Genomic DNA, 115,343 nt, shown 5'->3' with positions numbered 1-115,343 from the left:
GAGGTCCTTCATGGACTTGGATGCAGTATTTACCAGGGGTATTATTATAGCAGGCCCCTGCCTCTTCCTGCGTTCATTGAATATGTGAAAATGCTGCCGGAACCGGACGGGATGTGAGGGAACGGATGCAGCCTCATATGGTGGAATGGATGTACCTTGGAGAAGGGCATCCATTTTTTTTGTGACGCAATATGTCCGGGAAAGAAGAGGTTAAGGAATGCCTGTCAGAAAGGAGATGGTGCCGTATGCCTGTCAGGAAGGGGATGGTGCCGTGTGCCTGTCAGGAAGGGGATGGTTCCGCATACTTATCAGAATGGGAAAAGGTTGACATGTGTCTACCTGCATGATAAACTGTAAGTAGACATATGTATACCAATGAAGCATCTTATTATGGAGATATAGCGTGCCTGAAGAGTGTCTTCCGTCAGTCGTGTGTCCCGCTTTCTGGGGAATCTGGCTCAAAGGAAGGGCGCATAGCGGCATATGTAACCTGAATCCGGACCCGATATGCTGCGAAGCAGGGGCGAAGATGGCGGGAATGAAGGTTCAGACAGGTTCTGGGATATGTCATGCAGAGGGATGTAGAGGGATGTAGAGGGATGTAGAGGGATGTAAAGGAATGTGGAGGGATGTAAAGGGATGCAGAGGGATGCAGAGGGATGTAAAAGGATGTAGAGGGATGTAAAGGAATGCAGAGGAATACAGCAGAGAGATGCAGGGGAATGCAGGGGAATGTAGAGGAATGCAGAGAGATACAGAGGAATACAGCAGAGAGATGCAGGGGAATGCAGGGGAATGCAGGGGAATGTAGAGGAATGCAGAGAGATGCAGAGAGATGCAGAGGAATACAGCAGAGAGATGCAGGGGAATGCAGAGAAATGCAAAGGGATATAAGGGAGGTGTGCATATGGAGGAAGACAGGAAGGTAAGTCTCTCAGACGGTGAATGGCGGATAATGAACCTGCTGTGGGAGAATCCGCCCCAGACCATCATGGAACTGACAAGGGCGCTGGAAAAGGATAAGGGCTGGAGTAAGAACACGGTCATTACCATGCTGAACCGGCTGGAGGCAAAGTCGGCCGTGTACCATGAGGAGGGACAGCGGGCCAAACGGTTTTATCCTTCCATTGAAAGGGCGGGCGCTGCCCTGCTGGAGACAAAAGGATTCCTGGAGCGGGTATATGAAGGAAGCGTCAGTCTGATGGTGGATGCCATGGCAAATTCAAAATCGCTTTCCAGGCATGAAATTGAAGAACTCTATGAAGTACTCAGGAAGGCAGAGGAGGACGGCTTATGATAGATACCATGATATCATCCTCCGCACTGATTTTGGCAATTGTGCTCCTGCGCCTGATACTGAAGGATAAAATCAGTCCCAATATACGGTACGGCTTGTGGGGACTGGTGGTCCTCCGCCTGGTCTGGCCGGTGTTTGGTACATATATCTATGTTCCCCTTAAGGGACTGGCAGACCCATTGCGGTCGCGGTTCAGCGTGATGAATGCAGCGGATGCGGTCCACCGGCAGGTGATTGCAGGAACCAGCCTGGAATATCTGACAGATAATGTGGCTACAGGCCACGTGTATCACTTCAACGACGCGGGACAGACCGTGACGCTGGCCCAAAGGGCTGCGGGGATTGACTGGCAGCTCTGGATCATGGTTGTCTGGGTGCTGGGAAGCATGCTTCTGGGATTATGGATGTTCATGGTCAACAGCCGCTTCCACAAGATGCTGATCAGCAGAAGAAAGCAATTTTACGGAACCATGCCGGTTTTTGTGACAGAACGGGTCTATGTGGTGGAAGGAATACAATCCCCCTGTTATTATGGGTGGGGAACGGATGAGGGAATCTATGTCCCGGATTCTGTTGTTAATGACTACCAGAAGCTGCGCCATATCCTTGCACACGAGATGAGCCATGTGTCCAATGGGGACCGTTACTGGGGAATCCTAAGGTGCGGGCTGCTGTGTCTTTACTGGGTAAATCCGCTGGTCTGGCTGGCAGCCGTGCTGTCCAGACAGGACTGTGAACTGGCATGTGACGAGGCAGCGGTTAAGCTTCTGGGAGAAAGGGAGCGGTTTGCCTACGGAAGGACCCTGGTGGGTATGATTGAGGCGCGGGGAAAAGGCAAAGGGATATTTTCCGCTGCCACCACGATGACAGCCGGGCCTCGGATCATCAGGGAACGTATCCGCATCCTTGCAGCACATCAAAAGACCACCAGGGCCATGATGGCGGCAGTGGCGGGGGCGGTCCTGCTGTTGGGGGCATGCACATTCACAGGCAGCGTGGAAACCGCGGGCAATGGGGATGTTCTGTCTGTGGCGGAAACGGTTATCCATGGAAATGATACACAGCCCCAGGTTCCACAGGAAGAGGGGGAAACAGAAGCAGTACCCATCGGGCAAGGAGATATGCTGGCCCTGGTGGGGGTGGAGCAGTGGGGGAATTTTTATGAACTTACCATGGAACGGCGGGAGGCCGGAAGCGGCAGGCCGCTGCCCGTGCCCCGTGATTATAGGGAAAACGTTAAGGTCACGTCATACACGGATGTGGACGGCACCATCCTGTCAGGGGACGGCAGGCCGGACCGCGGCTATGGTTATATGCAGACCGACCCGGAGGAATTTGTAATCAGCATATGGAATGCAGAACATGCAGGAGCCTTTAAGATATCCATTGCCCAGGATGGCAGGAGCGTGGAATATCTGTTTGCGGCAGATGACAGGGAAGTGCTGGACGCATACACCTGCCATCAGGTCATGGAAGGGCCAGACCAGACCAGGGCGGCCCTGGTGTCGGTGGAGGAGTACCCCAACGCATTCAGTATGCATTTCCAGGGAGCGGACGAGGAAGAGGCCGCTGGTTTTGCGGACAATCACCGGATTGGGATACAGCTGGAAGGATATGGGGATGAAGGACATTTGTATGAGCCTGTGATTCAGCAAAGGGATGGACGGGATATCTATGTGCTGTTTTGCTTTGATAAGGATGTATTTCCTGATGCAGGCGTCAGGAGTGTAGCAGTCCTGGAGGATGGGCTGCAGTCAGGTGTTTATTCTGCATTGGGCGTGGACATGATATCGTCTAAGGTTTATGACACCGCCCTGCGGTTCTGTCAGGCATATTTAAGCGGGGACGTTAAAACAGCGGGGGAATGCAGTGTATTTTCCAGGAAGGAGCTGGAGAATCCGGTGTCCATGGATGACTCGGAACCGCCTGAACTGAGGATACGGTATCAGCCGGATTTAAAGGAAGTGTATGCGGAAGCGGTATATCGGTTTAAGGAAGAAGGGGAGGACAGCTATACCTACCTGAACCTTGAACTGAAGTATGCGTATGGGGAGTGGAAAGTCACATGGAAGGGATTTGAGAAATAGAAAGGGAACCATATATAAGGAGTTATACATAAGGAACCATACAAAAGGTGACTCCTGTCAAGAACCGGGAACCTGCTGTTATTTTGACAGCAGGTTTTTTGGCCGGAAGAACTTGAAAATTAAAGATAATTTCATATTTGTATTTTGCAAACCATGGTAAAATATTGGTAATAAATTGAGGAGGCAAATGATGGGAAGAGATTCAAAGGAGAGGAAGGGATTAAGGAAGAGGCATGACTTAAGGGAGGAAATCCGCCTATCAAAGAGAAAAGGGCCATGGGCCATGATTCTTTTGTCGGCGGCGGTGCTTATGCTGGGGCTGTCGGCATGTAGTCCGGATGCCGGCAGGGCGGTTGGGACAGACGCAGAGGGAACAGACCGCCCGGGGCATGGTTCAGATGGGAATGGAAAGAAGGGGTTGGGCGGAAGCGATGAGGAAGGGATAGATGAAAAGGTGAAGGAAGTGTCAGGATCTTATAACACAGAATGGTCATATGACCTGTCAGGGGAATCTGCGGACCCGGGCGGGGAGGCGCCGCGCCAGCTGAAAGAAGAGGAACTGCGGTATTTTGAACAATATCTGAACCAGGCTGACAATTATGGCTTTCTCCTGTCTGAATACAAGACCCCGGAGTACCTGAATCTGAATGAGGTATTTTATTCAGGGGCCGGCCTGGAACAGTCTGCCATGACAGGGGAAGAAAGGGATGCATTTCTCAATGCAGTGGGCCAGACGGAGATCATGACAGATATGGTGCGCCTGGATAAGAAACAGATTGATGCGTTCCTGTTGGATAAAACAGGACTTACCCTTGACCAGATGAAGACAGGGCTTGGGTGGGTTTACCTGCCCCAGTATGACCGGTATTATACGCAGCACGGTGATACGAACATACGCAGCTTTTTCTGTCCCAAAGGCGAAGCGGATGGAAACCTGTACAGGATATGGTGCCTTTCCGACGGGTATACCCAGTTTAGCCAGGAGTGTATGGTGACCCTTAAAAAGGAATCATCCGGGTATCAGTTCCTGTCCAATGAAATCATATGGGATTATTATGGATACCATAAGGCAGATGCGTCCGCGCCAACAACAGAAGCGCTTCATTATAACGTATCGGCTTATAAAAGGCAGCTTAAGGAAGGCGGCGCAGGCGGATATCCTGCAGGGGGATATCCTGTGGATTACGGTTTGCCGGTCTTTGATTCAGACACCAGATATTACACAAGGGAGGAAATGCGGCAGATAAGCTGGACGCCGGAGCTGACAGCGGTTTTCCGCAATGAGATCTATGCCCGCCATGGATATATTTTCAAGAATGATATCTGGAATGATTTTTTCAGCACCTACATATGGTATTCCGGTATATATCCTGCAGATAAGTTTGATGCAGGCGTGTTTAATGAATATGAGAAGGAAAATCTGAAGCTGGCGGTGGAGATGGAACAATGATGGGGGAATCCTTGGCTGCCGGAAATGCCTTGGAGCTGTGTTTGGCTTGTAAAATCCAACCCGGTGCTATATAATTGATAGGAAATAAAGGCCCTGCAGCGGGGCCATGATTCCCTGCATAAAATATCGGAGGTAGATTGAGATGAAAATGGTTATAATTGAACCGCTTGGAGTGGATGAGGATAAGCTTTTATCCATGGCAAAGGAAGCTTTGGGCGACCGGGTGGAGATTGTATATCACGACACAAAGGTTACGGGCACACAGGAACTGATTGAGCGCGGAAAGGATGCGGAAATCATTGTGGTATCCAACCTGCCGTTAAATGAGGATGTAATAAACGGATGCAAGGAGCTGAAACTTCTGGCAGTGGCATTTACAGGCATCGACCACATTGCAATGGATGCCTGCCGGAAACATGGGGTTACGGTGTGCAACTGCGCGGGATACTCCACCAGTGCGGTGGCCGACCTGGTATTCGGCATGCTGATCAGCCTTTACAGGAACATAATCCCATGTGACCGGGTATGCCGTCAGGGGGGCACCAAGGACGGACTGGTGGGGGTTGAACTGGAAGGCAGGAAATTCGGCGTGGTTGGGACCGGGGCTATTGGCCTTCGGGTGGCACGGATTGCCCAGGCCTTTGGATGCGAGGTACTGGCATACAGCAGGACTGTCAAGGATGTGGAGGGAATCCGTTTTGTAGACCTTAAGACCCTGCTGTCCGAATGTGACATCGTGTCCCTGCACACGCCTCTCAATGATGGCACACGTGGCCTTATGAACCGTGAACGCATTGGATGGATGAAGAAAGATGCAGTCCTTATCAACACGGCCAGGGGCCCGGTAGTGGATTCAGAGGCCCTGGCAGAGGCACTGTCTGAAGGCAGGATCGGGGGGGCCTGCATTGATGTGTTTGAAAAGGAACCTCCGGTGGAAAAGAATCATCCGCTGTTTTCAGCGCCCAACATCATCGTAACCCCTCATGTGGCCTTTGCCACAAAGGAAGCGCTGGTGAAGCGGGCTGTGATTGTATTTGACAATGTGGCCGCATACCTGGACGGGACCCCGAAGAATGTAATGGAGTGATGGGGTTATGAAAATGGTCAGGAAACACATAATATTTTCAGGACGGGTACAGGGCGTGGGATTCCGGTATACGGCATGCTATCTGGCCAGGTCCCTGGGACTTACGGGATGGGTGAAGAATCTGTGGGACGGGGATGTGGAGATGGAGGTCCAGGGGGATGAAGCATCCATGGAGCGACTGGTGGAGCGGCTTCACCAGGGACGTTTCATACGCATAGAACGTATGGAAACAGAGATGATCCCAGTGATTAAAGAGAGCAGTTTCAGGGAAATATATTAAGTATCAGAGGAGTGTTTATGTTCGGTTTAATCGTGGCAGTGAAACAGGTATATGATAAATATGCAGAGGATGAGATGACTGTGTACGCGGCCCAGGTTTCTTTTTTCATTATCTTGTCCGTGGTGCCGTTTATCATGCTGCTGCTGACGGCCGTACAGATGATACCAAGCATCAGCAATGCGCAGTTCATGGAACTGATTGTAGGTCTGGTGCCTGTGGATTACAAATCCCTGGCCTTCAGGGTGGTGAATGACCTGTCTCTTAAATCGCCGGCCACCATGATAAGCGTTACGGCAATCACGGCCCTGTGGTCGGCGGGAAGGGGGATGTTCAGCGTGGCCAGGGGACTTAACCGGGTCCATGGGCATGGGGAGAAGCGCTGGTATGTGGTGGGCCGGCTCATCTGCTCGGGTTATACCATTGTATTCATACTGGTATGCATCCTTTCCCTTGGCCTTCTGGTCTTTGGGAACATGATTCAGGCATTTATGGTAAACCGTTTCCCTATTGTGGCAGATGTGGTCACCCATATCATCAATTTCAGGGCCCTTTGGGCGCTGATGATCCTGATCATGTTCTTCCTTGGAATCTATACCTTTGTGCCGGATAAGAAGCTAAAGCTGCGGGAGCAGATTCCGGGAGCCGTGTTCTCAACCGTGGGGTGGATGGCATTTTCCTTTGCATTTTCCCTGTATTTCAACCATATCGGGGGAAAGAATTATTCTTATATGTACGGCAGCCTTACAGCCATCGTGCTGTTGCTGCTGTGGCTCTATATGTGCATGTGCATCCTGTTTTTCGGGGCAGAGATTAATTATTACTGGAAGGAACTGTTCGGGCGGGAATGATGTCCCATCCCTCTTTAAAATAGCGGATGAAATCCTGTCCGATGGAGGACATGGCCGCATCCCGGCGCCGTATCAGCGTGATGCGTGAAGTGAAGCCCGGAGTGGTAATGGTCTTTACAAGCATTCCCGGATGCGCGCGCCGGGCAATGGAAGCAGGAGCAATGGCAACACCGATGCCCGTGCCGGCCCACGTAAGGCTGGTGCGGGCATCGTCATTGATGCACAGGTAATCCTGGCGTTCACGGGGGAGCAGGCGGTTAAGCTCCCCTTCCCAGCGCCGGTAGATAATCAGCGGGCAGGTGCAAAGCTGTTCCAGGCTGATGCTGTCCGCTGCCGCATCCGGGAAATGTCCCGGCATCCCCACGGCCATCATGGGTTCTTCCGCCAGATAGGAGCATTCATAGGAATCTTCGGGGAACGGGGTCCGTACAATGGCTGCCTCAATCAGCCCGGTGTTCAGCTTATCCATGAGCTGATACGTATTTCCCTCGTAGATACGGAAATATATCCCGGGATGCTGGCTGCGGAAATCCGCAATACGTCCAATGATGGAACTGGTTTCCGTGGATGAAACCATGCCCAGCCGTAAAAATCCATGCAGTCCGCGTCCCATCTGCTCCAGTTCCTGGCGTGCGGCCCCGGTCATGTCCAGTATGCCCTGGGCCCGGTCATAAAACACCTTGCCGGCATGGGTCAGGGCAATGGCGCGGGAGCCGCGCTCAAAAAGGGTGACGCCCAGTTCCTGCTCCAGGAGTTTCATCTGGGTACTTAGGGGCGGCTGGGATATGTGGAGTATTTTGGAGGCAGCGGAAATGCTTCCTTCATTGACAATTGTTATAAAATATTCCATCTGTTTCAGGTTCACGGCAAAATCCTCCTATACTAAAAACGTATATATGATATATTAAAACAATATTTTAAATATGGTTATTCCTATGATATAATACCAGACAGTGTGGGAAATGACAATATTTTAGGAATGGAGCATCGGTATGAAACGACTGTTAAGCTACATGAAGGACTACAGGAAGGAAAGCATCCTTGGCCCCCTGTTTAAAATGCTGGAGGCCAGCTTTGAACTGTTGGTGCCCCTTGTGGTTGCCAGCATGGTGGATGTGGGCATCAGGAACAGGGATGGGGGCTATATCATGAAAATGGGAGGCCTGCTTTTATTGCTGGCCCTTGTGGGCCTGGCCTGCTCACTGACCGCCCAGTATTTTGCGGCCAAGGCGGCCACCGGGGCGGGAACAGCCCTCAGGAATGACCTGTATAAGCACATCGGGACCCTGTCCTATGCAGAGATAGATTCCGTGGGCACGGCCACCTTAATCACGCGTATGACCAGTGATATCAATCAGGTGCAGAACGGTATAAACATGACGCTGCGCCTGCTGCTGCGCTCCCCATTCGTGGTGTTTGGCGCAATGATCATGGCATTTACAGTGGACCTGCGTTCGGCCATGGTATTTGTGGTGACCATCCCCGTGCTCTGTGTGGTGGTGTTCGGCATCATGCTGGTCAGCATGCCCCTTTACCGGTCGGTCCAGAGACAGCTGGATAAGGTGCTTCTGACCACCAGAGAGAACCTGATGGGGGTCAGGGTCATCCGGGCCTTTAACCGCCAGGAAAGCGAGGTTGGGAAGTTTGAGGGGGAAAATGACCGCCTGGTCCAGATGCAGGTCTTTGTGGGAAAGATATCCGCCCTCCTGAATCCAGTCACCTATGTAATCATCAATGTGGCCATCGTGGCTGTCATCTGGGTGGGAGGGGAACAGGTGGACAGCGGAACCATAACCCAGGGCAAGGTGATTGCCCTGGTAAACTACATGTCCCAGATACTGGTGGAATTAATCAAGATGGCGAACCTGATTATCCTCATATCCAAGGCAACCGCCTGTATGAACCGGGTGGACAGCATTTTCCAGGTGGAGACCAGCGTGAAGGAACGTGGAAGCCTCGGAGGGGGAACTCATGAAAACGGAAGCCTTGGAGGGGGAATCCAAGAAAACGTAAGCCATGGAAAGGGGATTCAAGAAAAAGTAAGCCATATAAAGGAAGATTCCTGTGAAAGCCTGCCGTCCACCGGCCCATCGGCCGGAGGCCCGGTGCCAAAGGTTGAGTTCAGGGACATGGATTTCGTATACAGCGGTGCCAAAGCGCCGGCCCTAAGCGGCATTTCCTTTAAGGCTATGCCTGGACAGACCATTGGCGTGATTGGCGGCACGGGTTCCGGCAAGACCACGCTGGTGAACCTGATCCCGCGTTTTTACGATGCAGACAAAGGACAGGTGCTGGTGGACGGCGTGGATGTAAGGAACCATACCCTGGACGGACTGCGCTCCAAAATCGGCGTGGTCCCCCAGCGCCCGGTCCTGTTTAAGGGAACCCTGCGGGACAACATGAAGTGGGGGAAGAAGGACGCGTCCGATGAGGAGATATACGATGCCCTTAACATGGCCCAGGCAAGGGAATTCGTGAATGATAAGGACCAGGGGCTTATGCTGCACATTGACCAGGGAGGCCGCAATCTGTCCGGGGGCCAGCGGCAGCGGCTTACCATTGCCAGGGCCCTGGTGCGCAGGCCGGAGATCCTTATCATGGACGACAGCGCTTCCGCCCTGGATTTTGCCACGGACGCCAGGCTGAGAAAGGCAATCCGCCAGGGTACAAAGGACATGACCGTGTTCATTGTGTCCCAGAGGGCAACCACCATTAAACAGGCGGATCTGATTCTTGTATTGGATGAGGGCGCCCTGGCAGGCATGGGAACACACAAGGAGCTGCTTAACTCATGTGAGGTGTACAGGGAAATCTGTCTGTCACAGCTTTCCAGGGAGGAGGTGGAGCGGGATGAGCAGTAAACATAAGGATTTAGATAAAAACAAGAGCATGGAGACCCTGAAACGTATCCTGGATTATATAGGACAGTACAGGTGGGGCGTCATCATGTCCCTTATCCTGGCGCTGATCACGGTGGCCCTTACACTTTACGTCCCCATACTTACAGGCCGGGCAGTGGACCGCATTGTGGGACAGGGAAATGTGGATTTCGCCGGTCTGACCAGGATACTGTGGAAAATCCTGGGCGCGGTGGGGCTGACGGCAGTTTCCCAGTGGCTGATGAACCACATCAACAATACCATAACCTACCGGGTGGTAAAGGATATCCGGACCAGGGCATTCAACCATCTGGAGACCCTGCCATTAAGCTATATTGACGCCCACCCGTCCGGTGACATCATCAGCCGGATCATTGCGGACATTGACCAGTTCTCAGAAGGGCTGCTCATGGGCTTTACCCAGCTGTTTACCGGTGTCCTGACCATTGGGGGAACCCTGCTTTTCATGCTGTCCATCCATCCGGCCATCACGCTTGTGGTGGTGGTGCTGACCCCTGTATCCCTTTTTGTTGCCAGTTTTATCGCCAAGAAGACATTCGTCATGTTCCGTCACCAGTCCGAGACAAGAGGGGAACTGACAGCGCTGACCGATGAGATGCTGGGCAATATGAAGGTGGTGCAGGCATTTGGATACCAGGAGGAAACCCAGAAACAGTTTGAGGAAATCAACAGCCGCCTGGCAGGTTACAGCCTGAGGGCCACGTTCTTCTCATCCATCACCAATCCAAGCACCAGGTTTGTCAACAGCATGGTGTACGCGGCAGTGGGCATTACCGGCGCATACGCTGTGATCCGCGGCTTCATGACCGTGGGACAGCTGACCAGTTTCCTGAGCTATGCCAACCAGTATACCAAACCGTTCAACGAAATCTCCGGCGTGGTGACAGAACTGCAGAACGCCCTGGCCTCCGCTGCCCGTGTGTTTGAACTGATTGATGAAAAGGCCATCCTGGATGATAAACCGGATGCCGCTGTCCTTACCCATGTGGAGGGTAAGGTAGAGCTTGTCAATGTGGATTTTTCTTACACACCGGACCGTAAGCTGATTGAAAACTTCGGCCTGAATGTAAATCCCGGCCAGAGGGTGGCAATCGTGGGACCCACCGGCTGCGGGAAAACCACCATCATCAACCTGCTCATGCGCTTCTACGATGTGGACAGCGGTTCCATCAAGGTAGAGGGAACGGACATACGCAACATAACCAGAAAAAGCCTGAGGACCAACTATGGGATGGTCCTGCAGGAAACATGGCTCAAAACAGGGACCATCCGCGAGAACATTGCGTACGGCCGTCCGGATGCATCGGAAGAGGAAATCATCCGGGCAGCCAAAGAAGCCCATGCCCATGGTTTCATCATGCGGATGCCTGAAGGATATGACACGGTCATCAGCGAAGACGGAGGAAACCTGTCCCAGGGCCAGAAGCAGCTGCTGTGCATAGCCAGGGTCATGCTGTGCCTGCCGCCCATGCTAATACTGGACGAGGCCACCTCCTCCATTGATACAAGAACGGAAATCCGTGTCCAGAAAGCATTTGCAAGAATGATGGAAGGCCGAACCAGCTTTATCGTTGCCCACCGCCTGTCCACCATCCGGGAAGCCGATGTAATCCTGGTCATGCGGGACGGGCATATCGTGGAAAAGGGACGGCATGAGGAGCTTCTGGAGCGGGGGGGATTCTATGCGGAAATCTATAATAGTCAGTTTGCGCGGGGGTGATTTTTGGGATATTTGGGATGTTTGGTATGGGGTGGGGGTACGCCCCCAAAACGGGCCAGGGCCGGGCGGACGGGGCAGGCCTGGAGGCTGAGTTCCGGAGGGGCAGCTTCTAAGGCCCTGTCAGATTAAAAGACGGGGGATCGGTGCTCTGAACGTAGAAATCCTGAAGGACTTTCTACGTTCAGAGCACCTTGGATTCTGGCTTTGATGCCAGAATCCACCCCCGTCTTTTAATCTGCCAGGACCTAAGAAGCTGCGGCCTCCTCCACTACGCCCCCAGACCTGCCCCGTCCGCCCGGCCCTGGCCCGTCTTGCGGGCTGGGGATTCCGGCCATTACATACGCAAAATGGGGGAAGGATATGTAGTTGGGATAGGGTATGTTCAGGATATTAGATTAAGATATATTTAGGATAATATGTATTTTTGGATAAGCGATATGAATGGGGGAGAGGGAGGGCTTAGGCTTAGGGACCTATCATACTATCCGGATTCATGAGGAAGGGCAATTGAGGATACGTAGTGGGTGAGTGGAATGGGGATGGGAGGGATGGATGCATCTACAGGGGCGTGCAGGTCTTAGTCTTCGGGAATCGGTGCTAAGAGGCAGGCGCCCTTTGTCTGAGCCCGATACCAAGATTAACGGTAAAAGCTAAGCGCGAGTTTGGGCAGCCGGCCTCTTGTCCAGCGCCGAATCCCGAAGACTTAGAGCTGCTAGCCCCGCAGCCAGCGTCCATCCCTCCCATCCCCATTCCGCTCACGGACGGAATACCCCCCCCCTCGCCCATCCCCATAAATCCACCCCATCTTAATACAATCTTTAGCTGACAATTCCCCATTTTTTATGTATAATACCCATTAGAACCAATCAAACTAACAAAAAACGGAGGAACAAAACATTATGGAATCTGACCCGGAAGCGGCCAATATTATATTCCAAATCACAATCTTAATTATCTTAACACTTATCAATGCATTCTTTGCAGGCTCAGAGATGGCAGTTGTGTCTGTCAACAAGAACAAAATCCGCCGTCTTGCAGAGCAGGGCAACAAAAACGCGGCGCTTATAGAGCGGCTTATGGAGGATTCAACTATCTTTCTGTCCACCATCCAGGTAGCCATTACATTGGCGGGATTTTTCTCCAGTGCATCTGCTGCAACCGGTATCGCACAGGTATTGGCGGTGAAGATGGCGGAGTGGGAGATGCCTTACAGCCAGACACTGGCAGGCGTGGTGGTCACGCTTATACTGGCATATTTTAACCTGGTGTTCGGTGAACTGGTGCCAAAGCGTATTGCCCTTCAGAAGGCGCAGGGATTCAGCCTTTTCTGTGTACGTCCCATATATTATATTTCCCGCATCATGAACCCTTTCATAAAACTGTTATCACTGTCCACCAGTGGTTTCTTAAAGCTGATTGGCATGCACAATGAGAACCTTGAGACAGATGTGTCGGAGGAGGAAATCAAATCCATGCTGGAAACCGGCAGTGAGACCGGTGTATTTAATGATATTGAGAAGGAGATGATCACATCCATATTCTCCTTTGATGATAAGCGGGCAAAGGAAGTCATGGTTCCAAGGCAGGATATGGTGGCCATTGACATTAATGAGCCGCTGGAGGATTATATTGATGGGATCCTTCAGTCCATGCATTCAAAAATCCCTGTGTATGAAGGGGACATTGATAATATCATAGGCGTGCTGTCCATTAAGGCCCTGACCATAGAAGCAAGGAAAAAGTCCTTTGAAGGCCTGGATATCCATTCCCTTCTCATGGCTCCTTACTTTGTGCCGGAAAACAGAAGGACGGACGCCCTGTTTAAGGAAATGCAGAAGAATAAAACAAAGCTTGCCATCCTGATTGATGAATACGGCGGAGTGGCCGGCATGGTGACCCTGGAGGACCTGATTGAGGAAATCGTGGGTGATATCCATGAGGAATATGAGGAGGTGGAGCCTGAAATCCTTGAACTGGAACCACACCGGGTTTACCGGGTATCCGGCAGCATATCCCTCTTTGACTTAAAGGAGGAGATGCACCTTCACATAGACAGTTCCTGCGATACCTTATCCGGTTATCTCATGGAACAGCTGGGCTACATACCCGGCCAGACCGGACTTCCCATTACGGTTGTGACAGCGGAGGCGGACTTTGAAGTGGAGGGCATGGATGAAAGGGTCATCAGTTATGTGAAAATGACCTTAAAGGAGACAAAGAAAGAGGAGGCAGCTGAGGAAGTATAGCTGTATACGGCAAGGAGGAAATGATTATGGGCTTTTTGTTGGACGGGATCATGGCAGTTACATGGCAGAAGATGATTATGTATGCCATAGGGATCGGCCTTATCTGGCTGGCGGTAAAAAAGGAGTATGAGCCGTCCCTGCTGCTTCCGTTGGGATTTGGCGCGATTCTTGTGAATCTGCCTTATTCCGGTGTGATTGACCAGATGGTGCAGGGAAAGGTGCCTGCGGCCGGTATCATTGAGTGGCTGTTTAAGACCGGGATTGAGGCGTCCGAGGCAATGCCGATCCTTCTGTTTATCGGAATCGGGGCCATGATTGATTTTGGGCCGCTTTTAAGCCAGCCGGTGCTGTTCCTGTTTGGGGCGGCTGCCCAGCTTGGCATATTCGTGACCATTATCGTGGCCTGCATGCTGGGATTTGACCTGAAGGACGCGGCATCCATAGGAATCATCGGGGCGGCAGACGGACCTACCTCCATCCTGGTGTCCCAGGTGCTTAAATCCAATTACATGGGACCCATTGCAGTGGCGGCGTATTCCTATATGGCGCTGGTCCCCATCATCCAGCCATTTGCCATCCGCCTTGTCACCACCCATAAGGAACGTTGCATCCATATGGATTATAATCCAAAGAGTGTGAACAGGGCCCTGCGTATTTCATTTCCCATTGCAGTGACCATGATTGTGGGAATGATTTCCCCCCAGTCCGTGGCGCTGGTGGGCTTCCTCATGTTCGGCAACCTGCTGCGGGAATGCTGTGTGTTAAATACCTTGAGCCAGTCCGCGCAGAATGAACTGGCGAACCTGATTACCCTGCTTTTAGGAATCACCATTTCCTTCAGCATGAGGGCGGAGCAGTTTGTTAATCCGGCAACCCTTATGATCATGGCTTTGGGCCTGGTGGCATTTGTGTTTGATACCATTGGCGGCGTGCTTTTTGCAAAACTTGTAAATGTTTTCCTGAAATTGGCAGGGAAAAAGCCGGTCAATCCTATGATTGGAGGCTGCGGCATTTCCGCATTCCCCATGTCCTCCAGGGTCGTACAGAAGATGGCTGCCAAGGAGGAACCGGGCAACATTATCCTGATGCAGGCAGCTGGGACCAATGTTTCGGGCCAGGTGGCATCGGTTATCGCAGGCGGACTGGTCATCAGCATTGTGACCCAGTATCTGTAACATCATAGAAGAAGCAGACGTTCTGTAAGGAGGATGTGTAGAATGAATATGGCGAATGTGGAAATCGCCCTGGAAATCATGGGAAAAGGAATGGGCGGCATATTTGTGGCGATTGTGGTTATCATGGCGGCAGTCATGGTGCTTGGGAAGATTACCGGGAATAGGAAGGATAAGGAAGAGGAATAGCCGGCAGGTGCTGCCGGGCGGCATTTGCCGCTGCCCATATCCGGTTTCCGGCTGGCTGAATTAGTGGAATGAGGCATTGGATTACCTTGAAGGTATCCGGTGCCTTATTTTTATGGAGGTATTTGGGTGGGAATCATGGGAGGGGGTTGATGCGGCTGGCAATATTGGGTACAATAGGGAGGAAGCTGACTTTATGTAAGATATGGGAAAAGGTATTTATGTGATGGGATGTAAAATGGGAAAGGAAGGGGATAGACAAAACAAAAAGTCTTGTAACGACCTAAATACGGGACAAAAAATGTTAAATATGCATAAAATATAATAGCGTAAATGGTATAAAAGATACAAAAACACAATAATCTTACAAAAAGTCTTTACGGCAGACAAAAAGTGTGCTATCATACAATCAGAAAAGGAAATAAGGATATGAAAACTTTAAACGATGAAAAAGAGTTTATGACACAGTTAATGGACATGCTGGAGCAGCAGCTTGGTTCACACACAGAGGTGGTCCTTCATGATTTAAAAAAGGATTATGCCAATACGATTGTGGATATCCGCAATGGCCACATAACAGGACGTGAAGTGGGAGGCACCGGAAGCAACCTGGGACTTGAGGTCCTGCAGGGAACGGTAAAGGACGGCAACCGTTTTAACTACATCACCCAGCTGAGGGATAACCGGATATTAAGGTCCTCGTCCCTGTACATTAAGGATGATGAAGGCAGTCTCATCGGCTGTCTCTGTGTCAATACAGATATTACGGAAAGCGTTAAGCTGGAAAGCTATCTGAAGGAAATGAACCACTATGATATCAACGCAGCAGACAAACAGGAAGTTTTTGTAACAGAAGTGAATCAGTTATTGGAATATCTTCTTCAGGAAGGCCAGAAGCTGGTGGGCAAGCCTGCAGGCGTCATGAATAAGGAAGAGAAGCTCCAGTTCCTGAAATATCTCAATGATAAGGGAGCATTTCTCATAACCAAATCAGGAGAGCGCATACAGTCATTTCTGGGAATATCCAAATATACCATGTATACATATCTGGATATGATAAAAAAGGAAGAAGCAGGAACAAAAACTGAATAGGCGGGCAGCTTGTTAACCAGTGCCACCCAGTGTGAATGCTCAGGCATACAGTGCCTGCCATTTACACAGGGCGACACAAGCAGCACAATAAAATACACCGGAACCGGATTCTTTTTCAGGGAATTGAAGAAGGTGTATTTTTTGTACCCAAAATTCCTTGGGGGTTTTGGAATAAAAACATATGAGGAGGATATACGATGGAGAAGGTTGTAATCAAAACCGACAAAGCGGCAAAACCAGGGGGATGGTATTCACAGGCCTATAAGGTGGGTGACTTAATATATACAGCAGGTATTACCGCCAATGACCCGGTCACCCAGGAAATGATTGCGCCAGGAGACATTGCGGGGCAGACGGAACAAATTATTAAAAATATGAAGATAATTTTGGAAGAAGCAGGATCGGATTTGGAGCATGTAGTAAAGACCCTTGTTTTTGTTAAGGATATTGATGAGTTTGCAAAATTTAATGAGGTGTACAAACAGTATTTTCCTAATGATCCGCCGGCAAGGAGTACAATGCAGGTTGGGAAATTCAATGGGGATATGGTCATCGAGATAGAAGCGGTTGCTGTTTGCCGATAATGAGGAAGGGGTGGGAAAATGGATGCAAAGGAACGGGTGAAAGCCCTTGTAAAGGATGAAGAAGCAATTGAGCTGGTAAGAAAAATTGTGCAGATTCCAAGTCATTGGGCACAGGAAAAGAGGGAGAAGCCAATATCTGATTATCTATTGGACTATTTTATGAAAGCGGGGATTGATGCGTATCAGCAGGAAGTCTATCCCGGGCGCCCTAATGTGGTGGCAGTATTGCATGGGACAGGAGAAGGGAAAAGCCTGATGTTTAATGGCCATATTGATACTGTGCCGCCTTTTGGGATGGAGGATCCGTTTGGCGCTGTAATTAAGGATGGAAAAATGTATGGGCGCGGTACTGCTGATATGAAGAGCGGCGTGGCCACAATGGCATACGCCATGAAGCTTCTTAAAGACGCAGATGTGAAGCTGAAGGGGAATCTGGTGTATGCTGGGGTGATTGATGAAGATGCGGCCGGAAGTGAAGGGACACGCTATATCGTAAGAAACGGACCTTTAACAGACCTGGCTATTGTAGGTGAACCCACATCCCTGCAGCCGGTTGTGGCCCATAAGGGATGTGATTATTTTACGGTTACTTTTTATGGACGATCCGTTCATTCCAGTGTGCCATGGAACGGAGCCAATGCCAACTATGCAGCAGCAGAATTCATACGCAGGGTGGAAAATGAAATGATTCCGGAATGGTCTTCCAAAAAGCATGCTTTCTGCAGCCCGCCCACAATTAATGTGGGATTAGTCCAGGGAGCGGCAAAAGCCAATATGCCATACCTTTTAGGTGAAAGCCCTACATTTGCAGGCATTATACCAGATTTGTGCAAGGTACATATTGATGTCAGATGGATTCCCACTCAGACAATCAAAGGGATTGAGGAGGAATTCAGGAAATTAGCAGAGGAAGTTGCCTCAGGGCGGGAGGGTATCCATGCAACTGTTGAATTTATTGACATGTACAGACCTGCAATGGAGATATCACCGGATAATATACTGGTCAGGTCCATTCAAAGCAACAGTAAGGCGGTACTTAAAAAGGAATATCCTATAAAGGGGGAAACATATTGGGGGGATTCCGGATTGCTCTGCACATTGGCTGGCATACCATCCATTATGTATGGACCAGGGGACATCGGTTGTGCACATTCGGACGTAGAGTGGGTAGAAACCAGTGAGCTGGCTAAGGCAGCTCTGATTTATGCGCTGACAGCAATTGATGTATGTGGTGTGTCAGAGTAGGAGGTAGAAACATGGGGTTATGTTATGATTTGCTGTTGGCTGATGGAGATGTTGTTTTTGAAAATGGGGTCAGGAAAGCTAATATAGCTGTTAAAGATGGGAAGATTGCGGCGATTTTGGCGCCTGGGTTTGTAGTTGAGGCAAAAGAGGTAAGGGTAATAGAGGGTCTTACGGTATTTCCAGGTCTGATTGATACCCATGCCCATTATTGGGAACCAGGCCCGCAGAATTACAGGGAGGATTTCCATCACGCTACAAGATGCTGTGCAAGGGGAGGCGTGACAACCACCCTGGAAATGCCTCTTAGCATTCCGCCGGTGGTGGACAAGCCATCGTTTGAACTGAAATATAATGTTGCAAAAGAAAACTCTGTCATTGACTTTGGATTATGGGGAGGCTGCATACCTGCCTCCATAGACCGTCTGGAGGAGATGAATGAGCTGGGCTGCTGTGCATTCAAGGTATTTATCTCCTATGCAAATCCGGATTATCCACATTTGCCGGACCACGAATTATGCCGTGCAATGGAAAAGGTTTCAAAATTTGGAGGTATGATTGCCGTACATGCTGAGAATGCAGATATTGTAAGCAATTTCTGTCAATGGAAAAAGGAAGAAGGCATCCGGCAGCCATCCAGGTATCATGAAGGCCGTCCGGCTTTTTCAGAGGTGGAAGCCATTCAAAGAGCTGTCCTGTTTTCTAAGGTATATGGTACAGATTTGCTGATATGCCATATGAGCGCTGCAGAGGGAGTGGATGCAACCCTGGAGGCCAGAAGACAGGGACATCATGTATATACAGAAACATGCCCACATTATCTTGCATATGATAATACCCGCATGGATGAGTGCGGCGCATTTGCAAAATGCAATCCGCCAATCAGGCCAAGGGATAACCTGGAACGGTTATGGGACCATGTGCTGAACGGTAATATTGATGTAATCGGAACAGATCATGGTCCATATTCTGAGCAGGAAAAGCTGGAGGCGGATAATATCTGGGATGCATTACCGGGATTTGGGGGTGTTGAACTTATGCTCACCATCATGATTACAGAAGGATATGTCAAACGTGGCCTGCCGCTGCACCAGATTGCCAGGATGACATCCATTAATGCGGCCAGGATTTTTGGCCTGCAGCAAAAAGGGGCAATAGAAGTGGGAAAGGATGCAGATTTTGCTATTGTGGACTTAAACAGGAAATGGGTTTATGAAGGAATGAAATCATTTTCCAAAACATTACTGGATTGCGGGATATTCGAGGGATATCAATCTGAAGCAGCTGTCCGCGAGACTATTGTACGAGGTACTACTGTTTATAAGGATGACACCATTACTATGGATTCAGGCTATGGTATGTTCATACCACGCCAAATTTAATATATTCCAAGGAGGAAAAAGAATATGAAGAAAACCAAGAAGTGGCTCACGTTAGTTATGTGTATGACAATGCTGGCAGCATCCATGGGAGGATGCAAAGGAGCAGGCACAGCGGCTACCCAGGCACCGGCATCAGCTGCGGGTACAGAGGAAACAAAACCAGACAACCAGGAAAAAGCAACTGAGAAGAAAACCGAGGAAAAAGCAGGTATGAAAGCAGCTTTGGTAACCGCCCAGAAATTGGGGGACCAGGGGGTGACGGACCTTTGCCACAGCGGATTCATGAAGGCTGCAGATGAATATGGTATGGAAACCCAGATTGTGGAGGTTCAGAAGGGCGAATATGAGGAAAGCATAAGGGCTCTTTGTGAAGATGGCTATGATATTGTTGTTGCGCTGAATGTGGAACTGGTAGATGCAACTTCCAAGGTGGCGCCGGATTATCCGGATGTGGATTTTGTACTGACCTTAGGCGAGGTAGAACTGGATAATATGAAGTGTCTGTTAGGACAGGAACATGAAGGTTCTTATCTGGCCGGAGTGGAAGCTGGCATGATTACCAAAACAAACCATATCGGCTTTATAGGCGGACAGGATAATGCTGAGATTAACCGCTTCCTGGCAGGTTATGAACAGGGGGCCAAATCCGTGAATCCTGATATCGTTGTGGATCCTGTGTATGTAGGTTCCTTTGAAGACCCTACAAAGGGAAAGGATTTGGCGCTGATGTTGTATAATCAGGGCTGCGATATTGTATATGCAGCCGCAGCTAAATCAGGTCTTGGGATGTTTGACGCTGCAAAGGAAACCGGAGGACTGTGTATCGGTGTTGATGTCAACCAGAATGGTGTGCTTCCCGGCCAGGTCATCGGTTCAATGGCAATCGCATATGACCAATGGATATACAATGCCATGAAGGAAATTGCAGAAGACAGATTTGAAGTTGGCGTGTTTTGGTATGGATTGGAAAATGACAATGTGTATTTGGCGCTTCCCACCAAAGAACAATATGATTTGCCGGAAGATGTCCTGAAAGCAGTCGAAGATGCAAAGGAAAAGGTAGTTTCCGGAGAAATCACAGTAAATCCAGTTGCTGAAAAAGATAAATAGAACCTGGATGATGTTTTGCGGCAATGATAAAAGCATTGCCGCAAAAATGACACTATGGTGAAAGGGGAGCAAAAAAGTGGCATTAGCAGTTGAAATGCAGGAAATTACCAAAAAATTTGGTAATTTCACAGCCAATGATAAAGTGAACCTCCAGTTGAAATGGGCTGAAATCCATGGCATCTGTGGTGAGAACGGAGCAGGAAAGACCACGCTTATGAATACGCTTTACGGTCTGCATCAGCCTACTGCGGGGGAGATATATATTGATGGGAAACGTGTAGTTATCCACAGTCCCAAGGATTCGATTGCCCTGGGGATTGGAATGGTTCAGCAGCACTTTAGCCTTGTCCCGTCAATGACAGTGGCAGAAAATATAGTAATGGGAAAACCTCCTCACGCAAAAAATGGTTTGATAGATAAAAGGAAAAGCATTGAAATCGTGGAAGAAATCAGCAGGAAGTACAATCTGACAGTAAATCCGTCTGCTTTAGTAAAAGAATTACCGGTTGGTCTGCAGCAGCGGGTAGAGATTTTAAAAGCATTATATCTGGGTGCAAATATATTGATTATGGACGAACCCACGGCAGTATTAACGCCGCAGGAAATCAATCAGCTGTTTATTACCCTGGATGAATTAAGAAATCAGGGAAAATCCATTATTTTAATAACACATAAGCTTTCGGAAGTCACGGCTATTACAGACAGGATAACTGTTATGCGGCTGGGCAAAACCGTGGGGACCATAGATACAAAGGAAACCACGGAACATGAAATCGCCCGGATGATGGTGGGGCGTGAAGTGTTGATGAGCGTTGAAAAAGACATATCTGAGCCAAAGGAAATCGTATTAGATGTGAATCATATATCCTGTAGTAATGACCAGGGAATTCCGGCTGTGAATGATGTTTCCTTTTGTGTACGGCAGGGGGAGATAGTCGGTATAGCCGGGGTCCAGGGGAACGGCCAGACCGAACTGATAGAAGCAATCACAGGGCTGCGGAAAATACGCAGTGGCAAAATCAGCATAGGCGGCAATATCCTGGGGGGAAATAACACATCCAGACAGTGCAGGGACCTTCATGTGGGACATATTCCAGAGGACAGACAGGAGGTGGGGGCTGCCAGATATGCAAGCATCAGGGATAACTATCTTTTGTATCTGCACACACTGAGGCGGTTCCATAAAGGAATATTCCTAAACTATAAGGAATTTGATAAGGCGTGTATCGAGGGATTGGCTGAGTATGATGTGAGATACAATAAGATTCAGGATAATGCCAGCTCACTGTCAGGAGGAAATCTCCAGAAACTGATTATTGCAAGGGAAATGTATACCAAGCCCCATTTACTGGTGGCAGCACAGCCCACAAGGGGAGTTGACATAGGGGCCACTGAATTCATCCATAAACAGATTGTGGCGCAGAGGGATTTGGGAAGCGGGGTTTTGCTGTTTTCCAATGAATTATCAGAGATAATCAGCCTTAGTGACCGGATTCTTGTTATGTACAGAGGACAGATCATAGGTGAGGTGGACCAGGTCCATGCAACAGAAGAAAAACTGGGTCTGTGGATGGCTGGTATAAAAGACGAAAGATGATAGGAGGATAATGATTTGAGCTTGGAGTTTAAATTAAGGCCGGTTAATATAAAGACAATCATATCAGCCATCATAATCTCTTTTTTGGTAGGCGGTTTGATTGTACTGGGAAGTGGCTATAATCCTACGGAGGTATACTATAAATTATTTAAGGGAGCCTTGGGGAGTAAATTTGCCATTGCATCCACTTTAAGATGGATTACGCCTCTATTGTTTACTTCTGTTGCATCCGCCATTGCGTTTAGAGGCGGTATGTTTAACATGGGAGTTGAGGGACAGCTGTATATAGGAGCCCTGGCCGGAACCATTGTGGGGGTTTCCTGTAAGGGCCTTCCCCATTTGGCACATGTTGCCCTTTGCTTTTTGGCTGCCATGGCGGCTGGTATGTTTTATGCCATGATTCCTGCATTGATGAGGGTTTATCTGAATGCCAGTGAGGTAGTTACGACTTTAATGTTAAATTATATGATAATAAATTTAAACAATTTTATCATTCAAGAGTATTTTCTTGCAACAGACAGTATGGTTTCCACCATTGCCACCAATGAGATTGAGGCAAGTGCAAAGCTGACATCTATTATGCCGCCTTACTCAGTCAATACCGGACTTATCATTGGAGCGTTCATGATTGTCCTGTTTTACATACTGTTCAATAAGAGTAAACTGGGATATGAGTTCCATATATCTGGTGTAAATCCGCAATTTGCAAGATATGGGGGAATTCAGGTAGACAGGGTAAGGATAGGTGTCATGCTGATTAGCGGATGCATTGCCGGGTTAGGCGGAGCTGTTGAAATCATGGGGGTTCAGGAACGTCTGATGGCAAGTTTTTCTCCGAATTTCGGTTTTGACGGAATGCTGGCCGCCTTGCTTGGTAATAGCACTCCTCTTGGGGTAACATTATCTTCCGTATTCTTCGGGACCCTGAAAGCAGGGGCATTATCCATTGAGAGAACTACAGATGTATCCAGGGCTTTGGCTGATGTGATTAAAGGTATTATCATCTGTTTTGTTTCTGTCAGGACGCTGGGGTTACTGGACAGGATTTCGTTTAAATGGCCGGGGAACCCCATGTTGCGGAACAAGGGAAAAGGAACAGAGGAGGTAAAAAATGTTTATTAATGCCACACTTTTAGCAGTAGTTGCGCGAGTTACAACCCCTATTGTTCTTTGTGCTTCCGGCGGATTGTATTGCCAGCTGGCAGGGACTCCGAATATAACACTGGAAGGGGCCATGCTGATGGCTGCATTTGCTGGGGTGGCAGGCAGCTATTATACGGGCAGTGCCCTGGTGGGGCTGTTATGTGCCATATTAGGTTCGCTTTTAATCAATATTTTATTTGGTTTCCTGCATCTTAGGCTGGGCGGGGAAGGGACCATTACAGGTTTTGCCATTAATTCCCTGAGCCTTGGCCTTACAACATTCCTTTTGCGGTCCATGTTTAATGTTACAGGCACACTGGTGGATGACCGCATCGTGGGATTACCAAAATACAGTATCCCGATCCTGAAGGATATCCCCCTCCTACAGCAGCTGTTCACCAACCATACCCTGTGTACGTATTTCTCCTGGATATTTATTATATTGACGTATATCATTTTTTACAGGACGAAATATGGGATGAATATCAGGGCCTGCGGTGAAAATCCCACAGCAGCTTCTTCTGTTGGTGTTTCTGTTACAACTGTCAGGTGGAGTACGATTATGATTTCAGGCTTAATGAGCGGACTTGCAGGCGCACAGATATCCCTGGGGTATTTAAGTATGTTTTCCGAGAATATGACATCAGGCAGAGGATTCATTGCTTTGGCCGCCATCATGTTATCTGGCGGAAGGCCCATTGCAATGTTTGTGGCTGCGTTGCTGTTTGGTGTGGCAGAAGGCTTATCGAACCAGGCACAGCTGACAGCCATATCATCGCATCTGATCCTGACACTGCCATATCTCATGGTAATCGTTGTGCTGTTGCTGCAGCCGGAACAGATGAAGGCTTTGAAAATGCGAATCAGACAGATGAAAGGATAGGGGGAAGGATATGCGTTTGGATGGAAAATGTATCGTTATAACAGGAGCAACAGGAGGAATTGGCAAAGCTGCGGCAGGACTGTTCCATAAAGAGGGGGCAACGCTGGTTTTGTCAGATTTAGATGTGGAGAAAGGGGAAGAATTGGCATCACGATTACCTGGAACCCATTTTATTCCTGCCGATATCTGTGATTCAAATCAGGTTAATCAATTATTTGAGGCAGCGTTGGGCTTTATGGGGAAGATAGATGGTCTGTTCCATGCTGCCGGTATTGTTTCTTCATCTGACCTCCTTTCCTGTACAGAGCAGCATTTTGATAAAATCATGAACGTTCATCTTAAGGGGACGTTTCTTTGTCTGCAACAAGCAGCACTGAATATGAGGGAGCGTGGCGGATCCATTGTGCTTACGGCATCGCAGCGCGGAATCCTAGGCGCTACAGGTTCCATTGCATATAATGCTGCCAAAGGCGGTATTGTAATTATGGGAAAGAGTGCGGCCATGGAACTGGGAAAATATAATATACGGGTAAATGTTCTTTGTCCGGGTGCAACAGAAACGCCGATGCTCAGGCAGGATATAGCAAACAGTCAGGATCCGGAGGGATTGGAGCGCCGCATGCTCAGTGAATATCCTTTAGGACGGTTTGGGACATCAGAGGAATCAGCGTATGGCGCCCTTTACTTACTTAGTGATGAGGCGGCATTTACAACCGGTACCACATTAGTGGTTGACGGAGGCAATACGGCAGGATGATTGGGAGGTTGTGATTATGAGGATTTTATTGGTAGGGGGAAGCGGGTTGGTTGGCACCAGGCTTGCATCATATCTGGCAGAGCAGGGGAATGATGTGGTGTGTTTTAACCGCACCATTCCCCGCGGTGCCTCCAGACAGTGTATTTATGAGACCGGTGATTTGGGGGAATACGGTCTTTTGTATCAAATCATGAAAAAATACAGGGTGGAACAGGTTATACATAATGCGGCCATTTCCCATCCCATGCTGTACAGGGACAATCCTTATAAGGTTTACCGCGTAAATGTGACAGGAACCTTGAATGTGTTGGAAGCTGCAAAGCTTTTTGAGGTCAGCCGTTTTATCTACATCAGTTCCGGCGCTGTATATGGGAACACGGATAGTCCTGTCGTATATGAAGAACAGAAGCTTCATGGTGAAAGCCCCTATGGCGCTTCTAAAGTGGCGTGTGAGGAAATTGTGAGAAACTATGGCCTGCAGACCGCTTCTCTTAGGGTGGCTTTTGTATACGGCCCGGGCAGGAGTATGTCATGCCCGGTTGAACAAGCTTTACGTCATGCGGTAAAGGGGGAGGAAATGCTGTTAGACAAAGGGGCTGACCAGAAGATGGATTATATTTATATTGATGACTGCGTGGAAGCAATCGGACGGATTGTGAATAACCGTACACTACGCTATGATGCATATAATATCGGGGGAGGGCAGCTGGTGCCTTATAGCCGGGTGATTGATAAAGTAAAGGCACTGTATCCCAAGTCCCGGATTGCAGTGGGAGCTGGTGGTCTTGGTTATGATGATTTGGGGGCAATGTCAATTCAGCGCATAGAAGAGGATACGGGGTGGAAACCTGGCATATCAATTGAGGAAGGGATAGAAAGATATGCCTTATGGATGGAAAAGAATATTTAGAATAACGCTTTACAAGGATATGGTATGAGGGTACAAAAAGAAAGGGTTGGATTCTGGCTGTGCAGCCGGGCATCCAACCTTTTTCTATTCTTATTTATCATCCACCAAAGGAATCGGCGTCTCATCCTTCTCATCCAGATGCGCCAGATAATACTTGGTATCCTTTACAATCACGCCGGACAGCAGCAGTACGGCTATCAGGTTTGGAATGGCCATCAGTGCATTGAGCGTATCTGCGATACTCCATACAAGTTCCAGCTGGATGACAGGGGCAGCCACCAGCACCAAAGCCCAGGCCAGGCGGTAAGGAACCAGCCCTTTCTTGCCCATCAGGTATTCCAGGCACCGTTCTCCGTAATAGGACCAGCCCAGGATGGTGGAGTATGCAAATGTGATGATGCCCACTATGAGGATCGGCTGCCCGATGTAAGGAATCAGGGAAAAGGCAGCATTGGTCAGTTCTCCGCCGGACAGGTTGGTAACGCTGATGGAATCATGGCCAATGATGCTGCTGACAAGGACAAGGCCGGTCATGAGGCAGACCACCACGGTATCCCAGAAGGTTCCGGTTGCAGATACAAGGGCCTGGCGCACCGGATTGCGGGTCTGGGCGGCAGCGGCCACGATTGGGGCGGAACCCATGCCGGATTCATTGGAAAAAAGGCCGCGGGCAATTCCGTACCGGGCTGACATCATGATACCTGAGCCCACCAGTCCGCCTGCAATGGAGCGCATTTGCGTAAACGCGCTGCGGAATATGACGGACAATGTTTCGCCCAGGAATGCACGGTTAAGGAAGAGGATGAAAATACATCCCACAACATAGAAAAATGCCATGAAAGGCACCAGCTTTTCGCACACCCTTGCAATGGATTTCACCCCTCCGAAGATAACCAGGCAGGTAACCCCGCTTGTGATAAGGCCCACTAAAAGGCTGATGATCCATGGATATGTATCAAGCAGATCCTTAAGGCTGCCGGACGTAATAAGCGGCTTCACATTGCTGTTCACAATACTGGAGATGGCGTTGACCTGGACGCCGCATCCAATCCCAAAGGAGGTAAGGGTGCCCAGCACTGCAAAGACGATGCCCAGCCACTTCATGTTCAGTCCGCGTTCCAGGGCATACATGGCGCCTCCCAGCATGGTGCCGTCCTTGGTGCGCACACGGTACTTGACCGCGATAAGGGATTCGCCATACTTGGTGGCAATTCCGAACACGCCGGTGAGCCAGCACCACAGAACGGCGCCCGGGCCGCCAAGGGCAATGGCTGTTCCCACGCCAATGATATTGCCGGTTCCTATGGTGGAGGCAAGGGCGGTGGTAAGGGCTGCAAACTGGCTGATATCGCCGCTTGAGTCGGGATCTTTTGTGACAGAGAGCCGGATGCCGGTCCATGTTTTCCTCTGGATGAATCCCGTGCGGATTGTAAGAAAAAGATGTGTCCCAAAGAGAAGTGCAATCATGGGAATCCCCCAAAGATAGTTATTGATGGTTTCCACAATGGTGCTTAACAGTTCCATATCAAATCCCCCGTTTTCTGAGTCAATAATATAAATAATTTAGCACAGTAAAATGGAAAAAGCAAGAAAATATGTTTTTGGACCAAAATAGAGGGGTAAAACAGAAAATATTTTGAAAATATATAAGGATGACAGAAAAAGTTTCTGGTAAATACGAAAACTCGGAAACTTGGGTAAATTACAGGGAAACGGAAAACCACTGAAAAGGGTGGATGGAAAAGCGAAAGTCGGTCCCCTGAAGGATATCCGTCCAGGGCATTGTACATACATGCCCTGACGGTTACCCGCTTTCAGGGGACCGGCTTATGATATTGGTTTCATACATTGAAACGGAACAGGACCACATCCCCGTCCCTCATCACATATTCCTTTCCTTCTGAGCGGACCAGGCCTTTTTCCTTGGCAGCCCCCATGCTGCCGCAGTTCATCAGGTCGTCGTAGTTCACTACCTCGGCGCGGATGAAGCCGCGCTCAAAGTCGCTGTGGATCTTGCCTGCTGCCTGCGGCGCCTTGGTGCCGACCTTAATGGTCCATGCGCGGCTTTCCTGAGGACCTGCGGTCAGGTAGCTCATAAGGCCCAGGATGCGGTAGCTGGCGGCAATCAGCTTCTCCAACCCGGATTCGGTAAGGCCAAGATCGTCCAGGAACATTTTCTTCTCATCCTCATCCAGCTCTGCGATTTCCTGCTCAATCTCAGCACAGATGACAAATACCTCACATCCGTTTTCAGCGGCAAAACCGCGGACGGACTGCACATATCCGTTGTCAGCGCCGTCATTTGCCAGGTCGCCTTCCGCAACATTGGCAGCGAATATGACAGGCTTCCATGTGAGCAGGTTCAGGGTGTTGATGAACTCACGCTCATCCTCGTCCTCTGTCTCATAGCTGCGGGCCAGCCTTCCCTCTTCAAGGTGGGCCTTCATGGCCTTTAACAGCTCCACTTCCTTGGCTAGTTCCTTATTGTTAAAGGCGCCCTTGGACTGTTTTGCAATGCGGCGTTCCAGAATCTCGATATCAGAGAAGATGAGCTCCAGGTTAATGGTTTCAATATCCCTTAAGGGGTCGATGCAGCCATCCACATGGATGACATTGGGGTCGTCAAAACAGCGGACCACGTGGACAATGGCGTCCACTTCACGGATGTTGGACAGGAACTGGTTGCCCAGGCCCTCGCCTTTGGATGCGCCTTTTACAAGTCCTGCAATGTCCACGAACTCGATAACGGCAGGAGTGGTTTTTTCAGAGTTATACATTTCAGTGAGCTTGTCCAGACGCGCGTCCGGAACAGGCACTACGCCTACATTTGGGTCAATGGTACAGAACGGATAATTGGCTGACTCCGCGCCTGCCTTGGTCAAGGAATTAAAAAGAGTACTTTTTCCGACATTGGGAAGTCCTACGATACCTAATTTCATATGATTACCTTCCTATTATAATAAGTAATTACAGCCTTATTATCATATCATAAAACAGGGGGGAATGAAAGCAGAAAATGTTTAACCGCCAAATGTCAATAAAATCAGGCTTGGCGGGAAGAATATAAGCACAGGGATACCAATCAACCCAAAACAGTGAAGGAGATATGAAATGGGAGAGACAATCGTAGTAATCGGCGCAAACCACGCAGGTACGGCCGCCATCAATACAGTACTGGACCAGTTTCCGGGCAACCGGGTCATTGCATTTGACATGAACTCAAACATCAGTTTCCTGGGGTGCGGCATGGCCCTTTGGATAGGAAAACAGATATCAGGGCCGGAAGGGCTGTTCTATTCCAGCAAGGGGATATTTGAGGAAAAAGGGGCAGAAATCCACATGGAGACCAGGATTACCCGCATTGATTATGACCGTAAGATCGTATATGGGCGGGACAGGGACGGAAAGGACCTTGAACAGTCTTATGACAAGCTGATACTGGCCACGGGCTCCATTCCGGTCCGACCGGAGATAAAAGGCATGGACCTGGAAAATGTCCAGTTTGTTAAGCTGTTCCAGAATGCACAGGATGTGATTGAGAAGTTAAAGGATGCATCCATCCGTAAGATTGCGGTTGTGGGGGCAGGATACATCGGAGTGGAGCTGGCCGAGGCATTCCGGCGGAATGGGCGGGAGGTGGTGCTGATTGACTGTGCAGAAACCTGCCTGTCCGGATATTATGACCGGGAGTTTTCCGATATCATGACAAAGAACCTGATGGACCACGGCGTAAAGCTGGCATTTGGGGAAACCGTCACGGAACTGGAAGGTGACGGGAAGGTCCAGAAAATCATTACGGACAAAGGAAGCCATGAGGCTGACATGGTGGTTTTCGGCATTGGCTTTAAACCGAATACAATGCTGGGGCAGGGACAGATCAAGGTTTTTAAGAATCAGGCATTTTTAACAGACCGGAAACAGGAAACCAGCATTCCGGGGGTTTATGCCATCGGTGACTGCGCCACGGTCTATAATAATGCCATCCAGGCCACGGACTATATTGCGCTGGCAACCAACGCGGTCCGCTCCGGTATCATTGCGGCCCACAATGCCTGCGGCCGGCTCCTTGAATCCCCGGGGGTACAGGGCTCCAATGGCATCAGCATATGGGGGCTACACATGCTCAGCACGGGAATCAGCCTTGCCAGGGCAGAACGGCTGGGGTATAAGGCCGGTGTGACGGATTATGAGGACTGGCAGAAGGCGGAGTTCATGGAGAATGGGAACAACCGGGTGAAGATACGGATTGTGTATGACATGGATACAAGGATTATACTGGGGGCGCAGATGTGTTCGGACTATGATATTTCCATGGGCATCCATCTGTTTTCCATGGCCATAGAAGAGCAGGTTGACATTGATAAGCTGAAGCTGTTTGACCTGTTTTTCCTGCCGCATTTTAATAAGCCCTACAATTATATCACCATGGCGGCCCTGGCGGCCAGGTAAGGGGCTGTTGGGCATGGGATGCAGGGCTGTCAAATCCCTTCTTGCATTTTACATTACTTCGGGGTAAAATGGGAAAGTATAACACCTGGTGCTGCGCAAAGGCGCGCGGTTCTGCCAGGGGTTAAAAGGACAGGCACAAGGTGCCGGATGCAGGAAGGAGATTTTCAATGGAAGCAGTAACAGGAGCAGATTTAAGCTTTGTGAATCTGGGCATTACCATACAGCACCTGCCGAACAGCATTACCGTGTTTGGCTTCAGGATTGCATTTTACGGGATCATCATCGGCCTGGGGATGCTGGCCGGGATGGCCATTGCATTTTCAGATGCAAGGCGCAGGGGACAGGATCCGGATGTGTATCTGGATTTTGCACTGTACGGCATTATATTTTCCATCATTGGCGCCAGGGCGTATTATGTGATTTTTGACTGGGATACCTATAAGGACAACCTGCTGCAGATATTTAACACGCGTGGGGGCGGCCTGGCAATCTACGGAGGCGTCATCGGTGCGGTCATTACCCTTATCGTGTTTACCAGGGTCAGGAAGATGTCCTTTTTTTCCATGGCAGACAGCGGTGTGCTGGGCCTGATTACAGGCCAGATCATCGGCCGGTGGGGGAATTTCTTTAACTGCGAGGCATTTGGCGGATATACCAACAACCTTTTTGCCATGCGCATTAAGAAGAGCCTGGTGAACCCGTCCATGATATCCCGGCAGCTGATTGACCATGAGATTGTGGAGAATGGGATTGCCTATATCCAGGTCCATCCCACCTTCCTTTATGAGTCGGTATGGAACCTGTGCGTCCTTGGATTCATGCTGTGGTACAGGAAACATAAGAAGTTTGAAGGGGAAATGATGTGGATTTATTTCCTGGGCTACGGCCTTGGGCGTGTATGGATTGAGGGCCTGCGCACGGACCAGCTTCTGATTCCCGGGACCGGATTCGCAGTGTCCCAGCTGCTCTCGGCCGTGCTGGTGCTGATATCGGCAGGCGTTATCATTTTTAAACACCAAAACCTGAAAAAGGGGAGGAAAGTGGGGGATATTCCAGGGGGGATTTAGTAAAAAAATCAATATTTAGTGCTTATGGGTGGGTGTATCCCACATGTAGAGGCAGCTGCGAAAAACCACGCAGCTGCCTTGTTTTTTTGAAATTTTTTTATAAGAAATTCGTAAAAACTTCTTGCCATTTCCCAATTTCTGTACTATGATGGACATACAAGTGGTAGAAAGTGGTGCAAAGTGGTAGAGGATGGTTGTTATGTGGATGAAGTGGGGGCTTCGGATTCCCCCATGGGCATCCACGGGACATCACTGACGTACGGCAGGTGATAAGTTATGTTCATGGGTGAGTACAATCATACAGTAGACGCGAAGGGACGCCTGATCGTACCTTCCAAGTTCAGAGAGCAGTTAGGCGACGAATTCGTTGTTACGAAGGGCCTTGATAACTGCCTTTTTGTGTATGAGAATTCAGAATGGACCGCCCTTGAAGAAAAACTGCGCACACTGCCCCTTACCAATGCCGCCGGACGTAAGTTTTCACGTTTCCTCCTGGCAGGCGCTACCACCTGTGAAGTAGACAAGCAGGGAAGAATCCTTCTTCCGGCCATCCTCAGGGAGTTTGCCGGAATTGAGAAAGACGCAGTACTGGTAGGTGTGGGAAGCCGTATTGAAATCTGGAGCAAGGATAAGTGGATTGAGGCTAACACCTTTGATGATATGGAAGAGATTGCAGAACATATGGAAGGTTTGGGAATTTAATGGAGGAACAATCATTTGTACACAAGTCCGTACTTTTGTATGAAACAGTGGGCAGCCTGAATATAAAGCCCGGAGGAATCTATGTGGACGGCACGCTGGGCGGAGGCGGACATGCCTATGAGGTATGCAAGCGTCTGGGGAGCGGCCGGCTCATAGGGATTGACCAGGACGCGGATGCCATAGAGGCGGCCGGCAGGCGGCTGGAGCATTTTAAGGATAAGGTTACCATTGTAAGAAGCAATTATGAGGATATCAGGGCAGTGCTGAATGGACTGGGGCTTATGAAGGTGGATGGGATTTACCTGGATTTGGGGGTTTCCTCCTATCAGCTGGACACTGCATCCAGGGGATTCACCTACAGGGAGGACGCGCCCCTTGATATGAGGATGGACCAGAGGAATACTACCACGGCGGCAGACATTGTCAATACCTATACTGAGATGGAGCTGTACCGGATCATCCGGGATTATGGTGAGGACAATTTTGCCAAGAACATAGCAAAGCACATTGTAAGGGCAAGAGGGGAACATCCCATTGAGACAACAGGACAGCTGGCGGAGATTATCAAGGCCGCCATCCCGGCCAGGGTAAGGGCCACGGGCGGACATCCGGCCAAGCGCACCTTCCAGGCCATAAGGATTGAGTGCAACCATGAACTGGATGTGCTGGAACAGTCCATTGATACCATGATTGAACTTCTGAACCCAGGAGGCCGTCTCAGTATCATTACCTTCCATTCACTGGAAGACAGGATCGTGAAGAACCGGTTCAGGACCAATGAAAATCCCTGTATCTGTCCCCATGATTTTCCTGTCTGCATGTGCGGCAGGAAGAGCAGGGGCAAGGTTATCTCAAGAAAGCCCATATTGCCCTCCAAGGAGGAACTGGAGGAGAACAGCCGTTCAAAGAGCGCAAAGCTGCGCGTGTTTGAGCGGGGTGAGATGTAATGTAAATACCATGATTCTAAGCGTCTGAAATACAGACGCAGGATGTGGCTTCGACCATACTAAGCCCGAAGGGACCTCGCTAAGTATGGCGAAGCGCTTTCGCACTAAGCGTCTAAAATACAGATGCTAAGTGCTCAATGCGTACAAAGGATGACCAGATTATGACAGAAGGGAGGATATAAGGCCATGGCTGCAAGAAGACAGGCGTCAGCAGGACGCGCGCACACACAGACAAACCGCAGGCCGGCACAGAGACATGATTATGTGTATGGTTCGGCGGCACCACAGCTTAAACCACAGGAAGCCCCAAGACCACAGCGGCCGGTAAGAAAACCGGCAGGCAGCCAATCCGTCCGGCACAACCACCGGATACGCCGCAATCAGGAACGGGCATTGTATATGGACCTTCCATATGTCATCATGCTTACCATTGCGTCAGTGTTTACCTTATACCTCTGCATCAATTACCTCCATTTGCAGTCATCCATTACGGCAAGAATGCATCATATTGAGACCATGGAGGCACACCTGGAGAAGCTTAAGGCGGAGAATGATGCCCTGGAAACCAGTATTAATACCAGCATTGACCTGAATAAGATTTATGAGATTGCGACAAAGGAGCTGGGCATGGTATATGCCAAGAAGAACCAGGTGCTGCTGTATGATAAGACAGAAAGTGAGTATGTAAGACAGTATGAAGACATCCCGGAACACTAATGGAAACGGCCGTTCCCAAGGCAAGGGAAATGGAAACGGCCGTGATGGACATAACCAGAAAGGCAAATATTTTTATCCCAAGTACCTGCAGGAAAAGCTGGCAATCACCGTTTTGGTGATTACGCTGGCTTTATTTGCATTAATAATGGTGCTTTACAGGATCATCAGGGACAACAATGAGCAGTACAAAAAAATCGTGCTGACACAGAGGCAGCAGGAGTACGAAAGCCGTGTCATACCCTACAGGCGCGGGGATATCGTGGACAGGAACGGGACCTATCTGGCCACCAGCGAGAAGGTGTATAACCTGATTATTGACCCAAGGCAGATCATGTCTGCCCCGGAGCGTTATCTGGAACCGACCATTGAAACCCTGGTGGCCAGCTTTGGCTTTGACGCAGGGGAACTGCGCGCCATGATAGAGGAAAAAAAGGATTCTGCTTATCTCAGGTACAGCAAGGGACGGCAGCTCACCTATGACCAGAGGACTGCGTTTGAACAGCTGGCAAAGGAGAAGAACGATGCCTACATCAAAAACAAGGATGAGGTGGAAGGCAGGAAGCGGGTTAAGGGAGTCTGGTTTGAGGATGAATATAAGCGGATTTACCCTTATAACTCAATGGCCTGCAGCGTGATTGGATTTACCAGCAGTGACGGCAGCGTGGGAACCGGCGGGATTGAGCAGTACTATAACAGCAGCCTGATTGGAGTGAATGGGCGCGAGTACGGTTATCTGGATGAGAACTCCAATCTTGAGGGCGTGGTGAAGTCCGCCACCAACGGCAAGACCGTGGTAAGCACCATTGACGTGAACATCCAGAATATTGTCCAGAAATATATCAATGAGTGGCAGACAACCGTGGGCAGCAAGGTCACGGCCGCCATTGTCATGAATCCCAATAACGGCGAGATACTGGCCATGGGCACCAGCAGCGTGTTTGACCTTAATAATCCCAGGGATGTAAGCGGATACACCCAGGAGGACCTGATGGCTCTGGGCAAAAAGGAAGCAGCCCATGTATACAGAAGGGAAAATGACGGGGAGACCATCACCGAGGACCAGGTCCTTGACCATTACAGCCGTGAGGAGGTACTGTCTTATGGACAGCAGGTGGCATGGAACCAGATATGGAGGAATTTCTGTGTCAGCGATACCTATGAACCGGGATCCCCATCCAAGATATTTACTGTTGCAGCCGGTTTGGAGGAAGGGGTAATAAAGACCACCGACAGTTTTGAATGTACCGGTTACCTCCATGTGGGGGATTGGGATATTAAGTGTACGGCATACCGCAGGGGCGGACATGGGTGGCTGGACGTACAGGAATCATTGATGCAGTCCTGTAATGTGGCCATGATGCGTATGGGCGCCATGATTGGAAGGGAGCGTTTTACGAAATACCAGTCCATTTTCGGGTTTGGCGACAAGACCGGCATAGACCTGCCGGGCGAGGCAGATACCAGCGGGCTTGTGCATACGGCGGACGATATGGGACCTACGGATCTGGCCACCAATGCCTTTGGGCAGAACTATAACTGCACCATGGTGCAGATGGCGGCTGCATTCTGCTCCGTACTCAACGGGGGGTCCTATTATGAACCCCATGTGGTAAAACAGATACTGAATGAGCAGGGATCCGTGGTGGAGAAAAAGGAATCGGTCCTGGTGCGGGAAACCGTATCCAGGTCCACATCGGACTTCCTTAAGGAGGCCATGTTCCAGACCGTTGAGGTGGGTACCGGAAAGGCGGCCCAGGTGGCGGGATACGATGTGGGCGGTAAGACGGGAACAGCGGAAAAACAGCCGCGTTCTGCCAAGAATTACCTGGTATCCTTTGCAGGCTTTGCGCCCATTGAGGATCCGCAGGTATTTGTCTATGTGGTGATTGATACGCCCAACTATCCCCCGGGGGAAGAGCAGGCCCACAGTTCCTACGCCAGTACTGTATTTTCAAAGATCATGACAGAAACACTTCCTTATTTAAATATATTCCCAACCAATGACCTGGACGAGGACGGATCCATCCAGGAGAACCTGCCATCTTCCGAGGGCATCAATGAAGTAAGCACAGAGGAAAGCGGCGAAGGTCAGGGGGAATTAGTGGAGGAAACAGAAAAACAATATGAAACAGACGAGTACGTGCCGGATGACGGCGGGGCCGGAAGCGGCGTACCGGACGCGGTCCCGAAAGACCCGTCCGGCTCAGAAGAACCGCCCATGGATACCGGCCGGACCCAGCCGGTAAGGACGTCTGCCCCCAGCAGCCAAGGCCAGGATGATCAGGGCGGCCAGGATGCGGCCCGGGACAGTACGGCCGCGGGCACGGAAAAAACACAGTAAATGGTACAGACCATATAGAAAGATTCATAAAATAAGACCGGCCCCAATATATTATTAACAATGATGGACGCTGGAGACAATCATGAATCCAAACCTTACAAAGCACAGAAAGAATATAGCCGTCCTTGCACTGCTCATTGCCATTGTCATGGTGAGTCTCTCAGGGCGGCTTGCTTATCTTATGATATTCCGTTCCGGACATTACAGCGCAATGGCAGAGGACCTGCACCAGAGGGAGCGTACAATCAAGGCGGCCAGGGGCCGTATCATTGATGCAAATGGGGTGGTCATTGCCGATAACCGCACGGTGTGTACGATTTCCGTCATCTATAACCAGGTGACGGACCGGGAGCATGTGATACAGGTCCTTTGCAGTGAGCTGGGCCTGGATGAGGAGCTGGTGCGTAAGCGGGTGGAGAAACGCAGTTCCAGGGAAATCATAAAGACAAATGTGGATAAAGAACTGGGCGATAAAATCCGCGCCTACCGGCTGGACGGGGTAAAAGTGGACGAAGATTACAAGCGTTATTATCCCTATGACAGTCTGGCGTCCAAGGTACTGGGATTCACCGGAGGCGACAACCAGGGCATCATCGGTCTGGAGGTAAAGTACGAAAAGTACCTGAAGGGAATGAACGGCAAGATCCTCACCATGTCAGACGCAAAGGGAGTGGAGATTGAGAATGCTGCCGAGGACCGGATAGAGCCGATTGCGGGTAATGACCTGCACATAAGCCTGGATGTCAATATACAGAAATACGCGGAGCAGCTGGCTTACCAGGTTCTGGAGAAAAAAAATGCAAAAAAGGTGTCCATTATTGTCATGAATCCGCAGAACGGCGAACTGATGGCCATGGTAAACGTACCGGAGTTCAACCTCAACGACCCCTTTACCCTGAACCAGAACCTGCGCAGCCAGAGCCTCCAGGAGATGGCTGCCCAGACAGCTGACCTGCCTGCGTCCAAAAAGCAGGAGCAGCTGAACCAGATGTGGAGGAACACCTGCATCAATGACACCTATGAGCCTGGCTCCACCTTTAAGATCATCACGGCCGCGGCCGGGCTGGAATCCGGCGTGGTAAAGCTGACGGACCAGTTTTCCTGTCCTGGCTTCAGGGTTGTGGAAGACCGGAAGATACGGTGCCACAAGGTGGGGGGACATGGTTCGGAGACATTCCTCCAGGGAGCCATGAATTCCTGCAACCCTGTGTTCATTGACGTGGGCCAGAGGCTGGGAGTGGATGGATACTATAAATATTTCACCCAGTTCGGCCTTAAGGGAAAGACGGGCATCGACCTGCCGGGTGAGGCAGCCACCATCATGCACAAAAAGGAGAACATGGGCCTTGTGGAGCTGGCCACGGTATCCTTTGGCCAATCCTTCCAGATCACGCCGGTCCAGCTGATTACAACGGCGGCCTCCATTGTCAACGGAGGCAACCGCGTCACGCCCCATTTCGGCGTGGAGGCTGTAAGCGCGGACCAGTCCTCGGTCCATGGGTTTAAATACCCCAGCAAGGGGCGTATCCTTTCCGAGGAGACCAGCGCCACCATGCGGTATGTGCTGGAACAGGTGGTATCAGAAGGAAGCGGTAAAAAAGCAAAACTGGAAGGATATAAAATCGGGGGTAAGACAGCCACCTCGGAAAAGCTTCCAAGAAGCCTTAAAAAATATATTTCGTCTTTTATCGGCTTTGCCCCGGCGGACAATCCGCAGGTCATGGCCCTGATAACAATTGATGAACCGGAGGGGATTTATTACGGCGGTACCATCGCTGCACCGGTCATTGGAGATTTATTTAAGAATATACTTCCTTATCTGGGAATTCAGGCAACAGAGGAAGAAACTGCTGTGCACGTTTCTAATCCATAGTTGATTATTCCCGGAAAAAGACGTATACTAATTACCAAATAAGACATACATATGAGATTGAGGTGCCCTTATGATTCATGAAACCATACTAGCTATCATTATTGCATTTGCCATCAGCGCACTGCTTTGTCCCATCATCATCCCTTTTCTGCACAAGCTGAAATTCGGCCAGCAGGTAAGGGACGACGGACCGCAGACACATCTGAAAAAGCAGGGAACGCCTACCATGGGCGGGCTGATCATCCTGTGCAGCATCATCATTACATCTATCTTTTATATCCCCAGTTATCCCAAGATCATTCCGGTCCTGTTCGTGACCGTGGGATTCGGCATCATCGGGTTCCTGGATGACTATATCAAGATTGTGATGAAGCGCTCCGAAGGCCTGAAGCCGATGCAGAAGTTAGTTGGACAATTTGTTATTACAGGCATATTTGCCTGGTACCTGTTAAACAGCGGGGAGGTGGGGACGGATATGCTTATCCCCTTTACAGGCGGGTTTGACGGGGGTAAGTTCCTTTCACTGGGAATCCTTTTTATCCCTGCCCTGTTCTTTATTGTGCTGGGCACGGATAACGGGGTGAATTTTACAGACGGACTGGACGGACTTTGTACCAGCGTCACCATCCTGGTTGCCACCTTCCTTACCATTGTGGCAATTGGGGAGGATATGGGCATCAGTCCCATGACAGGCGCCGTGGTGGGAAGCCTTCTGGGATTCCTTTTGTTCAATGTGTATCCGGCCAAGGTATTTATGGGGGATACGGGGTCCCTGGCCCTGGGCGGTTTTGTGGCGGCTTCGGCTTATATGATGCGCATGCCCCTGTTCATCCCGATCATCGGCCTGATTTACCTTGTGGAGGTCCTGTCTGTAATCATACAGGTTACGTACTTTAAACGCACCGGAGGAAAGCGCATTTTTAAAATGGCGCCGATTCACCACCATTTTGAATTGTGCGGATGGTCGGAAACCAGGGTGGTGGCCGTATTTGCCATTGTGACTGCCATATTATGCATGGTCGCCTATCTGGGACTGTAGCCTGGGCATATTGACGCCAGAAGCCATTACCGGCCGGATGCGGACACATACCGTATTGGAGATGTAAGGAGGTTAATTGACAAATGAACCAAAGTCAGAAAGTATTAGTTGCAGGAACAGGCCTGAGCGGAACCGCGGCGGCCAGGCTCGTGCTTGACAGAGGCGGGGAGGTAGTGCTCTATGACGGCAATGCCTCATTAAAGGAAGAAGAGATTAAGGCGAAATTTGATAAAGAGGCAAAGGTCAGCGTGGTGCTTGGGGAGATAAAGCGCTCCGACCTTCTGGGGGTGGAGCTTTGCATCATCAGTCCCGGCATACCCCTTGACAGCCCCTTTGTGGCTGTTGTGGACGATGCCAAGATTCCAATCCTCGGGGAGATAGAGCTGGCGTACCAGTGTTCCCTTGGAAGGTTGGCAGCCATCACAGGCACCAACGGCAAGACAACAACAACGGCCCTGACAGGGGAAATCCTCAAAGCAAAATATGAGGAAACCTTTGTGGTGGGCAATATCGGCGACCCATACACCTCCAGGGTGCTGGAGATGACGGAGGATTCCGTTACCGTGGCAGAGGTATCCAGTTTCCAGCTGGAGACCATCATGGATTTCCGCCCAAATGTAAGCGCAATACTGAATATCACCCCGGACCATCTGAACCGCCACGGCACCATGGAGAACTATACACGCATTAAGGAATGTATCACCCTGAACCAGACAGAAGATGATTCGGTGGTGCTTAATTACGATGACCCGGTGTTAAGGGAATTTGGACAGGACCCGGACCTTAAACCAAAGGTCACCTGGTTTTCCAGCCGGGAAAAGCTGGCTGACGGTTTCTGCATGAGCGGGGATAACATCGTATACTGCCAGAAGGGGCGTGAGACCATCCTGGTGAACGTCCGCGACATGAAGCTCCTGGGCCGCCATAATTATGAAAATGTAATGGCCGCGGCTGCCATTGGCTTTTTAATGGGCGTTGCCCTGGCGGATATCGGCCGGGTGGCGGAAAACTTCAACCCGGTTGAGCACAGGATTGAATTCGTCCGCGAGAGGACAGGGGTCAGGTATTACAATGACTCCAAGGGAACCAACCCGGATGCGGCCATACAGGCGCTTCGGGCCATGCCGGGACCAACCCTGCTGATTGCAGGCGGTTACGACAAGAACAGCGAATACGATGACTGGGTGTCTGAGTTTGAAGGAAAGGTGCGTTATCTTGTCCTGATTGGACAGACCAGGGATAAGATTGCCGAGTGTGCCAAGAAGCACGGATTCACGGAAATCATGTATGCGGAGGATATGCAGGAGGCGGTGCAGGTGTGCGCGGTTTATGCGGATATCGGCGATTATGTACTGCTCAGCCCGGCCTGTGCAAGCTGGGGAATGTTTAAGGATTATGAAGAGCGCGGGCGCGTCTTTAAGGAGTGCGTCATGGCGTTGTAGGAGGTAATTGCGTATGGCGGGAAAGGTGCAGACGGCCGCCCGGCCGGAAAGACAGGCAGGGCGCCCGGCCGGAACACAGGACATAAGAGAACAGCAGATGCCAAAGAAGAAAAAGAAGGCCAGACATTTCTATGATTACAGCCTTTTATTCTGCATCATTTTCCTGACATCCTTTGGATTGGTAATGATTTACAGCGCCAGTTCCTATTCGGCCCAGCTGAATTATAAGGGGAACGGCGCATACTTCATGGAACGTCAGGCCATGATTGCGGCAGCCGGATTCGTGGGCATGCTTATCATTTCCAAGATAGACTACCATATATTTGCCAGGTTTTCCGTGGCAGCTTATCTGATGTCCTACATACTCATGATAGCGGTAAGCTTTGTGGGCAAGGAGGTAAACGGCAAGAAGCGCTGGCTTCCCCTGGGCCCCTTCAGTTTCCAGCCCACGGAGTTTGTCAAGATTGCCCTGATCGTGCTTCTGGCGGCCATGATTACCACCATGGGTATGAAAATCAATAAATGGAAGAATATGGGCTATATCGTGGCCCTGACGCTGCCCATTGCGGGTCTGGTTGCTATGAACAACCTGAGTTCAGGCATCATTGTCTGCGGTATTGCCTTTGTCATGCTTTTTGTGGCATGTAAGGTCAAATGGCCCTTTTTCACCCTTGGGGCCCTGGGTCTTGGGACCCTGGCCTTTGCAGGGCCCATCGGAAAGTTCCTGATGACCATCAAGCTCCTTCAGCCATACCAGTTCCGTCGGATCGAGGCGTGGCTGAACCCTGAGTCGGACCCCACGGACAAGGGCTTCCAGGTGCTTCAGGGACTGTATGCCATTGGATCGGGCGGCCTGGTGGGACAGGGGCTGGGGGAGAGCATCCAGAAGCTGGGCTTCCTTCCGGAGTCCCAGAACGATATGATTTTTGCCATCATATGTGAGGAACTGGGGCTGTTCGGGGCAGTATCCATCATCCTGATCTTCCTGTTCATGATATACAGGTTCATGCTCATTGCCAACAATGCCCCCGACCTGTTCGGAGCCCTTTTGGTGGTCGGTGTCATGGGACATATCGCCATCCAGGTCATACTGAACATTGCGGTTGTCACCAATACCATTCCCAATACAGGCATCACGCTGCCCTTTATCAGTTACGGGGGCACGTCGGTCCTGTTCCTGCTCATGGAGATGGGGATTGTCCTGAGCGTGTCCAATCAGATTAAATTGGAAAAGTGACGCACAAGGGGGCGCGTCCCGGCATATGCTTAAAGTAGATCGTGTTTTCTGCGGAAGGCATATATACCAGGAGGTGCCCCTATTGTCTGTTATTCAGGTTTTTGGTCTTACTCCCTTGGAAGGGGAGATATCCATACAAGGTTCTAAAAACGCAGTCCTGCCCATGGCGGCAGCCGCGCTGCTTCACAGAGGTATTACGGTCCTGACCAATGTACCGGTCATCCGGGACGTGGCCTGTATGGTGGACATACTGGAGTATCTGGGAGCCAGATGCTGCCACAAAGGCGACTGCCTTGTCATCGACGCCCGCCATATCACCGGGACCAGTATTCCGGAAACGTATGTAACGGCCATGCGTTCCTCCATTGTGGTGCTCAGCGCGCTGCTGGGCCGGATGGGCGAAGGAAGGAGCTGTTATCCGGGCGGATGTCTCATCGGCGCGCGCCCCATAGACCTTCATCTGATGGCCCTGCAGGCCCTGGGAGCCGAGATAAAAGAGCATGACGGGCTGATTGAAGCCAGGTGCAGGGATGCCCAGGGACTTAAGGGCACGGAAATCCATCTCCCCTATCCAAGTGTGGGCGCAACGGAGCAGGCTATCCTGGCCTCGGTGCTGGCAAAGGAGGTCACGGTGATTCATGGCGCTGCCAAGGAGCCGGAAATCAGCCAGCTGTGCCGCTTCCTCAATAACATGGGGGCGGTTATCTGCGGTATGGGCACGGACCATCTGATGATACAGGGCGTGGAGGAACTTCATGACAGCAGCTTCCGTGTGGAAGGGGACAGGATAGTGGCCGGAACCTACGCGGCGGCCGTCATGGCTGCAATGGGAAGCATTACCTTGAAAGAGGTGCGGGCGGCAGAGCTGGAACTTCCATTGGAGATGCTTAAACGTTCAGGCGCATCCATCCAAAAGGACAGCTGCTGCAGGCAGATCCGCATTGAGATGAAGAAACGCCCCCTGCCCCTGGACATAAAGACTGGTCCATATCCGGAATTCCCAACGGACCTTCAGTCCCCTTACATGGCGTTCCTGGCATCGGGACAGGGAACCAGCACCATTGTGGAGCAGGTGTTCGAGGGAAGGTTTGCCACGGCAAAAGCCCTGGTGCAGATGGGGGCCGCGGTGGAGACAGAGGGACAGCGGGCGGTGATTAAAGGCAGCTATCCTTTAAAAGGTGCAAGCGTATATGCCTCTGATTTAAGGGGCGGGGCAGCCCTGGCAGTGGCGGCCCTGGCAGCAGAGGGGGAAACCCTTATCAATGACTGCCAACATATTGAGCGGGGGTATGAGGATATATGCCGGGATATGGCGGCTCTTGGCGCTGATATCAGGTGGCTGGATAAATAAAATCATAACCAGGTGAGGTACTGCATGAGGAATTTTTTGAGAAAACATCACATGGGAGCGGGAATTGCCGTAACAATCATATTGCTTGCGGCAATCCTGCTTCTGTCTGTGCATATACAGAATATCACGGTCACGGGAAGCAAACGGTATAACGCTTCTCAGATGGAGGAATTCCTGTTTTCCGGCAGATGGGGAAAGAACTCGGCCTATGCGTATTTTACGGACAGGTTCCGCCCGCACCGCCAGATTCCCTTTGTGGAGGATTACAAGGTGGTGTTCCACGGACCCTTCAATGTGGAAATCATTATATATGAAAAGAGTATTGTGGGATATGTTTCCTACATGAGCAGCTACATGTATTTTGACAAGGACGGAATCGTGGTGGAGAGCTCCAGCAGCCAGCTGGACGGGGTTCCATGGGTTACAGGGCTGGATTTTGGACAGATTGTACTTCACAGGGCCCTTCCTGTGGATGATAAGGAGATCTTCGAGGAGATACTGAACCTGACCCAGCAGCTGTCCTCATATAAGATTGCAGTGGACAGGATACAGTATGATGCCCATGGACAGGCTACCCTGTTCATTGGCCAGATGGAGGTCACCCTGGGCAGCAATACGGATATTGACGGCAAGATTTCCACACTCAGCGACATCCTGGCAGCCCAGCCCCAGCTGACCCAGATAAGCGGGACCATGCGGCTGGAAAATTATTCGGAAGCAGACAGCAGGGCAGGGATTACTTTTAAAAGAAAATGAAAAAATGCCCATCTGCGGAAGAATCAGATGGGCATGATTGGAATATTATGAAGTTAATTCATCAATGATTGCTTGTATATTATCAAGACATCCGCCACATACGGTACCTGCTCCGGTGGCAGCCTGTACATCTTCTAAGGTTTTAGCACTGGAATCGACTGCATCCTTTATCATGCCGGCTGTTACGTCATTACAAAAACAGATAGTTTCGTTTAAATCCATGGTATACACCTCCTAATGATGCTAGTATACGTATTTCCTTATTATTTATACGAGGTAAGGTGTTGGATTCAAAAGGTAATGGGGAAGATATTATCCAAACTGCTCCCCCGGCTGTCTGTCTATGGAGAGCAGTCAAATAAAAGATATGAGTTTGTGGATGTTGTATTACTGAAAATATTGAAATCAGACCATCTCACATAACATTTAGTCCGGTAGCGAAACAGAACAATCTGAAAGATAAACATCGTGTCAGGGTATTGGTAATACAATACTTTTTGATAATGATCAGGTGGTACCTCCGACAACTTTAACTTGAAACTGTACACTGGCTGTCCCAAGTGATGCAATGTTGGGGATGGTGTAGGTCAGGGTATTATTCGTAACTGTGGGCGTGGCAGCAGTACCATTAACCGTAAAGGATCCGGTTACAAATGTGGCGCCGGTTGGAATGGTATCTGTAAATGGTAAATTCGTTAAAGCATTTAAGCTGACATTGGTCACTGTAATGGTATAGGTTAAAGTATCGCCGATACTGGCGGTCAGTTTATCAACCGTCTTAAGCAATGTGGGCTGGAGGAGCAGGACAGTCGAGACAGAGTTGCTGTTGATTGGATTCCCGCCATATGTGACGCTGGCAGTATTGTCAAGTTTATTTATAATAGCCAATTTATTCACCTCGCTTATTTGAAAGTTAATATAATATATGCGGACAAGGACAGAGTGTTACGATATGGTTTGGGCCTTAAAAAGGAGATTCATATTTTATGAAAAATGGAAGTGGCCCAGGGTGTGTTTGAACATTCATTCCCATCCTCTGATTTAAAGGGGAGATGAAAGCTGAAACAAATGTTGTCATCCCTTCTTGAATCTGGTACAATGTCCATGAGTGATGCGGATTCTGTCCTCTATGAGGAAGAGGCGCAGAAATATATGGATGTTGTTGAAATCCCTAAGATTGGATATAGTATTCATAGACAGGTACATCATATAACTGTACCGAGAAGATTCAGCAGAACCGGCGGTCGGCATCCTGTATATGGGAAAATGTAAGAGGAGGCAGGTGGGAGATATATTCAGGCGGTTCCGCTATACGGAAACCTTGGTTTGGATAAAAATGATAATGAAGACATAGTATTGGCTTTATCTGAAATGGTTGGTTTTTTCCCTAAAAAACAGAAGCAGATTGTTTATTACAGCGGACTGGAAAAAATCAGTTCCTTCATAATATAATGTATGTAAGCCGCCAAAATATAGACATGCCCCATATAATGGGTATTGCATGCTCTGGGCATAGGGTTGCAGAGGCCATGGACCTGAAAGAGACGGATATTCATTGGGAACATGGAGATATTAATATTAAATGTTACTCATGCCATGATGCAGTGGGAGATTAAGACAATCATAAGCGCGGTGGTTTAAGAGCGGGTAACCAGAAACCATTGGAAATACGGAACATATGTTCGGGAGCTGTGAAGGCTGCATGAAAGCGCCTGCAAATTTACAGGCCATGCCGTAAAAGCAAGAAGTAGAAGGAATTAGCTGAAATATAATTTTTATTAAAAAAGCTATTGATATTTTTTGTAAAATCAAATATAGTATTAGTTAGACCAGAAATCAAAGAGAAATTGATATGATAATAGAAGTACAGGCTTGGCTTAAAATGGCAGTATGGGAATAAAAGGAGGATATGAATCTTGTTAGAGATTAAGATAAATGAGTCGGACAACGCCGCCAGGATTATAGTAGTGGGAGTGGGCGGTGCAGGCAACAACGCAGTGAACCGTATGATTGATGAGAACATTGCGGGGGTGGAGTTTATTGGTGTTAATACCGATAAGCAGGCCCTTCAGTTTTGTAAGGCACCTACTGCCATGCAGATTGGCGAGAAGCTGACCAAGGGTTTAGGCGCAGGCGCCAGACCTGACATTGGTGAGAAGGCAGCTGAGGAAAGTTCAGAAGAGATTTCACAGGCCCTTAAGGGAGCGGACATGGTGTTCGTAACCTGCGGCATGGGAGGCGGTACCGGTACGGGCGCTGCTCCGGTGGTTGCCAAGATTGCAAAGGATATGGGTATCCTTACGGTTGGCGTTGTTACCAAACCGTTCCGTTTTGAAGCTAAGACGCGTATGAGCAATGCTCTTGAAGGTATCGAGAATCTGAAGAACAGTGTCGATACCTTAATTGTGATTCCCAATGACAGGCTCCTTGAGATTGTGGACAGGCGTACCACCATGCCGGATGCGCTTAAGAAGGCAGATGAGGTGCTTCAGCAGGCAGTACAGGGAATTACAGACCTGATTAATGTTCCCGGCTTAATCAACCTGGATTTTGCTGATGTACAGACCGTCATGATTGACAAGGGAATCGCCCACATCGGTATCGGTAAGGCCAAGGGAGACGACAAGGCCATCGAGGCTGTTAAGCAGGCAGTGTCCAGTCCTCTGTTAGAAACCACCATTGAAGGCGCAAGCCATGTCATCATCAATATATCCGGCGATATCAGCCTGATTGAAGCCAATGAGGCTGCAAGCTATGTTCAGGAGCTGTCAGGGGATGAGGCCAATATCATATTTGGCGCCATGTATGATGAGAATGCCCAGGATGAGGCCACCATTACCGTGATTGCAACCGGTTTGGACGAGCACGGCGCCAATGCGTCCGTATCCACTGCCATGAAGGGCTTTACCAGCTTCAAGGGCAAGACAAGCCCTGCGGCTTCTGCGGCAGCAGTACCTCATGCGGCAGCGCCTGAGGCAGCGGCAACTGCTTCCACGCCATACAGCAGGCCTATCCAGGGATATACCCCGAGCTATAATCCGGCTGGTTCCGGAAGCCAGGGTGGATACACTGCGCCGAAATTTAATCCGAACCAGGGATATTCTGCAGGTAATACGCAGAATCAGAACCCAAATCCGAATCCGGCCCCAACACATTCCTTTAGGCCGGCGGCTAATAAGGAGATGCAGATTAATATACCGGATTTCCTGAAGAATAGGAGATAAAAGAACTTGATTGTATGCAGGGGCATGTAGGGATACATGCCCTTTTTTCAGTTGTCATAAAAACCGGATAAACGAAAGGATCCGTGCAAGGTTCCGTTACAGGGAGCAGGCTGTCATTTCACTGGCAGACTGCTCCCTGCCGATTTTTGTCGATAAATTTTCCCCTCTTCCTCTGTTCTTTCGACACCATTCGTACTTCAGAATAGCTATAATGGCTTTCAGAAAGTTTTTCAGGGAGGTGAGGCCGGGCTGAGTGGTTTATACAGTATACATAGACGTGGTATTTGCGGTCAATACCATCATGGACATGGTGGTGCTGGCCATATTGAACAGGGTGTTATCATACAGGACGACCAAGAGCAGGCTGTTTGCAGGGGCTGTGATTGGCGGGATATGGTCCTGTCTGGTGAGTGTGGTTCCCGGTCTTCCTCCTGTTGTGGAGATACTGGGAACCTACGTGGCAGTGAGCAGTCTTATGGCGGTGGCTGCCTATCATCTCAAAAGCTTTAGGGAAGTTGTAAAATCCGTGGCAGGTATTTATCTTGTATCCGTGGTGCTTGGAGGTGTGATGCTTGTGCTGTATGAGCATACGCGGGCCGGATATTATGCCTGGAGGATCATGAAGGCCGGAAGGGATACAGGAATCCCGGTCATGGCCTGGCTTTTGATGATGATAGGGGCCGCACTGGCCTGCTATGGCTTTTCAGGAGGTATAAAGGGGCTTATCTGTTCCATGGCACGGAGAAAAGACCTTTGCAGGGTCATATTAAAATACGGGGAACGAGAAGAAACAGTTACTGGATTAATTGACACAGGCAACCGCCTGAGGGAACCTGTCAGCGGACAGCCGGTACACGTTGCCACAGCAGGGCTCATGACCCGGCTGTGTCCGGCGGTAAAGGGTGTGGTATATGTGCCTTACCAGTCCGTAGGGACCAGCCATGGAGTGCTTCCGGCTGTGTTCATTGACCGGATCAGGGTGGAACAGGAGGGCCGGGTTTATTGCCTGGAAAAACCTCTGATAGCCATCACAAAGCAGGGTTTGTCTCCCTCAGGAGAGTATCAGATATTGATACAGAAAACCGATGAAGGAACCTAAATAACACGCAGCTTACAACGTACAGGAGGACATTTCCATGATTATAAAAGTATCCATACCAAACCGCTTTCAGTTAAAGACCGTACCAAGTTTCAGGACCGTGCTCATGCCAAAGCAGGGCGAAGTCCATTATATCGGGGGCGCTGACATACTCCCTCCGCCTCTTGAATCAGAGGAAGAGAGCAGGATGATAGGGCTTTTAGGAGGGGAAGACGACAAAGGCGCCAGGTCAACCCTGATTGAGCACAACCTGAGACTGGTGGTTTACATAGCAAAGAAATTTGATAATACCAGCGTAGGCGTGGAGGATCTGATATCCATTGGAACCATCGGCCTTATCAAGGCAATCAACACCTTTAAGCCGGATAAGAACATCAAGCTGGCAACCTACGCGTCCAGGTGTATTGAGAATGAGATACTCATGTATCTGAGAAGGAATAACAAGACACGGCTGGAGGTATCAATCGATGAACCGTTGAATGTGGATTGGGATGGAAATGAACTTCTGCTTTCGGATATTCTTGGGACGGATGAGGACGTGATATACCATGATATTGAGGATGAGATAGAGAAGAGCCTGCTGAACAATGCAATCAGCCGGCTGAACCCAAGAGAGCGCAAAATCGTGGAACTCAGGTATGGTCTTACAAATGAGGACGGGGAGGAGATGACGCAGAAGGAGGTGGCTGATTTACTGGGCATTTCCCAATCTTATATTTCCAGACTGGAAAAGAAAATCATGAAACGCCTCAAAAAAGAAATTGTAAGATTTGAATAGGATGGAAAAGTCAGCCGTGTTGCTGGCTTTTTCTTTTTTCTGATTTTACAGCCCGGTACTTGTCATGGAGAGGAAAATGGGCTAAATTATAGGTATGGATATCTGACGATGTATGGCAGCGCGCCTTCAGGGGAGGCCGGGGCGTCCAGCCGGGGGGAACCGGGGTACGTCATGCAGACATCAGCAGGGGGGAAGGTAAATGTCAGGAGATATGGAACAGACAGGGGAGGCCCAGGTGTCCTACCGTCTGGATGATAAGGAGCAGGAAGAATTCATCCAATGGTTTGGCAGGTCATTCCTCAGACGGAAAAGGGACGCACAGCTGGCGGGAATGAATTTTCAGACATATCCCAGGCCGGATGTTTCGAACCTGAAAGAGGATACAAAAATCCGGATGGAATCCAGGAGTATTCATATATGGTCAGGCCAGAAGGAATTGAACCTTCTGTATTCCACTTTGACAGACCTGGAAGAAACCGGGACATTAATCCTGTTTTTTGCACAGAAGGAATTCTGGGCAGTGCCAAAACGTGCACTTGGTGGTGAAGATGGGGCCGGGAAATGGCTTGGGCAGCTAAAGGCCTTCTGCAGCAGGGGTATCTGTGAACGGACGGATTTTGAGGCGGTAAGGGAACGGTGCCGCAGGAATGGGAGCCGCTGCTTTTATTTTACCAGGACAGTGGACCAGGTTATGGAAGCATACATGGGTCTTGGCAGGAAAGAAAAGGAACTGCAGAACCTGAGGAACCTGGCGGTATTTCCCTACCGCTATGCAGGCGTCCAGGCGCTTACGCTGGAGCCGGACGGAATCTATGAATATGGGGAGCGCTCCATGGCACGGCATCTGTATGGGGATTTAAAATCCGCGGTTCATACCCGGGACTGCCTGTATTTGATAAAAGGGGATGGGGAAGAAATCATGCTGCCCGTGGATTGTTTGGACGGTATGGGGGAACCGGGGCAGGAGCGGTTGGAAAACCAGGGAGAACCAGAGCCGGAGCCGCCTTTGTGTATAAGCCGGTTCCTGGCGGTGTGTAATGGCCGGAGGCCGCCGGGGCTTCCCGGACTGAATCCTGTTAAGCTTGACACCCCAAAGACGCAGGAACGGTCTAAGCGGCGTGTATGGATACGGTCCCGGCTGGATCCGGACAGACTGACTGTGATGAACCCATACAGAAAGCATGGGAAATCCGGCGCGGGCTGGTTCTCAGAATATAGAAAAAGGAAAGAGGAACTATCCGGCCGGCGTTGGTGGAAGTGCCAGAAAAAGCGGAATAAACAGAAGGGTTCAGGAGGCATGGGCCATCCGGTCAGCGGATACATGCTGATTGGGATGACAGCCCTCATTACAGTGGCCATTGCCATCTGGGGACGAAGCCTGGGCAAAAGTCTCAGGACCGGCGGCCATCTGGATTATTTCTATCATCCCGGAGTATTTTTAAGCGGCGCCGGATATTTCCATATGATAGACGACATGTCTGCGGAGGCAGCGCGTGTAAGGGCTGAATTATTACAGGTGGATGAGGAAGAACAGGACAGGGGTGGGGCGGATGATGCCTGGAAGGCGCAGTATATGGTAACCGTGCCGGATGACACGGTATTTGACCAGGTGGGAAAGGATGGGACCTATGTGTCATCCAAACAATATTTTACCATCCAGCTTCCGCCGGGAGAGTGGGAAGACCTCAGCCTGTCAAGGGACGATGACCATCTGGCCTCATCCTGGGCACATGTCGTGGTCCGAGGCTATCGCACCGAGGGAAGACCGCGCCCGATGACGGGTACAGGCATCCCAAAGACAAAGGACGAATACATGAAGCAGATGAAAGCCAATATGGCGGAAAATGAAAAACTGCTTAAGCGTCAGGTCCCCATTCCCCAGGTGGCAGGGTATACGTACCAGGAAAAGGATGGCTGTATTCTTATTAGGAAGGAAATCCGCAGTACGGAGGGGGATGGGAAATATAGCCTGGATTTAAGCCTGATGGCTCCGGAGTATACCTACACGGTATCTATCTGGCTGGAGGAGGAGACACCGGAGAATATCGGGAAGGCCAGGGCAGTCCTTGATTCCTTCCGTCTATTGGACATTTCCACAGGAATCTGCAGGCAGATGGAGGACGCGGTGTTCCGCGGCTATTATGGAAGGAATATAGTGATGACCAGCTGTCTGGTACTTTTGGAAGAGGAGATGGGGGATGAGGATATCAGGGAATGCCTGGACAAGGTGAAAAAGATAGATAAGGGATTTATTGGTTCAAGGCAGGGACAGGCACTGGCTGTCCGGAGCAAGGACAGCCGCTGGCTGGGAATAGACAGCCCAAGCCTGCAGCAGAACTGTTATGAGCCGAACGCCAGGAAGGTATCGGAAATCTTCCAGGCAGATGTGATCCTGTATGATGAATTTGACGGGGACCTGCTGATGGTGGCATATTGCAGCAAGGACCAGAAGCATTCCTGCCAAAGGGCCACGTCCTTTCATAAAGACATACTGGAGCAGGAGTTCCAGTGTTATGGCGCGGAGCAGAAGTTTCCGGAGGAGCTGCTGCAGTATATGGACCTGTCAATGGAGGAGGCATCGGCTATCTGGGAGGATATGGATGTGGTATTCCAGATAGAGAAGTGGGAAGCGCTGGCCAGCCATATGACCAGGATGCCGGTGCCCCGGGAGTTCATCGGCATGTGGGATATTGCTGCGTTTGGGGACGGCTTTGAGGTGATACGGGAATAGGCGGCTGACAGCGCCCGCAGGCCAGGGAACCGGGTTGGATTTCCTGCCTGCGGGCGCTTTTGTCTTATCTCATCTGTATCATATTATCCTTAATCTTGAATGTCCCAAAGCTGCGGATAAAGCTGGAAATACGGCTGAACCCATATTGCTTCACATCAAAGGAGGGGAATGCCTTTTTCAGCTCTTCATGGACAATGCTCAGGTTGTCCACATGTCCTTTATTCTCCCGTATCATACGGATGATTTCCTTTTCAATCTCAGCCTTGGAAATGCTGGCGCTTTTCTCCTGTACAAAGTAACCGCCATGCAGCTTCACCACCTGGAAATCATTGTTGTCCATGCTTTCAAGGAAGGTGGAGAGTTTGGAATAACCGTAGTTCCTCACATCAAAATCCGAGAAACGTTTGGTCAGGAAATTGCCCACGCGGGCCAGGATGATGGGCTGGTTCTGGCTGTTGTTCTCAATCAGCAGCTTGGCAATGGCCTTCTGGATCTCATCAATGCTTGTGATGGTCTTCTGGTTCTCAATCACAGTGGCTTCAGGCGCGTCATCGGAAGAAATGATCTCCAGCAGCTTGAAGGTATCACAGGCAGCCCTGAATGGCTTGGGGGTTTTCTGCTCGCCGATTCCCATTACAAACATCCCGGCCTCCCTGAGGCGCTGGGCAAGCTTGGTAAAGTCAGAATCACTGGATACCAGGCAGAAACCGTCCACATTGCCGGAATAGAGGATGTCCATGGCATCGATGATCATGGCGGAATCCGTGGCATTCTTTCCGGTGGTGTAGCTGTACTGCTGGATGGGGTTCACGGACCAGTCCAGTAATACGTTCTTCCAGCTGCGTTTCTCATTGTCCGTCCAGTCCCCGTATATCCGCTTATAGGTGGCGATTCCCTGGTCTGAGACCTCGTCCAGGATATACTTGATATACTTAGGTGATACGTTGTCCGCATCAATTAATACTGCAAATCTTCTTTCACATTGTTCCATAGATATGTTCACTTTCTTATTTTATTTCTTACTATATCCAGTGTAACATATCACAGGAGGGGCTTCAAGAAAAAGTGAGCGACAAACATGCACAATCGTATAATTTTCTGCACGTATGTCAGCTTAAATAGGTCTTCATGCTCTTTAAAGCATTTTTTTCCAGACGGCTGACCTGTGCCTGGCTGATGTGGATTTCCTCGGCCACCTCGGTCTGGGTCTTTCCTTCAAAGAACCGCATATCGATAATATGGCGTTCCCGCTCCGGCAGACGTTTCATGGCTTCCACCAGTGACAGGTCCTCCACCCAGTTTTCCTCCAGGTTTTTCTTGTCGCTGATCTGGTCCATTACATAAAGCGGGTCGCCGCCGTCCGTGTACACGGGCTCGTAAAGACTGACGGGTGTCTGTATGGCATCCAGTGCATAAGTGATATCTTCTTTGGACACACCGATTTCCTGGGCTATTTCCATGAGGGTGGGTTCTTTGGAATTGACCCTTGTCAGCTGTTCCCTTGCATAGAGGGCTTTATAGGCCGTATCCCTGAGGGAACGGCTTACGCGTATGGAATTGTTGTCGCGCAGGTATCTGCGGACCTCGCCCAGTATCATGGGAACCGCATAGGTAGAGAATTTAACATTCTGGGTGATGTCAAAATTATCAATGGCTTTAATCAGGCCGATGCAGCCAATCTGAAACAGGTCATCTATGTTCTCCTGGCTGTTTGAAAACCGCTGTATTACGCTTAGTACCAGGCGCAGGTTCCCTTTAATGTACTGCTCCCTGGCGTTTTTATCTCCGTTCAGTATCCTCTTGAATAGTTCCTCTTTTTCTTCATTACTCAGTAAAGGCAGCTTGGCGGTATTGACTCCGCAAATCTCAACTTTGTAGCCCGACATAATCCTTACCTCCGTTATATTGCCATACATCCTGACATAAAAAAATGGCAGGACTGCACTGGATGAATCTGCTATAACGAAATGATGTACGGATTCGGATGGTTTTATACGATTTGGGGGTAGAAAAAGATTTCCATTTTTTGTATTTCGAAGATGTAAAGGGAGAGGACGGCGGCGGTGCTGATTCATTTATCAGCGCCGCCGCCGTCCTTTGAAGGATTTTGGACGTAATAATGAAGGGCCGCCAATCATATATATGTAAAAAACATATATGAGGTATCCATGCAGACCATAACACAGTACACGTTGACGGACCAGATGGAGTACCAGGGAATGCCGGTCCTGAACTGCCAGATCCGATATCCCCAGTTTTCCAGTACCTGCGGTCAGGACAGCTCATGGCAGGTCAATGAGTTCTACCGTTCCATGGCAGAGGAAAAGGGGGCATACTGCCGCAGCAGCCTGTATCCGGAGGCGGTCAGCGCATTTGAATACAGCCGTACCGGCAATTTCCCCTTTTTCCCCTATGAATTTGATATAGGTTATACGGTGACATATAATGATGGTTGTTTTGTCAGCCTGTATTTTGACCAGTATGAATTTACGGGAGGCGCCCACGGCTCGACCAGACGCACGTCCCAGACCTGGGATTTTGAAACCGGACGCCAGCTTGGGTTAGGCAGTTTTTATCCGGATTATCCAGACTATATCAAGGATATCCAAAGCTGGATTGAGTACGAGATTGCCGGAAGGCTTAAATCAGAACCTTCCACGTATTTTGAGGATTATCCTGAATTGCTGCGAAGCACATTCCAGGCCGGGAATTTCTACCTTACGCCTCAGGGCATTGTGGTGTATTACCAGCAGTATGACATTGCACCTTATTCCACCGGAATAACGGAATTCCTCCTGCCTTTTTCAGGGACAGACTCGTGACACGGAGGATGGTCCATGCACACGGACCCTCACACGGCAAACAAAGAAACAGCGCCGGGATTTGAACCCCTGGGCGCTGTTTTTTGTGATGTCTTACTGGGTATTCTTCCGGTACAGGATTAATAATCCTTTTAACAGAAGCGCGTCATCCACTATGATATTGTGGCGGCACAGCGGCGCGATGAACCTGGACAGGCCGCCTGTGGCGATAATCGTTGGGACCTCGCCCAGCTCCAGCGCCATGCGGTCCAGGATGCCGTCTATCATATCCACATTGCCGTAGATGATGCCGGACCTCATGCAGTCAATGGTATTCTTGCCGATGACATGGCTTGGGACCTCCAGGCTGATGTAGGGAAGCTGGGCTGTCTTGCTGCTCAGGGAATTGAGGGAAACCTTGAGTCCGGGCAGGATGACGCCCCCGATATAATTCCCCTTCTTGTCCACCGTGCAAAGGGTTGTGGCAGTGCCCATGTCAATGACAACAAGGGGCAGGGGATGCTCATGGCTGGCAGCCACCGCGTCCACGATCTGGTCGCTTCCAACGGTCTTGGGGTTGTCCATGATGATGTTCATGCCGGTCTTCATGCCGGAACCCACCAGCAGGGGGGATATGCCGGTGACCTTTTTAACGGCGCTCATGATGGTGGAGTTAAGGGGAGGGACCACGGAAGACAGGATGGCGCCTTCAATGGAGGAAACATCAATCTGGTTCATCTCCAGGATGTTCTTAAAACTCACCGCGTATTCCGTGTCCGTGCGGCCCTGGTCCGTGGTGACCCGCTCTATAAAATAGGTTCTTTCTTCATCAATACCTCCGATTACCGTGTTGGTATTGCCCATGTCAATCGCTAAAATCATGCAGGGGAACTCCTTTCCATTGGAAAAAATATATGATATACTTTATCATGGATTGTACCATAGAAAGACTTGAAAAACAACAGTCACAATCCCAAGGGAGGAAGCTATGCTAAAAGGAAAGACCGTACTTCTGGGAGTAACAGGCAGTATTGCCGCATATAAGATTGCCATTCTTGCCAGCATGCTGGTCAAGCAGGGGGTAAAAGTGCATGTGCTGATGACAAGGAATGCAGCCAACTTCATCAACCCCATAACATTTGAAAGCCTGACCGGCAATAAGTGTCTGGTGGATACATTTGACAGGAACTTTGAGTTCAGCGTGGAGCATGTGGCCCTTGCAAAGCAGGCGGATGTTGTGATGGTGGCCCCTGCCTCGGCCAATGTGATCGGCAAGATTGCCCATGGCATTGCGGACGACATGCTGACCACCACCATCATGGCGTGCAGGTGCAGGAAAATCATTGCCCCGGCCATGAACACCAATATGTATGAGAACCCAATCCTTCAGGATAATCTGGAGATCTGCCGCCGGTACGGCATGGAGGTCATTGCGCCGGCTTGCGGTTATCTGGCCTGCGGGGATACGGGGGCCGGCAAGATGCCGGAGCCCGAAGTGCTGTACCGGTATATACTGAGGGAGGCCGGATATCCCAAGGACCTGGCAGGAAAGAAGATCCTTGTAACCGCAGGGCCTACCAGGGAAGCCATTGATCCGGTACGTTTCATTACCAACCATTCCACCGGAAAGATGGGGTATGCCATTGCCAGGATAGCAGCATACCGCGGCGCGGATGTCACGCTGGTCAGCGGACCCGTGGATCTTGAACCGCCCCTGTTTGTGGATGTGGTTCCGGTGGAGAGCGCCAGACAGATGTATGAGGCTGTAACAGGGCGCAGCCATGGGCAGGACGTGATTATAAAGGCTGCGGCTGTGGCTGATTACCGCCCGGCTTTTGTTGGTGCTGAGAAGATTAAAAAGTCTGACAGTGACCTTTCCATTGCCTTGGAACGTACGGATGATATCCTTGGCTGGCTGGGCAGTCATCGGGAGGCCGGACAGTTCCTGTGCGGTTTTTCCATGGAGACCCAGAACATGCTGGAGAATTCCAGGGCAAAGCTTGAGCGGAAGAACATTGACATGATTGTGGCCAACAACCTGAAGGTGGAGGGCGCCGGTTTCGGAACGGACACCAACGTGGTGACCATCATTACCAGGCACGGGGAGAAGGAACTTCCCATGATGGGCAAGGAAGAGGTGGCGTACGCACTGCTGACCGAAATCATGGCCTGCCAAACACGCCTTGGGGAATAAGGGACGCTGAGTGACAAAAGTACAGGAGTAGTGCCCATGAAAGGTAAATTGCGCTTGCTGGACCATTTCAACAATATGAAGATAGGCAGGAAGATCATGTCCGCGTTTGTCATGGCGTCCATCGTGCCTATTTTAACCATTCAGTTCATTGGCTACAACATGAATTCCAATTCCCTGAAACGCAAGATTGACACGCTGATGGTAGACAACCTGACCCAGCTGTCGGAGCGCGTGGACCTGACCATGGATATATACTCAAACCTGGTTTATCAGATATATGTGGATGATAAAATCATTGAAAATGTCAACACCCTGCTCAACGGGAATGGGGAGGGCAGGGAGGTGGCCTTCCATGCCATTTACAACCGGCTGCAGCAGGCGGAGAAATCCGTCAGGGGCATCCGGAGCATCAGTGTGATCTGTGCCAATGGTCAGTCTGTTACCTATGATGCGGGCACGGGTTCCTCCATCGAGAATCTTTGGGATGACTATGGGGATTTGCGGGAAATCGCGCCTTACCGTGACGTACAGGGAATGCCGGGCATGCTGGTGACTCCCACCACCAGGCACAAGGGATATGATGGGGATGCGTTTTATTTCCATATTTCCAAATGCATGTATGACTATAACAACCTGGACAGGGGAACCATTGCCACCATTGTCATGAGCGTGGATGAGAGTGTGCTGCGGGACATATGCGCGGTAGCCATTGCAGAGGATGAGGCTGAGTATAACATTAATTTCATTACGGATACCAATGGATTCGTCATATCCTATCCCAATTCCTTCTATACGGGAATCAGCATGAACCCCAAGCTGACCGTGCAGGAATTTGTCCAGGTGACAGGGCTGCTTAAGGGGCAGAACACGGCTGTTAACAAGTATGTCAACGGGCACAGGGGATGGGTCTATTATAATGTCTATAACAAGGATTACATGATGAGGGATATCAGGAATAACCAGATCATGTTCATCCTTATCAGCCTGGCGGCCATCCTGTTTTCCAGCGTCCTCATCAGCTACATCGTGCGCAGGATCGGCAGTTCGGTTGCCCTGATTATAGACGGTATCGACCAGGTGAAGGAGGGGAACCTGAACGTATCCGTGGCACTGGACAGCAAGGACGAACTGGGACAGATTGCCAGCAATTTCAACGATATGACAGGCAAGGTCAGGAACCTGATTGCCGAGGTCTCAGAGGCAAAGGATAAGCAGAAGGATGCGGAAATCCGTGCCCTGGAAGCCCAGATCAACCCGCATTTCCTTTATAATACCCTGGACTCCATCAACTGGATGGCCATTGAAAAGGAAGAGTACGGGATCAGCCGCATGCTGCGCAATCTAGGGGTCATCCTGCGCTACAGCGTGAACAGGAGCAACCAGATGGTCAGCGTGACAGAGGTGGCTGACTGGCTGGAGAAATACATAAGCCTTCAGCAGATGCGGTTCAACCAGTCCTTCCGGTTTGAACTTAATGTAGCTGAGGCAGCAGGGAGCGTAAGGATATACAAGCTGCTTCTGCAGCCCTTTGTGGAAAATGCAGTCATCCATGGATTTAAGGGCATGGAGAAGGGAGGCGTGCTGCGGGTGGACATATTCCTGTCCGACACCGGGGAGCGGCTCAATATCATCATTGAGGACAATGGAAAAGGGATGCCCCGGGAGATGGCGGAGTCCTTTAATGTGCGCGAACAGGCTGTAAGGGACGAGGGCGGAAGCATCGGCCTGCACAATGCGTTTGCGAGGATGGACATGTATTACGGCAGGGAGGCTGTGTGGAATGTCAACAGCATCGAGGGCATGGGGACGGTCATCACACTGACGCTGCCCGTGGGAACCGCTGGCGGGAATTCCTGTCCGGACACGCCTTAGAACGGCCCAAATGGCGGGAGTCTCTGCCCGGACACGATTTAGAGCGGCCCAAATGGCGGGAATCCATGTCCGGACACGCCGAAAATGCAGGAGGATGTTATGAGGATACTGATTGTGGAAGATGAAGTGATGATAAGGGAAGGGCTGGCAAAGCTTATCAAATCCCATACAGGACATACAGTAGCCGGCGAGGCCTCCAATGGGCAGGAAGGACTGAACCTGGCGCTGCGGTTAAGGCCTGAACTGGTTATCACGGACATCCGCATGCCGGTAATGGACGGGCTGCAGATGATAGAAAAACTCCATGATATGAACCTGAACACCAGGGCCGTGATACTCAGCGGCTATTCAGAATTTGAGTATGCCAAGAAGGCCATCTATTACGGGGTGGAGGACTATCTTCTAAAGCCCCTGGCGGCAGAGGATATCGTGGACGTGCTGGAACGCATTGAGAAGAAGATGGAGGAAGAGGAGCAGAAAAACGCAGGCACGCCCGGGCAGTGCATCAAGGAACTGGTATACGGCGGCCTGCTGTCAGAGGAGGAAGCCGGACGCATCAGGGCTATCTGCGGTTTTGAACCTGACAGCCATTATAAACTGTATCTTGGATATACTGGAGAGGCCCCCATTGGTTATGAGGAAGAGATATATGCCAAATGGGAGCAGATAAGCAGACAGCTGCCGGCCATTACCCTGCATATGGCGTCTGATAAGATGCGCCGCAGGTTCATATGCCTGGCCGCCCTGCCGGATACCGGGGATGCCCCATACCTTCTTGGACAGGCAGTGGAGCGCAGGATTGTGCGGCCTTACAGGCAGCGGAGTGAGCGGGCCGTGTGGGCAGAAGTGCCTGCTGACTGCCTGGAGGACATCCAAAAGGCGGCCAGGGACGCGGAATCCCTCTTAAAGGAGGCCATGCCTGTAACGGATGGCGGACTGCTTACAAGGGAGCGCATGGACCGGATTGGATGGAAGGAATTCCATTTTCCGGCGGACATCGGCATGGAAATAAAAAACGCCCTGTGCCGCGGCCTGTGGGATGCTGCCCGGGAATCCGGGGAAATGTTCATACGTTATATGGAAGACGGGCCTTACAAAGAGCAGGAAATCCGCCAGGCATATCTGAAAGCGGTTTACCTGCTGTTAGACACGGTCCGGGAAATTGACGGGGACGCGTATTCACAGCTTCAGAATGCGGACCTTTTATCAAAATGCACGGAGGCGGTCACGCTCCGGGAAATGGAACAGAACTACCGGGACGGCATGGCCCTTGTGTGCAGTCCGCGGCGCATGAAAGAGGATATCAGCAACTACACCATCAAGCGGGCCATCAACTACATAAGGGAGCATTACAAGGAGGGGATATCCCTGGAGGATGTGGCCGGCAGGCTGGGAATCACCCCGGAATACCTGAGCACCCTTTTTAACAGGGAAATGGGGGAGAATTTCTCCACGTTCCTGAGAAAATTCCGTATCAGCCATGCCAAACGGCTTTTAAAGGGCACGGACATGAAGGTATATGAGATTGCGGAGGCAGTAGGGTATACGGATCCCAAGTATTTTGCAAGGGTGTTTAAGGATGAGCTGGGCGTGTCGCCTGGGGATTACAGGCAGCAGTAACAGGCCGGAAGGAATCGGAAGGCTGATAGGAGGGATGACATGGGAAAATGGAAGACAGCGTGTATGGCTGCGCCGTCTGTTTTATCTTCGGCTGTGCGGAGGCTGGGCAGTCTGGCCTTGGCTGAACGGAGGCTGGGCAGTCTGGCCTTGGCAGAGCGGAGGCTGGGCGGTCTGGCCCTGGCTGAGCGGAGGCTGTTTAGTCTGGTCCTGGCTGTCCTGCTTCTGGCTGTCCCGGTCCTGCTTGGCGGATGCGGGGGCCAGCGGGGGGCTGGAGGGGACGGAAACGGAAAACAGGCTGCCGGAGGATCAGGACCCGGGACAGCAGACGCAACTTCAGGGCTTTCCATGGACCGGCAGGACGGCGCCCTTATGGATGAGGGGCCCCGGGAGGTGGTCATCTGGTCTTACTATGAGACAATGAAGCAGAAGGAAGGTCTGGACCGGCTGGTGGAAGGCTTTAATAACCGGCAGAAGGATTATGTGGCAAGATGGGAATACCAGGGGCCGTCTTCTGAATTTAAAAAGCTTCTCTCCATCGGAGTGGCGGAAGGGAACCTGCCGGATGTGGTCATCATCGACAATCCTGATATGAGGAAATATGTGGAGCTGGGGATTTTCGAGGATATAACAGAGACGGTTAAGGCAGATTATGACCTGGCGGAATTCTATCCCGAGGTCATATCCTCGGTACAGTATGACGGCAGGTATTACGGGGTGCCGTTCTGCTGCAATAATGTGGGCCTTGTGTATAACCGGGACATGTTCCGGGAGGCGGGCATCCAGCCGCCGCAGGACTGGGAACAATTCATCCAGGCGGCAGAGACAATGACTACACAGGACAGGTATGGCTTTACCATGTCGGCCATACTGGAAGAGCAGTCTTCCTTCCAGCTGGTGCCCTGGCTTCTGTCCACGGGTGAGGATATGGAAAGCCTGGGCGGGGAAGGAACCGTAAAAGCCCTTTCCATGCTTGCGCATATGGTGGAGAAGGGATATATGCCCAGGGACTGCATCAACTGGTCCCAGGTGGATGTGGCCAGACAGTTCGCCGCAGGAAAATGCGCCATGATGGAAAACGGTCCCTGGGCCCTCCCTTTGGCAGAGGAGGCGGGCATTGATTACGGGGTGGTCAAGCTGCCCGTGGATGAGCGCAGCATAGTGGTGACCGGCGGAGAGAACTTCGGGGTCATCAAGGGAAAGAATGTGGACGGCGCCCTGGCGCTGCTGGCCTATTATTATGAGGACGATGTCATGCTGCGGCTCAATGAACAGATGTACGCCCTGCCTCCTGTCAGGCGGCTGGCCGCAAAGCTTCAGGAGTCCAATCCGGCCTATCAGGTGTTTGCCCAGCAGATGGAACATTGTATTACACGCAGCGCCTATCCGTATTGGCCAAGGATAACCGGGGTATTGTCGGAAAGCCTTTATGGGGTGATGACAGGCGGGCTGTCGCCCCAGGAGGCCGCGGACGCCATAGGGAGTAAAGTCAGGCTGTGCATAGGGAAGAATGATTCTGGGTAGAGAAATTTAATGAGGGTGGATAATTTTAAACCGATTTCCTGTCGGATTTAAAATATATCCACCCTCTTTAATATTTTCCCCTAACAAACCAGACTTCCCTCTCTTATAATGAAACCACCAACAGCAAAACATGATTGAGAGGGAGGTTTTTAAGAATGAAGAAACGATTCATCAGTACAGTATTATGTGCAGCAATGGCTGCTTCCCTGGTTACAGGATGCGGCTCCGGTTCGGGGAACGCGTCCGGCGGCAGCACACAGGCCGCAGCGGACACGGGCAGCAAAAAGGAAGTGGTTATCTGGGATTATTTTGAGACAGATGCACAGAAGGCCATGATGACCACCCTTCTGGATGGGTTCAACGCATCCCAGGATGAATACGTGGCAAGCCACGTGTACGTGCCTTTCTCTGATTATGAGAAACAGCTGACCCTGGGCATTGCATCCGGAGAACTTCCCGACCTGGTCATCCTGGATGGCTGCTCCATGGCATCCTTTATATCATTGGGATTGTTCGGGGATATTTCGGATGCTGATATTAAATGGGATGAATACATAGCCGGACCAATGGAATCTACCATGGCGGACGGCAGGCATTACGGCATTCCCTTTGCAACCAACTGTACGGCCCTGTTCTACAACAAGGATATGTTTGATGCGGCAGGAATTGCATATCCGGATGAGAACACCACATGGGATGACTTCCATGAAATGGCCAAGACGCTTACAAAGGACGGCGTGACCGGCTTTGGCAATGCTGCCACTAATACGGATGAAGGTACATTCCAATGCCTCCAGTGGCTCTATACGGCAGGCGGAAGCTACACCGACATCAAGGGCGGCACCGAGGCATATGAGCTGATGCAGGAAATGATTTCAGACGGCTCCTGGAGCAAAGAGGTTGTCAACTGGACACAGTCAGATGTAAACAACAACTTCATAGCAGGCAACCTGGCCATGCAGCAGAACGGACCATGGCAGATTCCCGGCATTACAAAGGACGCGCCGGACCTGAAGTACGGCGTGACCGTGCTTCCGAAAAAGGATGCCGCTGGCGGCCAGGCCACATCCATCCTTGGCGGCGAGAACATGGGCGTGGTTGCAAAGGATGACACCGCGGGCGCGGTTGCCTTCCTCAAATATTATGACCAGACCGACGTGATGGTGGAGGCCATGAAGCAGTACGGCTCCTTCCCTCCAAAGACAGAGGCGGCCAAGGACCCATACTGGACCGAGGACCCGATCCAGGCGGAATTCATTACCCAGCTGGAGACCTCCATTCCAAGAGGACCGTCCGCATCCTGGCCATCCTATTCCTCCGCGATCCAGAAGGGCTTCCAGGAAGCGCTTACCATGGCAAAGACGCCTGAACAGGTGGCAGAGGACACACAGGCCGCGGTGGACGCCGTAAAGTAGCAATCTTAAAACAAGATACACAGGCTGCCCCGCAGTGACACGGTTGATGCGATACCGGCACGGTTTACGGGCCGCAGCCTGTTTTATGTCCGCCCGATGCCGGTTCGGCTTCTGGCCGGATGGAGCACTGGTGCCGCCCGGCGTAAATAACAGGTGCTATAGATTGGCGTATCTATGCCGGGAAGTGCCAGATGGAGGAGGGAGAATCCGGATGAAGGGAAATAAAAGAATGGACACGGCTGCCAAAATGGGCTTTCTGTTTGCTGCCCCGGCAGTGCTGTACATGCTTGTGTTCATCGGCTATCCGATGATACAGAATATAATACTGAGTTTTAAGAATGTGGATGTATATACATTTTCAGATGCCGCAAAACAGGAATTCGTGGGTTTGCGTAATTATGCGGAGCTGTTTACAGGAAAAAATTCCATTCTTTCCAAGGCAATCATGAATACCTTGATCTTTACGGTGGGTTCCATATTTTTCCAGTTCATCATTGGTTTTGGGCTGGCGCTGCTGTTCAATAAGAAGTTTCCCGGCTGTTCCTTTTTCCGGGGCGTGACCATGATATCCTGGCTCCTGCCCGTGACAGTGGCCGGACTCCTGTTCAAATTCATGTTTGCCAGCAGCGGCGGTATCATTAACCAGTTCCTTATGGGCCTTGGGCTTGTGAAGGAGCCCCTGGACTGGCTGCTAAAGCCCGGCCTTGCAATGGCAGCGGCAGTGGCGGCCAATATATGGATCGGCATACCTTTTAACATGATGCTCCTTATCACGGGGCTGACCACCATTCCAGGCGATATCTACGAGAGCGCCAGCCTGGATGGGGCAGGCAGGCTTCAGACCCTGTTCCTGATTACCATTCCCATGATTAAACCGGCCATCATGTCGGTCCTGACCCTTGGTTTTGTCTATACCTTTAAGGTGTTTGACCTTGTATGGGTCATGACAAAAGGCGGACCCGTGAATTCCACGGAGCTGGTTTCAACCTATGCGTACCGGCTGTCCTTTGAGGAATTCCAGTTCAGCCAGGGCGCCGCCGCGGCCAATGTGCTGTTTTTAATCCTGTTGGCGGTGGGCTGCTTCTATATCAAGACAATCAGTGATGACGAGGTGATGTGATATGAAGAAAGAGAGTAGGAGTAAACTGGTTTCATTCCTGGTGGGCGGTCTTGTGTTCCTGGTTTTCATCTTCCCGCTGTACTGGATGGTTGTCACTGCCCTTAAGACACAGGTAGAGATATTTTCCATCCCCACCCCGCTGTGGCCAGAGAACCTGACCTTTGATGCATTTGCCAAGCAGCTTTCCAGTTCAGGGGATACCTTAAGGGGATTTAAGAACAGCCTGATCATATCCTGCGGCGCAACCGTCATCGCAACCGTGCTTGCAATCCCGGCTGCCTATGGTCTTGCCAGGTTCCGGTTCGGGGCCAGGAGGGGACTGGTGCTGTTCTTCCTCATTACACAGATGCTTCCATCCACCCTGGTGCTGACCTCCCTTTACATCATGTTCTCTAAAATGCACCTGCTGAACACGTACTGGGCTCCCATCCTGGCGGATGCCACGCTGGGCATACCTTTCAGCATCATCATCCTGCGCACGTATTTTGTATCCATTCCAAAGGAACTGGATGAGGCTGCCAAGATTGACGGATGCGGCCATGTGTCGGCGTTCACAAAGATCATGCTGCCCATTGCCAAGCCCGGGATTGTGGTGGCTGCCGTGTTCTCCTTTGTATATGCCTGGGGCGATCTGATTTACGGGATTACCTTTATCACAAACCCCAACATGAGGCCGATTACATCCAGTATCTACAATTATGTGCAGCAGTACCAGACACTGTGGAATTCCACCATGGCATTCGGAATCATTGCCATTACCCCGGTGGTGCTGATATTCATTTTCATGCAGAAATATATTGTAAGCGGACTTACCAACGGCGCGGTGAAGGCGTGACGGAGGGGCAGGGACTAAAAAAGGAAAAGGAGTGGGACAATGAAGCTGCATCCGGTAGATTTAAAGAAAATACATATCAATGACGCGTTCTGGTCAAAACATGTCGCCCTTGTCAAGGAGGCGGTCATCCCTTATCAGTGGGATGCCATTAATGACAGGATAGAGGACGCCGAGCCAAGCCACAGCCTGATGAATTTCAAGATAGCGGCCGGCCTGTGTGAAGGGGATTTTTACGGGGCCGTGTTCCAGGACACGGATGTGGCCAAGTGGCTGGAGGCAGTGGGGTTTGTCCTTGCGGCAGGACCGGATGAGGAACTGGAGCGCACCGCGGACCAGGTCATTGACATCATCGCAAAGGCCCAGTGCCCGGACGGTTACCTGAATACCTATTTTACCATCAGGGAGCCGGAAAAGCGCTGGAGCGATTTGTGCGAGGGACATGAGCTTTATACGGCGGGCCATATGATGGAAGCGGCCGTGGCATATTATATGGGAACGGGCAAAAGGAAGTTCCTGGATGTGATGCTGCGGTTTGCGGACTTGATTTGTGATACCTTTGGGGCTGAAGACGGGAAAATCCATGGATATCCCGGCCACCAGGAGGTGGAAATCGGCCTGATTAAACTGTATCAGGTAACCGGGGAACAGAAGTACCTGGAGCAGGCAAAATATTTTATAGACGCCAGGGGCGTGGGGGAGAACTATTTCCTAAAGGAAATGGGCCGCCCGGGATTCCGGTACATTTTCCCGGAGTTCAAGGATTATGAGCCTTTGTATTCCCAGTCCCATCTGCCGGTCCGTGAACAGAAGACAGCAGAGGGCCACGCGGTGCGGGCCATGTACATGTACAGCGCCATGGCTGACCTGGCGGAGGCCTGCGGGGATGACTCCCTGATGGAGGCCTGCCGCACCTTATGGGACAATGTGACTGGGAAGCGCATGTATATCACGGGCAGCATCGGCTCATCCGGTATCCTGGAACGGTTCACAGCGGATTATGACCTGCCCAATGACTGCAATTATTCTGAATCCTGCGCCTCCATCGGCCTGGCCATGTTCGGCAGCCGCATGGGAAGCATCACCCGGGAGGCGAAATACTATGATGTGGTGGAGCGGGCCCTGTATAACACGGTGCTGGCAGGTATTGCCCTGGATGGAAAAAGCTTTTTCTATGTAAACCCCCTGGAGGTATGGCCGGATAACTGTCTGCCCCGCACATCAAAGGAGCATGTGAAACCAGTGCGGCAGAAATGGTTTGGCGTGGCCTGCTGTCCGCCAAATATTGCGCGGACCCTGGCCTCCATGGGGCAGTATATCTATGGCGTGGATGAGGAAAGCATTTATGTGAACCTGTTCATTGCCAATGAAACCACGGTGGAACTGGGCGGCAGGGAAGTGTCTGTTTCCGTGGAAACCAGGTTCCCGTGGAAGATGGGGGCTGATATCACCCTAAGGGGAGTGCCTGAAACAGGCATGAAGCTGGCCGTGAGGATGCCGGATTATGCCAGGGGTTTCGCGGTGAAATGCGGGAGGGAAACAGATGCGGCCGGGACAGACGGTCCGGCCGCGGAACGCGGTAAGGATATTTCCTTTGACCGGGAAAAGGGATATGCCCTTATCCGCCTGACAGGAGATACCTGTCTGCATGTGACCTGGGAGGCGCCGGCTGAATTCGTGCACAGCAATCCACTGGTCCGGGCCGACAGCGGCAAAGTGGCCCTTGTCCGCGGTCCTGTTGTATACTGTCTGGAGGAGGCTGACAACGGCTCCAACCTGGCAGCGGTCTATGTGGATTCCGGTGCCCTGGTTGAGGAGGAAGGGCAGGACCTGTTTGGAGGCATCATCGGGCTGTCCTTTGCCGGAAAGAGGATATCGGGCCGCGGATGGGGGGAGGATGAGCTCTACGGCCTGCACCCGGTCACATGGGAGGACGTGAAGCTGAAGGCGGTTCCCTATGCATTCTGGAACAACCGGGGAGCGGGGGAGATGGTTGTATGGATGAAGGAACTATATAAAATGTGAACGCAGCCGTTCAGGCGGCAGGAGGATGAGCCGTCTGAACGGCTGCGTATTGTATTTTTTAGCAGGACAAACACCTTGACTTCTGTTTCCAACCATAATAAAATAAAGAATGGATGATTTTGGGCGTACTTCCAAGGTACGTCCTATTTTACACAATGGAAAACGGAGGACGGACATTTGTCAAAGATAGATAGCCAGCTGGCAGAAGAGATAAAAAAGCGGAGGACATTTGCAATCATATCCCACCCCGACGCAGGTAAGACCACACTGACTGAGAAGTTCCTGCTGTACGGAGGTGCCATCAACCTGGCCGGTACGGTGAAGGGGCGCAAGGCGGCCAAGCACGCGGTATCGGACTGGATGGAGATAGAGAAGGAAAGGGGTATTTCCGTTACCTCTTCCGCCATGCAGTTTAATTATGAGGGATTCTGCATCAACATCCTGGACACGCCGGGGCATCAGGATTTCTCAGAGGACACATACCGTACCCTGATGGCAGCCGACTCAGCCGTCATGGTCATTGACGGTTCCAAGGGTGTGGAGGCCCAGACCATTAAGCTCTTTAAGGTCTGTGTCATGCGCCATATCCCCATCTTTACATTCATCAACAAATTTGACCGTGAGGCAAGGGACCCGTATGAACTGATGGATGAGATTGAGAATGTCCTGGGAATCCGCACCTGTCCGGTCAACTGGCCCATTGGATGCGGCAAGAACTTTAAGGGCGTATATGACCGTTTCAGCAGGAAGATAACCACCTTTACGGCTGCCATGGGCGGCGCCAAGGAGGTTGCAAGCCAGGAATACGGGCTGGATGATGGGAACCTGGAGGATATCATCGGTTTTTCCTACCACCAGCAGCTGATGGATGATATTGAATTGCTGGACGGCGCCAGCGACGAGATGGATATGGACCGGGTACAGCGGGGTGACCTTTCTCCTGTATTCTTTGGCTCTGCTTTGACAAACTTCGGCGTGGAGACATTCCTGGAGCATTTCCTTAAGATGACCACCCCGCCTCTGTCCAGAAGGACGTTAGATGGGGAAATCGACCCATTCCGCCCGGATTTCTCTGCATTTGTGTTTAAAATCCAGGCCAATATGAACAAGGCCCACAGGGACAGGATTGCGTTCATGCGTATCTGCTCCGGCAGGTTTGAGGCAGGAATGGAGGTCAACCATGTCCAGGGCGGCAAGAAAATCCGCCTGACCCAGCCCCAGCAGCTGATGGCCCAGGACCGCAAAATCGTGGAGGAGGCCTATGCAGGGGATATCATCGGTGTGTTTGACCCGGGCATCTTTTCCATCGGCGACACGCTGTGCAGTTCCAGTGAGAAGTTTGAGTTTGAGGGTATACCCACGTTTGCGCCGGAGCATTTTGCAAGGGTGCGCCAGGTAGATACCATGAAGCGCAAGCAGTTCATCAAGGGCGTGAACCAGATTGCCCAGGAGGGCGCCATCCAGATATTCCAGGAATTCAATTCCGGTATGGAGGAAATCATTGTGGGCGTGGTGGGCGTGCTGCAGTTTGAGGTGCTGACCTACCGCCTCCAGAATGAGTATAATGTGGAGGTCATACTGGAGAAGCTTCCATTTGAGCATATCCGATGGGTAGAGAACCCGGGCGAGGTGGATGTGGCAAGAATCCAGGGAACCTCTGACATGAAGCGCATCAAGGATTTAAAGGACAACCCGCTGCTGCTGTTCATCAACAGCTGGAGCGTGGGCATGGTGCTGGACCGCAACCCGGGTCTAAAGCTCAGCGAATTTGGCAAAGCGTAATACATGCGCGTTTCATCATCAGCATGTGATTGATCATGAAGAATCCCGGTTTGTCATGCCGGGGAAAGCAGGAGGTATCTGACATGAGTAAGATTGATGTTGTAAGGGCCGCCATGGTAGAAGCCATGAAGGCCAAGGATAAGGCAAGGAAGGATTCCCTTTCCATGCTGCTGTCAGCACTGAAGAATGCCGAGATAGATAAAAGGGAGCCCCTCACAGAGGCAGAAGAAAATTCAATCGTGAAAAAGGAAATCAAACAGACCCAGGAAACCTACGACCTGGCTCCGGCTGACCGTGAGGATATCCGGGGAGAGGCGGCCGCCCGCCTGGCTGTGTACAGGGAATTTGCACCGGCTGACATGAGCGTGGAGCAGATTACGGAGATAATCCGGTCCGTGCTGGATGAGCTGGGCCTGGCCCAACCCACGGCCAAGGATAAGGGCGCCATCATGAAGGTGCTGATGCCTAAGGTAAAGGGAAAGGCCGACGGCAAGGTGGTCAATGAGACGCTGGCCTCCATGCTTAAGTAGGGATATTAAGGAGCAGCAGCCAGTCCATGATTTGTAAAATATAATAGCGCGGGGACGCCTTCGCGGATGGAGGAGATTTGATATGGAATACAGAAAAGAAATTGAAGGATTCATAGATGCCCACAAGGATGAAATGATTGAGGACATCTGTACCCTCTGCAGGATTAACAGCGAGAAGAAGCCTTATGTGGAGGGAAAGCCTTATGGGGAGGGCGCCTTTGAGGCCCTTCAGGCAGCGCTTGCCATGGCCGAGGGATATGGATTTACCATCAACAATTATGACAATTATGTGGGAACCGCTGACCTGAATGACAAGGAAAGGCATCTGGACATCCTGGCACATCTGGATGTGGTGCCTGCCGGGGAAGGCTGGGTGGAAACAGCTCCCTTTGAACCGGTGGTAAAGGACGGCATGCTTTATGGACGCGGCACCGCGGATGACAAGGGACCGGCTGTTGCGGCGCTCTACGCAATGAGGGCTGTTAAGGAGCTGGGAATCCCGCTGTCAAAGAACGTGCGCCTGATTCTTGGTACGGACGAGGAGTGCGGAAGTTCTGATATTGAGTATTATTACGGCAGGGAGAAGGAAGCGCCCATGACATTTTCACCGGACGCGGAGTTCCCTGTGATTAACATTGAGAAAGGCCGTCTGGAGGGACATTTTAACGCATCCTTCAAGGCGTCTGAGGCAGTGCCCAGGCTTGTGAAGGTGGAAGCGGGAATCAAGGCCAACGTGGTTCCGGGCAAAGCAAAGGCAGTGGTAGAGGGTGTGGACCTTGGGACACTGGAAGGGACTGCCAGGGAAGTGGAGGCAGAGACCGGCGTTTCCTTTGGCTTTGAGGGCAATTTCCCTGTAATCCAGATTACGGCCCAGGGCGGCGGCGCCCATGCATCCACACCTCAGGAGGGCAGGAATGCCCTGACCGCACTGCTGTCATACCTGACCCGCCTGCCGCTGGCCAAGTGCCCGCAGATGGACGCCGTGGGTGCGCTTGTGGAACTGTTCCCTCACGGAGATACCTGCGGAAAGGCTGCCGGCATTGCCATGGAGGATGAACTGTCCGGAGCCCTGACCCTGGCGTTCAGCATGCTGACCGTTTCCTCAGACAGCCTGGAGGGCGTGTTTGACAGCCGCTGCCCCATCTGTTCCAATGAGGACAATGTACTGAAGGAAGTCAAGAAGAACATGGCTGCCAAAGGCCTGACCCTGGAAAATGAAACCATGGTCCCGCCCCACCATGTGGACGGGGATTCCCATTTTGTGAAGACACTTCTGGAGGTGTATGAAGCGTATACCGGTCTTAAGGGCAGCTGTGAATCCACCGGAGGCGGCACATATGTACATCACCTTAAGAACGGCGTGGCATTTGGCGCAGCCCTTCCTGGAACCGATAACCATATGCATGGCGCAGATGAGTTCGCGGTGGTGGATGAGCTGCTGGTAAGCGCCAAGATATTTGCCCAGGCCATTGTGGAGCTGTGCAGCTAGACCTGCTGTATTGCAGGAATCAGAAATACGGAAATATATGCATGATCAACACACCCCTGCTGACTGGAGCCAATGACCGGAATGATATGGAAATGCGGTAAAGATGGAAAGGAGAAATCAGTATGGGCGGTTTGACCGGATTACAGGGACAGCCCGTAAAAGGTATGGACAGCAGCCTTTCACGGCTGTCCCATTTATATGGTGTACAGGAAAAAGATATACAGGAAGCAGAGATACACAGGCAGGATGCCCATGGTACGGATGCCTGCGCCCCGGCCGCAAGGACATACAGCCCGGATGCCTGCGTCCCGGCTGCAAGGACGTGCAGCCCGGATGCCTGCGCCCCGGACACACAGACGGAACTGCCGGAAAACAGCAATCATGTCCGTCTTGACCGGGTCCAGTGGTCCGGCAGTGCAGGACAGCCGGACCTTAAAGCCCATGCCCTGCGGCTGATTGAAGAATTAAAGCAGCGTTACCCCGGAATCACCATCTGGGCGGCGGAAGAAGAAGGGGACCGGGCCAATCTGGCAGCCGGTCTTGGGGAAGGGCTGCATCTGGTCATCAGCCGGGAATTCCTTGACCGGATGCAGGGCAGCCGGGACGGGTTTGACACATGTTCCAGGGTGCTGGCGCAGAAAGTCTCGGAACTGGCTGCAAAAGCAGGGAATGAAGCGTCCTGGGGAGCTGCCGGCCATGGGGCGGCCATGGGCGTGTTCCTGGGAAAGGATTACAGCTGGTCATGGGCGGCCGCGGCCAGGGAACATGACCAGTCTGCTGATAAGAGGCCCCTTGAGGATATGCTGGCAGCGGACCAGGCAAAGGTCGTGGGGGATATGATGGGAGGTTCCTCTGGCAATACCGGCGCTGTCCGGGTAATCTGCCGCAAATCATACAATGTGTCAGACCAGTACAGGAAGATGGCTTCCGCCCGCTCCAGCGGCCAGGTGCAGCAGGTCATGGGGGATATACAGCGCAACATCGTGCGTCTTAAGATGGCGTCCGTATATGGGGATGATGAGCAGAGGGTGAAAGCCAACCGGGCTGTCCGTTCCCTGCAGAAGCTGCTGGGAAGAGGCGGCAGGAAGGTCCGGCGGCTGAACCGGGAAAAGCTGAAGCAGTGCGCGAAAAAGAAGGCGCTGGAGCAGAACGAGGAAAAGAAGAGCCGCAAACTGGAGCTGGAATTAAAGCGGATGCGCTCGGCCAGAAAAGGAAGTGACCATGCCCTGGTAAAGGAAGGGATGGCGGATGAGGCATACATCCGCGGTTACCGCAGACACAGGGGAATCAGGGATGACTACGGGCCTGTTCCGATGGCAGGGGAAATAGGCGTTCCCGTGATGCCCGGGGGCATGGATGTCTGTGGGGCAGGTGAAACTGGCGGGGGAATCAATCCGGGAGATATTGTGGTTTCCGGCGAATCCACCTTTTAATGAATGCAGGGATACGGATGCGGCTGTGTCATATGGGACAGCAGGAAGAAACAGAAGGAGATTAAGACAATCATGAGAAAAATGAGGTTATTCCCGTTATTGATGGCTGCTGCCATTGCCATGTCTGCAGCTTCCGGCTGCAGCGCCGGGAACGGCGGCGGTACGGCGCAGGAAACCGGAACAAAAGCAGCATCCTTGCCTTCATCCGAAGCAGGAACAGAGGATGCCGGGGGAGATGGGGCCGGAGGCATGGATAAAGCCGGAAAAGCGGATGAACCGGAGGGCGCAGACAAAGCCGGAAAAGCAGATGAACCGGAAGACGCAGACAAAGCCGGAAAAGCAGATGAACCGGAAGACGCAGACAAATCCGGAAAAGCAGATGAACCGGAAGGCGCAGACAAATCCGGGGAGGAGGTTTACAGCAAAATACCGGACCCGGTTGCGGAGGACGGAAGCAAAATACTATTCGTGGGCAACAGCCATACATATACCAATGACCTTCCCGGAGTATTTTACCAAATGGCAGAGGCGGGCGGACACAAGGTGGACGTATATGACCTGACCGAAGGTTCTTATTCGCTTAAAATGTATTCCAATCCCGAGGACGGACTGGGAAGCGTGCTGACCGAAGCCCTTAAGGGTGAAAACTGGGATTTTGTTATATTACAGGAAAATACCAATGCCGCCATTGCCCTGAATGCAAAGAGGGATATGTATCCATATGCCCGGGAGCTGGATGGGATGATACAGAAAACAGGCGGACAGACCGTATTCCTCATGACCTGGGCGCCCAAGGATGGGGCCGGAGCCTTCAGCCATGAGATGGTACAGACCCAGCTGTCCCTGGGATACAGGACCATTGCAGAGGAGCTGGATGCCCTGCTGATTCCCGGCGGGGAAGTATTTGAGACAGCAAGGAAACAGGTGGAAAGCTTGGAACTGTGGGGGGAGGATGGTCAGCACCCGTCGGAGGAAGGCACATATCTGGCAGCGTGCTCGGCTTATGCGCTGCTGTTCCAGGAGTCGCCTGCGGGCAATTCCTTTGTAGGGGACCTGAGTGAAACAGTGGCAGGAAACCTGCAGGAAATTGCGGATGCTGTCATACTGGGAACAAAAAAGTCTTGACAAAAGCCGAGGAGTGATGTATCTTCTTAACTAAGACAAATCCTAGTTGATTAATAGAGAATAAGTACAGGAGGATCTTATGAATCAGTTCAAAGCCATGCAGATGAATATGGATATGATGAACGGCATGTACATGATGATGTGCTGTGTATCCGCATGGGCAAAAAACTGAATGTAAGTTTCATCTGTATGGATTGTGATTAATTGAGATTGAGTTGCATTGAGGGAAATGCTTCGAGGCCGCAAGTCCGTGCAGGGCGTGCGGCTTTTTTGGATTTCAGGCAGTACACGGGTCAGGATCCAGATGCACACAGGAAAGGAAATGAAATCATGGAAGAGAACAGAGAAAAGCCCATCATCCGGCTGGAAGGGCTGGGTAAGCAGTTCCAGACATCCGGCGGCCCGGTCACGGCGCTGGAGGATATCAACCTGGAGATACGCTATGGAGAGGTATTTGGAATCATCGGATTGTCCGGGGCCGGCAAAAGCACCCTTGTGCGCTGTATCAACTATCTGGAGGTGCCCACATCAGGCAAGGTAATATTCGAGGGAGAGAACCTGTCGGCCATGAAGGACAGGGAGAAGCGCCTGGCAAGACGTTCTATGGGAATGATATTCCAGCAGTTCAACCTCCTGGCCCAGAGGAATGTGCTTCAGAATGTGTGCTTTCCCCTGGAGATATCCGGGGTATCCAGAACAGAGGCCAGAAAACGGGCGGAAGAGCTGCTGAGGCTGGTTGGGCTTGAGGACAGGATGAAGGCATATCCGGCCCAGCTCTCAGGCGGACAGAAGCAGAGGGTGGCGATTGCACGGGCCATGGCCACCAACCCCAAAGTGCTTCTGTGTGATGAGGCAACCAGCGCCCTGGATCCCAATACCACCAAATCCATTCTGGGGCTCCTTAAGAAGATTAACCGGGAAATGGGAATCACGGTAATTGTCATAACCCATGAAATGGCTGTAATCGAAGCAATCTGCGACAGGGTGGCAATCATTGACCACAGCCATATCGCGGAGGTTGGAAAGGTGTCTGAGATATTCTCAGGACCCAAATCAGATATCGGCCGCCAGCTGATCCTGGGGGATGTGGGGGCCCAGGGAACCAGCTTCGGGCAGTCCCGTCAGATCCGCATCATCTTTGACGGAAGGGAATCCTCGGAACCGGTCATTGCCAACATGGTCCTGGCATGCAAGGTCCCGGTCAATATCATGCATGCGGATACCAGGGATATTGAAGGAAAAGCCATGGGCCAGATGATCATCCAGCTGCCGGAGGATGAGACGGATGCCGGAAGGATCTGCAACTATTTAAAAACAGCCCATGTGGCATATGAGGAGGTGCGCTAAGATGCAGTTTGATTCAACAACCATCAACATGCTCATAAAAGGAATTGGGGAAACATTCTATATGGTGCTGCTGTCCTCCGCCCTGTCCTATATCATCGGCATTCCTCTGGGAATCGCACTGGTCGTCACGGACAAGGACGGCATCAGCCCGGTTCCTGTATTCAACAGGGTCCTTGGCGTGGTAATCAACCTTCTGCGTTCCGTGCCATTCATCATCCTGCTGATCATGGTAATACCCATCACCAGACTGATTGTAGGCAAGATATATGGCTCCAACGCAACCGTTGTCCCACTGGTGATTTCAGCATCCCCCTACATTGCGCGGATGGTGGAGTCTTCCCTGAAGGAAGTGGATGCAGGCGTCATCGAGGCAGCCAAGTCCATGGGGGCGTCCACCTGGCAGATTATCGTGAAAGTCCTGCTGCCTGAGGCAAAGCCGTCCCTGCTGGTGGGAGCAGCTATTTCCGTGACAACAATCCTGGGATATTCTGCCATGGCAGGATTTACCGGAGGCGGCGGCCTGGGTGATATCGCCATACGTTACGGATACCACCGGTACCAGACGGATATGATGCTGGTGACCGTGGTGCTGCTGGTCATCATCGTACAGCTGATCCAGGAAATATTCATGCGGATGTCCAGGAGAAGCGACAAGAGGATCCGATAGGTTTTGAAGGAAGTCAATCCGCCGGAACAACCGTGTACTGCCGGTGCGGGATTTATCCGGCATTGGAAGGGAACACCAGCCGGCTGATGATAAAATGCCCGTAAAGGGTAAATAAGGGGACCGCCCCGAAACGAGGAGGAAAATATTATGAAGAAGAGAGTATTAGGCGCAGCTGTACTGGCTGCGGTGCTGGCAGCAGGAGCACTTACCGCCTGCTCAGGAAGTGCAAAGGAAACCACGGCAGCTGAGACAGCGGCGCAGACAGCAGCAGAAACAACAGCAGCTGACGCAGGCACGGAAACCACTGAGGCAGGTGCCAATGCAGAGGATACCACGGCTGCGGCAGATCCTCAGAAAATCATTGTGGGCGCAAGCCCTGCACCCCATGCGGAAATCCTGGATGCTGCCAAGGAAGTGCTGGCATCCAAAGGCTATGAGCTGGAAATCGTGGAATACACGGATTATGTACAGCCCAACAACGCCCTGGATACAGGCGACCTGGATGCAAACTATTTCCAGCATAAGCCATACCTGGATTCCTTCAATGCACAGAACGGAACCAAGTTAGTAAGCGCAGGGGCCATCCACTACGAGCCATTCGGCATTTATGGCGGAAAGGTGTCTTCCCTGGATGACCTTAAGGACAAGGCGGCCGTGCTGGTGCCAAATGATGTGAGCAATGAGGCAAGGGCGCTTCTGCTTCTGGAAGCCCAGGGATTAATCAAGCTGAAAGAGGGCGTTGGGCTGGAGGCAACCAGGAATGACATTGTGGAGAATCCGAAGAACCTGGATATCGTTGAGATGGAGGCGGCACAGCTTCCGCGTTCCCTTCCGGATGCAGACATTGCTGTCATCAACGGCAACTATGCAATCGAAGCAGGGCTGAAGGTAAGCGATGCCCTGGCAACCGAAGACTCCCAGTCCCTGGCAGCAACCACCTATGGAAACATCGTGGCTGTAAAAGAGGGAGAGGAAAACAGCGATGCCATCAAGGCACTGGTAGAGGCACTGACCAGCCCTGAGGTAAAGCAGTTCATGGAGCAGAGGTACGAGGGAGCGGTTGTTCCCCTGTTCTAAGCCAACCGTGACCGTCCGTTGTCCGTAAACCGTGGCAACCGTTCAGCCAGCGGGAAGATTGGTGCAACATGTAAGCGGCAATCCGCCAGGACAGACAGGTTCCTGGCGGATTGTATTTTTTTGTAAGTTATGATATACTCTTCACGTATGATTGGACCGGGTTGCACCGGCATAAGAAAGGGGACAATACATGGATCACGAACATGGTAACACCATCCGGTCAGGGGAAGACAGCGCCCCTGATTCAAATAGAACAGACAGAAACCAGGCATCCGGTGAACCGGTGGTCGTGGCGGAACAGCCGGCATGCCCCATGGATTCAGGCGCGGATGACAGCGGTAATGGGTGGAGCCAGCCAGGTCCCCGTGGATATGAGGAAGATGGGTGGAACCAGGCAGGCGCGATGAATCAGGGAAGGGACCAGTACGCTGGCCAGCCGGGACATGAGCCAGAGTACCGGACAGCGCCGCCTTCCTATTCAGGGCAGGCCGGAAACCAGCACTGCGGGCAGGGAAACGCTGGCCAGCCGCAGCGCCAATATGATAACCGCTATGATAACCAATATCAGAACCAATATCAGGGCCGGTATCAGGAGCAGGATCAGTACCAGACCCGGTACCAGACCAGCTATCAGGACCAGGCCGGCGGCCAGAATCAATATCAGAAGCAGTCTGAAGAAAAGAATGGTATGGCAATCACCTCACTGGTCATGGGAATCCTGTCCCTTGTTACATGCTGCTGCGGCTGGATTGCACTTGTGCTGGGGATTCTGGGCATCATATTTGCCATCCTGTCCAGGGGCGGGGACAGCATGTGCAGCCAGGCCAAGGCGGGATTAATCCTTTCCATCATAGGCGTTTCAATTGCAATCCTTGTAATCATTGCATATATCGGGCTGCAGATGTTATCCATCATTCCGGATACGTTTTAAACCGCCCTCCGATGGTGTATTACGAAAACCACCCCTAACCGGATCAGGGATTCTAATCCCCGCCATGGCTGCATATATAAGTAGTAAGAAGCAGCCGGAGGGATAGCTACGCGAATTTATGATCTCAAACAGAAAGAAGTTATTAATGTGAAGACCTGCAAACGTCTGGGGTTTGTGGGGGATGTGGATTTTGATATGGAGACTGGCTGCATGCTGGCCCTTATCGTACCCGGACCCGGATGTATCTGCGGTTTCCTGGGCAGGGAAAAGGAGTATATAATTCCCTTCTGTGATATCTGCCAGGTGGGGAATGATATCATTCTGGTGGATATAAAAGAAAAAGATGTGTCGGAAAATATAAAATGTTGAATCCCGCCGCCAGGCTCAGAACAATTGGATGCCTGGCGGCATTTGTGTGTACTCCCGGAGTCTCCCGGCACCTGTCCTTGCGGTTGATTTTCCGCCGGTCGTACATCTGTGTTAAACGGAGGAGTGGCCGGCAGGATTCATCCTGCCGGCCGGTTTGTGAGAAAAAGTTGTATGAAAAGCATTAGCTTTTTTACATGTTTAAGAATACATGGAAAATGTGATGATTTTATGTGGGAAATGTGAAAAAATGTGAAGTCCTTTGAAAACATATCAGACGAGTAAGAAATAGGCAGAGAAGTACGAAAATACGTTGTTTTATGCAAAGATAAATTTCATTAAAGAGATAAACAATTTGTTAGGTAGTACCATAATAGGACACATAATGGTACCATCATTCGATTTTTTCTAGTTCGGTTCGAAACCAGTCCATGTCTAAATGGGTATAGACACGGTCCGTAAGGTCGGTGACGGCATGGCCCATTATTTTTTTCCGGGCATAGTCATTCATATTATAAAATTTGGCCTTAGTGGAAAAAGTGTGCCTTCCATCATGAGGTATATGGTTTTCGATTCCGTAGGTCGGAAAGTCACGGAGTATGGCATGCCGAAAGGAGTTATTAGAATATGTATATGCTCCATGGAATTTCTCAGTCCGGCCAAACAGGATATCGCGTCCAGTCGTAATAGCTTCCTTGTAATATCGCTCGACAATAGGGTATACCTTAGAATGGATAGGTATGGTGCGGTTTTTTCCACTTCTTGTTTTAGAACCTCCCATCCAAGTCTTATTATCAATATCTAACGCATCAAGCTTTAAATTTAATATTTCCCCCGGACGCCACCCGGAATAACACTGGACGATTGTCATATCTACGAATAGGGAACCTACATGATTCCATAAAATATCCAACTCATCATCTGTGTATGGTATACCCTCCCTGGCATCATCGTTGGCGTAACTTGTTTCAAAGGTGCGGGAAGGGTTGGAGGTAACAATACCTAAAAACTGTGCATAGTCAAATAACATGTTAAATAAACTTTTAAGTTCACTCTTGATTATTGGAGTTGCGGGTACGGTTTTATTTTCCTGCCGTCCCTTCGTACCGATTTTGTAAGCATTAGCTATTAAATCTTTTATCTGAGCAGCTGTTATAAAGCGTACTTTGATATTATAAAGAGGTGTGCAATACAAAAATAGAGACTCATATTTTTTTCGTTGCTTATCACTATAGTTATTGTCATTTACATAATAGTCAACCCACTTATCAAACAGTTGCTTAAGCGTTAGGTCATTATTAAGGCTAAAAGGATTGTTATGATAAGTCATGACAGCAGCATAAGCATCAGACTTATCAACAAAAGATGCAAGGTAGTCATATTTATAATATGTCTTGCCATTTCCTTCGTTGAGGACCAGACGGGGATTAACAAAAGCTGCATATGGTTGCCTCCGGTTCCCACCACGGTATTTTACTGCTCCCCAACCATTTGGGAGCCGAAAGGTGGAAACGTTAGCTTTGCTGGATGGTCGTCCACGCTTGGTAGAAGATAGAGGCTGAATTGGAAAACCACAGTGGGGGCAGGAAGTGGCCTTATCACTTACCTTACCGGCACATTCAGGGCATTGAATAAGAGCCATATATACACATCCTTTCATTTATAAGCGCAAAAATAACACCCATTGCAGAAACAGGTGCCAGATGATATAATATGCATAGGTTGGGAAACCTGATATTATTCAGACACTGTACTGCAATAGTATCTATTAAGACCGTTCCTGTTGGCGCAGGGGCGGTTTTTGTTATTTATAATGAGTATACCCATATCTGATTCTATGGGAAGATATTATTGTTGGCGAATTTGATTTATTATTTCGTTTCTTTCTTCTTGCTGTTTGGAATCCAAACCTATAAAAGAAGTCATATCGTCCAACGTGCTTTCAATTGAGTTGATTTTAATACTAATATCATATACAGCATCTTGCAAATTACCGATTTGTTTTCTTGTGGTTTCTATATCTTCTTGAGTAGCATAATTAATATTCTCACCATCTATCAGCGTGAGGCTGGATATTTGTTGATGTAAAATAGAAACTTGCTTACTAAGAGTCACATTTGAGTATAAAAGAAATAATAAAACAAATAGTAATATAATCATTAATAGATATGATATTATGGGTTTTCTGACATTATCTTCTTCATAATCGCGTCTCATAAAATTCCTTTCATAAATATATGGAAAAAATTACCGGAACTTCCATTTTATATCAGTAATATAATTGTACATGCACCCAATCTTCCCACCAAAGGAAGGATTGATTGTATGGTTAAAATAAAAAGATACATACATTATATTGACAAAGAAGTATATGCACTATATTACAGACGGGAAAAAACACTAATCTATAATCTCGACTTTCAAGGCGTTACACATCTTATCATTATAGTATTCTAACCAAGGCTAGGGGATTGGGTGTTTTTATCCGACTTTATTTTCAGTATCTTCATCGGAAGAAAAAACAGCTTCCAGCCCTGCCACGGTCTTTGGAATAAACCTCTGAACTGAATCGTCAGATAGACCATTAAGAAAATAATTAATAGCATCGTGCCTTTTTTGGGGGTCAATACTAAAATATAATTTTAAAATCCGCAAATCCTGTTCATTCATACCTCTCTCTTTTGCAAATTGGTCAAGACTAAAAGTGCTTGGCTGAATAAACATTGGTTCAATGCCATCTAAAATCCATGCTTCGCTCACATTAAATTCCTTACACATTAAACGAATGAGAGATAGTTTTTGCTCTGGCCTTGCAAGAGCATTACGTTCTATGTTATTAATGACAGAACGGCTTACACCAAGGCGTTCGCCAAAAGCTTCTTGAGATAAATTCAGATGATTTTTTCTCAATTCTTTGATTCTTTCGTGCATTTCCATTGTTATCACCTACCTTTCAATATAAGTATAATTTGAGTATATAACAACAAAATGGCTTAGTCAAGTCAAAATAATACACTTTTTTCCATAAATGACTTGACAAAGCCAAAATAAAGATATAAAATGACTTTATCAAGTCAAAATAAAATGGAACGTGAATTTATCAACCCAGAAAGGAGGGAATAGAGTCTAACACCAAGGGATAACCCAAGAAAGGAGAACAAAGAATGGTAATCGAACCAAAACGTTACAAAGAGACTGTAGAGGAAATAGTGAACAGGAGAGCAGAAGAGGCCAAAGAACAAAAGATAATGCTGGAAAAGATTCATAATTCAAGGAAACTATTAACAGAATCATTACAGAGATATACAGACGGCTCCACGACATCTGATGACCTGTTGAAAGACTTAATCAAAGTATTAGATAAATACGGAATAAGAGATACAACAAGGCTGAGAGAGACCATGGAGTGTCTGTATATCCTGTTGACGGTTTAATCGTACTTCACAGAAAATTTGCCACAAACACCTTCAGCAGAGCGCTTATTTATTTCTGCATCAATTTCCAGAATCCGATTTTCCACATCAAAAATAAGTTCACTGATTTCTGGGGTAATAGCAGCGCCGCATGGGCAAGTGGAAAAATCGTGAATAGATTTTAAGTGATGTTTTTTTCCGCAAGCCGTACAAACCAATGTAACCATATGATATCCCTCCTTTTCTTTTGTACTCAGCCCTGGCGGGGGCCTGTAAGTACATTATAGGATGGGAGGGGAGAAAACACAAGAAGGAAGGAGGGAATCACATGTCATCAGATAATAAGAGTCAATCAGAGGTGTTGCTAAGTAGTGATTGTAAGCCGGAAGCCGAGGAAATGGCTCAGTTGCTTGCCGAAATCAACCCAGGAAATAAAAACAACCTTGAAATGTTTTTAAAGGCAGTTGATTTCATAGATACATGGAAGAAACCAGCTTGAGGAGGGGAGGTAGATGCATGCCAATAGGATAAGGACTGAAACTGCGGCAAAGATTATCGGAGTTACATCCCCTTTTGTAGTGGAAAAGATGCGTAGAGGGGAGTGGGACTTGGGAGAACTGAAAAGAGGATGTAGACGTGACACAGCATACATTTTTGCGAATAAGTTAGCTAAACACGTTGAAAGGAGTCTTGCAGAAATAGATGCTGCGGTAGAGGAAATAGAAGGGAAGGGATTAGAATGAAGGACCCACAATTTTGGAGGACAATGTACAAGGAAGCAGACAAGGAAGCAGAGTACTGGAAATGCTGGAGCAATGTGTATCTGTTCCTTCTGGTGATTGCCACACTGGTTATCATATATCTGATGGCAGGAAGGGGATAGGAATGAAGGACAGATACATTTGCGAATTTTGCAAAGGAAGATTGGATCCGGGAGAAAAGTGCGATTGCCAGAGACTCAAAGGACGGACATACACGAGGATTGAGGGGGCCGGATATAAGCCAGCATTAATCCGGCCAGTATCTGAGTATCACAATAAAAAACCGGCTGAATAGATAAGGCTATCCAGCCGGAGCACTGGGGAGGGTACCCCCAATGTACCTGTGCATCTTTAGTATAGAGGATGCAGCTGTAAAAATCAAGAAGATTTGGAGGCTGAAATGGAAAGTATAACAAAGAATCCGGTGCAAATGAAGGAAGTAGAAGCATTTAGGAAATCCCTCAAGAGAGGGGACAAGCTTATATACCTGGAAGAGGCACCCAGGGATGACGGGATAAAGGGCCGGGCCATCATTAAACGGGTGATGGAGGTCGACAAGGTACATAAATACACCATTGATTTGGTGTCAGGTAAGCTAAAGCGGAATGTAGCCATAAAAGTAGCTTACATATGCAATGTAAGAAGACATATGGCAGAATCCGATAGGAAAGCCAGAGAGGCCAGATGTAAGATGGTATCTGATATGGAAAGACGTGGTATGACTGTGGAGGAGATATCACAGCAGACAGGATACAGTAAGTGTGCGGTACGGAATATACAGAGGGCGAATGAGGATACAGTAAAAAAGCGGGATAAGCGTAATGCAGAAATCATACGCCTTCGAAAAGCAGGGAAAAAGGTAAAGGAGGTTGCAGAACAATTAGGATGCAGCCAGAACCTTGTGAGCGGAGTGTACAAGCGGTATATGGAAACGGAGAAGAAAGATGTTGGAAAATTATCGTAAATTATTTGATGCATATTTGAGGCTATGCAAAAGGGCGTATGACCCAGAGAAACCATATGAAAATCTGGATGAGTGTATCAAGCGGTGTAAGCATTCCGAGTGGAAACTGTACGGAATGGTGGAATTATTACATGAAGCTGGAATCATCACCAGTGAGCAGGAACTAATAGAATATGAAAGAATTACCAGAACATTCAGCACAGTCAGATTGTGCGGAGCCTATGAAGAAGATGGGGAGATAATGGCGATTGCAAGAAAAATGCCCATGCCAGAGGATCCGCATGAATTTTAGGGAGGAACCATGAAGATTATCAGCATCATAAATTTAAAGGGCGGTGTAGGAAAGACTATGACAGCCCTACAAATGGGGCATATCCTGCATCATAGGCACGGATACCGTGTGCTGTTGGTGGACAATGATAAGCAGGGCAATCTGAGCCGCGCAATGAGGGTATATGAAAGCGGGGGTAGATGTCAAACAGCGCGCCTCCTGACAGGGGAATCCATTGGGGCAATGAATATCTATACGGATACCCCAGGACTGGGAACAGTTAACGCCAACATGTCACTACTGACAGCTACATACCGCCTGGTATCAGGCCAGGGAAGCCATGTAGCACGTAGGTTTGACTGCCTCAAAAGCGCAAAAGCCGAGGACGGGGAACCATATGATTATGTGATTATAGACAATCCTCCTGACCTGGGGCTTAATGTCATCAATGCCCTAATGGTCACCGATGATGTGATAGTACCGACCAGGATAGACAAGTGGGCATTGGAGGGGATGGAAACCATCCAGGAACAGATTCAGGATATCAAGAGATATAACCGTAGGATATCCGCCCCAAAAGTACTCGTGACCATGTATAAAAATGATGAAGTCAACACAGCAGGCGTGGAGTGGCTTGAAGAACGGGGATATGGGATGTTTGATGCCAGGATAAGATATAGCAGTAAGGTGGCTGAAAGTACCCTATTTGGGTTGAATCTGGAGGAATACAGCCCAAGAAGCGCGGCAGAGGTAAGCTACAGGAAATTTGTTAAAGAATATTTGGGGGAGAAAGAAAAATGAAAGGAATAGTCACGGAATACAACGATTATTGTCTGTTCTGCGGAAAGCCAACGGAAGCCAATCATCACCTGATATACGGAAAAGGAAACAGGACACTGGCAGAAAAGGATGGAATCAAGATACCTTGCTGCAATGATTGCCATAACATGGGGGACATCCTGAACCGTATCCATGGTAACCCAATGGCAGAAGCCATGTCCAAGATGATGGGGCAGCTGGCCTGGGAAAAGAAGGCCATTGCAAAAGGAATGAAAGAAGATGAAGCAAGGGAAGCTTTCCGGGCGAGATACGGTGAAAGCTATCTATAGGAGGCAGAAATGGCAAGATGGTCATTTATGGAACTGTTAAACACAGAATCAGATCAAACAGATTATGAGGAGATATATCTAAGCCCATATGATGTAGTCCCATCGGAAAGTAATTTCTATAGTCAGGAAAACATAGAAGAACTGGCAGATTCCATAGTTGCCGTGGGACAGCAACAGCCTACAGTCTTAGGCCGCATAGACGGAGAGTACAGGATTATCAGCGGACATAGGAGAAACCTGGCAAACATACATAACATCGAGTGTGGGTCCATGCCAAGGGACTATAAGGTCAGGTATCTGTACAAGGATATGTCCCCGGCTATGTTTGAACTGTCCCTGATTGTGGGAAATGCCTTTAACCGCAAATTATCCCCATACGAAGAGACTGAGCAGGCGGCACGGCTAAAATCGGCCCTCATACGGGCTAGGGACGAGGATGGATTGGAAATCAAGGGGAAGTTGCGGGATGTGATTGCAGATATCCTGCAAACCAGCAAAACGCAGGTTGCCAGGATGGATAAAATCAATGCAAGCCTGGTGCCGGAGGCAAAGGAACAGTTCCGGGAAGGTAATATAGGAAAATCGGCCGCCTATGAAATATCCAAACTCCCAGTGGAAGAGCAGAAGGAAATAGCGGCGGCCTCAGTCAATGAAAAAGTTGCACATAAGGAAATTGCCGAACGGGTTAAGGAACGGAAGGAAATTAAAGCCGCTGAAAAAGCAGCAGAGCGGGCAGAGAAAGCGGCAAAGAAAGCAGAAGAGGCCCAGACGGTAGCGGCGCAGGCCAGCCTAAAAGCGGAGCGTGCGGCAGAAAGTGCAGATATGAGCGTTTTTGGGGAAAATGTAATGAATCAGCCGGAGGAAGAATCTCAGGAATGGTCCACAAAGGATAAGGCCACCTATATGCTAAGAGAATTGTTACTGGTTGTAAGTCGTATCACCGAGGATGACATACTTGTGCTACAGGACATTCTGATGTCTGCAAATGCCAGTTTAGCGGAGGATGAAGGATGACACTATATATGGCAGTAACGGCAGACCGGTATGAGTTACCCGTGGCTGTAGAAAGCAATGTGGAATATCTGGCAAGTAAGATGGGGACCACAGCGAACAATATATATTCACAGATATCCCACAGGAACCGGGCGCGTAAAACCAAGAGGAAATATGAAAGCCATACAGGCGGGATAAAGTTTGTGCGCGTAATGATAGATTAAACACGTATTTAGGAGGTTAAGAAGATGGCAGAAACAGATGCGGCTGTTTTTATTGTAACGGCGATTGCTGCCGGAATTGTAATGTGGAAATTCCTAGATTCATTATTGTGAAGGAGGCAGAGGATGAGTTGGAGATATGTCTTTGATATGTACCAAACCATGGATATCGCATATGCAATTATAATGGTGCGAAAAACATGGTATAGATTCTTTGTCTTGGGAGATGGAAATGTGTACTTTTGTAAAAATGGAGAGGCATATGAAACAGGACTCACGATAGATGAACTATTTTAAATCGATGTTTGAGAAGGAAATTTATGAATGATAAGCAGCGATTAATGATAGAGGGGATGGACAGGCTCCTTAGGAGATTTAATAAATATCCGAACGATAAAGAGTTTACCGTAGAAGAAATTATAGAAGTATCTAACGAAATATATGATGAAATCGTGAAAGAGGAGAATTAACATTTTAACGGCGGAAAATCGGGAAGGAGCAGTATGTTTTTTTGCGAAATGTGCGGCAGCGGTGATTGTTGCGAAAGGACAGATATACACGGCGGTCCTATATTATGCGATACATGCTACATGGAGGCTAAACAGGACCAGGAGGACAAAGACGCAATCGAGGAGATTTTTAAGGACAATTAGGATTTCCTGGAGGTAGCATGGTAAAACAAAGCCCCGTCAGCCCTTTTTGTAGAACTGACGAGGTGGTAATTAATAATGATTTGTATTTGCTTCTGCGATAGCTTTAGTTTGGTGAATGGTACCCCAGGGATGGTGAGGCGGTGCATAGATAGAATATAATTTTAATGGGATATCGCCAGTATTTACTATATTGTGCCAGATTCCAGCCGGAATGAATATGGCGCTATCTATAAAGACTGGTTGTTGAAAATTTAAACGGTCCATTTGATTACCCATTCGGACAACACCGTGGCCAGATTCAATATGCAAAAATTGATCATTGTCCGGATGCACTTCTATACCTATTTCTTCACCAACTGGTATGCTCATCAGAGTAAGCTGCAAGTTGTTACCTGTCCATAAGGCAGTGCGAAATGTGTCGTTATTCACAGTGGCATTGCCGATATCGATAATAAACGGATTTGGGCCATAATCAGTCACCACATTTGATTGGAATCTGGGATAGGAAGGCGGGTTAGCATGTTGATTGTTAAGCATTTTATTCTCCTAGGCATTCTTTACAATATTATATGAAAAAAGTAGTTCAATGACAATGTTGTTTAATGATAAATATTGTTACAAATCAAAACTGAGATAAGCAATATTTAGGATTTAGGAGGTACAAAGCAGAATGAAAGCGTTTCAGTGCAGCCGGTGTGTGCAGTTACAGCAGGATGATTTATCAGATAAGGTTTTCTGCCCTTTTGCTCAGCCGGTGCCTAGATATCGTGATAAATCAGACAGGGAGTTGTGCTTGGCGGCATTTAAGTCGTTGTCGCCAGAACGACAATGGCATGAGCGATTCGGATGGGAAAATTAAAATTTAGGCGGTGTGTGGTACACAGGCCCAGGTTCGATTCCTGGCATAACCATGGTGGAAAGTAAGAGGGTGCCGGTTCGACTCCGGCCGCCGCCAACTTTTCGAGAGAATCGAAGAAAGGAATGGAGAAATGCTAAAGTTTAAAAAATCAGAGTGTAACTGCATGATTTGTGGAAATAAAAACATGGAAGGAGGAAATGAAGAAATGAACATTATCCGCGATGGAGGGGATAACCTTATTTCCTTCTCTATTTGCAGAAAATGCCGCATTAGGTTTGTGTATGAGTTGGATAGCCATAATAGAGGATGGGATAAAAATTAGGATTTGGAGGTAATTTGAAATGTGCGCTTACTGCGAGCTGAAAGAAACAGGAACCTATGCGGGAAGTGATTTTTTGTGGGGCAGGGATTTAACAGGGGAGTATGCGGGAGAATTTAACATTGTGCAATCAAAGCATAATAAGAATCACTATCTAAAATACGCAGATGATGAATCAGAAAACACATCGGAGCCTATTCATTTTTGCCCTATGTGTGGGCGGAAATTAGATGACTAAATTAGGACTTTATGGTTAATGTATGCAAACGTGATGAAAATGTAAAACTTATTGCTCAATCCATGAAATTACCTAATGGTGGAAACGCACAACTGGATGTCGGCAACAATCAAGAATATATATTACCATTTATCGGAGAACTACGCTCACTATTAAATGACAATCAGGCAGAATTAGAAAAAGTACCTGATTTCAGAGAAGCCTTAGAACAATTTATGTTTGAAATGGAAGAAATGTCCGATTATCCTTGGATTGAATTGTTATGGGAAAATGAAATAAAAACACGAAGTAACCGTGTTAAGTTTGTCTTTAATTACATGAATAAATCTTATTGTTTAATACAATATTACTATAGTAATGTGCTAATTGGAATGGAGCGAATGAATTATGTTATCGAATACATTGTCAATCATAGAAATGACGATACAACACAAAATGAATAAAAATATAGATAGCATTGCCTTAACTAATTTTTTCAAGAATTATAGAAAAAATATGTGGATTTATCCTGGCGTTTTGAAAAGAAAATTTTCCTTATCTATTCCTGAAATCTATGATTTTTTATCTGAATTGGAAAAGCAAGGAATTTTGCAAAGTTATTATGAATTATATTGTAGTAATTGCCAAAAATCTATGGGGACAGTACGTTTGTTTAATGAGTTACCTGAAACTTTTGAATGTGAACTCTGCCATAGCGAACTTTCCTCAATAGAAAATTCATTTTTAATATATATGGTGGTACGTGATGATTGATATTATGCCAGATGATAAAGAAATTTCTAAGGCATTAAATGTCCTTAATAGTATATCTGATAAATTAAGATTTAGTCGAGTAAAAATGAGAAATGAAGGAGATATAGAGATGGATTTTATGGAACAATGCGATGACTGTTTGTGCAAAGAATGCCTTGAAAACTGCAATGAAAACCCTGATGGGTGCTGCTACACATGCTGCAAAGACTCTGATGAATGCGAACCTATTAGTCAGTGTCCATTTGGATGGTATCACGATAATTAGCATTTGGAGGTTTGTATGGAATTTTTAAGTGAACATTGGGTTCTTATTTATGGGATGTTTATGTATGGTATGGGACTGCTAACTGGCTCTATCAAAAAGAAACGTTAATTAACGTTTCCGGGAGGAGCCGGAGCATGAAAGAAAAGATAAACGATTATGAGATGTCCATTAGGAAAACTACAAAGAAATCCGCAAAATGCTCTATATGTGGATATCGACGGCCAGAGATGTATCTTATTCATCGGCACGGCGACAGTTACTACATGTGCCGTGAGTGTGTAAGCTATTTCTTGGCGATAGCAGCGTTGATGGAGTAATTTAGCATTTTAGGCGGGTAGTAGTCCAAGTTGGCAGGACATCAGCGCCGGAGATTATGTGCCGGTGTTGTACGGCGCCGGTTCGATTCCGGCCTACCCGCACCAATTTTAAAATTTAATGAGGTGTGTATGGATAAAGATTTTTCAGAAGGGTTTATGCATGATGTTGCAGATTTGTTGGAATATTGTGCAGAAAATAATACAGATAATGTCGATTTGATTTTTACGTTTGGGGATAAGGAACTGAATGTAAATGTCACATTTTCAATTAAACAAAACTGAGATTTAAAAACAAGCATGAACAGGGCTGAAACTCACAGGGAGTTACTGTTGCCTCCGCAGGACCGTGGTTCGAATCCACGGTAGCCCATTAAAAGAAAACGAGGAAAGGGGATGATGGAAATGGGACATATAAGTATTGAGAGAACAAAGAAACCGGGCGGTACATCAACCGACCAAAGTTATCCGTACCGCCCTTACGCTTAAGGACAGTATACCATAAACTGCTTCCTTAAGCAAGTACAAAGGAGGAAGCTGTATGAGTAACGCAGAAAATCAGAGCGTAAAAGCGCAGATTATCAATAATGTGATTGTATCGATGACCTACTACCTTAACCCGGATGTACTGGAAATGTTAGAGCGTGTCCTGACAAGGAACCTGGTAGACGTAGTGATAGAACGGATTAACACGCTGCCAATGGAAATGAAGGACAGCATAGACAACCAGAACGGGTACATATTGCAGTTATTCCTGTATAAGAAGAAAAAACTCCAGGACGGGACGAAATACGGCTATGTCAGCGCCATCAAACGGCTGGTGACCCTGGTGTATAAACCCCTGACGGACATGGAAGAATCGGATATCTATTACTATCTGGACTGGTACGAGAACCGGAATGTACCCCTGAACGGAAGGAAAAACCAGGCCAGGACCATCAACAACGAGCGCCGTTTCCTGTCAGCCTTTTTCACCTGGATGCGAAAGGAAAAACTGATTGGAAGCAATCCGGTGGAGGCAATCGAGCCGCTGAAGGTGGCGAAGAAACCGATTGATTATTTCACGCCGGAGGAGATGGCAAGCCTTAAGGATGGATGTGAGAGCCTACGGGAGCGGGCTGTCATAGAAGTATTAAGGAGCACCGGGGCCAGGGTTGGGGAAGTGGTGGGTATCACAATCGACCTGATTGACTGGGAGACCGGGGATGTCATGATACTGGGGGAGAAGGGCAACCGATACCGCACCTTGTACCTGGATCCGGATGCAATCCATCATTTTAGGAAGTACTTAAACAGCAGGACAGACAATAACCCAGCCATCTTTGTCAGTTCCAGACAGCCGTATCAGGCATTATCCACCTGTGCAATCCGTGGGATTGTAAAGGATGTGGCGCAGCGTGCCGGGATTACCAGCCGCGCTTACCCGCATAAGATGCGCAAGACCCTGGGCATGGAACTGAAGAATAAGGGCGTGGATATAGGAACCATACAGGAGATTATGGGACATGCAGACAGCAAGGTCACTTCCTTATATTATGCACAGTCTACCCCGGATACCCTGAGGGTAGTCCGTAACAAGGCGGCATGATACATCCATATAGATTATCCAATAATTGTAAATTAGTTAAACAGGCGGCGTGGCTGTCAAGGAAGAGGCCGCCGCCTGTTCCGATATAAAACCAGGGAAGAGATTTCTTTCCCGTCCTTGTAATGGGTATTAACAAATGGGGCATAAGGAAACTAAATAGAAGGAGAAACGTATAAGGTGAGATACTACGATAACTACGACTATGAGGAAACCTATCAGGAGCAGGTAGAAAGGTTGGAGGAATTTGAACTGGAACGCCTGATAAAGGAGCAGAGGGTGGATTGCCTGTACCGCACCACCACGACACAGTCCCCGAACCTGTCAAACGGTACAGTGCTGCTTGAATCACAGGTTTACCCTAGCTTTTACAGGAAAAGCGATATGCCGGTGACCCGTAAAGGGAGGGAAACAAAACCATCACAGAAGGACCTGAATGACCGCAACTCAAAAAGATACATGGTGAGGCTTGCCAATATAAACTTTGGGAAAGGGGATATATGGGCGACCTTCGGATGGAATGAGGAGTGCCTGCCTGAAGATATGGGGGAGGCTAGGAAGGATGTAAAGAACTTCATCTCAAGGGTGAATTACAGGCAGAAGAAACAGGGAAAGGAAAACATAAAATACATATACATACTTGCATACGATGGATATACAAGGCCGCATGTGCACATCCTCATGACCGGGGAAGGGATAGACCGTGACGAACTGGAGGATCTGTGGGGGAAATGCGACAGACCCAACACGAAGCGGATCCAGCCGGATGATGATTTCCTGATTACCGGACTGGCTACCTACGTGTCAAACAATCCACATGGTACAAAGAGGTGGTGCGCATCCAAGAACCTTGTCAAACCGCCTGAACCATCCAGGAGTTATTCAAAGTTCAGGAGAACCAAAGTAAACCGGATGGTAAAGGACTTCGAAGTCTTAAGGGCTGAGATGGAGAAGGCTTATCAGGGATATAAATTCCTGGATGCAGAGGTTAAATACAATAAACAACTGGCCTCGTTTTATATTTATGCGAGGCTTGTAAAGTACGGCCAATGAGTGGACGTTTGAATAAGGTGCCTATATTCTTGGGTAAGGAGGGGCAGGATGCGCAGGAAGAAAGAAGCCATATGTCCGTACTGCGTTACGGTAAGCCGTTATAACAAGAAGTCAGCAACAATCACATGCGCAAACATCGAAAACAATCTGGGATTCGAAGTAAGGAACCAGCTTGTTTTTAATAACCATGAGGAGAAGAAGAACTATAAGGAACTATTCTGCGCTGATATGTACGATACCTGCCCATATTACAAGGCAATTTACCTGAGTGGCAGGAAAGAAGACTGAAACCGGACACATCGGACACCAGAAGGCGCGTGCACGCACACATGCATGCGCGCACGCGCGGAAATAGGTAAGGACAGACGCAACCAGCATCTTTTTTTCGCGTCTGGAAGCGGACAAAACCGGACAATCTGGGGTGTTGGATTCGAAAAAGCAGAACATGTATAATGTGATCCAAGGAGGTGCGGACATGGCGAGGCAGAAATGGCAGGAGTGGGCAGAGAATGAGGATAGACTGACCATATTGGCAGCCTGGGCCCGCGCAGGGAAAACAGATGAAGAAATAGCCAAGATGGTCGGTATAAGCCGCTCCACCCTTGGGGAGTGGAAAAAGAAACACGAAAAGATAAGCGAGGCACTGTCCGTTAAGAAAGACTATGCAGACCGCCTGATGGAAAACAGTCTGTATAAAATCGGTCTTGGATATACAGTGACCAACAAGAAGCCCATCAAGACAAGACATGTGAAGTATAAGGACGGAAAGAAGATATCGGAGGATGAAGTGATTGAGTATGTGGATGAGACCATCCATGTAGCCGGAAATGAAAGGGCTGTTGAGTTCTGGCTGGAAAACCGTATGCCGGAATGGAGAAAGAAATATGAGCAGATTAAGAGCGTCAATGATGATGAAGAAAGCGGCGCTGGCCTGATTGTGATGGACACGGAACAGGCCAAGGATATCAAAAAAATAATGGAGGAGGCACAGAAGAGGATTGAAGAAGAAAGGTAAGGGCAGCGATAAATTTGACGCAAAGGAGTTCCTAAAAACGCATAATGTCATATGGGCGCCATCACCAAGACAGCAGGCCATGATGCATAGGCCAGAATTTGAAGCCCTGTTCGGAGGTTCTGCCGGAGGGGGGAAGTCGGACTACCTGTTGGTGGAGGCACTGAGACAGGTCCATATAAAATATTACAGAGCGGTCATACTCCGTAAGACATTTCCAGAATTAGAGGATTTGATAAGCCGGTCCAAAGAGTTGTATGGGGGTGCATTTCCGCGCGCTAAATACAACGAAAGTAAATATGTGTGGACATTTCCCAGTGGGGCTAAGATATATTTCAGGAATATGCAGCATGAGCAGGACAAAATCAAATACCAAGGCCGACATTTTGATTTTGTCGGATTTGATGAACTGACACATTTTTCATGGGATGAATACAATTATCTTTTCTCGCGGACCAGGTCAAGCGGACCGGGGTTAAGGGCATATATACGCGCCACAGCAAACCCAGGGGGACCGGGACATGGATGGGTGAAAGCCAGGTTTATCACAGCGATGAAACCAGAGACACCAATAATGGAGAAAACACCAATAAGGGATCCGGCAGGAAATATAATCGAGACAGAAAGTGACCGCATATTTATTCCGAGCAGCCTGTTTGACAACCCGGACCTGATGCGGAATAACCCACACTACCTAGCCTCCCTTGCCATGATGCCGGAAGCCCAGCGTAATGCCCTGCTGTATGGGGATTGGGATTCATTCAGCGGGCAGGTGTTTGAGGAGTGGAAGAATGACCCGGATGGATATGACACACAGCAGTGGAGCCATGTGATAAACCCATTCAGGGTACCGGACGGGTGGGAAATCATACGCGGTTATGACCATGGGTATGCCAAGCCGTTCTCAATCGGATGGTATGCCGTGGACTATGTCGGATGCATATACCGGATACGTGAGTTATACGGGATGAAGAAGGACAGCCCCAATGTCGGAATCAAGATAGAGCCTGAAGCGGTGGCAAAGCAGATCCGCGCAATTGAGGAAACAGACCCGAACCTGAAAGGCCGCAGGATTACCGGGATTGCGGACCCATCCATCTTCGCAAAGGACAGGGGTGAGTCAATAGCAGACATCATGGCAAAGGTGGGGGTGTACTGGTCACCTGGGGATAACCATAGGATTGCCGGGAAGATGCAGTATCATTACCGGATGGCATTCGATGAACATGGGCGATCCATGTTCTACGTATTCAGGAGCTGCCCTGAGTTCATCCGTACAATCCCGAATCTTGTATACGATGACAAGAATGTGGAGGATGTCGATACGAAACAGGAAGACCACATATATGACGAATGTAGGTATGTGCTGATGTCAAGGATCATTGCAGTACGTAAGAACAAGGAGAAGCCGCTGCCACTTGAAGACCCGCTTGACCTATACAAGGAGGAGCGTGAACGGAGGAACCGGATAATCAGGATATAAGGAGGATATATGGAGAACGATAACACCACGCAGGGCGGCGTGCAGATGCCAGTCAACGAAAAGACAATTGATGATGCATTACAGACCTTCCAGAAGTATAAGGAGGCCAAGGATGACCTTACAAAGCGGATCATAAATGCAGAGGAATGGTGGAAGAATAACCATTGGGAAAGATTTTCCAGTAAGTCAGGAAACCCAAATGACCCACAGCCCACCAGTGCATGGCTGTTCAACAGCATAATCAACAAGCACGCGGACTTCCAGGACAACTACCCAAGCCCAGTAATCCTTCCGAGGGAGGAAAGTGATGAACAGACCGCAAAGACGCTTTCGGAAGTGGTCCCGGTCATCATGGAGCAGAACGGCTTCGATAAGACATATTCGGAGTGTTCGTGGGATAAGCCGAAGACCGGGACCGCAGTATACGGCATATTCTGGAACCAGGAAAAAGAAAACGGACTGGGTGACATAGAAATCAGGCATATAGACATGATGGACATATTCTGGGAGCCGGGGATTAACGACATACAGGAATCAGATAATGTGTTCGTAATCGGCATGGTGGACCATGAAATACTGGAGGAGGAGTATCCTGAACTAAAGGGGAAACTCCAGGGGGAAGTCATCTATAAGCCGGAATATGCTTACGTGTCCAAATTGGACACCTCTAAGAAGGTGAATGTATTTGACTGGTACTACAGACGCAAGGTATATGGGGAGGTAAACGGAATCAGGACGAACCGGACGGTCCTGCATTATTGCAAGTTTGTGGAAGGACATGTGCTTTTCGCCACGGAAAATAGCCCGGAATATCAGGCGGGGCTATATGAACATGGCAGATACCCGTTTGTTTTTGATCGGATGTTTCCCGATAAAGGTTCACCGGCCGGTTTCGGATACCTGGATGTGATGATAAACCCACAGGAGTACATAGATAAGCTTGACCAGGTAATCCTTAAGCATGCCAATCTTAACCGGCCAAGATATTTTATCAGCGGGAGCGCGCAGGTAGAAGAGGACGAATTTACCGACCTGTCAAAGGACCTGGTGCATTGCAGTGGGGATTTAAGGGAGGATTCCGTGAAACAGATCAAGCCTCCTGAGATGTCCAGCAATGTGATGGCCATCCGGCAGGCCAAGATTGACGAACTGAAGGAAACATCCGGGAACCGTGATTTCTCCCAAGGTTCAACAACCTCCGGCGTGACAGCGGCAAGTGCGATTGCCGCATTACAGGAAGCCGGTTCGAAACTGTCCAGGGACATGCTCAAGGACAGCTATATAGCCTATTCTGAGGTAGTGACACTAATCATTGAACTGATAAGGCAGTTCTACGACATCCCACGGTGCTACCGGATAACCAGGCCCAACGGTAACCCGGAATATGTCACCCTGACCAATGAGGGGTTACAGCCAGCTGAGATGCCAATGATGGACGGCGGGTTATCCGTCAGGAAGCCGGTATTTGATGTCAAGGTATCAGCCCAGAAAGCGAGCATGTATAGCCGGATAGCGAACAATGAGTTAGCGAAAGAACTGTATGGGATGGGGGTATTCGCCCCACAGAATGCGGATCAGGCGCTTGCGGTCATAAAAATGATGGATTTTGATAAGCGGGATGAAGTCATAAAGCAGGTACAGGAGAACGGGACCATGTTCCAGCAAATCCAGAGGATGCAGGAGACCATGGCGCAGATGGCCGGACTGATATATGAGATGACAGGGAACCAGAAGATATTGTCCGTCCTTGACGGTACAGGGATAGCCGACATGAACCCACAGATGGATGCCCAGGGAGGGAAGACGGTGGAAACAAACAGCATAGGTGAGCCTGTCGGAAGGGACAACAGCGCGGCAGGGAAAGCAAGGCAGAGGGCCGCGACAGCAACGGAGGTGGGAAAAAGATGACAACGGTAAATATAAGGTCAGATAGGGGATATGTGAAAATCATCATCAAGGGACATGCCGGTTATGGAATGACGAACCACCTCCCTGAAGGGCATGATATCGTATGTGCTGCCATATCCATGCTAGGGCAGACCCTGGTGCAGAGGTTAATGGACATGGCAGACGAAAAGAAGGTGATAATCCATAATTTGATGTATGGGCCAGGAGAAATCAATGTGCGGGTGCTGTCAAAGCCGGGGAACCGTGAGGAACTTGAAACAACCATAAAAACAGTTGAAACTGGAATGAAACTGATACAGGAACAGTATCCGGATTACATAAAAGTTGGGGTGCTGGATTCAGTGGAGGATATCTGATATGGTTATTGCATGGTAGTAACCTGACTCTCGGGAAAGACCGTGAAAGATGGCTCTCGGGAAAGACCGTGAAAGGAGAATGAGATGAGGAGAATCAGATTAAACCTGAGATTATTTGAAGGTGCAGCCGGGGAGTCCGGTGGTGCTGGAGGTGATGGGACAGCCGGAGCAGCAGAGGCGGCAGGAACACAGTTGGAAGAGGGGACACAGCCGGAAGGGGAATTGGAGACGGAACCGGAGGGACCGGACATAGGGGAGCCTGTACCGCCAGAAGATAGGGAAGAAGCATTCAAGAAAATCAAGGCCGAGTACAAGGATTTAATAGGCCGGGACATTGAGAAAGCAGTGAACCGCAGATATGCGGAAAACCAGCAGCTTCAGGGCCAGCTTAAGGCATACGAACCGCTGCTTAACCTTCTGGGGGCAAGGTATGGTGTCACTACCGGGAAGGTGGAGGACATAGTGGCGGCCATCGATAACGATGACAGTTTCTATGAGGCTGCCGCACTGAAGGCCGGTATGACCGTTGACCAGTATAGGGGCCTGCTGAACCTACAGGTACAGAACCAGCAGCTTCTTGCAGTGCAGAGGGAACAGGAGGATGCAAGACGGAGGGAACAGCTTACAAAACGGTGGAATATGGAGGCGGAACGCTGCAAGCAGTTATTCCCAGGTTTCAGCATGGATGCTGAATGCCAGAATCCCGATTTCGTAAGGATGCTTGGGTCCGGTGTCAGTGTTGAGGCAGCCTATAAGGCGCTGCACTTTGATGAAATCAGCCAGGGCCTGATAGCCAGGACAGAGAATGACACGAAGAAGAAGGTAGCTGATACCGTCAGGTCAGGGGCGGCCAGGCCAAGCGAGAATGGGGTAGGAAAAAACGCAGCCACAACAACCAAGATTGATGTGGAGCATATGACGTATGAGCAGATGGACGCGCTTATAGAAAGGGCGCGGAATGGAGAGCATGTAACAATTGGATAATGGGAAGGAGAAAGAATGAAAGAGAAACTGATGTTGAACCTGAGGTTATTTGATACATCCATACCGGCAAACACCACGGGGACCGCCTCGCTGGCACCGGAAATGAAAACTTTTTATGATAAGAACCTGTTGAGGTATACAAAACCAATGCTGGTACATGATCAATTCGGACAGGCAAGGAACATACCTAAGAACGGAGGAAAGAGGATTGAATTTAGACGGTTTGAACAGCTGCCAAAGGCCCTTACCCCGTTAACTGAGGGAGTGACACCGGAAGGGCAGACCATGACGGTAACGAAGCTGGAGGCAGAGGTGAAACAGTATGGAGGATATGTATCCCTATCTGACCAGATCAGCATGACCGCAATTGATAATGTTGTTGTCGAAGCCACGACATCCATCGGAAACCAGGCAGGCGGGACATTGGATACCATATCCAGGGAAGCCCTGAACGCAGGGACAAATGTACTGTATGCAGAGGGACAGGTCTCATCCAGGGCTGAAATCACAGCAGATATGAAGTTGACAGTAAAAGCAATCAAAATGGCTGTAAGGGCGCTTAAAGTGCAGAATACCCAGAAAATCAATGGTCACTATGTAGCCATCATACATCCTGATTGTTCATACGATATCACAAACGATGAAAGATTCATTGAAATTGTGAAATATAAAAACCCGGAAAGAATCTATGAAGGAGAGATTGGGACATTAGAGGGCGTAAGGTTCGTGGAAACCACAGAGGCTAAGAAATTTGTCAATGCCGGCGCGTCAGGGATTGATGTATATTCCACCTTGCTGATTGGGGCAAATGCATATGCAACAACCAATATTGAGGGAGGAGGGCTTGAGACAATCATAAAGCCACTTGGAAGCGGAGGTACAAGCGACCCGTTAAACCAGCGTTCAACCGTGGGTTGGAAAGCCATGAAGGTAACAGAAATACTGTCACAGCAGTACATGATCAGGATTGAAACCGCATCCACCTATAATGACCATACAGAAAACTAATGGAGGTAAACATGGCAGCATCAAAGAAAGAAGATATGGTAAAGTTCAGGTTGTTCAGGGACAATGACAGATATAAAGCACCGCTGTTCGTGGGAGTGAATGGAAAAGCCTATCTGGTGGAAAGAGGCGTTGATGTAGAAATGCCCAGGTCTGTACATGAAGTGATTGTAAACAGCCTGAACCAGATGAATGTGGCAGAAGCTGCAATGGAAAGCGCAAAACAGATTGAGTTAATCCAGGGATAAGAAGGAGCAGGCAGGATGATTACAGTCAAGGGAAGGGAACTCATCATACCACGTTCTGAGCGGCAGATAGGTACACCATATGATAACAATGCGGAAGTGCGTCATATCCGTATAGACCGGGTGACATCGGGTGGTATTGATATTGCGAACCTTAATTACCGCCTGGACCTGGAATATGCCAATAACGTGTTGGATACCTGCCTGCTTGATGTTGAGGTGCAGGAAGAGTACATACTGCTTACGTGGACCATACCGGATACCTGCCTCACCCAGAAAGGCACAGTGTGGATAGCGGTAAGGGCATATGATGAGAATGGAAGCATCAAATGGGCCACAAACCGGGGTGCGGTATATGTAGGCCATACAATCTTTGATGGACCGGCATATACAGGGAAACTGAGTGAACTGGAGCAGCTGGAGGAACGCATTACCCAGAAGACGGAGATTCTGGACGCCAATGAGAGCGAGAGGAAGGAAGCAGAAGAACAGCGCAAGGTCAACGAGGAAAGGCGGGTCAATAACGAGGCTGAGTGGCAGAGGCAGGCAGAAACTGCAATCAACACAGCTAATGAGACGTTGCGGGAGGCACAGGAACAGGCAGGAATAGCAACCCAGAAGGCAACGGAATCAACCCAGAAAGCCAAGGAAGCATCAGACAGCGCCACGGCAGCAGCAGGGAGTGCAGCCACTGCAAGCGAGAAGGAAGCAACGGCAACCCAGAAAGCCAAGGAAGCATCAGACAGCGCCACGGCAGCAGCAGGGAGTGCAGCCACTGCAAGCGAGAAGGAAGCAACGGCAACCCAGAAAGCCAAGGAAGCATCAGACAGCGCCACGGCAGCAGCAGGGAGTGCAGCCACTGCAAGCGAGAAGGAAGCAACGGCAACCCAGAAAGCCAAGGAAGCATCAGACAGCGCCACGGCAGCAGCAGGGAGTGCAGCCACTGCAAGCGAGAAGGAAGCAACGGCAACCCAGAAAGCCAAGGAAGCATCAGACAGCGCCACGGCAGCAGCAGGGAGTGCAGCCACTGCAAGCGAGAAGGAAGCAACGGCAACCCAGAAAGCCAAGGAAGCATCAGACAGCGCCACGGCAGCAGCAGGGAGTGCAGCCACTGCAAGCGAGAAGGAAGCAACGGCAACCCAGAAAGCCAAGGAAGCATCAGACAGTGCTACGGCGGCGGCAGGGAGTGCAGCCACTGCAAGCGAGAAGGAAGCAACGGCAACCCAGAAAGCCAAGGAAGCATCAGACAGTGCCACGGCGGCGGCAGGAAGCGCATCCATATCCAGTGAGAAGGCAGCTACAGCAACCCAGAAGGCAGGGGAGGCGGAGGCCAGTGCCACAGCGGCGGCCAGGAGCGCAGAACAGGCAGAACAGGCAGCAGGGTGTGACGGTACAGCAAAATCCATATCAGCAACAGATACGAATGGAATTGGGAGCACCACGGTACAAGGCCAACTGGATGCGCTCACGGCTCCTGTATTTGATGATACTGGAGTTGTAGCAGATATAACCGGTTTCCAGATATTTCTTGACAAATTGACCAGCGGAATGAAAATAAGGGATTTTTTCAGGAATTTAAAAGCCGGTCTGAAATTTGTCCTACATACTGGGCAGTTAGTCAATAACGGTCTGTGCAATGAGCCGGGAAAATACCCGCTGGACGCAGCATATGGAAGAACATTACTTGAGATGATTGGTAACACGGCGGACCTGCCTGGAGGAGCAGCGGATATAGTAAGTGCGATTGTCACTCAAAATAGCAATTTGGTATCCAAAGTAAATGATTCAGATTTTACCACCTATGTCAATTCGATTAAAATGGGTAAAGTCACAGGTTTTAGAATTGGTACCGATGACACAAATGTCATTATTCAATGGCTAACAGGTCCTAACCAAGAATTTGGATATGCCCTTAACATTACTATTGCCAATGGAGCCATGCAGTTTTTCCATCGTGACACCAGTGGGAATTGGGTATCAAAGTGGACAAAGTAATCACTTGGTCCATTTACGAGTCCAGTTTTTACCGTCATAGTAATCATAAGCAATTTGAGTATCATTAATACTGAGTGATAATATATTTCCGTCGCCATATTGTTGCTGAAATGCCCATTTACCATCACCTGCATGGGCAATGATTTTAATCGGGCCACCACTCAGTTCCACTTTTCCATTAGCCGCCGCCGCAATGTTGGATACATTTGTCAAATCACTACTATTGGCCTTAAGGTTTAAATTGCTATTTTCGATAATAACAGAGCTGTCAGAAAAACAGCAGAAAGAGAGGAATTATGAGATTTTTAGCAGCATTGAACAATATGAAAAAGGGTATCCCAATGAAACTGCCGTCCTGGGGTGGATATTGGTGCTGGGATCCGGAGAAGGAAACAGTCGTTATGTACACAAAGGATAATCAGAGGCTTGATATCCGTGAGACACAAAGGGTGGAATATACATTGCAGAATGTGTTATCGGAGGATTGGATTCCGGCCAATGGAGAAAACACACCCATCCTGGGCGGCGTTGCCACATTTGGTTTTGGTGATGCTATTAAATACATGAAACGTGGATTGAAAGTTAAAAGACAGGGATGGAATGGAAAAAATCAGCACATTGAACTGGCAACCAGTATCAGCTATAAAAATGCAGAGGGCGAGATTGTAAACTGTATGCATGATGCCATCGGAAATAAAGCCATTGCGTTTGTTGGCACGAGCGGAGTACAGATGGGATGGCTGGCAAGCCAGGCTGATATGCTGGCAGAGGACTGGATGTTTGTTGAGTAATATATTTTTGCTATTTAAAAAGAGAAAATGAAAGAAAGGAGGGGATACCTCATGAATAAAAACATTATGGTTTTGAAAGATTCCACGGAAATCCAAATGGAGGATGGGTCGGATAAATATAGCATACATATAGTTGTCGAGGACCTGGCAACACTTGGGACATTGTGGGACAAACTCACAATGGATAATCTGGCGGAGGTGAGTATTAAGAATACTGAAGGTGCTGAGATAGGGACCTACAAAGACATGGCCCTTTGCAGTCCGGCTTTTCGGTCGGTTGATAAGACCGAAGATGGAAGGATACAGGCCGCATTTGAGATCCGACAGAAAACGGAACTGGAACTTCTGAAAGAACAGATTGCCGCAATGAATGAAACCCTGAGTGTCCATGACGGCGCGATTGGGGACATGGGCGCTGTCATAAGCGCCGTGGCAGAGGCACAGGAAGGGGGGACGGTATAATGGGAAGGTATTATGGCATTAAAATCAGGGACAATATCATGACATTGGAACAGGTCCCAAGGCTTTGGAAGGCTATGGCAGAAAAATGGCTGGAATTGAATCCAGCGGTATAAGGGAGCATGGATGTATATAAGTACCAACACAATCATAACGGCAGCCAGCGTAATCACGGCCCTGGTAGTGATATTCTCCGCTGTATTCGGAGTATACCGGTGGTACCTGAGACAGAATATGCAGGATGAGGAGATTGAGCATATAAAAGCCGAACAATGTCTGCTTACATATGGGGTACTGGCTTGCCTGAAAGGTTTGAAAGAGCAGGGGTGCAATGGCCCTGTGACGGAGGCAATAAACAAGATTGAGAAGCATATCAACCAGCAGGCACATGAATAGGAGTGATGGAATGAAAAAAATTGATTGGGCAAGGAAACTGACAAGCCGGAAGTTTTGGGCTGCTGTAGTAGGGTTTGTGACCCCTGTCATGATGGCATGTGGGGCAAGTGACAATCAGGCCACCCAGGTGGCAGGAATCATCATGGCTGGTGCTACCCTGATTGCGTACATAATCGGGGAGGGAATGACGGACGCAGCCGCAGTAGGAAAAGGAACCGAGGACGAGGAGCGGGTGGCTACCAAATAGCCGGAGGTGGTCCAAAATCTAATAGGTACAACAAAACTGGAGGGGAGGCAGAGGTGCTTTCCCTTTTATGCTTACAGGAGGGATTGTAATGATTGATAATGCATATGCGAGAGGACAGAAGCTATTGTGTGGGGATTACAGCCAGTATACGCCGACAGGAAAATCCTATTTCGTTAAAAAAGGAAGATGGTTCACGGTACCCAAGAGAGGTGATATTGTCTATTTCTATTACTCTTCCTTGGGAAGGGTAGGACATGTGGCCGGAGCCGTGGTGGTCGAAGCAGACTATAAAAAAGAAACATTCAAATTCACAAGTGTGGAAGGAAATACATCTGGGAATGCAGGGGACCGAAACGGAGGGTGTGTTGCCAGGCATACATATGAAGCGTCCTTTGATGATGTAGGCGGCACAAAGAAGATTAATGGATTCGGACGGCCGATCTACAGCATGGATACCTGCACAGAAGATGAATTTATAGCCGTACTCAAAGGGGAATTGGGTTACATCGAAAAAGCAAGCAATAAAAATCTGGATAGTAAGACCGGGAACCCGGGATATAACAATTATACAAAGTACGGGAAATGGTATGGATGTACCCCTGCATATTGGTGCCAACAGTTCATTTCCTGGTGCGCGTATGAAGCCTGCCGGTTGCGCATGGAGAAATCAAAGACCGGCTGGGAAAAGCAGGAAGATGGAACCTGGAAATACCTGCGGTATGGAACATATATCAGGGATGAATGGGAACTGATTAATACGGTAGCTGGCCCACAGTGGTTTGTCTTTGATGGCACAGGACGAATGACAACCGGGTGGTTCGGAAGTGATGATGAAGGATGGTACTACATGAACCCGGATGACGGTGCCATGTTGGCTGGACAGTGGTTTGAGGTAGCACACAAATGGTACTATGCAACCAAGACCGGGGAAACGGCAAAGAACGTGTACGTCAAATCAACAACACCAGGGATATATTGCTGGGTGAACGGAAACGGGGAGTGGGAAAAACAGTGGGATACAACAATGCCAGATCTGCAAACCTATGGATTGGCAGAATAGGAGGTAGGCATGACCGTAGGTGAATTGATTGAAAGAATCATAATGCTCAGAGGCAGGCAGTATGACGAGGATATCATGGTGGGATGGCTGAACGAGATTGAAGGACAGGTGGTTGATGATGTGGTGAACCGGGCAGAGGGATATGATATGGTGTTTAAGCCATTGTCATATGCACAGGACACGGAAAGGCAGCTGACCATCCCGGAACGGTTCCAGGACGCGTATATCAATTACATGCTGTCCAAGATTGACTACCATAACCAGGAAACGGAACGCTATAACAATGATGTGGTCATGTATAACAGTGCATATGATGCGTATGCGGCCTGGTTCCGGCGCACACATAAGCCGAAACGAGGGGCCATGTTCTCAAAATTCTAGGAGGAAGCCATGGGGAGATTACCATATCTGACAATTGCGCCCAAGGAAACCAGCCGCCAAATAGGGAATTTCATGGGGCTGAACAAAGGGACTGTCATAAATGAAAATGAGTTTTCAGACATGAGGAACATGTCATCCATCATGTTCCCGGCCATCATGACCAGGAAACCAAGGGGGAAGATACTGAAGGAGTTATCGAAACCTCATGGCCTATTCTACAAAAATGGACTGGCCTATGTGGACGGGACGAAGATGTACTATAAGGATAAGGAGATTGCCACCGTATCCGATACAGACAAGATAATCGTGGGGATGGGAGCCTATATGGTTGTCTTTCCAGATAAGTTCATGTACAACACCTCGAATGGGGAGAAAAAGGAACTGGAATCCACATGGAAGCAGTCGACATCCGCCACATTTGCACAAACAACAGCCGGATCAACCATGGTTAAAATCAGCTGCACAGGAATAGGAAAACAGTTCAGCCAGTTCGATGGGGTGAAGATAGACGGGTGTACAAACAGCAGTTTCAATAAATCCACAACAATACAGGAGATTGCGGATGATTACATCATCATCATAGGGGATTTATCTGCGGGTTTCACGCAGGCCAGCGGCCTTACCATTACCAGGACGGTACCAGACATGGATTATGTATGCGAAAGCGAGAACCGCCTGTGGGGATGCTCCAGCGAAGCGCATGAAATATACGCAAGCAAGCTGGGAGACCCGTGTAACTGGCAGGCATTTGAAGGTATCAGCACGGATTCCTACTCGGTGACGGTTGGGAGTGACGGGGATTTCACGGGATGCCTGTCCCACCTTGGATACATCCTGTTTTTCAAGGAAGATACCATACACAAGATATTCGGGAATAAGCCGAGCAACTATCAGGTGACCACATCCACCCCTATGAGGGGGATTGCAGAGGGGTGCCAGAAAACAGCCTGCATCGTAAATGAAACCCTGATGTATGTCAGCCGGAATGGCATATGCAGCTATGACGGTGCACAACCGGAGGCCGTGGCAGAGGCGCTGGAGCCATTAGGATTCGTGGAAGGGGCAGCCGGGCAGTATGATGGGAAGTATTATGCGTCACTGAAGGACCGGAACGGGAAATGGGGGCTTTATGTATATGACATGGTTAAAAGGATATGGGATAAGGAGGATGACCTGCACCTGCTACACATGGCATATGGGGCAGGGGAACTGTACTGCATAGACGATAACGGGGCATTATACACCATATCCGGTGACCGGGAGGAACTGATAGAATGGATGCTGGAAAGCGGGGATATGCTGGATGGGACGATAGAATACAAACATCTTAAAAGGTTGCTGTTTAATGTACAGATGCCGACGGGGTCCGAATTGGACATCTTCCTGCAATATGACGACCAGGAAGGATGGGAAAAGCTTAACACATATACGGCCAGGTCATCCAGGACCCTTACATTGACGGTCATACCGCGCAGATGTACGAAGTACCGTTATAGGATTGAAGGGAAGGGACCGGCAACCCTTATAGCCATGGGCAAATACATAGGATATGGGAGTGAGATTCATGGCAACATTTAAACCCCTGATCCTGGACAGGGACCAGGACATAAAAAAATTGATGACCCAGCTATACAGATTCAGCGAGGACCTGAAGACCACGTTTTCCAGCCTCGAACTGGAGGACAACTTAAGCAAAGAAACCCTGGATGTACTTCGAAAAAGGGGGGATAGGGTTAAGAAACTGTATTTTGACACAGATAAATTACAGATAAGTTTTGATGATTATGGTTCGGACGTACATACAAGCCTTACCCAGTTAGAGGACAGCATAAAGCTACTGGTATCCAAGGGAAAAGTAGTGGAAACCATGCTTTCACGGATGGAACTGTATGGGGAGAGCATAAGGCTGAAGACCGGACAGGTGGTGATACAGGCCAACAACATGACGCTGAATAAGCTTGGGGATGCAAACTTTTCAGGAAAGATCATCGGTAGTTCCATCAATATTAATGGCAGGTTCATCGTATACCCGAATGGGGACTGCTATATAGATGATTCGCTTACCACGGAAACATTGAATCCGAGCAACGGAATCTATGCGGCGGAACTGGAGGTATACAACGACAATGAATACATCAACCAGATAACCGGTAGATGCAGTTCAGGAAGCCTGTGGATCACAACACGGCTGCTTTGCAGACGTGTCAGGTATTCATCGGATAGACGGCTGAAAAAGGACATAACCAGCATACCGGATGATACAGCTGCGGATGTCGTTGGGAAACTGAGGCCGATTGTATTCACGCATAAGAGTGGGGAACGTGCAGTCGGATATAAGGCACAGGACCTGTATAGGATTCAGGAGGATGAGGATATAGGGATGCCGCTGGTGTACAGGAAAGGCAGGTATCTCAGGCTTCCATACGCAAATTATGGTTCGCTATATGCGGGTGCCATACAGAACAATCAGAAGCGGATAGAAAGGCTTAAGGAAAGGATAGGAGGTTTGGAATGTCATATTTCAGCATGCCAGCCATAGGCGGACAGGATATCAAGAAGGTGTACAACTATATACGGCTGCTGAATGAGCAGCTGAAATACTGCTTCACCAGCATATCGCCGGAAGATAATTTTGACCTGGAATCCCTGATAAAATACCAGGAGACAGAAACAAACATTGCCCAGCTGGAAGTGACAATGGAAGGTTTCATATCCCAGTTCAAGAACCTAAAGACGGACGTTGAGAGCAGCATAAAGGTCCTGAATGGGCAGATTGCACTGAAAGTAAGCGTGGGGGAACTGTGTTCGGAGATATCGGCTACAACTGATGCGATTACATTCAGGACAGGTTACCTGATTATAGACAGCAAGAATTTTAAACTGTATGCGGACGGGACAGCTGAGTTCTCTGGGAAAATCACAGGAGGCTCAATTGACATCAATGGAAGGTTTACGGTTGACCCATCAGGGATAGTGCATATTGATTCCACCACATTCTCACGGCAGATTACAACAAATGGACTGCTGTATACCAATTATATGAGGATTGGAGGGGATGCATCGATAGAGGGGGAAGTATCCTGCACAAGTATGCATGTATCAGGTGATGTGACATGCGAAACCCTCACAGAAACATCCGATGTACGATTAAAGCATGATATACAGGAAATACCGGATGAGACATCCTTGAGGGTGGTGCTTGGAATGCGCCCTGTAACATATGCCTATAAGGACTCTGATGTACGGTCCATGGGATACATAGCACAGGATATTGACAGGCTGTTGGAGGACTTGGACATAGACCTTCCCCTGGTCGACCATACCGGGGACTACCTGTCAATACCATACGGGACTGATGGTGTCCTATATGCCGGGGCTATCCGGCAGCAGCAGAAAGAATTGGACGATTTGGAAAATAGGATAAGGAAATTGGAGGAAATAGCAGCATGATTATGTATGATGAGCAGAACATAAACGCAATGGGTACCATTTTACAGAAGATAAAGGTTGAGGGGGTGAATCAGGCCAGGATGCTTGTCATGCTGGACGAATTACTGAAGACGGGCGAACAGAAGGAGGAGGAGCAGGAACAGCTGGAGAGGAAAACAGAGGAAGAAAAGGAAATAAAGCCGGAGGACCAGAAAAAGAAGGAGGGGAAATAGAATGGCAATAGGAAGCATTGTAGACTATTTGAGGGGACAGGGAAAGGATAGTTCCTACAATAACCGCAAAAAACTTGCGGAGCAGTATGGAATAAACAATTATTCCGGCACTGCCAGCCAAAACACGAACCTGCTTAAGGCCATGCAGGGAGGAGGACAGGGAAGCCCAGGTGCTTCCCAACCAAATACCAACGTGGCGAATGGAAATAATGTGACCATAAACCCAGTATCCAGTTCCTCGCCCGGCAGCCCAGCAACAGATTACCTTACCGGATATCAATACAATAAATATAGGCCGTCCCAGAAGGTAAATGATTATGCTGACAGGCTGGACGAACTGGAAAATAATAAGCCAGGCGATTACCAGAGTAAATATAATAGCCAGATTGACAGTATCATAGACAGCATCCTGAACCGGCCCAATTTTGACCAGAACAGTGTGTATGACACGGACCTGTATAAAAACTACCGTGAGCAGTACATGCAGCAAGGCAACAAGGCCATGCGGGACACCATAGGAAACATATCGGGTATGACCGGCGGATATGGCTCCACATATGCCACAGCCGCAGGGCAGCAGGCATATGATAACCATATCAGCCAGCTAGGGGACAAGACCCTTGATATATACGATAGGGTGTATCAACAGTACCTCAACGAGGGACAGGAGATGTATAACCAGCTGGGTATGGTCAACAACCAGGATAGTATTGATTATGGACGTTACCGGGATACTGTCAGCGATTACTATAATGACCTTAACTATTATGCAGGCCGGTATGATAGTTCATATGCGCAGGATTTTGGGGAGTATACATACAATCAGGACGCAATGAAATGGGCAGAAGAGTACGCATATCAGAAGACCCAGGACGCATTGGCACAGCAGAACTGGCAGACACAGTTTGATTATCAGAAGGAGCAGGATGCATTGCAGTATGCGCTTCAGCAGCAGAGGGCCGCAGGCGGAGGAAAATCAAAATCTGGTTCAGGTGGAAGTGTGGGTAAGTTAAGCGAATCAGAAGCTGAACAGTATCTTGATATAATCCGAAGTAGCAAAGGTGTTGCGGCAGCAAACAAAGAATATAAATATCTTATAGAAAATGGGCTTTTGGAAAACAATGTAATGTCACCATCCGCAGTTGAGGCTGCCAGAAGTTACAATACGCCCAATCTGGGATATAAATATTCAGATGAGAACAAACTGAAATACGCTATGAGCATGATGAACAGAAAGTGAGGATGTGTATATGGCATTATCACCAAGGGTAAAAACTTTGTTGCATGAAAGGGGAATTGCCGGATACGAGGATATAAGCGGAGAAGATACGGCACCACAGCGTCAGATATCCTCAAACGTGCAAGGAATGCTTGAAAAGCGGAAAAAGCAGATTGCCGGATATGATAAGGTAAAAACCAAAAAGACGGATAAACGGCAATATTCCATCTATGGGAATGATGAGAAGACACTGTACAGAAGCCATTTAGCCCAGATGGCAGAGGATTATGCCAGGGAACGTATCAAGAAACATGAAGCAGATGTGAACAATACAGTGCAGGATTCACATTCCATGTCACAGACGGATTTTTTCAGGGCAGACAGGGAAAATGCCAGAAAGATGGCAAGGGATAAAAAATTCGCGGAGTGGAGGAATGACCAGACGGTAGAACCGGAAAGGGATATAAGCCTCAATAACCTGCTTGAATCGGCCAGCAGTGAACAGCTTTCACAGATGGGGAGGTCTGCGAAGGAAGCCAGCAACAAAAGGGAGAAGGAAATCCATGAGGCGGCAAAGCATGGCTTCACGTTACCTCCGTTCGCGAAGCCGATATCTTATGATGATATTGAGCAGATGCATGATTATGATACGATGATAGCGAAAGCGAAGGAGGATGGTGACCCGCTTGCACCACGGGGATTTTTTGGTAAACAGCGTTTCACGGATGATGAGGTTGTCAAATACACAAACGGATTTGACGCATCGAATAATAAGCTTAGAAGGAATGCTTTGTTAAATGACCAGGAAAGAAACCGATATTATTATCTCTATGAGAAAAAGGGAAAGGAAACGGCAGACCTATACCTGGAGTCACTTCAGAATGAAATAAATTATAGAGGGGCAGCAGAGGAATACGCGGCAAACAGAAGTCTTCCTGGAGTTGTGAGGATTCCTAACGATATGATTCAATCCTTCGAGGGTGGGGCAAAAAGCGCGATAGAAGGATTAAAGGCATTGCCAGATGCGTTTATGGGAAAAGAAAGGGATTACACCACGAAAGAGCATGAATACTACCAAAGCATGCTGCTGAATGATGCATCCGGCCCTGAAAACTGGGCATATAAAGCATCGAACGCACTCGGGAACATGGCTCCATCTGCGATGGCGGCATATGCAACGGCAGGCGCGAGTCTGGGAGCCGGAGCAACAGGAAATGCGGCAGGGATAGGAGGAAAACTTGCAGGTTTCCTGGGGAAAGGATTAACAGTGGCAGGCACTGAAATGGCAGCCCAGACGGCAGGACAGACATATCGACAGGACATCATGGAAGGCCGACCAGTAAAAGGAGCACAGATAAATGCAGCCCTGACTGCGGCAGATGAAATGGTAACAAACTGGCTCTTAGGAGGAATCGGATATCTGGGAGGCGGAGTGGTAAAGAAAGCCCTTGGAAATAGCCGGGTTGCACAGGCAGCTAAACAGGGAGTATCCAACGCCCTGGCAAAGAATCCAGCTGTAAAACGTGCCGTCCTGGGAGCGGCAGGATATGGAGCCGATATGCTCTCAGAAGGGACCCAGGAGGCCACACAGGACCTCACAGAATCCTTGAGGAAGCATTTCATCTATGGTGATGAACTGGATTTGGCCGGGGACTTGAAGGATCCGCAGACATGGGAAGATTTTGCTTTGGGAGCAATTACAGCCGGAGTGATGAATGCACCTGGTGCAATCGCGAACAATGTTGCCATGAATGATTATGGAAAGAGCCTGGATGTAGATTATCGTGATTATGCGCAAGGATTAGACATATCACCAGAAAGCTATGCCAATGAGTCAGACTACCAGGAGGCAGTTAACCTTATGGAACTGGCAGAGGAGTACGCTGCAAGGCAGGCGAATAAGGAGTATATATCGAATAGGGACAAGGCAGAATATGACCTCAGATTACAGCAGCTTCAGCAGAGTGTATTAGAGAATAATGCCAGTGAAACAACGGATATAACCTCACAGAATGAACAGCAGGACGGGAGTGGATACAAAGCCGAACAATACCAGCCTGAGCATGAAAAGGCAGAATATGAGCCTTATACGAGGTCGGAACCGCAGACAGAAATCCACGATAAAATGGATGATCTCACTGGACCGCAGGTGCAGTATACGGAAGGGGAACTGGATGCCTGGGCAGAGGTGTACGGAAAAGAAGGACAGCAGGCTTTTAAGACCGCGTATGACAATGAAACTGATTTACCAAGCTATTACCGGGCATTCGCACAGGCATATAATGCAGGACGGTATAACATGGAGCCAAAAGGGCCAGGCAGGGCAGAGGCTGCAATCATCCTGTCACCGGAGCAATTTGCACAGGCATATAAAGCCGGTGCGCATGACCGCAATTCAGAGATTGGATATGATCCGGAAACATATGAGATGCGTGGGATGGTACAGGGAGCGCCAAAGGAAGGCGGGCTGGGGACTGTCTCTGAAAACGCCTCAGATGCGCAGAAGAAGGTTGCAAGCCACATAGGAAAGATTACAGGATTGCAGATTAACTTGGTGGATGAAATGCCAGGAGGTGCTGTGGCGTCCTATGAGAAAGGACGTATCACCATATCTGTAAATTCAAACGATTTCAACGGCTCAGTATCCCATGAACTGACGCATTTTATTAAGGAATATGCATCAGATGCGTATCAGATATATCAGGATAAATGCATAAAGGCTATAACAGAATCTGAGGGCGTGGATATTGAGGATATGGTATCCAGCTACATAGCGGCGTATGAGAAGGAAGGGCAGAAACTGAGCCGCGCAGAGGCCATGGATGAAATCGCCGCAGATGCAACCCAGAAGTTTCTGAATGATCCGGATTTCATAAATAGTGTGGTACACGATGATGTAAACCTGGCTCAGAAGGTAATTGATTTCTTTACAGACGTGATAGAGGCCATTAAGGAACTCATACAGACCGGAAGCACCAGGAAAGCGGCAAAGGGTTTGGAAGAAAATCTGGAGTACTTTGAAGAATGCCGAAAAACCTGGCTGGCAGGTATTGATGAGGCTGGAGGACGGTATAAATCAGGAATGGAACTGGAGGGTGAGGGAAAAAGTAAGTATGTCCTCGAAAATCCGGACCAGGTAACCGACCAGAAGATTGAAGAAAATTATGGTATCGTAGTGGATATGGAGCCAGTAATCAGCCTTAAAGGAAATGAGTTTATGAAAGGGGATAAGAATTTAGGCCAGCAGGTAAGGGAATATTTCGATTCCTTCGGGAACCTGGTCCATAATGATGTAGTCGGGGATATCATTATAAACAACCGCTCATTCAAGGATGATTCAGCCCATGGGTTGGGCCGCCTGAAATCCATGACATTCAAGTCGGTACCGGAGGTATTAAAAAATGGGAAGGTATTGAACTATTCAAAAAACTGGAAGGAAAGAGGTTATGATTCGGCGGTAATAGGTGCAAAGATAAACATAGAATCAGGGGAATACAAAGGGGATTATTACGAATTGTGTGTTGTGAAAGTAGATGAAAGCAATCGAATGTACCTTCACGAAGTCCATACAACAAAGATGGATGAAGCTTCGTTCAAGACCGGGGCCGCCAAAACTGGGGGCTTGCCCGGCGAAGCTAATCATCCATCTGTCTATAGTATATTTGATAGGCTGTTAAATGTCAAGGATGGACAGGACCGCAATAACCTCAAATATCAGTTGGAAGATGTGGATGAGTCCGTAACGAAAAGACGGCTGGATGCCATGATATATGAAAACCAGATGTTAAAAGAAGCTAAAAAGTTGCTGGAAAAACAGTTTGAACTCACATCCAAGAGTGCGGTGAGGCAAGAGGATGTAGGAAAAGTAGCAAGAAAGTTGTTGAAGGATTATAACAGTACCTATAAACAGGAAACCCTACATAAGAACCTTGATAGACTGTATGAGTACATCAGAAGCGCAGAACAGGTGGACGGGATGGAAGTAACCGAAGCGGCAACGAACATTGCCAAAAGCATCCTGAAGAAATCACAGCAGGTCGATACGGAACTGGCCCAGCAATATAAAGACCTGAGGAATCAGATAAAGAATACCAAGATTAAGATTTCGGACCAGGACAAAGCGGACCTCGCAGCAGCTGGCGGCTATAATGAATTTCGAAAACGTAATTTTGGCCGCATGAAGCTGGGAAGTGAAGGTATATCCATAGACAGCCTATATCAGGAATTAAGCGGACAGCACCCGGAACTGTTTCCTGATTCGATAACCCATCCGGCAGACCAGTTACAGACAATTGCATCTGCACTTGAGCAGACCGATGCACAAGTTAATAATCCATATCACGCCAACATGGACGAGATGGCTTACATTGTAGGCCAGGATATACTACAGTCATATTTTGATGTAAGGAACGAGAAGCCGACATTTGCAGACCGTAAGGCGGCAGAGGTACAACGGGTAAAGCGGACGTATACGCAGAAAATGTCGGAATATAAGAGCAGCATAAAGCAGAAATATGAACAGGAACTGAAAACGATTCGGAAGGATAACCTGGATAAGGTACAGGAGTTGGCAAAATCATATAGGAATCTGTCAGAGGCCCAGCAGAGGGAACAGAAGGATTACTATAAATCAAAGATGGATGCGCTCAGAAATGAAAAAAACCAGAAGATGGCAGCCATGCAAAGCAGAAACCGTGAGCAGATACAGAAGATACGTGAAAGCCAGATAACCAAAGAAGCAAAAAGGGTTATCATAAAAGAGTCTAAGACAATGCAGAACTGGCTCTTAAAGCCAACAGATTCTAAGCATGTACCGGAAATACTGAGGACCACGGTTGCACAATTCCTGAACAATATTGATTTTTCCTCAAATGAATTGAATAATAATGGAATCCCAACACAAAGAACGATTGAGTGGGGGAAGGCAAAGGATGCGTTCAAGAAAATTATAGACAGTGGTGGAATTATGGAGGATGGGAGTTTCGTGGAAATTGACCCGGATTTAGCGGTTCGGATAGAAGGACTGGTAAATAAAACCGATGGGATTGATAAACTGGATAATCTGGACGCATACAACATGGAGGACCTGAAGAAAGTTGTCCTGTCCATGAAAAAGGCCATAATAGAATCCAACAGTCTAAAAGGCAACAAGAAATCAGGAGAGGTAAGTATCCTTGCAGAGGGCATATTTAATGATTTAAAGATGAGAAAAAATCGGGAAGAGTATGTACATCTCATTGGAGGAGCAGACAACTTACTTAATTATAATATGCTGGATCCCCAGACAATGTTTGGGATGATGGGAGAGAATGTAAAATCGACTTATGATTCACTCCGGGATGGATTGAACCGTAAAACCTTGAAATTAAAAATTGCAGAGGACAATGTGGATAGACTCCTCAAGGAAAACAGAATCACATACAAGGAATTGCGTGAATGGACTGGACAAAATGCGAAAGCAAGAAGTTTTCAGACTTCAGGAGGGACAATTGAGTTAACGGTATCAGAAATCATGTCATTATATGAACTGAATAAACGTAACCAGGCGAAAGGGCATATATATGACAGAAATGGTGGAATCAAACATGCCCCGAGATTAAGCAATACCCGGTTTGAGAAGGGGAAGCTTATTCCTGCAAAAATTGATAAAAATTTTAGTCCTGTCAGGGTAAGCGAGGTGGATGTAGAATCAATCATCAATACATTGACCCCAGAGCAGAAAGCATTAGCTGATGGATTACAAAGGTTTATGGGAAATGAATGTGCCGAATGGGGAAACGAAGTCACAATGGAGATGTACGGATATCAGAAATTCACTGCCGGAAATTACTTCCCAATCGTAACTGATAAGAATTATATCGAGACGAGGCAGGGGAGGATGAATGATAGGAAATCCACAATCAAGAATATGGGAATCACCAAAAACACAACCCAGGGTGCTCATAACCCTATCATTATTGAAGACATATTTGACGTATATTCAAGGCAAGTGGACCATATGAGTACATATAACGCCTATGTAATACCCTTATCAGACCTGAACAAAGTATTTAATTATAAGGATATGCGTAATGATGCAGGGGGGATAAGCATAAAGCAGGAAATTGAGCGCACATTTGGAAAGAAAGGGCAGGAATATATTGACAAGCTGGTAGAGGATATTAATGGCACCATCAACTCAGAAAAAAGCATAGGTGATAAGCTGCTCTCAAACATGAAAGCAGCATCAGTTGCCGGTAACCTTAGGGTTGCCATTCAGCAGCCTACTGCATATGTAAGGGCAGCAATGGAGATATCACCGAAATACCTTTCAAAAGGTGCCATGACTATGACCAGAAAAGGACAATGGGAACTTATATGCAAGTATGCCCCAATTGCCCAATGGAAAGACTGGGGTTTTTATCGTATGGATACCAGCAGGCAAATGAAGGATATAATGTTTAACACTGATAGCAGTAAACAGAGGTTTGTTAATAAGACAATGATATTGGCAGAG

The 115,343-nt window shown here is 49.1% G+C and carries 109 protein-coding genes and 2 tRNA genes (2 of these 111 cut by a window edge); 97 read left to right on the top strand and 14 right to left on the bottom strand.

Features of this window, described 5'->3' with window-relative positions; genetic code table 11:
* The 7 genes from DWX59_RS17165 to DWX59_RS17135 form a co-directional block, all read left to right on the top strand.
* Nucleotides 1-117: the 3' portion of a PTS sugar transporter subunit IIC/EAL domain-containing protein gene (locus DWX59_RS17165; protein ID WP_117560471.1), read on the top strand. Its footprint begins 1,989 nt before the window's first position; only the last 117 of its 2,106 coding nucleotides appear in the window; its start codon lies beyond the left edge, outside the window; its stop codon occupies nucleotides 115-117.
* Between the two features lie 790 nt (nucleotides 118-907).
* The gene (locus DWX59_RS17160; protein WP_117560440.1) at nucleotides 908-1,297 is read left to right on the top strand and encodes a BlaI/MecI/CopY family transcriptional regulator; all 390 of its coding nucleotides are present in this window, start codon (nucleotides 908-910) and stop codon (nucleotides 1,295-1,297) included.
* Nucleotides 1,294-3,384, top strand: coding sequence for a M56 family metallopeptidase (locus DWX59_RS17155; RefSeq protein WP_117560439.1), 2,091 nt, complete (start codon nucleotides 1,294-1,296; stop codon nucleotides 3,382-3,384). Before DWX59_RS17160 ends, DWX59_RS17155 begins: the two co-directional genes overlap by 4 nt.
* A 187-nt stretch (nucleotides 3,385-3,571) precedes the next feature.
* Nucleotides 3,572-4,834 carry a YARHG domain-containing protein gene (locus DWX59_RS17150; RefSeq protein WP_235845087.1) on the top strand — a complete coding sequence of 421 codons (1,263 nt, stop codon included), beginning with the start codon at nucleotides 3,572-3,574 and terminating at the stop codon, nucleotides 4,832-4,834.
* A gap of 142 nt (nucleotides 4,835-4,976) precedes the next feature.
* Nucleotides 4,977-5,921 (top strand): 2-hydroxyacid dehydrogenase, encoded by a 945-nt coding sequence (locus DWX59_RS17145; RefSeq protein WP_117560437.1) that lies wholly within the window; start codon nucleotides 4,977-4,979, stop codon nucleotides 5,919-5,921.
* A 7-nt stretch (nucleotides 5,922-5,928) separates the two neighbouring features.
* Nucleotides 5,929-6,201 (top strand): acylphosphatase, encoded by a 273-nt coding sequence (locus DWX59_RS17140; protein WP_117560436.1) that lies wholly within the window; start codon nucleotides 5,929-5,931, stop codon nucleotides 6,199-6,201.
* Between the two features lie 17 nt (nucleotides 6,202-6,218).
* On the top strand, nucleotides 6,219-7,049 hold the full coding sequence (locus DWX59_RS17135; protein WP_117560435.1) for a YihY/virulence factor BrkB family protein: 831 nt from the start codon (nucleotides 6,219-6,221) through the stop codon (nucleotides 7,047-7,049).
* Here the strand turns inward: DWX59_RS17135 and DWX59_RS17130 are convergent.
* Nucleotides 7,012-7,914, bottom strand: coding sequence for a LysR family transcriptional regulator (locus tag DWX59_RS17130; protein WP_117560434.1), 903 nt, complete (start codon nucleotides 7,912-7,914; stop codon nucleotides 7,012-7,014). The genes DWX59_RS17135 and DWX59_RS17130 overlap by 38 nt on opposite strands.
* Before the next feature lie 127 nt (nucleotides 7,915-8,041).
* On the opposite strand from DWX59_RS17130, the gene DWX59_RS17125 reads away from it, so the two are divergent.
* The 15 genes from DWX59_RS17125 (at nucleotide 8,042) to DWX59_RS17050 (ending at nucleotide 25,973) form a co-directional block, all read left to right on the top strand.
* Complete coding sequence (locus DWX59_RS17125; RefSeq protein ID WP_117560433.1) at nucleotides 8,042-9,910, top strand: ABC transporter ATP-binding protein; 1,869 nt, start codon at nucleotides 8,042-8,044, stop codon at nucleotides 9,908-9,910.
* Entirely contained in the window at nucleotides 9,900-11,669 is a 1,770-nt protein-coding gene (locus DWX59_RS17120; RefSeq protein WP_117560432.1) for an ABC transporter ATP-binding protein, read from the top strand. Before DWX59_RS17125 ends, DWX59_RS17120 begins: the two co-directional genes overlap by 11 nt.
* An 899-nt stretch (nucleotides 11,670-12,568) precedes the next feature.
* Nucleotides 12,569-13,915: a hemolysin family protein gene (locus DWX59_RS17110; protein ID WP_117560430.1), complete on the top strand. Its 1,347-nt coding sequence runs from the start codon at nucleotides 12,569-12,571 to the stop codon at nucleotides 13,913-13,915.
* A gap of 26 nt (nucleotides 13,916-13,941) precedes the next feature.
* Complete coding sequence (locus DWX59_RS17105) at nucleotides 13,942-15,090, top strand: sodium ion-translocating decarboxylase subunit beta (RefSeq protein WP_117560429.1); 1,149 nt, start codon at nucleotides 13,942-13,944, stop codon at nucleotides 15,088-15,090.
* Nucleotides 15,091-15,132: 42 nt separating this feature from the next.
* Nucleotides 15,133-15,276 (top strand): OadG-related small transporter subunit, encoded by a 144-nt coding sequence (locus DWX59_RS28785; RefSeq protein ID WP_165643197.1) that lies wholly within the window; start codon nucleotides 15,133-15,135, stop codon nucleotides 15,274-15,276.
* A 426-nt stretch (nucleotides 15,277-15,702) separates the two neighbouring features.
* Nucleotides 15,703-16,365, top strand: a complete 663-nt coding sequence (locus DWX59_RS17100) for a helix-turn-helix transcriptional regulator (RefSeq protein WP_117560428.1) — start codon at nucleotides 15,703-15,705, stop codon at nucleotides 16,363-16,365.
* A 197-nt stretch (nucleotides 16,366-16,562) separates the two neighbouring features.
* Nucleotides 16,563-16,949, top strand: a complete 387-nt coding sequence (locus DWX59_RS17090; protein WP_117560426.1) for a RidA family protein — start codon at nucleotides 16,563-16,565, stop codon at nucleotides 16,947-16,949.
* An 18-nt stretch (nucleotides 16,950-16,967) separates the two neighbouring features.
* Nucleotides 16,968-18,194 (top strand): M20 family metallopeptidase, encoded by a 1,227-nt coding sequence (locus DWX59_RS17085; protein ID WP_117560425.1) that lies wholly within the window; start codon nucleotides 16,968-16,970, stop codon nucleotides 18,192-18,194.
* A gap of 11 nt (nucleotides 18,195-18,205) precedes the next feature.
* Entirely contained in the window at nucleotides 18,206-19,573 is a 1,368-nt protein-coding gene (gene allB / locus DWX59_RS17080) for an allantoinase AllB (RefSeq protein WP_166460251.1), read from the top strand.
* 24 nt (nucleotides 19,574-19,597) lie between these two features.
* Complete coding sequence (locus DWX59_RS17075) at nucleotides 19,598-20,683, top strand: BMP family ABC transporter substrate-binding protein (protein ID WP_117560423.1); 1,086 nt, start codon at nucleotides 19,598-19,600, stop codon at nucleotides 20,681-20,683.
* A 76-nt stretch (nucleotides 20,684-20,759) separates the two neighbouring features.
* Nucleotides 20,760-22,280: an ABC transporter ATP-binding protein gene (locus DWX59_RS17070; RefSeq protein WP_298547716.1), complete on the top strand. Its 1,521-nt coding sequence runs from the start codon at nucleotides 20,760-20,762 to the stop codon at nucleotides 22,278-22,280.
* Between the two features lie 15 nt (nucleotides 22,281-22,295).
* Entirely contained in the window at nucleotides 22,296-23,402 is a 1,107-nt protein-coding gene (locus tag DWX59_RS17065) for an ABC transporter permease (protein ID WP_117560422.1), read from the top strand.
* Nucleotides 23,392-24,306 carry an ABC transporter permease gene (locus DWX59_RS17060; RefSeq protein WP_117560421.1) on the top strand — a complete coding sequence of 305 codons (915 nt, stop codon included), beginning with the start codon at nucleotides 23,392-23,394 and terminating at the stop codon, nucleotides 24,304-24,306. The genes DWX59_RS17065 and DWX59_RS17060 overlap by 11 nt, the downstream gene beginning before the upstream one ends.
* A gap of 10 nt (nucleotides 24,307-24,316) precedes the next feature.
* The gene (locus DWX59_RS17055; RefSeq protein WP_117560420.1) at nucleotides 24,317-25,063 is read left to right on the top strand and encodes an SDR family NAD(P)-dependent oxidoreductase; all 747 of its coding nucleotides are present in this window, start codon (nucleotides 24,317-24,319) and stop codon (nucleotides 25,061-25,063) included.
* Between the two features lie 16 nt (nucleotides 25,064-25,079).
* The gene (locus DWX59_RS17050; RefSeq protein ID WP_117560419.1) at nucleotides 25,080-25,973 is read left to right on the top strand and encodes an NAD-dependent epimerase/dehydratase family protein; all 894 of its coding nucleotides are present in this window, start codon (nucleotides 25,080-25,082) and stop codon (nucleotides 25,971-25,973) included.
* Between the two features lie 90 nt (nucleotides 25,974-26,063).
* Here the strand turns inward: DWX59_RS17050 and DWX59_RS17045 are convergent, their stop codons facing one another.
* Entirely contained in the window at nucleotides 26,064-27,497 is a 1,434-nt protein-coding gene (locus DWX59_RS17045) for an alanine/glycine:cation symporter family protein (protein WP_117560418.1), read from the bottom strand.
* 317 nt (nucleotides 27,498-27,814) lie between these two features.
* Entirely contained in the window at nucleotides 27,815-28,912 is a 1,098-nt protein-coding gene (gene ychF / locus DWX59_RS17040) for a redox-regulated ATPase YchF (protein ID WP_117560417.1), read from the bottom strand.
* Between the two features lie 172 nt (nucleotides 28,913-29,084).
* Here ychF and nox point away from each other — a divergent pair, with 172 nt between their 5' ends.
* The 12 genes from nox to DWX59_RS16980 all read left to right on the top strand — a co-directional run bounded on the left by nox (nucleotide 29,085) and on the right by DWX59_RS16980 (nucleotide 43,894).
* Nucleotides 29,085-30,422: a H2O-forming NADH oxidase gene (gene nox, locus DWX59_RS17035; protein WP_117560416.1), complete on the top strand. Its 1,338-nt coding sequence runs from the start codon at nucleotides 29,085-29,087 to the stop codon at nucleotides 30,420-30,422.
* A gap of 167 nt (nucleotides 30,423-30,589) precedes the next feature.
* The gene (lgt, locus tag DWX59_RS17030) at nucleotides 30,590-31,489 is read left to right on the top strand and encodes a prolipoprotein diacylglyceryl transferase (protein WP_117560415.1); all 900 of its coding nucleotides are present in this window, start codon (nucleotides 30,590-30,592) and stop codon (nucleotides 31,487-31,489) included.
* Between the two features lie 276 nt (nucleotides 31,490-31,765).
* On the top strand, nucleotides 31,766-32,191 hold the full coding sequence (gene mraZ / locus DWX59_RS17025; protein ID WP_008724812.1) for a division/cell wall cluster transcriptional repressor MraZ: 426 nt from the start codon (nucleotides 31,766-31,768) through the stop codon (nucleotides 32,189-32,191).
* On the top strand, nucleotides 32,191-33,138 hold the full coding sequence (gene rsmH, locus DWX59_RS17020) for a 16S rRNA (cytosine(1402)-N(4))-methyltransferase RsmH (protein WP_117560414.1): 948 nt from the start codon (nucleotides 32,191-32,193) through the stop codon (nucleotides 33,136-33,138). Before mraZ ends, rsmH begins: the two co-directional genes overlap by 1 nt.
* 186 nt (nucleotides 33,139-33,324) lie before the next feature.
* Complete coding sequence (locus DWX59_RS17015) at nucleotides 33,325-33,855, top strand: septum formation initiator family protein (protein ID WP_117560413.1); 531 nt, start codon at nucleotides 33,325-33,327, stop codon at nucleotides 33,853-33,855.
* Nucleotides 33,833-36,196: a peptidoglycan D,D-transpeptidase FtsI family protein gene (locus DWX59_RS17010; RefSeq protein WP_235845086.1), complete on the top strand. Its 2,364-nt coding sequence runs from the start codon at nucleotides 33,833-33,835 to the stop codon at nucleotides 36,194-36,196. The genes DWX59_RS17015 and DWX59_RS17010 overlap by 23 nt, the downstream gene beginning before the upstream one ends.
* Before the next feature lie 82 nt (nucleotides 36,197-36,278).
* Nucleotides 36,279-38,069, top strand: a complete 1,791-nt coding sequence (locus tag DWX59_RS17005; protein ID WP_117560412.1) for a peptidoglycan D,D-transpeptidase FtsI family protein — start codon at nucleotides 36,279-36,281, stop codon at nucleotides 38,067-38,069.
* A gap of 70 nt (nucleotides 38,070-38,139) precedes the next feature.
* The gene (gene mraY / locus DWX59_RS17000) at nucleotides 38,140-39,108 is read left to right on the top strand and encodes a phospho-N-acetylmuramoyl-pentapeptide-transferase (protein ID WP_008724821.1); all 969 of its coding nucleotides are present in this window, start codon (nucleotides 38,140-38,142) and stop codon (nucleotides 39,106-39,108) included.
* A gap of 83 nt (nucleotides 39,109-39,191) precedes the next feature.
* Nucleotides 39,192-40,550, top strand: a complete 1,359-nt coding sequence (gene murD, locus DWX59_RS16995; RefSeq protein ID WP_117560411.1) for a UDP-N-acetylmuramoyl-L-alanine--D-glutamate ligase — start codon at nucleotides 39,192-39,194, stop codon at nucleotides 40,548-40,550.
* A 13-nt stretch (nucleotides 40,551-40,563) separates the two neighbouring features.
* On the top strand, nucleotides 40,564-41,787 hold the full coding sequence (locus tag DWX59_RS16990; RefSeq protein ID WP_117560410.1) for an FtsW/RodA/SpoVE family cell cycle protein: 1,224 nt from the start codon (nucleotides 40,564-40,566) through the stop codon (nucleotides 41,785-41,787).
* Between the two features lie 82 nt (nucleotides 41,788-41,869).
* On the top strand, nucleotides 41,870-43,138 hold the full coding sequence (gene murA / locus DWX59_RS16985) for a UDP-N-acetylglucosamine 1-carboxyvinyltransferase (RefSeq protein WP_117560409.1): 1,269 nt from the start codon (nucleotides 41,870-41,872) through the stop codon (nucleotides 43,136-43,138).
* A 24-nt stretch (nucleotides 43,139-43,162) separates the two neighbouring features.
* A complete protein-coding gene (locus tag DWX59_RS16980; RefSeq protein ID WP_117560408.1) occupies nucleotides 43,163-43,894 on the top strand; it encodes a cell division protein FtsQ/DivIB in 732 nt (243 codons plus the stop codon).
* A 45-nt stretch (nucleotides 43,895-43,939) separates the two neighbouring features.
* Here DWX59_RS16980 and DWX59_RS16975 read toward each other — a convergent pair whose 3' ends face one another.
* Complete coding sequence (locus tag DWX59_RS16975; RefSeq protein WP_117560407.1) at nucleotides 43,940-44,116, bottom strand: (2Fe-2S)-binding protein; 177 nt, start codon at nucleotides 44,114-44,116, stop codon at nucleotides 43,940-43,942.
* A 285-nt stretch (nucleotides 44,117-44,401) separates the two neighbouring features.
* On the bottom strand, nucleotides 44,402-44,791 hold the full coding sequence (locus tag DWX59_RS16970) for a DUF11 domain-containing protein (protein WP_235845085.1): 390 nt from the start codon (nucleotides 44,789-44,791) through the stop codon (nucleotides 44,402-44,404).
* 1,019 nt (nucleotides 44,792-45,810) lie between these two features.
* Between DWX59_RS16970 and ftsZ the strand changes: the two genes are divergently transcribed.
* From ftsZ to DWX59_RS16950, 4 genes are all read left to right on the top strand, one after another.
* Complete coding sequence (gene ftsZ, locus DWX59_RS16965) at nucleotides 45,811-47,118, top strand: cell division protein FtsZ (RefSeq protein WP_117560405.1); 1,308 nt, start codon at nucleotides 45,811-45,813, stop codon at nucleotides 47,116-47,118.
* Nucleotides 47,119-47,371: 253 nt separating this feature from the next.
* Complete coding sequence (locus DWX59_RS16960; protein ID WP_117560404.1) at nucleotides 47,372-48,217, top strand: sigma-E processing peptidase SpoIIGA; 846 nt, start codon at nucleotides 47,372-47,374, stop codon at nucleotides 48,215-48,217.
* Between the two features lie 37 nt (nucleotides 48,218-48,254).
* On the top strand, nucleotides 48,255-48,995 hold the full coding sequence (sigE, locus tag DWX59_RS16955; protein WP_117560403.1) for an RNA polymerase sporulation sigma factor SigE: 741 nt from the start codon (nucleotides 48,255-48,257) through the stop codon (nucleotides 48,993-48,995).
* A gap of 199 nt (nucleotides 48,996-49,194) precedes the next feature.
* Nucleotides 49,195-51,726 carry a YcxB family protein gene (locus tag DWX59_RS16950; protein WP_117560402.1) on the top strand — a complete coding sequence of 844 codons (2,532 nt, stop codon included), beginning with the start codon at nucleotides 49,195-49,197 and terminating at the stop codon, nucleotides 51,724-51,726.
* Between the two features lie 64 nt (nucleotides 51,727-51,790).
* Here DWX59_RS16950 and DWX59_RS16945 read toward each other — a convergent pair whose 3' ends face one another.
* On the bottom strand, nucleotides 51,791-52,717 hold the full coding sequence (locus tag DWX59_RS16945; RefSeq protein WP_117560401.1) for an NYN domain-containing protein: 927 nt from the start codon (nucleotides 52,715-52,717) through the stop codon (nucleotides 51,791-51,793).
* Nucleotides 52,718-52,835: 118 nt separating this feature from the next.
* Nucleotides 52,836-53,612 carry an RNA polymerase sporulation sigma factor SigG gene (gene sigG, locus DWX59_RS16940; RefSeq protein WP_117560400.1) on the bottom strand — a complete coding sequence of 259 codons (777 nt, stop codon included), beginning with the start codon at nucleotides 53,610-53,612 and terminating at the stop codon, nucleotides 52,836-52,838.
* A 282-nt stretch (nucleotides 53,613-53,894) separates the two neighbouring features.
* On the opposite strand from sigG, the gene DWX59_RS16935 reads away from it, so the two are divergent.
* On the top strand, nucleotides 53,895-54,548 hold the full coding sequence (locus DWX59_RS16935; RefSeq protein WP_117560399.1) for a DUF3298 and DUF4163 domain-containing protein: 654 nt from the start codon (nucleotides 53,895-53,897) through the stop codon (nucleotides 54,546-54,548).
* A gap of 93 nt (nucleotides 54,549-54,641) precedes the next feature.
* Here the strand turns inward: DWX59_RS16935 and DWX59_RS16930 are convergent, their stop codons facing one another.
* Nucleotides 54,642-55,409: a type III pantothenate kinase gene (locus tag DWX59_RS16930; protein ID WP_117560398.1), complete on the bottom strand. Its 768-nt coding sequence runs from the start codon at nucleotides 55,407-55,409 to the stop codon at nucleotides 54,642-54,644.
* Between the two features lie 106 nt (nucleotides 55,410-55,515).
* Here DWX59_RS16930 and coaBC point away from each other — a divergent pair, with 106 nt between their 5' ends.
* The 18 genes from coaBC to DWX59_RS16840 all read left to right on the top strand — a co-directional run bounded on the left by coaBC (nucleotide 55,516) and on the right by DWX59_RS16840 (nucleotide 77,876).
* Nucleotides 55,516-56,721 (top strand): bifunctional phosphopantothenoylcysteine decarboxylase/phosphopantothenate--cysteine ligase CoaBC, encoded by a 1,206-nt coding sequence (gene coaBC, locus DWX59_RS16925; protein WP_117560397.1) that lies wholly within the window; start codon nucleotides 55,516-55,518, stop codon nucleotides 56,719-56,721.
* A gap of 36 nt (nucleotides 56,722-56,757) precedes the next feature.
* Nucleotides 56,758-58,593: a cache domain-containing sensor histidine kinase gene (locus DWX59_RS16920; protein ID WP_117560396.1), complete on the top strand. Its 1,836-nt coding sequence runs from the start codon at nucleotides 56,758-56,760 to the stop codon at nucleotides 58,591-58,593.
* Nucleotides 58,594-58,692: 99 nt separating this feature from the next.
* The gene (locus DWX59_RS16915; protein WP_117560395.1) at nucleotides 58,693-60,213 is read left to right on the top strand and encodes a response regulator transcription factor; all 1,521 of its coding nucleotides are present in this window, start codon (nucleotides 58,693-58,695) and stop codon (nucleotides 60,211-60,213) included.
* 39 nt (nucleotides 60,214-60,252) lie between these two features.
* Complete coding sequence (locus DWX59_RS16910) at nucleotides 60,253-61,734, top strand: ABC transporter substrate-binding protein (RefSeq protein WP_227116207.1); 1,482 nt, start codon at nucleotides 60,253-60,255, stop codon at nucleotides 61,732-61,734.
* A 155-nt stretch (nucleotides 61,735-61,889) separates the two neighbouring features.
* Nucleotides 61,890-63,149 carry an extracellular solute-binding protein gene (locus DWX59_RS16905; RefSeq protein ID WP_117560394.1) on the top strand — a complete coding sequence of 420 codons (1,260 nt, stop codon included), beginning with the start codon at nucleotides 61,890-61,892 and terminating at the stop codon, nucleotides 63,147-63,149.
* Nucleotides 63,150-63,360: 211 nt separating this feature from the next.
* A complete protein-coding gene (locus DWX59_RS16900; RefSeq protein ID WP_117560393.1) occupies nucleotides 63,361-64,269 on the top strand; it encodes a carbohydrate ABC transporter permease in 909 nt (302 codons plus the stop codon).
* A 1-nt stretch (nucleotide 64,270) separates the two neighbouring features.
* The gene (locus tag DWX59_RS16895; protein WP_117560392.1) at nucleotides 64,271-65,104 is read left to right on the top strand and encodes a carbohydrate ABC transporter permease; all 834 of its coding nucleotides are present in this window, start codon (nucleotides 64,271-64,273) and stop codon (nucleotides 65,102-65,104) included.
* Between the two features lie 39 nt (nucleotides 65,105-65,143).
* Nucleotides 65,144-67,126 (top strand): glycoside hydrolase family 127 protein, encoded by a 1,983-nt coding sequence (locus DWX59_RS16890; protein WP_117560391.1) that lies wholly within the window; start codon nucleotides 65,144-65,146, stop codon nucleotides 67,124-67,126.
* A gap of 177 nt (nucleotides 67,127-67,303) precedes the next feature.
* Nucleotides 67,304-68,908 (top strand): peptide chain release factor 3, encoded by a 1,605-nt coding sequence (locus tag DWX59_RS16885; RefSeq protein WP_117560390.1) that lies wholly within the window; start codon nucleotides 67,304-67,306, stop codon nucleotides 68,906-68,908.
* A gap of 83 nt (nucleotides 68,909-68,991) precedes the next feature.
* A complete protein-coding gene (locus DWX59_RS16880) occupies nucleotides 68,992-69,438 on the top strand; it encodes a GatB/YqeY domain-containing protein (protein WP_117560389.1) in 447 nt (148 codons plus the stop codon).
* A gap of 82 nt (nucleotides 69,439-69,520) precedes the next feature.
* Nucleotides 69,521-70,927 carry a dipeptidase PepV gene (pepV, locus tag DWX59_RS16875; protein WP_117560388.1) on the top strand — a complete coding sequence of 469 codons (1,407 nt, stop codon included), beginning with the start codon at nucleotides 69,521-69,523 and terminating at the stop codon, nucleotides 70,925-70,927.
* A gap of 122 nt (nucleotides 70,928-71,049) precedes the next feature.
* Nucleotides 71,050-72,360 carry a hypothetical protein gene (locus tag DWX59_RS16870; protein WP_117560387.1) on the top strand — a complete coding sequence of 437 codons (1,311 nt, stop codon included), beginning with the start codon at nucleotides 71,050-71,052 and terminating at the stop codon, nucleotides 72,358-72,360.
* Nucleotides 72,361-72,432: 72 nt separating this feature from the next.
* Nucleotides 72,433-73,485, top strand: a complete 1,053-nt coding sequence (locus DWX59_RS16865) for a DUF4886 domain-containing protein (protein WP_227116209.1) — start codon at nucleotides 72,433-72,435, stop codon at nucleotides 73,483-73,485.
* A gap of 330 nt (nucleotides 73,486-73,815) precedes the next feature.
* Entirely contained in the window at nucleotides 73,816-74,832 is a 1,017-nt protein-coding gene (locus tag DWX59_RS16860) for a methionine ABC transporter ATP-binding protein (RefSeq protein WP_117560385.1), read from the top strand.
* A 1-nt stretch (nucleotide 74,833) separates the two neighbouring features.
* The gene (locus tag DWX59_RS16855) at nucleotides 74,834-75,499 is read left to right on the top strand and encodes a methionine ABC transporter permease (protein WP_117560384.1); all 666 of its coding nucleotides are present in this window, start codon (nucleotides 74,834-74,836) and stop codon (nucleotides 75,497-75,499) included.
* Nucleotides 75,500-75,646: 147 nt separating this feature from the next.
* Nucleotides 75,647-76,576 carry a MetQ/NlpA family ABC transporter substrate-binding protein gene (locus tag DWX59_RS16850; protein ID WP_117560383.1) on the top strand — a complete coding sequence of 310 codons (930 nt, stop codon included), beginning with the start codon at nucleotides 75,647-75,649 and terminating at the stop codon, nucleotides 76,574-76,576.
* Between the two features lie 190 nt (nucleotides 76,577-76,766).
* The gene (locus DWX59_RS16845; RefSeq protein WP_117560382.1) at nucleotides 76,767-77,507 is read left to right on the top strand and encodes a DUF4190 domain-containing protein; all 741 of its coding nucleotides are present in this window, start codon (nucleotides 76,767-76,769) and stop codon (nucleotides 77,505-77,507) included.
* A 102-nt stretch (nucleotides 77,508-77,609) separates the two neighbouring features.
* Nucleotides 77,610-77,876 (top strand): YlmC/YmxH family sporulation protein, encoded by a 267-nt coding sequence (locus tag DWX59_RS16840; protein ID WP_117560381.1) that lies wholly within the window; start codon nucleotides 77,610-77,612, stop codon nucleotides 77,874-77,876.
* Between the two features lie 391 nt (nucleotides 77,877-78,267).
* On the opposite strand, the gene DWX59_RS16835 is transcribed toward DWX59_RS16840, so the two are convergent.
* From DWX59_RS16835 to DWX59_RS16825, 3 genes are all read right to left on the bottom strand, one after another.
* Nucleotides 78,268-79,515, bottom strand: a complete 1,248-nt coding sequence (locus DWX59_RS16835) for a site-specific integrase (protein WP_166460250.1) — start codon at nucleotides 79,513-79,515, stop codon at nucleotides 78,268-78,270.
* Between the two features lie 206 nt (nucleotides 79,516-79,721).
* A complete protein-coding gene (locus DWX59_RS16830) occupies nucleotides 79,722-80,090 on the bottom strand; it encodes a hypothetical protein (protein ID WP_117560379.1) in 369 nt (122 codons plus the stop codon).
* A 264-nt stretch (nucleotides 80,091-80,354) separates the two neighbouring features.
* Nucleotides 80,355-80,810, bottom strand: coding sequence for a helix-turn-helix domain-containing protein (locus DWX59_RS16825; RefSeq protein ID WP_117560378.1), 456 nt, complete (start codon nucleotides 80,808-80,810; stop codon nucleotides 80,355-80,357).
* 227 nt (nucleotides 80,811-81,037) lie between these two features.
* Here DWX59_RS16825 and DWX59_RS16820 point away from each other — a divergent pair, with 227 nt between their 5' ends.
* Nucleotides 81,038-81,307 carry a hypothetical protein gene (locus DWX59_RS16820; RefSeq protein WP_117560377.1) on the top strand — a complete coding sequence of 90 codons (270 nt, stop codon included), beginning with the start codon at nucleotides 81,038-81,040 and terminating at the stop codon, nucleotides 81,305-81,307.
* On the opposite strand, the gene DWX59_RS16815 is transcribed toward DWX59_RS16820, so the two are convergent.
* Nucleotides 81,304-81,513, bottom strand: coding sequence for a hypothetical protein (locus DWX59_RS16815; RefSeq protein WP_117560376.1), 210 nt, complete (start codon nucleotides 81,511-81,513; stop codon nucleotides 81,304-81,306). The genes DWX59_RS16820 and DWX59_RS16815 overlap by 4 nt on opposite strands.
* A gap of 101 nt (nucleotides 81,514-81,614) precedes the next feature.
* On the opposite strand from DWX59_RS16815, the gene DWX59_RS28780 reads away from it, so the two are divergent.
* The 10 genes from DWX59_RS28780 to DWX59_RS28770 all read left to right on the top strand — a co-directional run bounded on the left by DWX59_RS28780 (nucleotide 81,615) and on the right by DWX59_RS28770 (nucleotide 86,075).
* Nucleotides 81,615-81,785, top strand: coding sequence for a hypothetical protein (locus DWX59_RS28780; protein ID WP_166460249.1), 171 nt, complete (start codon nucleotides 81,615-81,617; stop codon nucleotides 81,783-81,785).
* A 13-nt stretch (nucleotides 81,786-81,798) separates the two neighbouring features.
* Nucleotides 81,799-82,029 carry a hypothetical protein gene (locus DWX59_RS16810; protein ID WP_117560375.1) on the top strand — a complete coding sequence of 77 codons (231 nt, stop codon included), beginning with the start codon at nucleotides 81,799-81,801 and terminating at the stop codon, nucleotides 82,027-82,029.
* Between the two features lie 418 nt (nucleotides 82,030-82,447).
* Entirely contained in the window at nucleotides 82,448-83,011 is a 564-nt protein-coding gene (locus DWX59_RS16805) for a helix-turn-helix domain-containing protein (protein WP_117560374.1), read from the top strand.
* Nucleotides 82,992-83,303: a hypothetical protein gene (locus DWX59_RS16800; protein ID WP_117560373.1), complete on the top strand. Its 312-nt coding sequence runs from the start codon at nucleotides 82,992-82,994 to the stop codon at nucleotides 83,301-83,303. The genes DWX59_RS16805 and DWX59_RS16800 overlap by 20 nt, the downstream gene beginning before the upstream one ends.
* Nucleotides 83,304-83,312: 9 nt before the next feature.
* Nucleotides 83,313-84,083, top strand: coding sequence for a ParA family protein (locus tag DWX59_RS16795; protein WP_117560372.1), 771 nt, complete (start codon nucleotides 83,313-83,315; stop codon nucleotides 84,081-84,083).
* Nucleotides 84,080-84,391, top strand: a complete 312-nt coding sequence (locus DWX59_RS16790; RefSeq protein ID WP_117560371.1) for a hypothetical protein — start codon at nucleotides 84,080-84,082, stop codon at nucleotides 84,389-84,391. The genes DWX59_RS16795 and DWX59_RS16790 overlap by 4 nt, the downstream gene beginning before the upstream one ends.
* A 9-nt stretch (nucleotides 84,392-84,400) precedes the next feature.
* A complete protein-coding gene (locus DWX59_RS16785) occupies nucleotides 84,401-85,405 on the top strand; it encodes a ParB/RepB/Spo0J family partition protein (protein ID WP_117560370.1) in 1,005 nt (334 codons plus the stop codon).
* Nucleotides 85,402-85,608, top strand: coding sequence for a hypothetical protein (locus DWX59_RS16780; RefSeq protein WP_117560369.1), 207 nt, complete (start codon nucleotides 85,402-85,404; stop codon nucleotides 85,606-85,608). Before DWX59_RS16785 ends, DWX59_RS16780 begins: the two co-directional genes overlap by 4 nt.
* A gap of 123 nt (nucleotides 85,609-85,731) precedes the next feature.
* Nucleotides 85,732-85,902: a hypothetical protein gene (locus tag DWX59_RS28775; RefSeq protein ID WP_166460248.1), complete on the top strand. Its 171-nt coding sequence runs from the start codon at nucleotides 85,732-85,734 to the stop codon at nucleotides 85,900-85,902.
* A 23-nt stretch (nucleotides 85,903-85,925) separates the two neighbouring features.
* Nucleotides 85,926-86,075 (top strand): hypothetical protein, encoded by a 150-nt coding sequence (locus DWX59_RS28770; RefSeq protein WP_156200196.1) that lies wholly within the window; start codon nucleotides 85,926-85,928, stop codon nucleotides 86,073-86,075.
* A 252-nt stretch (nucleotides 86,076-86,327) separates the two neighbouring features.
* Here the strand turns inward: DWX59_RS28770 and DWX59_RS16775 are convergent, their stop codons facing one another.
* Entirely contained in the window at nucleotides 86,328-86,795 is a 468-nt protein-coding gene (locus tag DWX59_RS16775) for a cupin domain-containing protein (RefSeq protein ID WP_048930950.1), read from the bottom strand.
* Between the two features lie 328 nt (nucleotides 86,796-87,123).
* Between DWX59_RS16775 and DWX59_RS28765 the strand changes: the two genes are divergently transcribed.
* The 17 genes from DWX59_RS28765 (at nucleotide 87,124) to DWX59_RS16685 (ending at nucleotide 100,632) form a co-directional block, all read left to right on the top strand.
* Nucleotides 87,124-87,213 (top strand) — tRNA-OTHER (locus tag DWX59_RS28765).
* Between the two features lie 472 nt (nucleotides 87,214-87,685).
* Nucleotides 87,686-88,117, top strand: coding sequence for a hypothetical protein (locus DWX59_RS16760; RefSeq protein WP_235845084.1), 432 nt, complete (start codon nucleotides 87,686-87,688; stop codon nucleotides 88,115-88,117).
* Nucleotides 88,110-88,427, top strand: a complete 318-nt coding sequence (locus DWX59_RS16755) for a hypothetical protein (RefSeq protein WP_007037474.1) — start codon at nucleotides 88,110-88,112, stop codon at nucleotides 88,425-88,427. The genes DWX59_RS16760 and DWX59_RS16755 overlap by 8 nt, the downstream gene beginning before the upstream one ends.
* Nucleotides 88,420-88,692 carry a hypothetical protein gene (locus DWX59_RS16750; protein WP_117560367.1) on the top strand — a complete coding sequence of 91 codons (273 nt, stop codon included), beginning with the start codon at nucleotides 88,420-88,422 and terminating at the stop codon, nucleotides 88,690-88,692. Before DWX59_RS16755 ends, DWX59_RS16750 begins: the two co-directional genes overlap by 8 nt.
* Nucleotides 88,693-89,022: 330 nt before the next feature.
* A tRNA-OTHER gene (locus tag DWX59_RS16740) sits at nucleotides 89,023-89,114 on the top strand.
* Between the two features lie 24 nt (nucleotides 89,115-89,138).
* Entirely contained in the window at nucleotides 89,139-89,291 is a 153-nt protein-coding gene (locus tag DWX59_RS28760) for a hypothetical protein (protein ID WP_166460247.1), read from the top strand.
* Between the two features lie 256 nt (nucleotides 89,292-89,547).
* Entirely contained in the window at nucleotides 89,548-90,594 is a 1,047-nt protein-coding gene (locus DWX59_RS16735; protein ID WP_117560365.1) for a tyrosine-type recombinase/integrase, read from the top strand.
* Nucleotides 90,595-90,771: 177 nt separating this feature from the next.
* On the top strand, nucleotides 90,772-91,644 hold the full coding sequence (locus DWX59_RS16730; RefSeq protein WP_117560364.1) for a rolling circle replication-associated protein: 873 nt from the start codon (nucleotides 90,772-90,774) through the stop codon (nucleotides 91,642-91,644).
* Between the two features lie 48 nt (nucleotides 91,645-91,692).
* Entirely contained in the window at nucleotides 91,693-91,932 is a 240-nt protein-coding gene (locus tag DWX59_RS16725; protein ID WP_117560363.1) for a hypothetical protein, read from the top strand.
* Between the two features lie 187 nt (nucleotides 91,933-92,119).
* Nucleotides 92,120-92,659, top strand: coding sequence for a helix-turn-helix domain-containing protein (locus DWX59_RS16720; protein ID WP_117560362.1), 540 nt, complete (start codon nucleotides 92,120-92,122; stop codon nucleotides 92,657-92,659).
* 79 nt (nucleotides 92,660-92,738) lie between these two features.
* Nucleotides 92,739-94,139, top strand: coding sequence for a phage terminase large subunit (locus DWX59_RS16715; RefSeq protein ID WP_117560467.1), 1,401 nt, complete (start codon nucleotides 92,739-92,741; stop codon nucleotides 94,137-94,139).
* Between the two features lie 9 nt (nucleotides 94,140-94,148).
* Nucleotides 94,149-96,047, top strand: coding sequence for a portal protein (locus tag DWX59_RS16710; RefSeq protein WP_117560361.1), 1,899 nt, complete (start codon nucleotides 94,149-94,151; stop codon nucleotides 96,045-96,047).
* Nucleotides 96,044-96,403, top strand: a complete 360-nt coding sequence (locus tag DWX59_RS16705) for a ribosomal-processing cysteine protease Prp (RefSeq protein WP_117560360.1) — start codon at nucleotides 96,044-96,046, stop codon at nucleotides 96,401-96,403. The genes DWX59_RS16710 and DWX59_RS16705 overlap by 4 nt, the downstream gene beginning before the upstream one ends.
* Nucleotides 96,404-96,487: 84 nt before the next feature.
* Nucleotides 96,488-97,387: a hypothetical protein gene (locus DWX59_RS16700; protein WP_117560359.1), complete on the top strand. Its 900-nt coding sequence runs from the start codon at nucleotides 96,488-96,490 to the stop codon at nucleotides 97,385-97,387.
* A gap of 15 nt (nucleotides 97,388-97,402) precedes the next feature.
* Nucleotides 97,403-98,395, top strand: coding sequence for a N4-gp56 family major capsid protein (locus tag DWX59_RS16695; protein WP_117560358.1), 993 nt, complete (start codon nucleotides 97,403-97,405; stop codon nucleotides 98,393-98,395).
* Between the two features lie 11 nt (nucleotides 98,396-98,406).
* Nucleotides 98,407-98,640, top strand: coding sequence for a hypothetical protein (locus DWX59_RS16690; RefSeq protein WP_117560357.1), 234 nt, complete (start codon nucleotides 98,407-98,409; stop codon nucleotides 98,638-98,640).
* 15 nt (nucleotides 98,641-98,655) lie between these two features.
* Nucleotides 98,656-100,632, top strand: a complete 1,977-nt coding sequence (locus DWX59_RS16685) for a hypothetical protein (RefSeq protein WP_117560356.1) — start codon at nucleotides 98,656-98,658, stop codon at nucleotides 100,630-100,632.
* On the opposite strand, the gene DWX59_RS28555 is transcribed toward DWX59_RS16685, so the two are convergent.
* A complete protein-coding gene (locus DWX59_RS28555; RefSeq protein WP_147325826.1) occupies nucleotides 100,633-100,845 on the bottom strand; it encodes a hypothetical protein in 213 nt (70 codons plus the stop codon).
* A gap of 83 nt (nucleotides 100,846-100,928) precedes the next feature.
* Here DWX59_RS28555 and DWX59_RS16680 point away from each other — a divergent pair, with 83 nt between their 5' ends.
* The 12 genes from DWX59_RS16680 to DWX59_RS16625 all read left to right on the top strand — a co-directional run.
* The gene (locus DWX59_RS16680) at nucleotides 100,929-101,423 is read left to right on the top strand and encodes a DUF2829 domain-containing protein (protein WP_117560355.1); all 495 of its coding nucleotides are present in this window, start codon (nucleotides 100,929-100,931) and stop codon (nucleotides 101,421-101,423) included.
* A gap of 51 nt (nucleotides 101,424-101,474) precedes the next feature.
* Nucleotides 101,475-101,885 carry a hypothetical protein gene (locus DWX59_RS16675; protein ID WP_117560354.1) on the top strand — a complete coding sequence of 137 codons (411 nt, stop codon included), beginning with the start codon at nucleotides 101,475-101,477 and terminating at the stop codon, nucleotides 101,883-101,885.
* A 123-nt stretch (nucleotides 101,886-102,008) separates the two neighbouring features.
* Complete coding sequence (locus DWX59_RS16670; protein WP_117560353.1) at nucleotides 102,009-102,278, top strand: branched-chain amino acid ABC transporter permease; 270 nt, start codon at nucleotides 102,009-102,011, stop codon at nucleotides 102,276-102,278.
* 10 nt (nucleotides 102,279-102,288) lie between these two features.
* Nucleotides 102,289-102,525, top strand: coding sequence for a hypothetical protein (locus DWX59_RS16665; protein WP_117560352.1), 237 nt, complete (start codon nucleotides 102,289-102,291; stop codon nucleotides 102,523-102,525).
* A gap of 88 nt (nucleotides 102,526-102,613) precedes the next feature.
* On the top strand, nucleotides 102,614-103,585 hold the full coding sequence (locus DWX59_RS16660) for a CHAP domain-containing protein (protein ID WP_117560351.1): 972 nt from the start codon (nucleotides 102,614-102,616) through the stop codon (nucleotides 103,583-103,585).
* 9 nt (nucleotides 103,586-103,594) lie between these two features.
* Nucleotides 103,595-103,966, top strand: a complete 372-nt coding sequence (locus DWX59_RS16655; RefSeq protein ID WP_117560350.1) for a hypothetical protein — start codon at nucleotides 103,595-103,597, stop codon at nucleotides 103,964-103,966.
* 9 nt (nucleotides 103,967-103,975) lie between these two features.
* Nucleotides 103,976-105,544, top strand: coding sequence for a hypothetical protein (locus tag DWX59_RS16650; RefSeq protein WP_117560349.1), 1,569 nt, complete (start codon nucleotides 103,976-103,978; stop codon nucleotides 105,542-105,544).
* Nucleotides 105,531-106,505, top strand: a complete 975-nt coding sequence (locus DWX59_RS16645) for a tail fiber domain-containing protein (protein ID WP_117560348.1) — start codon at nucleotides 105,531-105,533, stop codon at nucleotides 106,503-106,505. Before DWX59_RS16650 ends, DWX59_RS16645 begins: the two co-directional genes overlap by 14 nt.
* Nucleotides 106,478-107,416 (top strand): tail fiber domain-containing protein, encoded by a 939-nt coding sequence (locus DWX59_RS16640; protein ID WP_117560347.1) that lies wholly within the window; start codon nucleotides 106,478-106,480, stop codon nucleotides 107,414-107,416. The genes DWX59_RS16645 and DWX59_RS16640 overlap by 28 nt, the downstream gene beginning before the upstream one ends.
* Nucleotides 107,413-107,628, top strand: coding sequence for a hypothetical protein (locus DWX59_RS16635; RefSeq protein ID WP_117560346.1), 216 nt, complete (start codon nucleotides 107,413-107,415; stop codon nucleotides 107,626-107,628). Before DWX59_RS16640 ends, DWX59_RS16635 begins: the two co-directional genes overlap by 4 nt.
* Before the next feature lies 1 nt (nucleotide 107,629).
* Nucleotides 107,630-108,868, top strand: coding sequence for a hypothetical protein (locus DWX59_RS16630; RefSeq protein ID WP_117560345.1), 1,239 nt, complete (start codon nucleotides 107,630-107,632; stop codon nucleotides 108,866-108,868).
* 10 nt (nucleotides 108,869-108,878) lie between these two features.
* On the top strand, nucleotides 108,879-115,343 hold the 5' portion of the coding sequence (locus tag DWX59_RS16625; RefSeq protein ID WP_117560344.1) for an OmpH/Skp family outer membrane protein. Its footprint extends 1,515 nt past the window's final position; 6,465 of the gene's 7,980 nt are visible here — the first part of the coding sequence; its start codon is at nucleotides 108,879-108,881; its stop codon lies off the right edge, out of view.

The organism is Enterocloster aldenensis (assembly GCF_003434055.1).
GTDB lineage: Bacteria > Bacillota > Clostridia > Lachnospirales > Lachnospiraceae > Enterocloster > Enterocloster aldenensis.
Note: the sequence above shows the minus strand (reverse complement) of the source record. Positions and strands in the feature narration are given on the sequence as shown.

What these genes read in the sequence shown, in the direction of transcription:
- DWX59_RS17160 (WP_117560440.1), top strand. Translation starts at nt 908, where the DNA reads ATGGAGGAAGACAGGAAGGTAAGTCTCTCAGACGGTGAATGGCGGATA.
- DWX59_RS17155 (WP_117560439.1), top strand. Translation starts at nt 1,294, where the DNA reads ATGATAGATACCATGATATCATCCTCCGCACTGATTTTGGCAATTGTG.
- DWX59_RS17150 (WP_235845087.1), top strand. Translation starts at nt 3,572, where the DNA reads ATGATGGGAAGAGATTCAAAGGAGAGGAAGGGATTAAGGAAGAGGCAT.
- DWX59_RS17145 (WP_117560437.1), top strand. Translation starts at nt 4,977, where the DNA reads ATGAAAATGGTTATAATTGAACCGCTTGGAGTGGATGAGGATAAGCTT.
- DWX59_RS17140 (WP_117560436.1), top strand. Translation starts at nt 5,929, where the DNA reads ATGAAAATGGTCAGGAAACACATAATATTTTCAGGACGGGTACAGGGC.
- DWX59_RS17135 (WP_117560435.1), top strand. Translation starts at nt 6,219, where the DNA reads ATGTTCGGTTTAATCGTGGCAGTGAAACAGGTATATGATAAATATGCA.
- DWX59_RS17125 (WP_117560433.1), top strand. Translation starts at nt 8,042, where the DNA reads ATGAAACGACTGTTAAGCTACATGAAGGACTACAGGAAGGAAAGCATC.
- DWX59_RS17120 (WP_117560432.1), top strand. Translation starts at nt 9,900, where the DNA reads ATGAGCAGTAAACATAAGGATTTAGATAAAAACAAGAGCATGGAGACC.
- DWX59_RS17110 (WP_117560430.1), top strand. Translation starts at nt 12,569, where the DNA reads ATGGAATCTGACCCGGAAGCGGCCAATATTATATTCCAAATCACAATC.
- DWX59_RS17105 (WP_117560429.1), top strand. Translation starts at nt 13,942, where the DNA reads ATGGGCTTTTTGTTGGACGGGATCATGGCAGTTACATGGCAGAAGATG.
- DWX59_RS28785 (WP_165643197.1), top strand. Translation starts at nt 15,133, where the DNA reads ATGAATATGGCGAATGTGGAAATCGCCCTGGAAATCATGGGAAAAGGA.
- DWX59_RS17100 (WP_117560428.1), top strand. Translation starts at nt 15,703, where the DNA reads ATGAAAACTTTAAACGATGAAAAAGAGTTTATGACACAGTTAATGGAC.
- DWX59_RS17090 (WP_117560426.1), top strand. Translation starts at nt 16,563, where the DNA reads ATGGAGAAGGTTGTAATCAAAACCGACAAAGCGGCAAAACCAGGGGGA.
- DWX59_RS17085 (WP_117560425.1), top strand. Translation starts at nt 16,968, where the DNA reads ATGGATGCAAAGGAACGGGTGAAAGCCCTTGTAAAGGATGAAGAAGCA.
- allB (WP_166460251.1), top strand. Translation starts at nt 18,206, where the DNA reads ATGGGGTTATGTTATGATTTGCTGTTGGCTGATGGAGATGTTGTTTTT.
- DWX59_RS17075 (WP_117560423.1), top strand. Translation starts at nt 19,598, where the DNA reads ATGAAGAAAACCAAGAAGTGGCTCACGTTAGTTATGTGTATGACAATG.
- DWX59_RS17060 (WP_117560421.1), top strand. Translation starts at nt 23,392, where the DNA reads ATGTTTATTAATGCCACACTTTTAGCAGTAGTTGCGCGAGTTACAACC.
- DWX59_RS17055 (WP_117560420.1), top strand. Translation starts at nt 24,317, where the DNA reads ATGCGTTTGGATGGAAAATGTATCGTTATAACAGGAGCAACAGGAGGA.
- DWX59_RS17050 (WP_117560419.1), top strand. Translation starts at nt 25,080, where the DNA reads ATGAGGATTTTATTGGTAGGGGGAAGCGGGTTGGTTGGCACCAGGCTT.
- DWX59_RS17045 (WP_117560418.1), bottom strand. Translation starts at nt 27,497, where the DNA reads ATGGAACTGTTAAGCACCATTGTGGAAACCATCAATAACTATCTTTGG.
- ychF (WP_117560417.1), bottom strand. Translation starts at nt 28,912, where the DNA reads ATGAAATTAGGTATCGTAGGACTTCCCAATGTCGGAAAAAGTACTCTT.
- nox (WP_117560416.1), top strand. Translation starts at nt 29,085, where the DNA reads ATGGGAGAGACAATCGTAGTAATCGGCGCAAACCACGCAGGTACGGCC.
- lgt (WP_117560415.1), top strand. Translation starts at nt 30,590, where the DNA reads ATGGAAGCAGTAACAGGAGCAGATTTAAGCTTTGTGAATCTGGGCATT.
- mraZ (WP_008724812.1), top strand. Translation starts at nt 31,766, where the DNA reads ATGTTCATGGGTGAGTACAATCATACAGTAGACGCGAAGGGACGCCTG.
- rsmH (WP_117560414.1), top strand. Translation starts at nt 32,191, where the DNA reads ATGGAGGAACAATCATTTGTACACAAGTCCGTACTTTTGTATGAAACA.
- DWX59_RS17015 (WP_117560413.1), top strand. Translation starts at nt 33,325, where the DNA reads ATGGCTGCAAGAAGACAGGCGTCAGCAGGACGCGCGCACACACAGACA.
- DWX59_RS17010 (WP_235845086.1), top strand. Translation starts at nt 33,833, where the DNA reads ATGAAGACATCCCGGAACACTAATGGAAACGGCCGTTCCCAAGGCAAG.
- DWX59_RS17005 (WP_117560412.1), top strand. Translation starts at nt 36,279, where the DNA reads ATGAATCCAAACCTTACAAAGCACAGAAAGAATATAGCCGTCCTTGCA.
- mraY (WP_008724821.1), top strand. Translation starts at nt 38,140, where the DNA reads ATGATTCATGAAACCATACTAGCTATCATTATTGCATTTGCCATCAGC.
- murD (WP_117560411.1), top strand. Translation starts at nt 39,192, where the DNA reads ATGAACCAAAGTCAGAAAGTATTAGTTGCAGGAACAGGCCTGAGCGGA.
- DWX59_RS16990 (WP_117560410.1), top strand. Translation starts at nt 40,564, where the DNA reads ATGGCGGGAAAGGTGCAGACGGCCGCCCGGCCGGAAAGACAGGCAGGG.
- DWX59_RS16980 (WP_117560408.1), top strand. Translation starts at nt 43,163, where the DNA reads ATGAGGAATTTTTTGAGAAAACATCACATGGGAGCGGGAATTGCCGTA.
- DWX59_RS16975 (WP_117560407.1), bottom strand. Translation starts at nt 44,116, where the DNA reads ATGGATTTAAACGAAACTATCTGTTTTTGTAATGACGTAACAGCCGGC.
- sigE (WP_117560403.1), top strand. Translation starts at nt 48,255, where the DNA reads ATGATTATAAAAGTATCCATACCAAACCGCTTTCAGTTAAAGACCGTA.
- DWX59_RS16950 (WP_117560402.1), top strand. Translation starts at nt 49,195, where the DNA reads ATGTCAGGAGATATGGAACAGACAGGGGAGGCCCAGGTGTCCTACCGT.
- DWX59_RS16945 (WP_117560401.1), bottom strand. Translation starts at nt 52,717, where the DNA reads ATGGAACAATGTGAAAGAAGATTTGCAGTATTAATTGATGCGGACAAC.
- sigG (WP_117560400.1), bottom strand. Translation starts at nt 53,612, where the DNA reads ATGTCGGGCTACAAAGTTGAGATTTGCGGAGTCAATACCGCCAAGCTG.
- DWX59_RS16935 (WP_117560399.1), top strand. Translation starts at nt 53,895, where the DNA reads ATGCAGACCATAACACAGTACACGTTGACGGACCAGATGGAGTACCAG.
- DWX59_RS16930 (WP_117560398.1), bottom strand. Translation starts at nt 55,409, where the DNA reads ATGATTTTAGCGATTGACATGGGCAATACCAACACGGTAATCGGAGGT.
- coaBC (WP_117560397.1), top strand. Translation starts at nt 55,516, where the DNA reads ATGCTAAAAGGAAAGACCGTACTTCTGGGAGTAACAGGCAGTATTGCC.
- DWX59_RS16920 (WP_117560396.1), top strand. Translation starts at nt 56,758, where the DNA reads ATGAAAGGTAAATTGCGCTTGCTGGACCATTTCAACAATATGAAGATA.
- DWX59_RS16915 (WP_117560395.1), top strand. Translation starts at nt 58,693, where the DNA reads ATGAGGATACTGATTGTGGAAGATGAAGTGATGATAAGGGAAGGGCTG.
- DWX59_RS16910 (WP_227116207.1), top strand. Translation starts at nt 60,253, where the DNA reads ATGGGAAAATGGAAGACAGCGTGTATGGCTGCGCCGTCTGTTTTATCT.
- DWX59_RS16905 (WP_117560394.1), top strand. Translation starts at nt 61,890, where the DNA reads ATGAAGAAACGATTCATCAGTACAGTATTATGTGCAGCAATGGCTGCT.
- DWX59_RS16900 (WP_117560393.1), top strand. Translation starts at nt 63,361, where the DNA reads ATGAAGGGAAATAAAAGAATGGACACGGCTGCCAAAATGGGCTTTCTG.
- DWX59_RS16895 (WP_117560392.1), top strand. Translation starts at nt 64,271, where the DNA reads ATGAAGAAAGAGAGTAGGAGTAAACTGGTTTCATTCCTGGTGGGCGGT.
- DWX59_RS16890 (WP_117560391.1), top strand. Translation starts at nt 65,144, where the DNA reads ATGAAGCTGCATCCGGTAGATTTAAAGAAAATACATATCAATGACGCG.
- DWX59_RS16880 (WP_117560389.1), top strand. Translation starts at nt 68,992, where the DNA reads ATGAGTAAGATTGATGTTGTAAGGGCCGCCATGGTAGAAGCCATGAAG.
- pepV (WP_117560388.1), top strand. Translation starts at nt 69,521, where the DNA reads ATGGAATACAGAAAAGAAATTGAAGGATTCATAGATGCCCACAAGGAT.
- DWX59_RS16870 (WP_117560387.1), top strand. Translation starts at nt 71,050, where the DNA reads ATGGGCGGTTTGACCGGATTACAGGGACAGCCCGTAAAAGGTATGGAC.
- DWX59_RS16865 (WP_227116209.1), top strand. Translation starts at nt 72,433, where the DNA reads ATGAGAAAAATGAGGTTATTCCCGTTATTGATGGCTGCTGCCATTGCC.
- DWX59_RS16860 (WP_117560385.1), top strand. Translation starts at nt 73,816, where the DNA reads ATGGAAGAGAACAGAGAAAAGCCCATCATCCGGCTGGAAGGGCTGGGT.
- DWX59_RS16855 (WP_117560384.1), top strand. Translation starts at nt 74,834, where the DNA reads ATGCAGTTTGATTCAACAACCATCAACATGCTCATAAAAGGAATTGGG.
- DWX59_RS16850 (WP_117560383.1), top strand. Translation starts at nt 75,647, where the DNA reads ATGAAGAAGAGAGTATTAGGCGCAGCTGTACTGGCTGCGGTGCTGGCA.
- DWX59_RS16845 (WP_117560382.1), top strand. Translation starts at nt 76,767, where the DNA reads ATGGATCACGAACATGGTAACACCATCCGGTCAGGGGAAGACAGCGCC.
- DWX59_RS16835 (WP_166460250.1), bottom strand. Translation starts at nt 79,515, where the DNA reads ATGGCTCTTATTCAATGCCCTGAATGTGCCGGTAAGGTAAGTGATAAG.
- DWX59_RS16830 (WP_117560379.1), bottom strand. Translation starts at nt 80,090, where the DNA reads ATGAGACGCGATTATGAAGAAGATAATGTCAGAAAACCCATAATATCA.
- DWX59_RS16825 (WP_117560378.1), bottom strand. Translation starts at nt 80,810, where the DNA reads ATGGAAATGCACGAAAGAATCAAAGAATTGAGAAAAAATCATCTGAAT.
- DWX59_RS16820 (WP_117560377.1), top strand. Translation starts at nt 81,038, where the DNA reads ATGGTAATCGAACCAAAACGTTACAAAGAGACTGTAGAGGAAATAGTG.
- DWX59_RS16815 (WP_117560376.1), bottom strand. Translation starts at nt 81,513, where the DNA reads ATGGTTACATTGGTTTGTACGGCTTGCGGAAAAAAACATCACTTAAAA.
- DWX59_RS28780 (WP_166460249.1), top strand. Translation starts at nt 81,615, where the DNA reads ATGTCATCAGATAATAAGAGTCAATCAGAGGTGTTGCTAAGTAGTGAT.
- DWX59_RS16810 (WP_117560375.1), top strand. Translation starts at nt 81,799, where the DNA reads ATGCATGCCAATAGGATAAGGACTGAAACTGCGGCAAAGATTATCGGA.
- DWX59_RS16805 (WP_117560374.1), top strand. Translation starts at nt 82,448, where the DNA reads ATGGAAAGTATAACAAAGAATCCGGTGCAAATGAAGGAAGTAGAAGCA.
- DWX59_RS16800 (WP_117560373.1), top strand. Translation starts at nt 82,992, where the DNA reads ATGTTGGAAAATTATCGTAAATTATTTGATGCATATTTGAGGCTATGC.
- DWX59_RS16795 (WP_117560372.1), top strand. Translation starts at nt 83,313, where the DNA reads ATGAAGATTATCAGCATCATAAATTTAAAGGGCGGTGTAGGAAAGACT.
- DWX59_RS16790 (WP_117560371.1), top strand. Translation starts at nt 84,080, where the DNA reads ATGAAAGGAATAGTCACGGAATACAACGATTATTGTCTGTTCTGCGGA.
- DWX59_RS16785 (WP_117560370.1), top strand. Translation starts at nt 84,401, where the DNA reads ATGGCAAGATGGTCATTTATGGAACTGTTAAACACAGAATCAGATCAA.
- DWX59_RS16780 (WP_117560369.1), top strand. Translation starts at nt 85,402, where the DNA reads ATGACACTATATATGGCAGTAACGGCAGACCGGTATGAGTTACCCGTG.
- DWX59_RS28775 (WP_166460248.1), top strand. Translation starts at nt 85,732, where the DNA reads ATGAGTTGGAGATATGTCTTTGATATGTACCAAACCATGGATATCGCA.
- DWX59_RS28770 (WP_156200196.1), top strand. Translation starts at nt 85,926, where the DNA reads ATGAATGATAAGCAGCGATTAATGATAGAGGGGATGGACAGGCTCCTT.
- DWX59_RS16775 (WP_048930950.1), bottom strand. Translation starts at nt 86,795, where the DNA reads ATGCTTAACAATCAACATGCTAACCCGCCTTCCTATCCCAGATTCCAA.
- DWX59_RS16760 (WP_235845084.1), top strand. Translation starts at nt 87,686, where the DNA reads ATGGTTAATGTATGCAAACGTGATGAAAATGTAAAACTTATTGCTCAA.
- DWX59_RS16755 (WP_007037474.1), top strand. Translation starts at nt 88,110, where the DNA reads ATGAATAAAAATATAGATAGCATTGCCTTAACTAATTTTTTCAAGAAT.
- DWX59_RS16750 (WP_117560367.1), top strand. Translation starts at nt 88,420, where the DNA reads ATGATTGATATTATGCCAGATGATAAAGAAATTTCTAAGGCATTAAAT.
- DWX59_RS28760 (WP_166460247.1), top strand. Translation starts at nt 89,139, where the DNA reads ATGGATAAAGATTTTTCAGAAGGGTTTATGCATGATGTTGCAGATTTG.
- DWX59_RS16735 (WP_117560365.1), top strand. Translation starts at nt 89,548, where the DNA reads ATGAGTAACGCAGAAAATCAGAGCGTAAAAGCGCAGATTATCAATAAT.
- DWX59_RS16725 (WP_117560363.1), top strand. Translation starts at nt 91,693, where the DNA reads ATGCGCAGGAAGAAAGAAGCCATATGTCCGTACTGCGTTACGGTAAGC.
- DWX59_RS16720 (WP_117560362.1), top strand. Translation starts at nt 92,120, where the DNA reads ATGGCGAGGCAGAAATGGCAGGAGTGGGCAGAGAATGAGGATAGACTG.
- DWX59_RS16715 (WP_117560467.1), top strand. Translation starts at nt 92,739, where the DNA reads ATGATGCATAGGCCAGAATTTGAAGCCCTGTTCGGAGGTTCTGCCGGA.
- DWX59_RS16710 (WP_117560361.1), top strand. Translation starts at nt 94,149, where the DNA reads ATGGAGAACGATAACACCACGCAGGGCGGCGTGCAGATGCCAGTCAAC.
- DWX59_RS16705 (WP_117560360.1), top strand. Translation starts at nt 96,044, where the DNA reads ATGACAACGGTAAATATAAGGTCAGATAGGGGATATGTGAAAATCATC.
- DWX59_RS16700 (WP_117560359.1), top strand. Translation starts at nt 96,488, where the DNA reads ATGAGGAGAATCAGATTAAACCTGAGATTATTTGAAGGTGCAGCCGGG.
- DWX59_RS16695 (WP_117560358.1), top strand. Translation starts at nt 97,403, where the DNA reads ATGAAAGAGAAACTGATGTTGAACCTGAGGTTATTTGATACATCCATA.
- DWX59_RS16690 (WP_117560357.1), top strand. Translation starts at nt 98,407, where the DNA reads ATGGCAGCATCAAAGAAAGAAGATATGGTAAAGTTCAGGTTGTTCAGG.
- DWX59_RS16685 (WP_117560356.1), top strand. Translation starts at nt 98,656, where the DNA reads ATGATTACAGTCAAGGGAAGGGAACTCATCATACCACGTTCTGAGCGG.
- DWX59_RS16680 (WP_117560355.1), top strand. Translation starts at nt 100,929, where the DNA reads ATGAGATTTTTAGCAGCATTGAACAATATGAAAAAGGGTATCCCAATG.
- DWX59_RS16675 (WP_117560354.1), top strand. Translation starts at nt 101,475, where the DNA reads ATGAATAAAAACATTATGGTTTTGAAAGATTCCACGGAAATCCAAATG.
- DWX59_RS16670 (WP_117560353.1), top strand. Translation starts at nt 102,009, where the DNA reads ATGTATATAAGTACCAACACAATCATAACGGCAGCCAGCGTAATCACG.
- DWX59_RS16665 (WP_117560352.1), top strand. Translation starts at nt 102,289, where the DNA reads ATGAAAAAAATTGATTGGGCAAGGAAACTGACAAGCCGGAAGTTTTGG.
- DWX59_RS16660 (WP_117560351.1), top strand. Translation starts at nt 102,614, where the DNA reads ATGATTGATAATGCATATGCGAGAGGACAGAAGCTATTGTGTGGGGAT.
- DWX59_RS16655 (WP_117560350.1), top strand. Translation starts at nt 103,595, where the DNA reads ATGACCGTAGGTGAATTGATTGAAAGAATCATAATGCTCAGAGGCAGG.
- DWX59_RS16650 (WP_117560349.1), top strand. Translation starts at nt 103,976, where the DNA reads ATGGGGAGATTACCATATCTGACAATTGCGCCCAAGGAAACCAGCCGC.
- DWX59_RS16645 (WP_117560348.1), top strand. Translation starts at nt 105,531, where the DNA reads ATGGCAACATTTAAACCCCTGATCCTGGACAGGGACCAGGACATAAAA.
- DWX59_RS16640 (WP_117560347.1), top strand. Translation starts at nt 106,478, where the DNA reads ATGTCATATTTCAGCATGCCAGCCATAGGCGGACAGGATATCAAGAAG.
- DWX59_RS16635 (WP_117560346.1), top strand. Translation starts at nt 107,413, where the DNA reads ATGATTATGTATGATGAGCAGAACATAAACGCAATGGGTACCATTTTA.
- DWX59_RS16630 (WP_117560345.1), top strand. Translation starts at nt 107,630, where the DNA reads ATGGCAATAGGAAGCATTGTAGACTATTTGAGGGGACAGGGAAAGGAT.